Source organism: Aliivibrio finisterrensis, assembly GCF_008933155.1.
Taxonomy (GTDB): domain Bacteria; phylum Pseudomonadota; class Gammaproteobacteria; order Enterobacterales; family Vibrionaceae; genus Aliivibrio; species Aliivibrio finisterrensis.
Window position 1 is genome coordinate 1 of sequence record NZ_WBVP01000005.1, and the last position, 115343, is coordinate 115343.

At 39.4% G+C, this 115343-nt stretch carries 109 protein-coding genes (1 of these 109 running past the window's edge); 60 read left to right on the top strand and 49 right to left on the bottom strand.

Annotated features, from left to right (window positions below; genetic code table 11):
- Window positions 1–437 precede the first annotated feature (437 nt).
- Window positions 438–911, bottom strand: a complete 474-nt coding sequence (locus F8B77_RS05900) for a type IV pilin protein (RefSeq protein ID WP_063667657.1) — start codon at window positions 909–911, stop codon at window positions 438–440.
- A gap of 103 nt (window positions 912–1014) precedes the next feature.
- Here F8B77_RS05900 and F8B77_RS05905 point away from each other — a divergent pair, with 103 nt between their 5' ends.
- The 4 genes from F8B77_RS05905 to F8B77_RS05920 are packed head-to-tail and all read left to right on the top strand — an operon-like array spanning window position 1015 to window position 3724.
- Window positions 1015–1515 (top strand): prepilin-type N-terminal cleavage/methylation domain-containing protein, encoded by a 501-nt coding sequence (locus F8B77_RS05905; protein WP_151654534.1) that lies wholly within the window; start codon window positions 1015–1017, stop codon window positions 1513–1515.
- Complete coding sequence (locus F8B77_RS05910; protein ID WP_151654536.1) at window positions 1496–2095, top strand: PilW family protein; 600 nt, start codon at window positions 1496–1498, stop codon at window positions 2093–2095. The genes F8B77_RS05905 and F8B77_RS05910 overlap by 20 nt, the downstream gene beginning before the upstream one ends.
- Complete coding sequence (locus F8B77_RS05915; protein ID WP_151654538.1) at window positions 2092–3306, top strand: hypothetical protein; 1215 nt, start codon at window positions 2092–2094, stop codon at window positions 3304–3306. The genes F8B77_RS05910 and F8B77_RS05915 overlap by 4 nt, the downstream gene beginning before the upstream one ends.
- A complete protein-coding gene (locus F8B77_RS05920; RefSeq protein WP_065596733.1) occupies window positions 3296–3724 on the top strand; it encodes a type IV pilus modification PilV family protein in 429 nt (142 codons plus the stop codon). The genes F8B77_RS05915 and F8B77_RS05920 overlap by 11 nt, the downstream gene beginning before the upstream one ends.
- Before the next feature lie 36 nt (window positions 3725–3760).
- Here F8B77_RS05920 and chrA read toward each other — a convergent pair whose 3' ends face one another.
- Window positions 3761–4912, bottom strand: coding sequence for a chromate efflux transporter (chrA, locus tag F8B77_RS05925; RefSeq protein WP_151654540.1), 1152 nt, complete (start codon window positions 4910–4912; stop codon window positions 3761–3763).
- A 109-nt stretch (window positions 4913–5021) separates the two neighbouring features.
- On the opposite strand from chrA, the gene F8B77_RS05930 reads away from it, so the two are divergent.
- Entirely contained in the window at window positions 5022–5954 is a 933-nt protein-coding gene (locus F8B77_RS05930) for a LysR family transcriptional regulator (RefSeq protein ID WP_151654542.1), read from the top strand.
- A gap of 25 nt (window positions 5955–5979) precedes the next feature.
- On the opposite strand, the gene F8B77_RS05935 is transcribed toward F8B77_RS05930, so the two are convergent.
- The 4 genes from F8B77_RS05935 to F8B77_RS05950 all read right to left on the bottom strand — a co-directional run bounded on the left by F8B77_RS05935 (window position 5980) and on the right by F8B77_RS05950 (window position 8785).
- Window positions 5980–6168, bottom strand: coding sequence for a YqaE/Pmp3 family membrane protein (locus F8B77_RS05935; RefSeq protein WP_005417846.1), 189 nt, complete (start codon window positions 6166–6168; stop codon window positions 5980–5982).
- 111 nt (window positions 6169–6279) lie between these two features.
- Entirely contained in the window at window positions 6280–7311 is a 1032-nt protein-coding gene (gene dapD / locus F8B77_RS05940) for a 2,3,4,5-tetrahydropyridine-2,6-dicarboxylate N-succinyltransferase (RefSeq protein ID WP_151654544.1), read from the bottom strand.
- 219 nt (window positions 7312–7530) lie between these two features.
- Window positions 7531–7821 carry a YebG family protein gene (locus tag F8B77_RS05945; protein ID WP_130088082.1) on the bottom strand — a complete coding sequence of 97 codons (291 nt, stop codon included), beginning with the start codon at window positions 7819–7821 and terminating at the stop codon, window positions 7531–7533.
- 85 nt (window positions 7822–7906) lie between these two features.
- Complete coding sequence (locus F8B77_RS05950; RefSeq protein ID WP_130088081.1) at window positions 7907–8785, bottom strand: LysR substrate-binding domain-containing protein; 879 nt, start codon at window positions 8783–8785, stop codon at window positions 7907–7909.
- A gap of 133 nt (window positions 8786–8918) precedes the next feature.
- Here F8B77_RS05950 and F8B77_RS05955 point away from each other — a divergent pair, with 133 nt between their 5' ends.
- From F8B77_RS05955 to F8B77_RS05980, 6 genes are all read left to right on the top strand, one after another.
- The gene (locus F8B77_RS05955) at window positions 8919–9908 is read left to right on the top strand and encodes a TDT family transporter (protein ID WP_130047287.1); all 990 of its coding nucleotides are present in this window, start codon (window positions 8919–8921) and stop codon (window positions 9906–9908) included.
- An 81-nt stretch (window positions 9909–9989) separates the two neighbouring features.
- Entirely contained in the window at window positions 9990–13409 is a 3420-nt protein-coding gene (gene recC, locus F8B77_RS05960; RefSeq protein WP_151654546.1) for an exodeoxyribonuclease V subunit gamma, read from the top strand.
- Window positions 13410–13708: 299 nt separating this feature from the next.
- Window positions 13709–17335 carry an exodeoxyribonuclease V subunit beta gene (gene recB, locus F8B77_RS05965; protein ID WP_151654548.1) on the top strand — a complete coding sequence of 1209 codons (3627 nt, stop codon included), beginning with the start codon at window positions 13709–13711 and terminating at the stop codon, window positions 17333–17335.
- Window positions 17328–19346, top strand: coding sequence for an exodeoxyribonuclease V subunit alpha (gene recD / locus F8B77_RS05970; protein WP_151654551.1), 2019 nt, complete (start codon window positions 17328–17330; stop codon window positions 19344–19346). The genes recB and recD overlap by 8 nt, the downstream gene beginning before the upstream one ends.
- Window positions 19347–19571: 225 nt before the next feature.
- Complete coding sequence (locus tag F8B77_RS05975) at window positions 19572–19904, top strand: DMT family transporter (protein ID WP_208846098.1); 333 nt, start codon at window positions 19572–19574, stop codon at window positions 19902–19904.
- Between the two features lie 833 nt (window positions 19905–20737).
- The gene (locus tag F8B77_RS05980; RefSeq protein ID WP_151654555.1) at window positions 20738–21148 is read left to right on the top strand and encodes a hypothetical protein; all 411 of its coding nucleotides are present in this window, start codon (window positions 20738–20740) and stop codon (window positions 21146–21148) included.
- A gap of 353 nt (window positions 21149–21501) precedes the next feature.
- Here the strand turns inward: F8B77_RS05980 and F8B77_RS05985 are convergent, their stop codons facing one another.
- Together F8B77_RS05985 and argA are read right to left on the bottom strand one after the other, a co-directional pair.
- Entirely contained in the window at window positions 21502–22209 is a 708-nt protein-coding gene (locus F8B77_RS05985) for a hypothetical protein (RefSeq protein WP_151654557.1), read from the bottom strand.
- A 656-nt stretch (window positions 22210–22865) separates the two neighbouring features.
- Window positions 22866–24206, bottom strand: a complete 1341-nt coding sequence (gene argA / locus F8B77_RS05990) for an amino-acid N-acetyltransferase (RefSeq protein ID WP_151654559.1) — start codon at window positions 24204–24206, stop codon at window positions 22866–22868.
- A gap of 154 nt (window positions 24207–24360) precedes the next feature.
- Here argA and F8B77_RS05995 point away from each other — a divergent pair, with 154 nt between their 5' ends.
- The 3 genes from F8B77_RS05995 (at window position 24361) to tcdA (ending at window position 26930) form a co-directional block, all read left to right on the top strand.
- Window positions 24361–24744 carry a DUF2850 domain-containing protein gene (locus F8B77_RS05995; protein ID WP_151654561.1) on the top strand — a complete coding sequence of 128 codons (384 nt, stop codon included), beginning with the start codon at window positions 24361–24363 and terminating at the stop codon, window positions 24742–24744.
- Window positions 24745–24926: 182 nt separating this feature from the next.
- On the top strand, window positions 24927–26027 hold the full coding sequence (gene mltA / locus F8B77_RS06000; protein ID WP_151654563.1) for a murein transglycosylase A: 1101 nt from the start codon (window positions 24927–24929) through the stop codon (window positions 26025–26027).
- A gap of 93 nt (window positions 26028–26120) precedes the next feature.
- Window positions 26121–26930 (top strand): tRNA cyclic N6-threonylcarbamoyladenosine(37) synthase TcdA, encoded by an 810-nt coding sequence (gene tcdA / locus F8B77_RS06005; RefSeq protein ID WP_151654565.1) that lies wholly within the window; start codon window positions 26121–26123, stop codon window positions 26928–26930.
- A 96-nt stretch (window positions 26931–27026) separates the two neighbouring features.
- On the opposite strand, the gene csdE is transcribed toward tcdA, so the two are convergent.
- Both csdE and csdA read right to left on the bottom strand, forming a co-directional pair.
- Window positions 27027–27461, bottom strand: a complete 435-nt coding sequence (gene csdE, locus F8B77_RS06010) for a cysteine desulfurase sulfur acceptor subunit CsdE (RefSeq protein WP_151654567.1) — start codon at window positions 27459–27461, stop codon at window positions 27027–27029.
- A 187-nt stretch (window positions 27462–27648) separates the two neighbouring features.
- Window positions 27649–28866 (bottom strand): cysteine desulfurase CsdA, encoded by a 1218-nt coding sequence (csdA, locus tag F8B77_RS06015; RefSeq protein WP_167512774.1) that lies wholly within the window; start codon window positions 28864–28866, stop codon window positions 27649–27651.
- A 369-nt stretch (window positions 28867–29235) separates the two neighbouring features.
- Between csdA and F8B77_RS06020 the strand changes: the two genes are divergently transcribed.
- From F8B77_RS06020 to rlmM, 3 genes are read left to right on the top strand one after another with little or no spacing between them, the layout of a single operon-like run.
- A complete protein-coding gene (locus tag F8B77_RS06020) occupies window positions 29236–30144 on the top strand; it encodes a transcriptional regulator GcvA (RefSeq protein ID WP_151654571.1) in 909 nt (302 codons plus the stop codon).
- Window positions 30137–30523 (top strand): DUF423 domain-containing protein, encoded by a 387-nt coding sequence (locus tag F8B77_RS06025; RefSeq protein ID WP_130046316.1) that lies wholly within the window; start codon window positions 30137–30139, stop codon window positions 30521–30523. Before F8B77_RS06020 ends, F8B77_RS06025 begins: the two co-directional genes overlap by 8 nt.
- Complete coding sequence (gene rlmM / locus F8B77_RS06030) at window positions 30520–31611, top strand: 23S rRNA (cytidine(2498)-2'-O)-methyltransferase RlmM (RefSeq protein ID WP_130046294.1); 1092 nt, start codon at window positions 30520–30522, stop codon at window positions 31609–31611. The genes F8B77_RS06025 and rlmM overlap by 4 nt, the downstream gene beginning before the upstream one ends.
- 237 nt (window positions 31612–31848) lie before the next feature.
- On the opposite strand, the gene xni is transcribed toward rlmM, so the two are convergent.
- From xni to queF, 5 genes are all read right to left on the bottom strand, one after another.
- Window positions 31849–32628, bottom strand: coding sequence for a flap endonuclease Xni (gene xni / locus F8B77_RS06035; RefSeq protein ID WP_151654573.1), 780 nt, complete (start codon window positions 32626–32628; stop codon window positions 31849–31851).
- 92 nt (window positions 32629–32720) lie between these two features.
- Complete coding sequence (gene ppnN, locus F8B77_RS06040; protein WP_151654575.1) at window positions 32721–34079, bottom strand: nucleotide 5'-monophosphate nucleosidase PpnN; 1359 nt, start codon at window positions 34077–34079, stop codon at window positions 32721–32723.
- 136 nt (window positions 34080–34215) lie between these two features.
- A complete protein-coding gene (locus F8B77_RS06045) occupies window positions 34216–35778 on the bottom strand; it encodes a GGDEF domain-containing protein (protein WP_151654577.1) in 1563 nt (520 codons plus the stop codon).
- A 176-nt stretch (window positions 35779–35954) separates the two neighbouring features.
- Complete coding sequence (locus tag F8B77_RS06050) at window positions 35955–38174, bottom strand: tetratricopeptide repeat protein (protein ID WP_151654579.1); 2220 nt, start codon at window positions 38172–38174, stop codon at window positions 35955–35957.
- A 96-nt stretch (window positions 38175–38270) separates the two neighbouring features.
- Entirely contained in the window at window positions 38271–39116 is an 846-nt protein-coding gene (queF, locus tag F8B77_RS06055; RefSeq protein WP_151654581.1) for an NADPH-dependent 7-cyano-7-deazaguanine reductase QueF, read from the bottom strand.
- A 107-nt stretch (window positions 39117–39223) separates the two neighbouring features.
- Between queF and syd the strand changes: the two genes are divergently transcribed.
- Window positions 39224–39772, top strand: coding sequence for a SecY-interacting protein (syd, locus tag F8B77_RS06060; RefSeq protein WP_151654583.1), 549 nt, complete (start codon window positions 39224–39226; stop codon window positions 39770–39772).
- A gap of 52 nt (window positions 39773–39824) precedes the next feature.
- Window positions 39825–40598 (top strand): Zn-ribbon-containing protein, encoded by a 774-nt coding sequence (locus F8B77_RS06065; protein ID WP_151654585.1) that lies wholly within the window; start codon window positions 39825–39827, stop codon window positions 40596–40598.
- Between the two features lie 266 nt (window positions 40599–40864).
- Here the strand turns inward: F8B77_RS06065 and F8B77_RS06070 are convergent, their stop codons facing one another.
- On the bottom strand, window positions 40865–41314 hold the full coding sequence (locus F8B77_RS06070; RefSeq protein ID WP_151654587.1) for a YaiI/YqxD family protein: 450 nt from the start codon (window positions 41312–41314) through the stop codon (window positions 40865–40867).
- Window positions 41314–41583 carry a hypothetical protein gene (locus tag F8B77_RS06075; protein WP_151654589.1) on the bottom strand — a complete coding sequence of 90 codons (270 nt, stop codon included), beginning with the start codon at window positions 41581–41583 and terminating at the stop codon, window positions 41314–41316. The genes F8B77_RS06070 and F8B77_RS06075 overlap by 1 nt, the downstream gene beginning before the upstream one ends.
- Before the next feature lie 1099 nt (window positions 41584–42682).
- On the opposite strand from F8B77_RS06075, the gene F8B77_RS06080 reads away from it, so the two are divergent.
- The 7 genes from F8B77_RS06080 (at window position 42683) to F8B77_RS06110 (ending at window position 49798) form a co-directional block, all read left to right on the top strand.
- Entirely contained in the window at window positions 42683–44053 is a 1371-nt protein-coding gene (locus F8B77_RS06080; RefSeq protein ID WP_130088064.1) for a PTS sugar transporter subunit IIC, read from the top strand.
- Between the two features lie 32 nt (window positions 44054–44085).
- Window positions 44086–44391 carry a PTS sugar transporter subunit IIB gene (locus F8B77_RS06085; RefSeq protein WP_151654591.1) on the top strand — a complete coding sequence of 102 codons (306 nt, stop codon included), beginning with the start codon at window positions 44086–44088 and terminating at the stop codon, window positions 44389–44391.
- Window positions 44392–44477: 86 nt separating this feature from the next.
- A complete protein-coding gene (locus F8B77_RS06090; RefSeq protein ID WP_151654593.1) occupies window positions 44478–45887 on the top strand; it encodes a glycoside hydrolase family 1 protein in 1410 nt (469 codons plus the stop codon).
- Window positions 45888–45913: 26 nt separating this feature from the next.
- On the top strand, window positions 45914–46849 hold the full coding sequence (locus F8B77_RS06095) for an ROK family protein (protein ID WP_151654596.1): 936 nt from the start codon (window positions 45914–45916) through the stop codon (window positions 46847–46849).
- 11 nt (window positions 46850–46860) lie between these two features.
- Complete coding sequence (locus tag F8B77_RS06100) at window positions 46861–47184, top strand: PTS lactose/cellobiose transporter subunit IIA (RefSeq protein ID WP_151654598.1); 324 nt, start codon at window positions 46861–46863, stop codon at window positions 47182–47184.
- Window positions 47185–47253: 69 nt separating this feature from the next.
- Complete coding sequence (locus F8B77_RS06105; RefSeq protein WP_151654600.1) at window positions 47254–48261, top strand: LacI family DNA-binding transcriptional regulator; 1008 nt, start codon at window positions 47254–47256, stop codon at window positions 48259–48261.
- 256 nt (window positions 48262–48517) lie between these two features.
- On the top strand, window positions 48518–49798 hold the full coding sequence (locus tag F8B77_RS06110; RefSeq protein WP_151654603.1) for a carbohydrate porin: 1281 nt from the start codon (window positions 48518–48520) through the stop codon (window positions 49796–49798).
- A gap of 69 nt (window positions 49799–49867) precedes the next feature.
- Here F8B77_RS06110 and F8B77_RS06115 read toward each other — a convergent pair whose 3' ends face one another.
- Window positions 49868–50176, bottom strand: a complete 309-nt coding sequence (locus F8B77_RS06115; protein WP_151654605.1) for a DUF3301 domain-containing protein — start codon at window positions 50174–50176, stop codon at window positions 49868–49870.
- Window positions 50177–50179: 3 nt separating this feature from the next.
- Window positions 50180–51217 (bottom strand): DUF3549 family protein, encoded by a 1038-nt coding sequence (locus F8B77_RS06120; RefSeq protein ID WP_151654607.1) that lies wholly within the window; start codon window positions 51215–51217, stop codon window positions 50180–50182.
- Window positions 51218–51319: 102 nt separating this feature from the next.
- On the opposite strand from F8B77_RS06120, the gene F8B77_RS06125 reads away from it, so the two are divergent.
- Together F8B77_RS06125 and truC are read left to right on the top strand one after the other, a co-directional pair.
- On the top strand, window positions 51320–51634 hold the full coding sequence (locus F8B77_RS06125) for a YqcC family protein (protein ID WP_151654609.1): 315 nt from the start codon (window positions 51320–51322) through the stop codon (window positions 51632–51634).
- 1 nt (window position 51635) lies between these two features.
- Entirely contained in the window at window positions 51636–52421 is a 786-nt protein-coding gene (truC, locus tag F8B77_RS06130; protein ID WP_151654611.1) for a tRNA pseudouridine(65) synthase TruC, read from the top strand.
- Between the two features lie 100 nt (window positions 52422–52521).
- Here the strand turns inward: truC and suhB are convergent, their stop codons facing one another.
- Entirely contained in the window at window positions 52522–53325 is an 804-nt protein-coding gene (gene suhB / locus F8B77_RS06135) for an inositol-1-monophosphatase (protein WP_151654613.1), read from the bottom strand.
- A gap of 208 nt (window positions 53326–53533) precedes the next feature.
- On the opposite strand from suhB, the gene trmJ reads away from it, so the two are divergent.
- From trmJ to F8B77_RS06240, 21 genes are all read left to right on the top strand, one after another.
- Window positions 53534–54274, top strand: coding sequence for a tRNA (cytosine(32)/uridine(32)-2'-O)-methyltransferase TrmJ (gene trmJ / locus F8B77_RS06140; RefSeq protein ID WP_151654615.1), 741 nt, complete (start codon window positions 53534–53536; stop codon window positions 54272–54274).
- 92 nt (window positions 54275–54366) lie between these two features.
- The gene (gene iscR, locus F8B77_RS06145; protein WP_151654617.1) at window positions 54367–54873 is read left to right on the top strand and encodes a Fe-S cluster assembly transcriptional regulator IscR; all 507 of its coding nucleotides are present in this window, start codon (window positions 54367–54369) and stop codon (window positions 54871–54873) included.
- A gap of 31 nt (window positions 54874–54904) precedes the next feature.
- A complete protein-coding gene (locus F8B77_RS06150; protein ID WP_151654619.1) occupies window positions 54905–56119 on the top strand; it encodes an IscS subfamily cysteine desulfurase in 1215 nt (404 codons plus the stop codon).
- A gap of 32 nt (window positions 56120–56151) precedes the next feature.
- On the top strand, window positions 56152–56529 hold the full coding sequence (iscU, locus tag F8B77_RS06155) for a Fe-S cluster assembly scaffold IscU (RefSeq protein WP_045101377.1): 378 nt from the start codon (window positions 56152–56154) through the stop codon (window positions 56527–56529).
- Between the two features lie 128 nt (window positions 56530–56657).
- Window positions 56658–56981 (top strand): iron-sulfur cluster assembly protein IscA, encoded by a 324-nt coding sequence (gene iscA, locus F8B77_RS06160; protein WP_130046420.1) that lies wholly within the window; start codon window positions 56658–56660, stop codon window positions 56979–56981.
- 15 nt (window positions 56982–56996) lie between these two features.
- Window positions 56997–57512, top strand: coding sequence for a co-chaperone HscB (gene hscB, locus F8B77_RS06165; RefSeq protein WP_130046421.1), 516 nt, complete (start codon window positions 56997–56999; stop codon window positions 57510–57512).
- A 39-nt stretch (window positions 57513–57551) separates the two neighbouring features.
- On the top strand, window positions 57552–59402 hold the full coding sequence (gene hscA / locus F8B77_RS06170) for a Fe-S protein assembly chaperone HscA (protein ID WP_130046422.1): 1851 nt from the start codon (window positions 57552–57554) through the stop codon (window positions 59400–59402).
- A gap of 2 nt (window positions 59403–59404) precedes the next feature.
- A complete protein-coding gene (gene fdx, locus F8B77_RS06175) occupies window positions 59405–59743 on the top strand; it encodes an ISC system 2Fe-2S type ferredoxin (RefSeq protein ID WP_130046423.1) in 339 nt (112 codons plus the stop codon).
- A 108-nt stretch (window positions 59744–59851) separates the two neighbouring features.
- On the top strand, window positions 59852–60052 hold the full coding sequence (gene iscX, locus F8B77_RS06180; protein WP_130088090.1) for a Fe-S cluster assembly protein IscX: 201 nt from the start codon (window positions 59852–59854) through the stop codon (window positions 60050–60052).
- Window positions 60053–60285: 233 nt separating this feature from the next.
- Complete coding sequence (pepB, locus tag F8B77_RS06185) at window positions 60286–61572, top strand: aminopeptidase PepB (RefSeq protein WP_151654621.1); 1287 nt, start codon at window positions 60286–60288, stop codon at window positions 61570–61572.
- A 126-nt stretch (window positions 61573–61698) separates the two neighbouring features.
- Window positions 61699–62133, top strand: coding sequence for a nucleoside-diphosphate kinase (ndk, locus tag F8B77_RS06190; RefSeq protein WP_130044648.1), 435 nt, complete (start codon window positions 61699–61701; stop codon window positions 62131–62133).
- A 224-nt stretch (window positions 62134–62357) separates the two neighbouring features.
- Entirely contained in the window at window positions 62358–63476 is a 1119-nt protein-coding gene (gene rlmN, locus F8B77_RS06195) for a dual-specificity RNA methyltransferase RlmN (RefSeq protein WP_060993652.1), read from the top strand.
- Window positions 63477–63506: 30 nt separating this feature from the next.
- On the top strand, window positions 63507–64268 hold the full coding sequence (gene pilW / locus F8B77_RS06200; protein WP_130047256.1) for a type IV pilus biogenesis/stability protein PilW: 762 nt from the start codon (window positions 63507–63509) through the stop codon (window positions 64266–64268).
- Entirely contained in the window at window positions 64258–65193 is a 936-nt protein-coding gene (rodZ, locus tag F8B77_RS06205) for a cytoskeleton protein RodZ (protein WP_151654623.1), read from the top strand. The genes pilW and rodZ overlap by 11 nt, the downstream gene beginning before the upstream one ends.
- A gap of 12 nt (window positions 65194–65205) precedes the next feature.
- Window positions 65206–66324, top strand: a complete 1119-nt coding sequence (gene ispG / locus F8B77_RS06210; protein WP_130044651.1) for a flavodoxin-dependent (E)-4-hydroxy-3-methylbut-2-enyl-diphosphate synthase — start codon at window positions 65206–65208, stop codon at window positions 66322–66324.
- 38 nt (window positions 66325–66362) lie between these two features.
- Entirely contained in the window at window positions 66363–67631 is a 1269-nt protein-coding gene (hisS, locus tag F8B77_RS06215) for a histidine--tRNA ligase (RefSeq protein ID WP_130044652.1), read from the top strand.
- A gap of 11 nt (window positions 67632–67642) precedes the next feature.
- Entirely contained in the window at window positions 67643–68254 is a 612-nt protein-coding gene (locus F8B77_RS06220; RefSeq protein ID WP_130047253.1) for a YfgM family protein, read from the top strand.
- A 10-nt stretch (window positions 68255–68264) separates the two neighbouring features.
- A complete protein-coding gene (gene bamB, locus F8B77_RS06225; RefSeq protein ID WP_130047252.1) occupies window positions 68265–69422 on the top strand; it encodes an outer membrane protein assembly factor BamB in 1158 nt (385 codons plus the stop codon).
- 181 nt (window positions 69423–69603) lie between these two features.
- A complete protein-coding gene (gene der / locus F8B77_RS06230; RefSeq protein ID WP_130047251.1) occupies window positions 69604–71106 on the top strand; it encodes a ribosome biogenesis GTPase Der in 1503 nt (500 codons plus the stop codon).
- 77 nt (window positions 71107–71183) lie between these two features.
- Window positions 71184–72062 (top strand): alanyl-tRNA editing protein, encoded by an 879-nt coding sequence (locus tag F8B77_RS06235; RefSeq protein ID WP_151654625.1) that lies wholly within the window; start codon window positions 71184–71186, stop codon window positions 72060–72062.
- A gap of 306 nt (window positions 72063–72368) precedes the next feature.
- A complete protein-coding gene (locus tag F8B77_RS06240) occupies window positions 72369–72602 on the top strand; it encodes a zinc ribbon domain-containing protein (protein WP_130047249.1) in 234 nt (77 codons plus the stop codon).
- 12 nt (window positions 72603–72614) lie between these two features.
- On the opposite strand, the gene xseA is transcribed toward F8B77_RS06240, so the two are convergent.
- A complete protein-coding gene (gene xseA / locus F8B77_RS06245; protein ID WP_130047248.1) occupies window positions 72615–73949 on the bottom strand; it encodes an exodeoxyribonuclease VII large subunit in 1335 nt (444 codons plus the stop codon).
- Between the two features lie 209 nt (window positions 73950–74158).
- Here xseA and guaB point away from each other — a divergent pair, with 209 nt between their 5' ends.
- The 3 genes from guaB to F8B77_RS06260 all read left to right on the top strand — a co-directional run bounded on the left by guaB (window position 74159) and on the right by F8B77_RS06260 (window position 79230).
- Window positions 74159–75622 carry an IMP dehydrogenase gene (gene guaB / locus F8B77_RS06250; RefSeq protein ID WP_130047247.1) on the top strand — a complete coding sequence of 488 codons (1464 nt, stop codon included), beginning with the start codon at window positions 74159–74161 and terminating at the stop codon, window positions 75620–75622.
- A gap of 218 nt (window positions 75623–75840) precedes the next feature.
- Complete coding sequence (guaA, locus tag F8B77_RS06255; protein ID WP_130047246.1) at window positions 75841–77394, top strand: glutamine-hydrolyzing GMP synthase; 1554 nt, start codon at window positions 75841–75843, stop codon at window positions 77392–77394.
- Window positions 77395–77670: 276 nt separating this feature from the next.
- Window positions 77671–79230, top strand: coding sequence for an AbgT family transporter (locus F8B77_RS06260; protein WP_151654627.1), 1560 nt, complete (start codon window positions 77671–77673; stop codon window positions 79228–79230).
- 62 nt (window positions 79231–79292) lie between these two features.
- On the opposite strand, the gene fghA is transcribed toward F8B77_RS06260, so the two are convergent.
- From fghA to F8B77_RS06280, 4 genes are all read right to left on the bottom strand, one after another.
- Entirely contained in the window at window positions 79293–80135 is an 843-nt protein-coding gene (gene fghA, locus F8B77_RS06265) for an S-formylglutathione hydrolase (RefSeq protein ID WP_130088047.1), read from the bottom strand.
- A gap of 217 nt (window positions 80136–80352) precedes the next feature.
- A complete protein-coding gene (locus F8B77_RS06270) occupies window positions 80353–81501 on the bottom strand; it encodes an S-(hydroxymethyl)glutathione dehydrogenase/class III alcohol dehydrogenase (RefSeq protein ID WP_151654629.1) in 1149 nt (382 codons plus the stop codon).
- A 294-nt stretch (window positions 81502–81795) separates the two neighbouring features.
- Complete coding sequence (locus tag F8B77_RS06275) at window positions 81796–83085, bottom strand: dicarboxylate/amino acid:cation symporter (RefSeq protein ID WP_151654631.1); 1290 nt, start codon at window positions 83083–83085, stop codon at window positions 81796–81798.
- A gap of 161 nt (window positions 83086–83246) precedes the next feature.
- Window positions 83247–84395 (bottom strand): S-(hydroxymethyl)glutathione dehydrogenase/class III alcohol dehydrogenase, encoded by a 1149-nt coding sequence (locus tag F8B77_RS06280; protein WP_151654633.1) that lies wholly within the window; start codon window positions 84393–84395, stop codon window positions 83247–83249.
- Between the two features lie 189 nt (window positions 84396–84584).
- On the opposite strand from F8B77_RS06280, the gene F8B77_RS06285 reads away from it, so the two are divergent.
- Both F8B77_RS06285 and tadA read left to right on the top strand, forming a co-directional pair.
- Window positions 84585–85457, top strand: coding sequence for a LysR substrate-binding domain-containing protein (locus F8B77_RS06285; RefSeq protein WP_130044670.1), 873 nt, complete (start codon window positions 84585–84587; stop codon window positions 85455–85457).
- Window positions 85458–85988: a tRNA adenosine(34) deaminase TadA gene (gene tadA / locus F8B77_RS06290; RefSeq protein WP_130044671.1), complete on the top strand. Its 531-nt coding sequence runs from the start codon at window positions 85458–85460 to the stop codon at window positions 85986–85988.
- 92 nt (window positions 85989–86080) lie between these two features.
- Here the strand turns inward: tadA and F8B77_RS17510 are convergent, their stop codons facing one another.
- Window positions 86081–86239, bottom strand: a complete 159-nt coding sequence (locus F8B77_RS17510) for a hypothetical protein (protein WP_165366855.1) — start codon at window positions 86237–86239, stop codon at window positions 86081–86083.
- A 325-nt stretch (window positions 86240–86564) separates the two neighbouring features.
- Window positions 86565–88049: a membrane-bound lytic murein transglycosylase MltF gene (gene mltF, locus F8B77_RS06295; protein WP_151654635.1), complete on the bottom strand. Its 1485-nt coding sequence runs from the start codon at window positions 88047–88049 to the stop codon at window positions 86565–86567.
- A gap of 363 nt (window positions 88050–88412) precedes the next feature.
- On the opposite strand from mltF, the gene purL reads away from it, so the two are divergent.
- From purL to F8B77_RS06315, 4 genes are all read left to right on the top strand, one after another.
- The gene (gene purL / locus F8B77_RS06300; protein ID WP_151654637.1) at window positions 88413–92324 is read left to right on the top strand and encodes a phosphoribosylformylglycinamidine synthase; all 3912 of its coding nucleotides are present in this window, start codon (window positions 88413–88415) and stop codon (window positions 92322–92324) included.
- A gap of 217 nt (window positions 92325–92541) precedes the next feature.
- Window positions 92542–93051: an RNA methyltransferase gene (locus F8B77_RS06305; protein ID WP_151654639.1), complete on the top strand. Its 510-nt coding sequence runs from the start codon at window positions 92542–92544 to the stop codon at window positions 93049–93051.
- Window positions 93052–93220: 169 nt separating this feature from the next.
- Window positions 93221–93541 carry a DUF3622 domain-containing protein gene (locus F8B77_RS06310; protein ID WP_130044675.1) on the top strand — a complete coding sequence of 107 codons (321 nt, stop codon included), beginning with the start codon at window positions 93221–93223 and terminating at the stop codon, window positions 93539–93541.
- 97 nt (window positions 93542–93638) lie between these two features.
- Window positions 93639–94124 (top strand): GreA/GreB family elongation factor, encoded by a 486-nt coding sequence (locus F8B77_RS06315; protein WP_151654641.1) that lies wholly within the window; start codon window positions 93639–93641, stop codon window positions 94122–94124.
- 64 nt (window positions 94125–94188) lie between these two features.
- On the opposite strand, the gene F8B77_RS06320 is transcribed toward F8B77_RS06315, so the two are convergent.
- From F8B77_RS06320 to F8B77_RS06330, 3 genes are read right to left on the bottom strand one after another with little or no spacing between them, the layout of a single operon-like run.
- Complete coding sequence (locus F8B77_RS06320; protein ID WP_167512775.1) at window positions 94189–95256, bottom strand: succinylglutamate desuccinylase/aspartoacylase family protein; 1068 nt, start codon at window positions 95254–95256, stop codon at window positions 94189–94191.
- On the bottom strand, window positions 95243–96148 hold the full coding sequence (gene rimK, locus F8B77_RS06325) for a 30S ribosomal protein S6--L-glutamate ligase (protein WP_012533521.1): 906 nt from the start codon (window positions 96146–96148) through the stop codon (window positions 95243–95245). Before rimK ends, F8B77_RS06320 begins: the two co-directional genes overlap by 14 nt.
- On the bottom strand, window positions 96148–96588 hold the full coding sequence (locus tag F8B77_RS06330; RefSeq protein WP_151654643.1) for an ATP-dependent zinc protease family protein: 441 nt from the start codon (window positions 96586–96588) through the stop codon (window positions 96148–96150). The genes rimK and F8B77_RS06330 overlap by 1 nt, the downstream gene beginning before the upstream one ends.
- 488 nt (window positions 96589–97076) lie before the next feature.
- Between F8B77_RS06330 and F8B77_RS06335 the strand changes: the two genes are divergently transcribed.
- Window positions 97077–98423, top strand: a complete 1347-nt coding sequence (locus F8B77_RS06335; protein ID WP_167512776.1) for a sodium-dependent transporter — start codon at window positions 97077–97079, stop codon at window positions 98421–98423.
- Window positions 98424–98515: 92 nt separating this feature from the next.
- Here the strand turns inward: F8B77_RS06335 and F8B77_RS06340 are convergent, their stop codons facing one another.
- From F8B77_RS06340 to metN, 19 genes are all read right to left on the bottom strand, one after another.
- Window positions 98516–98704: a DUF4250 domain-containing protein gene (locus tag F8B77_RS06340; RefSeq protein WP_151654645.1), complete on the bottom strand. Its 189-nt coding sequence runs from the start codon at window positions 98702–98704 to the stop codon at window positions 98516–98518.
- Entirely contained in the window at window positions 98704–98910 is a 207-nt protein-coding gene (locus tag F8B77_RS06345) for a YaeP family protein (RefSeq protein WP_130044681.1), read from the bottom strand. Before F8B77_RS06345 ends, F8B77_RS06340 begins: the two co-directional genes overlap by 1 nt.
- A 210-nt stretch (window positions 98911–99120) precedes the next feature.
- Entirely contained in the window at window positions 99121–99741 is a 621-nt protein-coding gene (gene ureG, locus F8B77_RS06350; RefSeq protein ID WP_130047233.1) for an urease accessory protein UreG, read from the bottom strand.
- Between the two features lie 9 nt (window positions 99742–99750).
- The gene (locus F8B77_RS06355; RefSeq protein ID WP_151654647.1) at window positions 99751–100416 is read right to left on the bottom strand and encodes an urease accessory protein UreF; all 666 of its coding nucleotides are present in this window, start codon (window positions 100414–100416) and stop codon (window positions 99751–99753) included.
- A gap of 11 nt (window positions 100417–100427) precedes the next feature.
- Window positions 100428–100919, bottom strand: coding sequence for an urease accessory protein UreE (gene ureE / locus F8B77_RS06360; RefSeq protein WP_151654649.1), 492 nt, complete (start codon window positions 100917–100919; stop codon window positions 100428–100430).
- Window positions 100920–100980: 61 nt separating this feature from the next.
- A complete protein-coding gene (gene ureC, locus F8B77_RS06365; RefSeq protein WP_012533253.1) occupies window positions 100981–102684 on the bottom strand; it encodes an urease subunit alpha in 1704 nt (567 codons plus the stop codon).
- Complete coding sequence (locus F8B77_RS06370; RefSeq protein ID WP_151654778.1) at window positions 102684–103040, bottom strand: urease subunit beta; 357 nt, start codon at window positions 103038–103040, stop codon at window positions 102684–102686. Before F8B77_RS06370 ends, ureC begins: the two co-directional genes overlap by 1 nt.
- 10 nt (window positions 103041–103050) lie before the next feature.
- A complete protein-coding gene (locus F8B77_RS06375) occupies window positions 103051–103353 on the bottom strand; it encodes an urease subunit gamma (protein ID WP_130047231.1) in 303 nt (100 codons plus the stop codon).
- 15 nt (window positions 103354–103368) lie between these two features.
- The gene (locus tag F8B77_RS06380) at window positions 103369–104232 is read right to left on the bottom strand and encodes an urease accessory protein UreD (protein ID WP_130088099.1); all 864 of its coding nucleotides are present in this window, start codon (window positions 104230–104232) and stop codon (window positions 103369–103371) included.
- Window positions 104233–104599: 367 nt separating this feature from the next.
- Complete coding sequence (locus F8B77_RS06385; protein ID WP_151654652.1) at window positions 104600–105187, bottom strand: ATP-binding cassette domain-containing protein; 588 nt, start codon at window positions 105185–105187, stop codon at window positions 104600–104602.
- Between the two features lies 1 nt (window position 105188).
- Window positions 105189–105929 carry an ATP-binding cassette domain-containing protein gene (locus F8B77_RS06390; protein ID WP_151654654.1) on the bottom strand — a complete coding sequence of 247 codons (741 nt, stop codon included), beginning with the start codon at window positions 105927–105929 and terminating at the stop codon, window positions 105189–105191.
- Window positions 105930–105939: 10 nt separating this feature from the next.
- Entirely contained in the window at window positions 105940–106704 is a 765-nt protein-coding gene (locus F8B77_RS06395) for an ABC transporter permease (RefSeq protein ID WP_130088102.1), read from the bottom strand.
- An 18-nt stretch (window positions 106705–106722) separates the two neighbouring features.
- Window positions 106723–107706 carry an ABC transporter permease gene (locus tag F8B77_RS06400; protein WP_151654656.1) on the bottom strand — a complete coding sequence of 328 codons (984 nt, stop codon included), beginning with the start codon at window positions 107704–107706 and terminating at the stop codon, window positions 106723–106725.
- Window positions 107697–109310 (bottom strand): ABC transporter substrate-binding protein, encoded by a 1614-nt coding sequence (locus tag F8B77_RS06405; RefSeq protein ID WP_244298221.1) that lies wholly within the window; start codon window positions 109308–109310, stop codon window positions 107697–107699. Before F8B77_RS06405 ends, F8B77_RS06400 begins: the two co-directional genes overlap by 10 nt.
- Before the next feature lie 440 nt (window positions 109311–109750).
- Window positions 109751–111466 (bottom strand): proline--tRNA ligase, encoded by a 1716-nt coding sequence (locus F8B77_RS06410; RefSeq protein WP_151654658.1) that lies wholly within the window; start codon window positions 111464–111466, stop codon window positions 109751–109753.
- A gap of 148 nt (window positions 111467–111614) precedes the next feature.
- A complete protein-coding gene (gene tsaA / locus F8B77_RS06415) occupies window positions 111615–112313 on the bottom strand; it encodes a tRNA (N6-threonylcarbamoyladenosine(37)-N6)-methyltransferase TrmO (protein ID WP_167512777.1) in 699 nt (232 codons plus the stop codon).
- Window positions 112314–112408: 95 nt separating this feature from the next.
- A complete protein-coding gene (locus F8B77_RS06420) occupies window positions 112409–113218 on the bottom strand; it encodes a MetQ/NlpA family lipoprotein (RefSeq protein WP_151654662.1) in 810 nt (269 codons plus the stop codon).
- Window positions 113219–113256: 38 nt separating this feature from the next.
- The gene (locus tag F8B77_RS06425; RefSeq protein ID WP_151654664.1) at window positions 113257–113934 is read right to left on the bottom strand and encodes a methionine ABC transporter permease; all 678 of its coding nucleotides are present in this window, start codon (window positions 113932–113934) and stop codon (window positions 113257–113259) included.
- Entirely contained in the window at window positions 113924–114958 is a 1035-nt protein-coding gene (gene metN / locus F8B77_RS06430; protein ID WP_105063353.1) for a methionine ABC transporter ATP-binding protein MetN, read from the bottom strand. Before metN ends, F8B77_RS06425 begins: the two co-directional genes overlap by 11 nt.
- A gap of 255 nt (window positions 114959–115213) precedes the next feature.
- On the opposite strand from metN, the gene gmhB reads away from it, so the two are divergent.
- A protein-coding gene (gene gmhB, locus F8B77_RS06435; RefSeq protein ID WP_130047219.1) for a D-glycero-beta-D-manno-heptose 1,7-bisphosphate 7-phosphatase crosses the window boundary here: on the top strand, window positions 115214–115343 show its start. 422 nt of this gene lie beyond the right edge of the window; 130 of the gene's 552 nt are visible here — the first part of the coding sequence; its start codon is at window positions 115214–115216; its stop codon lies beyond the right edge, outside the window.

The window sequence follows — 115343 nt, forward strand, 5'->3', positions numbered from 1 at the left end:
CTTAAGAAGGCTCATATCGAAAGATATGAGCCTTTTTGCTACCTGTAGCTTGGTAAAGATCAGCGGATTCCCCCACCATAAGAACACGCGTGTTGGGAGTTCGGATCTCTCCACCCCTGCATACTTAAGAAGGCTCATATCGAAAGATATGAGCCTTTTTATTATCTGTAGGTTGGAAAAGAGCCGCGGATTCCCCCACCATAAGAACGCGCGTGTTGGGAATTCGAATCTCTCCACCCCTGTCATATTAAAGAAGGCTCATATCGAAAGATATGAGCCTTTTTGCTATCTGTAGTTTGGAAAAGAGCAGCGGATTCCCCCACCATAAGAGCGCGCGTGTTGGGAGTTCGGATCTCTCCACCCCTGCATACTTAAGAAGGCTCATATCGAAAGGTATGAGCCTTTTTGCTATTTGCGATTTAGAAAAGAGTTATGGATTACCAACAGGTTGGAAGTGCCCCTGTACCGACACCTCCTGCATTTAAAGTTAAAGTACCGCAACTATCGTTATCTTGGCCTAAATCGCGTTGTGGAATTGCTGAAAGCTTATAAATATTCATTCCTGAGTTAGTTAAGCTGTAAGATATTGAATATCGTTTATCATTAATTTTGCACACACTATCATCTAAACAAGCTCCAGTATTTTTATCAATTGTAAGCTCCAAGAGTGCTTGGTATTTTTCTTTTGCCGTGCTTTCCGTTCTTCCTGGATACTCACTCTCTATATGAAGTTGTATTTTTGTTAGTACTTCTAAGGCTTCAGCTCTGTGACTTTTTAAAACATATGATGTATAGCTTGGATAACTTATTGCACTTAGAATTGCAATGATTGCAATAACGATTAGCAATTCGACTAATGTCACGCCTTTTTGAAATACACATGTATTCTTACTATTAATTATTCGAATCATTTCGATAACTCATTGAAATTGAATATACCTACTTTTAATCGGTGTTACTCTCTCAAGCAAGATGAAATATCCATAATGGAAATGTTGCAAAGGAAATTGCGAAATGCCTCGCGGGTTTACTCTGTTTGAACTAGTTATCAGTATTGCTGTACTGTCTATTTTATTAATGGCGGCAGGGCCTAGTTTTATTCGTTTATTGGAAGAGCAAAGTGTGAAACGATTTGCGGGAGAGATTGAAGGTTTTTTTATTCAAGCTAAATCTGAATCTGTTTTACAAAATAAAAAGTTAAATTTATTTTATATAGATGACTCAGTAAATTGGATTATCTCTTTAAACCCTGAAGGTTCTTCTGCTGCAACTATTGCTGAAGCAAAAAATACATCATTAGCATTTATTGAATCACTTAATTATCCAAATATAACAATGTCATCTAGTATCTCGGTTCTAACTTTTGACCCTATTAGAGCAACGCCTAATTTATCGAGAAGTTTTTATTTTTATAAAGATAACAATAAAAAGTTAAAATTATCTGTTCATAATATTACAGGTCGAATTAAGTTATGTGGACTTGAGGGGGCTTTTTATGGTTATAAAAAATGTTAATCGTAAACAATATGGAGCATCTTTGATAGAGCTTCTAATTGCCTCTTCTATTGGTTTGGTAGCTTTAATGTTAGTTGGGAATATTTACATTAAAGGACAGAAGATCTATGCAGAAAGAAGTCAAAATCTATTATTAGTTCAAGAGTTAAACGATGCTTTAAGGTTTATAAAAGAAGAAAGTCAACGAGCAGGGTATCAAGGTGGTAGTTCTGACCTCGCAATATTATCAGGCGCAAATGATATGATTCATGTTTCAGGAGCTCAATTAAGTTTTATTTATCAGTTGGGGCCTGCAGCATCATCTGCGTGGCGTTTTGCTTCTTTTAAGTATGATTCAAATACAATAAAAATTTGCTCTAGAAAAAATATGAATAATATTCCTGATATTAACTACTTACCACAATGCTTATCATTAATTGATAATAACCTCATAAATGTATCGAGTTTCTCTCTTAATTATGCACACCTAGGTAATTCTGTGAGCTCGGGCTCTTTAACTATTTCAACAACAGCCGAACTAAAAAATACAAATCATCAGTACTCTTCTGAAATCAAAATACAACAAAGGAACTGGAAATGAATAAAAAGCAAAGGGGAGCAATAACCTTACTCGTTTCTAGTTGTATTTTAATGGCTTCTTTAATTTTATCTTTAGGAAGTTATAAGCATATTTTTTATCAAGTAAAACGAGCTCAAAATGAGGTCGAGGCAAGAAAAGGATACTGGGCTGCTGAAGGTGGTGTTGAATGCGTATTTTCAAAAGTATCTACATCAGGAACTGTTCCTAGTGGAGTGGTCACTGAGTGTGCTCCTTTAAATCTAGATTCTTTATCAATAACATCGACTGAGTATTATCTTATTAATGCTCAAAAATCCTCTCAGCTTGTAAAAAAAGAATTTACAATGGGCGGTAATGGTGGTTCTGGGGCAATGAAATCTGCTGCCGATATTTATTTTCATGCAAGCACAACATTTTCAACGCCAGATCCAGGTAAGCTTACGGATGATGGTTGGGAGTGTGTAGCATTACGTTACAGAAATAGATTCGAATCAGACTCACCTCCAGCTAACCAAGGTGTTATTCATGGTGATAAGCCATCTTTAGATTTTGATAATAAAGATAAAGATTGTGCTCCGAGTCATAAGACTAATGGTACAGGTAATGATTTTTTAAAAGATGATACTGTAAACCCTTTTGAAGATTTATTTGGAGTAAAGAAAGAAGATCATAATACAGTTCGTGATAATGGTATTTTTCAAGTGATTAACATGAAAAATCAAAATAAAAGTCAGTGTGGAAGTAAGATAACCGATGTTATAAATTCTGGTGTACACCATATTTGGGTAGAAGGTAGTTGTGAAATCATTTCATCTGATTATGCAGACCTTGCTAGTGCATCGAATAAGACTGATGGCGTTTTTATATTAGTTCATGATGGAGTCCTTTCATTAATGGGGGCCTCTTCAAGTAGCTCTCCGATTAAGGGGCTATTGTTTCATTTTAATACTGATTTCGTATTAGGTGATGATTTATCAAGTTGGGAAGGGACTGAAGCTTATGCGTTCCTTTCTCATGTGCCAAGCGTATTTTCAAGCAGTTATCTAATTTCATCGTCGTACTACCAGCATGGTGCATTCACTTTAAGTGGAGGGCAAATTTTTGATACTTTAGGTCAATCGGCATTATTTTTTAATGCCGTAAATTTTAAATATAATAAAGATGTTATGGATTCTGTTTTCGAAGGATTAATACAACCTCGATGGGTAAAAGGATCTTGGCATGATTTCTAAACAAAAAGGGTTTAGTTTACTTGAGGTTTTGATTTCATTTGTTTTATTAATTGTTGGTGTTTTAGGCTTAATAAAACTACAAGTCTTTGTAGATAAAAAATCAGAATATGCAGCGAATAGTATACAAGCGTTATATGCGGCAGAGTCTAAACTTGAATACTTTAGAACTCGCTCTATGGACGGTAGTGCTAATGGGACCATTGCATTTGATACCATCGTAACTCAGGCGACACCAGAGTTAATTAATGGATATAAAGTAAGTTGGGAAGTTAAAGATAGCATGCCCACAGTGATTTCTGGTGCAAATGTAGCGACGTTAAAAGAAGTGAATATTAAAGCTGAGTGGCTTGACCGTTGGAATGAGACCAAAAATGTTACACTGCAAACCATGATATCCAGATATAGTGAATTTAATTAGGTTCAAACATTATGCTTGAACCTAATTTTTCATCAATTACCCAACAAAAGGCAACACACCACCTGCAAAAATAAAGAAGCTAACTAACCCAACGATTGGAAGTTTAGCCACTTTTAATAGCGCAAAGCCGATAAGCACTAACGCCATATCTAAGCCAGAATTAACAGCGCTTGTGAATACTGGATCATACAACGCAGAAATTAGTAATCCCACAACCGCTGCATTAATACCAATAATTGCCCCAGAAAGAGCTGGCTTTTTAGCAAGTACTTGCCAGTGGTTAAATACACCAAGAACCAATAAGAAGCCAGGTAAGAAAATAGCAACAGTGGCAATGATAGCGCCAAGTACTGGCTGCTCACTCCATAGTTCGTAGCCTAAGAAAGTAGCAAAGGTAAACATTGGACCAGGAACAGCCTGTGCAGCTGCGTAGCCAGTTAAAAAGCTGTCAGTACTGACTTGGTCGCCAACAATATTTTGTAGTAACGGTAGGACAACGTGACCGCCACCAAACACTAAACTACCAGCTTGGAAAAAGTCTGAAAATAAACCAAGTAGTGGTGAGTAACTTACAACTGTAGGTAATACAAAAAAGCATAAAGCAAAGATAATTAAAGGAAGCCAATTGATGCCTTTTGAGTCTTGTTCAATTTGCTCTTTATCATCTGATTTTAGGTAAAAGCGTCCAATCAGTGCTGCAATCAATAACGCGATTAATTGAGTGGTGATGGATGGCGCAACAAGTAATAATGTTGCTGTCATTATACAAAGTAGGATCGTGAGTTTATCTTTACAGAAGCTTTTATACATCCCCATGATTGCATCAGCAACGACGACGACAGCGAGTAATTTTAAGCCGTGAATAACACCTTCAAAAACGTCATTACCAAAAAATGAGTGACTGATATTCGCAAGTAATACCATGATAAGAATAGACGGTAATGTAAAGCTAATTGAAGCTAATAAAGCCCCCAGAAGGCCTTTGCGGTGGTAACCTAATGCAAAACCTACTTGGCTTGAGCCTGGTCCTGGTAAAAATTGGCTTAATGCGATTAATTGAGCGTATTCTCCTTCACTAATCCATCCACGTTTTTGAACAAATTCATTTCGAAAATAACCAATGTGAGCAGCTGGCCCCCCAAAGCTTACCCAACCTAATAAAAAAAATCGTTTAAATATTTCAAACATAATCTACTCAGCTTTTGATGTGTGATCCAATTTTGGATATTCAATTTTGATGGGATAAAGATTACGAGTTACTATCTAATTATTCAAATCGATTAAATTACTACTAACTATGAATGAAATTAATTGGAAGGCGGTAGATCTTAATTTGTTGGTCGTGTTTAGTGCATTAATGGACACAAGAAGTGTTTCATTAGCGGCAAATAAATTATTTGTTGGGCAATCAGCGATGAGTCATAGCCTTGCTCGTTTACGTGAATTATTAAATGATCCTTTGTTTGAACGGCAAGGGCATAAAATGATCCCGACAGCTAAGGCTAATCAGCTCTATCCAATGATCACTCAGGTATTACAGACAATCTCAGGAGATATTTTAAAAGTAGATACGTTTGAAGCGAGTGAGTTTACTGGTACGTTTAAAATCGGAATGACGGATTACGCAGAGCTTCTTTTTGCCGCTGATATATTTGATGCCATTCATCAATTAGCACCAAATACACAGCTATGTTTTACCACAGTGGATAAAGCCAATTATCAAGATAGATTTGATTCTGAGCCACTTGATTTAGTGATTGGCAGCATGAAGCCTGAGCAAAAAGAATTTCAATATCAAACATTATATACAGAAAAACATGTATGCATGTGGGATGGTCAACGACATCAGTTTAAAACACCGATAACACTTGCCGATTATATATCTTTACCTCACGCGTTAGTAAGCCCTGATGGCGCATTAAAAACAGGGGTAGATAAAGAGTTAAAAGCGTTAGGTGTGAATCGTGCTGTTAGCGTTGCATCTAAACATTTTTTAACCATCAGACATTTAATGAAAAAAAGAGATTTGATCTGTGTGGTTCCTCAACTTATGGCTCAGCTCGATCTTTTTTCTGAAAAACTGGTGCAGTCAGAGCCACCAATTAATGTCGGTGAGTTTGATATTCAATTGATTTGGCAGACAAGAAATAAAGAAAATAAACGCTATCAATGGCTCAAAGAATTACTTATTCAAACCATTGAAAAAAGCGTGATTACTTATAGGACTTAAATTCTATGCTTTTGGGATTTAATTGTTATCGCCCAAAAGCGTCTTTAATTTTTTCGTCGGTTTTATATTGGCTTAGCGCATAAACCGACCAAATAGCGGCAGGGATCCAGCCGATTAAGGTTATTTGTAAGATAAGACAAATGATGCCGCTAAATGGCCGGCCTATCGTGAAAAATTGTAACCAAGGCAGTAATAAAGCAAGTAGTAGTCTCATTTTTTTTCCTATATTAATAAAAATGGTCAGTAACAAGTAAGTTACTGACCATAAGGTTACTTTAGTCTTTATGAATAGAGCATGAATATACTCAGACCATTAGACTAAAAATTAGTTATTGCTGTGTAATTCGCTATTTAGTTCAACCGCAGATTTGTTAGTCAAGCATTCGATTTGGCCAGTGATAGAGTTGCGACGGAATAGAAGGTCTGTTTTACCTGCAAGATCACGAGCTTTTGCAATTTCAACTTCTTTGCCTTGATTATCTAGCATGCTTACTTTTGTGCCAGCAGTAACATATAGGCCTGATTCAATCGTACAACGATCGCCCATTGGGAAACCAAGACCGGCATTAGCACCAAGTAGACAGTTCTCACCAATAGAGATAACCATTTTACCGCCACCAGAAAGTGTACCCATGATAGAAGCACCACCGCCGATATCTGAACCATTGCCAACAACAACACCCGCAGAAATACGGCCTTCAACCATGCTCACGCCAGTAGTACCTGCGTTAAAGTTGATGAAACCTTCGTGCATAACTGTTGTGCCTTCACCTACATGAGCACCGAGGCGAACACGTGAAGTGTCAGCAATACGAACACCAGTAGGAACTACGTAATCCACCATCTTAGGGAATTTATCAACGCAATCTACAGTTAGTGTTTCGCCAGCTAGACGAGCTTCGATTTGACGATCAGCAAGTTCAGGTAAATCGATTGGACCTTGGTTAGTCCATGCGATGTTATGTAGAAGGCCAAAGATACCATCAAGTACAGTACCGTGTGGTTTAACTAAACGGTTAGAGATAAGTTGAAGTTTTAAGAAACCTTCAGCAACTGATTGAGGTTGATCATCAGTCGCGAGAACAATAAGAACAAGAGGTTGTTTAGATTGAACTGCTTTTTCTGCAAATGCTGCGTTTGCAATATCGCCGTTTGCTGCGAATGCATTAGCAAGTTCAGTACAAACTTCAGAAGAAACTTCGATAGCTTGGTTGCCTTCAGCATAACCACTTGCTTGAGCAATAGAATTAACTAGCGCTTCTGAAGGGCTTAATACTGGGTGTGGAAAAAATGCTTCAATGATTTTATTGTCGCGGTTTTTTGTTGCGGTACCAAAGGCAAGAGCAAAATGAGCCATGTAATGATTCTCCATTTCCATATAAATATTAGTATTTAAAAATAAATCTTACTTCACATCATAAAGAGAGTTGCTGTGATATAGAAGGGCGAAAGTAAGAAATATTTACGATGCAGGGAGAAAAAGTGTAAGAAAAGGGGATTAATCGTTAGGACGTTGAAAATAAAATAGCAGCTCACTAAGCTGCTATTCATATTTTTTAATGTGGTTTTTGTAGAATTAAGCCGCGTCAGATTCTTCGTCTTTTACTGCTTCAATCTTTGCTTTTTTAGGTGCTGGTTTACGTTTAGCACCAAGAGCAACTAACAGATCTTCTTTATGTTTTGCTAGGTATAAAGACATCTCTTCTTGCTTCGCTTCATCTTCAATCAATTCACTTTCACCAAGAAAAGTAAAAAGTTCATCTGCGATATCAAGCATCTTGTCATAAGCATCGGCTTCCGATTTAGAGGTAAAAGTCATCTTCTCTTCTCCGTTGCGCTCAACTACATATTTGACGATAACAGCCATGGTCGTCTCTCCTATTTAATTAACTGGTGTTTTATACAGTAAGCAGGCTTATGTGTCCACTTAGAGAAACGAAAGTTAGATAGAGTTAACTTTCCTCACAATAAGCGAGGAATTGTTGTAATAAGGGTGTTTGATATTTTTCTTTATGAAGTAGTAACCAGTATTGGCGAGTTAATCGTTTTTCATAAGAAATTTTAACTAGGCGTCCATCATTAATGGCATTTTGTGCTGCGAGTTGAGAAATACATGCTAATCCCATGTTTTCAGAACAACAATTAATGATAGCCTCAGTTGTATGAAGTTGTAATGATTCATGCCAATCATTTAAATTAGCGGCGATATGATTAATAAAATATTCACGGCTACCTGAACCTTCTTCTCGTAGTAACCAAGTTGAATGCTCTAAATCGTTCAAAGTCACTTTATTCTTAGTTGCCAAAGGATGAGAAGGGGCGCACACTATATACATATCGTCAGATTGCCACTCAATCATATTTAGTTTGGGATGATGCGCTTTACCCTCTACCAAACCGATATCAAGCTGAAACTCTAGCAGTCGATTAATAATTTGTGCAGTATTTGAAATAAACAGTTGCTGAATATCGCAAGGGTGTTGCTGCTGAAATTGACTGAGTAATACTGGCGCAATGTGATTACCAATGGTGTCGCTAGCGCCAATGTTTAATGAACCCGTCAACTGACTATCTGCCGTAAATTGGTGCTCGATAGCCTCTGCTCGTTCTAGTAATTCGTCTGCTAAAGGAAGAAGTTGGCGGCCTTCACTATTTAACACTAATCGATTATTTACACGGTCAAAAACTTTGTAACCAAGGTTTTTCTCAAGCTCAGAAAGCGAAAGGCTCACTGCAGGCTTAGTGATGAAAAGTCGCTCTGCTGCTTTAGTCATTGTTTTTTCTTGGGCAATAGCAGTAAATACATTGAGCTGTTTTAGTGAAATTCTCATGACAGGAAGTCCTAATAAATAAACCTTAAGTCGTTTAGTTAATATTAACGTAACCTTAAGTTTATTCAAATTTTATTAATGCTTAGCAAGAAGTAAAATAGCTTCATCGTTAAATAGTAAAGAGAACAATGTCATGCTTAATTACACAAAACAAAAAGTAGCAGGTGCTCCAACGCCAATGGCAGGGTTAGCTCTTGGGATTGCAAGTCTAGGTTGGTGTTGGGAAAATGCATTGCCGCTCAATGGCTATGCACAATGGATCTCAGCAGCAATCGCTTCAGTATTATTACTGGTATTAGCGATTAAATTTTTATTACACCCAACGGTATTATGGAGCGAACTTGCTCATCCTGTTGTAGGTAGTGTTGCTCCAACTTTTGCTATGGGCACAATGGTGGTATCTAGTAGCATTGGTCATTTTTATCCAGCGGCTGGGGATGCGTTATGGCTTGCTGCAATCGCACTTCATATTATTTTCTTAGTCTCTTTTATTTACCACAGAGCAAAAGATTTTGAATTGCATCATATGGTGCCTAGTTGGTTTGTTCCACCAGTAGGTTTAGTGGTTGCTGATGTTTCTTTTTCAGGTAATCCAGCATTAGCACCTGTCGCACATTGGGTTCTTATGTTTGGTTTGGTTATCTACGCAATCATGCTACCAATTATGATTTATCGTTTGATTTTTAGTCATGAAGTACCGGATGCAGCAAAACCAACCATCGCAATCATGGCGGCACCAGCAAGTTTATCGTTAGCAGGTTATTTAACGGTGACAGCTTCACCATCACCTGTGATTATTGCACTTCTATTTGGTATTGCTGTGTTAATGACAAGCGTAATTTACATGGCTTTCTTTAAATTAATGAGATTACCATTTAGCCCAGGTTATGCTGCATTTACCTTCCCTATGGTCATTGGTGCAACGGCATTATTTAAAACCGCGAACTGGATGCTATCTCAAGGTGTTGCTACTAATTATGTATACCAAGTAAGAACATTGGCGGTAGTTGAGTTAGTGGTTGCTACTTGTGTCGTGAGTTATGTCGCTGCACATTATTTAGCGCATTATCGTCCAATTACTCGTATGGCAAATCGTTTAGTAAGTCCTAAACATGCACACTAATTAATACGCTTTTTTTCTCTTAAAACACATCCAGTTACGTTAAGCTATAGAGACTTTCATTTCTTTATAAGCGAGCTGGGTGTGTTTACTGTTTATCATTCAAATCAACTTGATGTTCTCAAATCACTTGTCGTTGAATTAATTCGTCTAAACCCTTTAGATAACCCATTTGAGCATGAGCAAATCCTCGTTCAAAGTCCGGGCATGTCACAATGGCTTAAAATCGAACTCGCAAAAGAGTTAGGTATTGCCGCTAACCTTACTTTTCCTCTTCCTGCTACTTTTATTTGGGATCTGTTTACTCAGGTGCTTGATGATGTGCCAAAGCGCAGTGCTTTCCATAAAGAAGCGATGACTTGGAAGATAGTGACACTATTACCTGAGTTATTAAAACAAGATGAATTTGCACCTCTACAGCGCTATTTAGAAAATGATGAAAACCAACTTAAGTGCTACCAATTAGCTGCAAAAATTGCCGATATCTTTGACCAATATTTAGTATTTCGCCCAGAGTGGATCCAAAAGTGGGAAGCGGGTGAAGAGGTCGTAGATCTCGAAGGTGAACACCCTTGGCAGCCTATTTTATGGCGAGCGTTATATGATCAAACCTTAGCGCTTGGTCATTCGCCTTATCATCGTGCCAATATGTTTGAACACTTTATTGAAACGTTAGATAACTATTTGCAAACGGGCACCTTGCCAAAAGGGATGCCTAAGCGTTTGTTTGTGGTGGGCATTACTTCACTTCCTTCTCGTTATTTAGATGCGCTTGCGGCGTTAGGTCAGCATATTGATGTGCACTTAATGTTTACTAATCCGTGTCGCTATTACTGGGGCGAAATTCGAGACAGAAAGTATCTTTCCCGCCTAGAAGCGCGTAATCGTCTGCAAGTTAAGTGGCTAGATGATCATAGTGAGCAAATTGGTGATACCGAACAATTAAAAGGTTCGGTTGATGCGAATTTTGAAGATGAACTACACACTTCAGAGGTAGGTAATTCACTGCTTGCATCATGGGGTAAATTAGGTCGAGATAATCTATGTCTATTATCTGAAATGGAAGCGCAAGAGATTGATGCGTTTGTTGATGTTGGTAGCGATAATCTGCTGCACTCCATTCAGTCGGATATTTTAAATCTGGAAGAGCGAAGTCGTGATGATGTGCTTGATAACAGTCAGCATAAACAATTAATCGATCCTAATGATCGCTCGGTTCTTTTGCATTCGTGCCATAGCCCAATGCGAGAAGTTGAAGTATTACATGACCAACTCTTGGATATGTTTGCTAATGACCCAGACTTAAAACCACGCGATATTATCGTGATGGTGGCAGACATAAATGTCTACAGTGCAGCGATTCAAGCGGTATTTGGTAATGCAGCTTTTGATCGTTATATTCCTTTTGCGATTTCAGACCAAAGTGCTGAGCAAGAAAACCCCGTGTTATTGGCTTTCATGAGCTTGATGGCGCTGCCTGAGAATCGTTGCGGTCTTTCTGAATTGCTCACTTTACTTGAAGTTCCTGCGGTAATGTCTCGTTTTAAATTCAATGCCGAGCAATTTGAAATTGTGAAACGCTGGGCTGAAGAAACCGGTATTCGTTGGGGATTAGATAACAGCACATCTGCACAGTTTGATCTTCCAGAACACAATCAAAACTCGTGGTTATTTGGTATTCAACGAATGTTGCTTGGTTATGCGATGGAGCAAGGTGCTGGGCTATTCGAAGGCATGGCGAGTTACGAACAAGTGCAGGGCATGAATGCGGAAATTGCCGGTAATTTAGCGCAGTTTATTGATCAGCTTTTGACTTATCAGAACATCCTAGGCCAACCACATACCATTACGACATGGCGAACCACCATCAACCAATTAATGGATGATTTTTTAGATGTTGAATTAGAAGGTGAATTGGTCGTTAAAAGCATTCGAGATCAACTGCAAAAGCTAGAAGAGAACCTAGAAGACGCGGGTTTTGATGCACCAATCTCTGCGTCAATTATTAATAATTACCTAAAAAATAATTTATCTGGCGGTAAAGCAAGTCAACGATTCTTAGCGGGACAAGTTAATTTCTGTACCTTAATGCCAATGCGCTCTATTCCATTTGATGTGGTATGTTTGCTTGGAATGACGGATGGATCTTACCCACGAACCATGCCTGTTGAAGGTTTCGATTTAATGCAAAAACGCATGAAACCGGGTGACCGTTCACGTCGAGATGATGATAGATACCTGTTTTTAGAAGCGCTTCAATCGGCAAATAAAGCGTTTTATTTAAGTTATATTGGGCGTTCAATTCGCGATAACACAGAAAAAGCACCGTCAGTATTAGTCAGTGAGTTACTTGAATATTGCCAGCAAGGTTATTGCCTAGAGGGTGATAGTGAGTTAAACCCTGAAGAGTCAGCAAAACGGTTAGTTACACAATTAATCATAGAGCATCCTTTGGTTCCTTACAGCCAACAGAGTTTCATTGGTAATAACACCAGTTATGCCAGTGAATGGTTACCTACCGCAAAATTAGAAGGCCAAGCAGCGCCAAAATTTCAGACAGAACCATTGATATACGCCCCTGAAACAAAAGAGCTAGAGTTGACTGAACTGCAACGTTTTTGGCGTTTACCTGTTGCTTATTTCTTTAACCGTGGCTTAAAAGTCTTTTTTGAAACAGTAGAGAGTCAAGTCGAAGATGATGAGCCATTTACCATCGATGGTCGTACTGGCTATGGTATGAAATCGGATCTACTGGAGGACTTATTGGCCTATGATGATCCTAACCATATATCTCAAATCTCTCGTGATTTTTATCAGCAGCAAAAAGCGCAAGGTAAATTACCGATTGGTAGCTTTGGCGAAATAGCCGCCGACAAAGAAGTAAACACGGTAAAAGATTTGGTTACTCATATTCAACCATTAACGACGTTACTATTAGACGATCAAGAAGTGCGTTTACGCTTTACTTTCCCTCATGGTGAAATGGAATTGCAAGGTTGGTTAAAACAGCGCTATCAGGCAGGGATGCTGCGTTATCGTGGCGGTAAAATTCGCTCTCATGAAATTTTAGCAACCTGGATTGATCATCTGTGTTTATGTGCCATGGGCCAGCAGCAATTTACTCACCTATTTGGTACGGATGCGATTTATCACTTTGAAGCTATTGAGAAAGAAAAAGCGTATCAAGAATTAGAGACTATATTAAGCCTTTATATTTCGGGTAACTGTGCACCATTGCCTTATTTACCAAAAGCGGCATTAGCTGGACTTGAAGCGCACGTTGATAAAAAAGGGATATGGAATGATGACGAAGAAACGCATCAAAAAGCACTGAAAAAAATGGCTGATGAATACAATGGTACTCGTTATGCGGGCGAAAATAGCAATGATTATGTAATGCGTATGTGGCCAGAATGGAATGATGAGTTTGGTCAGGCTATTTTTGATAATGCTCAAAAGGTGTTACGCAATGCATTGCTGCATAGCGAGAAAGTAAAGTTATAAAGGGTAACGGTGGGTCATCAGTAGAAAGTAGGGGGGCCGCCAGTAAATCATTTTTAGTGTAGGGCGTTCGCTGTACGGCCACAGGTCAGAGGTTGACCTAATCCTGATTACAAATGCACATTTAATGAGCTCTTTGTAAGTGGCGCTGAGTGTAACAAAGCATAAAAAGTGAACCGTGAGAAAGATCTCACATTGATAGCTTTATTAATTTTATTATCGTTGTTCCTAATGAATTACGATATGGATCACACAGATATCTTGTAAAAACAGGATGTTGATGTTTAAAACGGTGATGTTTGATGACGACAATCGCAGCTCCAAATCAATTGAATGCAATGACGTTTCCTTTACATGGAACACGTTTAATTGAAGCTTCAGCCGGTACTGGTAAAACCTTTACTATTGCCAGTTTATATTTACGTTTATTACTTGGCCATGGCGAAGAAAATAGCCGTCATAGTGAAGAGTTAACTGTAGATAGAATACTGGTAGTAACTTTTACAGAAGCTTCAACGGCTGAGTTGAGAGAGCGTATTCGAGCAAAAATTCATGATGCTCGTTTAGCCTTTGCTCGTGCTGTTCATAATAATGATTATAAGAGCGGTGATCCGGTTATTGATCCGCTGTTGGCTTCTATTGGTGACCATAAATCAGCTGCACAGATCCTTTTGAATGCCGAACGCAGCATGGATGAAGCCTCAATCTTCACCATTCATGGTTTTTGTCAACGAATGCTAACTCAAAATGCCTTTGAGTCTGGTGCGCAATTTGAGAGTGAATTTGTTACTGACCAAGCCAAATTAATGCATCAAGTGGCTGCAGATTTTTGGCGTCGCAGTTTTTATCATCTGCCAAAAATGGTGGCTGAAAGTGTTTATGATTGTTGGTCAAGCCCATCGGCATTATTAGGTGATATGGGCAATAGTCTTACCGGTGTCCCAAAACATTTAACCGTTGAGCCGTTAGAGAGTTCATTAGAAGAATTTTGCCAGCAAGGCATTGCTCGTATTGATGAATTAAAAAAACAGTGGTCAGAACATAGTGTAGATTTTGAAGCGCTAATTTCAGGTTCAGGTGTAGATAAACGCAGCTACACCAAAAAGAATTTACCTAATTGGTTAGAGCAAGTGTCATCGTGGGCCAATAACCCAACCACCTCATTGCAAGTACACGATAAGCTAGAAAAGTTTTCTCAAGAATTATTAATTGAAAAAACCAAAAAGGGCGAAGCTCCAGAACACGCCGTATTTAAACTCATTGATGATTTTCTGGCTCAGCCATTAGAGATAAAACAGCCGCTGTTATCACTGGCTATGCATCAATGCCGTAAAACTTTGCAGCAAACTAAAGAGCAAAAAAATTGGTTATCGTTTGATGATCTGTTAAGTCAGTTATCTGAAGCTGCAGAAAATAAAGAAAACGCCTTATTGCTAGCAAAAATCCGCGAGCAATATCCAGTGGCATTGATCGATGAATTCCAAGATACAGATCCGCTGCAATATTCGATTTTTAGTACGCTTTATCAAGATCAGCCACAGTGTGGTTTGTTTATGATTGGTGATCCAAAACAAGCGATTTATGCCTTCCGTGGCGCAGATATTTTTACTTATATTCAAGCGCGCCGCCAAGTTGCGGATCATTACACCTTAGATACTAACTGGCGCTCAACCGCAGATATGGTGTCGTCAGTGAACCGTATTTTTGAACATGGCAAACAGCCTTTTTTGTACGATGACGATATTCCATTTTATCCGGTTAAATATAACCCTGTTAATGCCGAGCAAAAATCATGGGCGTTAGAGAATCAAACTCAACCCGCGATGACCTTTTGGCTGCAAGAGAGTAAAGATGGTAATCCGGTAAATAAAACGACTTATCAGCGTGTGATGGCAGAATCAACCGCAGCACAAATTCAAACCATTTTGACTGGAGCGCAACAAGGCTCGGCATATTTACAAAACGCAGAGAAAAAGCAAGCCATCAAAGCGGGTGATATTGCGGTTCTGGTTCGTACAGGTAAAGAAGGTAAATTAGTTCGTGAAGCCTTATCAAAACAAGGTATCGCCAGTGTCTATTTATCTAACCGTGATAGTGTATTTTCTTCTCCATTAGCGAAAGATGTATTGCGTTTATTGCAAGCGGCCATGACGCCGACAGATGCAAGGGCGGTTCGTTCAGCATTAGCATCGTCATTATTTGCTTATACTGCCGATCAATTGCATCAGTTTAATGTCGATGAAATGCAGTGGGAGCAAGCGGTTAATGAGTTTCGCGCCTATCGTAAGCATTGGCTACAGCGCGGTATCATGCCGATGTTACATCAAATTATTACTCAGCAAGGTATTTCAGAGCGTTTATTGGCTGAAAATGGCGGTGAACGTCAACTGACTGATTTATTGCATATTGGCGAATTACTGCAACAAACCAGTCAAACTTTAGATAGTGATTATGGTTTATTACGTTGGTTGTCTGAGTCTATTTCAGAACCTAATGGTGATTCAGAAGAGCAGACGGTACGTTTAGAATCAGAGCGTAACCTGGTGCAAATTGTCACGATCCATAAATCTAAAGGATTGGAATATGACTTAGTCTTTTTGCCTTTTGTTTGCTCATATCGTGCGATAGACAAAAAAGGCGAAGTCAGTTTTTATGATGAAGCCAACCGTTACTCGGTATTGGATTTATTAAAAGAAGATGATTCTGTCGAAAAAGCAGAGAAAGAGCGTTTAGCTGAAGATTTACGTTTGATTTATGTAGCACTAACTCGTGCGGTTTATGCTTGTTATATCGGCATCGCGCCTATCACCAAAGGCATCTCGAAAAAGCCACCAACGGGTGTGCATCTATCGGGTTTAGGTTATCTAATCCAGCAAGCCGATGAATGTAATGTTGAAGAACTACAAGCGTGTCTTGAAAAGCTGATTGCAGGCAATTCGCCTATGGTGATCCAATCACCTCAAATCATCGCCGATGAGCTGTATCAAGAGGTTCAAGATGAGCATATTAAACTGCACGCTAATAAGTTAATTGAACCTGTGAAAAGTAATTGGTGGATGACCAGTTATTCTGGATTGGTAAAGCAAGGTAATCACCATAATGATGCTTCATTAGAGCTCATTAATTTAGATATCGATTCAGCAGAAGATAAAGACGATAAAGAGTTGGATTTAGAGCCTGAACGTACCATATTTACCTTCCCTCGTGGAGCGAGAGCGGGTACGTTTTTACACTCATTGTTTGAAGAGGTTGAATTTACTCAACCAATTAACAGTGAAGAAAATACGCAAATCATCATTAAGCTACTAGAGAAAGAAAATTACGATCCAGAATGGTTAGAAGTCGTTCAAAACATGATGCAACGAGTGTTAGATAGTCCACTCGATGGTGAGAACTTACGTTTGGCAAGTAAAGGCCCAGCTCAACGCTTGGTTGAAATGGAGTTTTTACTTCCTATTAAATTACTGAACTCAAGTTTAGTAAATAAAACCATAGCGAAGCATGATGAAGTATCAGCACGAGCAGGAGAACTTGGTTTCTCGACCGTTAGCGGCATGCTGAAAGGTTTTATCGATTTAGTGTTTGAGCATGAAGGTAAATATTACGTTCTCGATTGGAAATCTAATCATTTGGGAGATACCCCTGAGTGTTACGGTGGCGATGCCTTAGTTGAGGCAATGCGAGATCACCGTTATGACTTCCAATACCAGTTATATGCTTTAGCGCTTCATCGATTCTTAAAAAGCCGCATTGCCGATTATGATTACGATACGCATTTTGGTGGTGCGTATTATATTTTCTTGCGTGGTGTTGAAGAGACACATGAAGGACATGATGCAAATTCTAACGGTGTATTTTATTCAAAACCGAGCAAAGCTTTGTTAGAGGAGTTAGAGAAATTGGTAGATGGAGAAACAGTTGATGCTTAAGCAATTACAACACTTAATGGCTCATGGTGTACTTCGCCCATTGGATCTTCAATTCGCTAAATTTATCGCTCAACAAGAAAAAAATAGCGATAGAAATCTCATCATGCTGTTGTCTGCGATTACAAGTCATGAGTTAGGAAAAGGTCACGTCTGTATTGATATTGAGCAGATAGAACAGGGCGATCTTTTTACTCTCCCTGCAAAGTATCGTGATGCGTTATTAGAGTTAGTTCCAGAAAAAAGCCTCTGGATTTCGGAGTTAACCACTGCTTCTACAGTCTCAAATGGTACAGAAGCCAAGCCTTTAGCTTTTGATGGCACTCGCTTGTATTTACAACGCTACTGGGCATTTGAGCAACGTGTGTCTAACCGTATTACTAAAGCGGCGCAAAGTGTGGCGGTAAATCCTCAGCTATCGAATACATTGGATGAGTTGTTTGCTCGTCAGTATCATTTTCTATTTTCAGCATTAAAAAAATTAGAGAATAACAATCAAGTTTCTCGCCAACAATTAGTGTGCGATATGCTTGATGTTGTTCAATCAGATGGTCTTGATTGGCAGGCGATTGATGCGGTGTTATTAGCCGCGACCAAATCTTCAGAACTCGAAACGTTAGATCAATTCATTCCAAATAGCCACTGTGTTAATTGGCAAAAAGTAGCAGCAGCTGTGGCGTTAACTCGTCGATTTTCTGTTATTTCTGGTGGTCCAGGTACGGGTAAAACAACCACAGTAACTAAGCTTTTGGCCTCCTTAGTTACGCAAGCTCAGCAGGATAATAAAAACATAGCGATTAAACTGGTTGCGCCAACGGGTAAAGCCGCGGCGCGTTTGACTGAGTCCATTGGTCAGGCGGTACAATCCATTGGTTTAGCACCAGAAGTGAAAGAAGCGATCCCGACTGATGCGAGTACACTGCATCGACTGCTTGGCTATATTCCCAATCAAGTGGATTTTCGTCATAACAAATCCAACCCGTTACATCTTGATGTATTGGTGGTGGATGAAGCGTCTATGGTCGATTTGCCTATGATGGCTCGATTGCTCGATGCGGTACCTGAACACGCACGTGTTATTTTATTGGGCGATAAAGATCAACTAGCTTCGGTTGAAGCGGGAGCGGTGTTAGGTGATATTTGTCAGTTTACCAAAATGGGTTACAGCCAGAATCAAGCGCAGCAATTATCTCAACTAACTGGCTTTAATCTACCGGCACAATCACATAATAACACCGTTGCAGATAGCTTATGTATGCTGCAAAAGAGTTACCGTTTTGATGCGCGTTCAGGTATTGGACAACTTGCCAAAGCCATTAATGAAGGCAGTAAATTTAAAGTAGAAGCTGTATGGACCAAAGGGTTCTCAGACATTCGTTTTCATGATTTAAGTAATGATAGCTATAACGCAATGATCACCATGATGGTGAATGGTTACCGTAGTTACTTAGGGCATATCCATGCAGGAGATAAACCTGAAATCGTATTGAAAGCATTTAGCCAAATTCAATTATTATGTGCGATGCGAGAAGGGGATTTCGGCGTTGTTGGTTTAAATCAACGTATTGAAAAAGCATTGAAAAAATCCGATTTAATTCCTCATGGTGACGAGATTTGGTATTCAGGTCGTCCTGTCATGGTGACGCAAAATGATTATGGTGTTGGTTTGTATAATGGCGATATTGGTATTGCTATGCCAGATCCTGTTGATCAGCGTTTACGTGTTTATTTTGATATGCCAGATGGTTCGATTCGTGGTGTGTTACCAAGCCAGTTACCTGAGCATGAAACCGTTTATGCCATGACGATCCATAAATCTCAGGGCTCTGAATTTGAACATACAGTATTGGTGCTACCCGCAGAGTTTAGCCCAATCTTAACCCGTGAGTTAATTTATACAGGTGTGACTCGTGCGAAGAAAAAGCTCGATCTGTTCGCAACAGAAAAAGTGGTGGCACGAGGGGTTATGGTTAAAACTCAGCGAAATAGTGGCTTAACGTCATTGATGAGTTAAGCAAATGGCAGTGGTTGATAACGTAAATATCAACCGCTGTATTATTTCATATACGTAATAATGATTTTCTTCTTTAGCTCTAGTAAAGAATAAATAAATGCTTATAATTACGCCAATAAAATTCGGAAGGAATGTCGGATATTCTATTTTTACCAACCATATTAATTAGATGATTAGTGGTTGGATCTAGAGTTTTACTGCTATATGTTTAAATTGCTTGTTTCAATGCCGCCTGCTATGGCGCTTATTATTGCTATTATTTCAGAAGTGATAGCTACCTCTTATATTCCTAAAACAGAACAATTTACTAAATTAACGCCAAGCTTAATTGTTGGTGTTGGTTATGCTATTGCATTCTTTTTGCTTTCAATTACTGTCAAAAGTATGCCTGTTGGAATTGTTTACGCAATATGGAGTGGAGCTGGGATTGTCTTAGTTGCGGGTATCGGATATTTCGCTTATGGGCAGAAGTTAGATCTTGCAGGGATTATTGGGATTGGCTTAATTTTGTCTGGTGTTCTTGTGGTTAATTTATTATCGAAAACTGCCGGTCATTAAACCATTATAAATGGTAGTTTTATATGGAATAGATTTAAAATCTAGTTCTTAAAATTATACATTTTAGTCAAAAAACCAGGCAAGTAATGCCATTTATAGAAAAACATAATGAAACAAATAGCCCTTACTTTTACGGTTATACAAGAATCAGGCATTGTACTTTAATGTTATACTAACCATAAATTAATGATGGAAATCAAAATATACCGAGTTTATTCTCTGTATTATTTTTATTTCACTGCTCTTCTACAACGTTCTCAGCCGATTCCAGAAATACTGACTCAAGTGGATGCCACAGTGATAATATTAACGGCGGCTACCATTGCCATTATGGGGAGAGGGCGTCTGAGTCATCTTTTTATTTCGATTTTGACTCAATTAACGACGTAAACATTGGTTATCAACATTATGATTCCTCGACTAAAACAGGCACAGATTACGGATTAAGATTTGAATAAGGGCTATATATTGGGTACAAAACTGCAGCTGAGAGTTATCGGATTGGATATAAAAAATACATATTTCATTTAATAATGAGTGCATTGGGTTAGGTTTTAAACTACCACTAACTGATGATGTAATAGAACAATAGCTTTGTATTTTAGCGATAGTTATTTAGTAAAATAACCTTACTAGGTCAATCTAAACCTAATTCAACGCTAAGTATAAGAGATAAAAGGATTTTCAGATAACAGTATTGAGCTAGAATATTTTCGTAATATTGTATCATATGATGTAAATATTGGATGGGTGAAAGTTAGTATTACCTAACATTAAAAGCTCTTAGATAGTGTTCTAGGTTTTTTAGTGATTGTTATAACTGGAGAAAATAATTGAAAGAATTCCTACAACAACTAATCAATGAACAGAAAGAAACCAATCGTCTATTAAAAATTACGATAGAGCAAAATAAGGTTAATGGTTTGATTTCTGTTATGAACGACAAAGAAAACAAAGAGCAAGAACAAATCCGATCTGAGCTTGAGTTAATTGTTAAAGCCCATAATCCATTTGATGAAAAAGCAGGTATTGATTCTGATAGGGTTTATGATGAATGGGCTATGGAGTTAATGAGCGAACGTATTTCTGAAAATGACGAAAAAGTTCGTGTAGAGGCGAGAGAGATATTCGGTCTATTTTACCCTAAATATATGTTCCATAGGAAAAGTGATGAAACTGATATTTTCAAAGAAGAAGACGAAGAAGAAATGGAAATGGAACATCTAAAACTAATCGAAGAATAATTATCAATCCAATGATTCTTATTTACATAGTTATTTACGAACTCCTGTAACCAAAGCACGTAAACCGATTATTAAAAGACATCACACGAATAGAAGCTGAGGGTGTTAAATGGAGTGGCATTCTAATTAATTCCCTGTTGTTTTTATCCATAATTGAAAATTAAAAAAAACACTCATTATTCACATTAAGCTGCTTAATTACAAGTCACTTTATTTTCATATTGACTGTGAATGCTGAACATATCCGCTGACTCTTCATTATATTTAAAAACTATCTTTCTCTATTTTTTATTGCTAATAACCGTTAAAACGAGGAACTGTAATAAGAGTAAGAGCTTTGCTTTTACTCGACTTTAAGAAAGCCATTCATCTAATAAACAAAGAAAATCTGTCAATGTATTAACTGCTTCGAATACTTGTTTACCATCAGAATTCTTGATGATAGATTCATCTTTATCAATGTTAAGGTATACATAAAATGTCACAGTATTTTTGATCAACTTAAACGAATATATTTGATTATGATCTTCTATATAGTTCTTACCGTCTAAAGCAACATACACACCTTTTTCATACCCCTTTTGAAGTAGTTTTTTAATCCCTTGAATCTGTAATTCGCTTTCTTTAATATCTATTTTGTTCTGTGTATATTCTGCAAATTTCTTTAGTTCCTTTCTTTTATCTGAGGGTAAGAACAAGTACTTAAACCATAGACAATCATTAAATTTATGAATAAGAGAGAACACTTGTGATAAATTTTCTAACTCACCCATAACCAAGTAAGGTTTATTATTATGATCGTATTGTAATGGATACTTTTCGTTAACTTCATTTGAAGTTTCATCAGTAGACTTAAAGAAGGCATAAATAATGTTAATAAAGTCACTTAAGTCCTCATATGGTTTAAGCTGTAAATCATGTTCTCCTGCTGTAGCTGTAGATATAGTAAAATTACCATGCTCACCGAATACACGAAACATCACAATATCATTAATAATTACTGCATATTGTTCAGGTGAACTCACATCTAATTTAGTGGTAGGGATTAAGCTAATCTTCATATATATTCTTTGAGGGTTATTTAATTTAAGGGATGTATACTATCAATAAAGCCTTTAATCAACATCTCGAATAAGATAATGTAAATCTTCCCATAAATGACTTCTTAATAATGTCACTTTATTATCATCCTGAATATAAAAACTGGCTAAATCGACATACGCTTCACCATGTTTACATTTAGGTTGTGACCGAACTGGTTTTAACCGTATTTGTTCATAATTCGTAGTCCTTTTGATAGTCAATGTTTTAAATAAACGATCATCAATAATAGATATCAGTTATTGATGTACAGTCAGTAAATGTTGGCGATGTAGTCACAACAATACACCAGTCCATTCTTCGTTAATAATTAGGCGTTAGATTCACAAAAAATGCACATAGATATTTCATTTTTAAATATTGATTCTGATTGAGTCTGCATATAGATCCCATAAAGTTCAGTACTGAATTGTTCGAATTTTCTTTGATTTTAAAAATCAGTAAAACTCGGAGGCGAGGATGAAGCTAAAATACTAATAATTGTCAGCTATATCACTAAATCCAAAAGTGTGAAATCCATACTTAACTTTGGGGTTAATAAGGGTTAATAACCATCACTTAAATTAACCTAAATCGATTGTTTTTCAACTACCAACCTATCAATAAGGATTTGATTTTATAATCCCTTTAAAACAAGAATTTTTGATTTTCGTTGAAAGTTGTACAGTTTCTGCTTTGTCATTGGTAAGTGTGAAACCTCTACCTCAATAAAACCTTGCTCTCTAAACCAGTGAAGGCTGCGAGTAGTTAGAACAAAGAGCTGCGACAATTTGAACTGTTTTGCTTTAGTGCGTAAACGGTTAAGTAAGGTTACACCACGGTCACCATCTCGATAATCAGGATGAACAGCAACACAGCCCATTTCTGCCATTCCTTCTTCTGGGAAAGGATATAAAGCGGCACATGCTATGACCAACCCATCTTTTTCAATAATCGTAAATTGTGCAATTTCTTGCTCTAACTGTTCACGAGATCGGCGAACTAAAATACCTTCTTCTTCTAATGGACGAATTAAATCTAATATGCCACCAATGTCATCAATTTCAGCATCCCGAACTTGCTCAGAACTCGCCATTACCACTTGAGTACCAATACCATCAAAAGAAAATAACTCTTGAATTAACGCCCCATCTTCTTTGTAGCTAATTAAATGACTACGAGGAACCCCAGCTTTACATGCAGAAATCGCCCCTTTTAAAAAGCGCATTGTGCCCGTGAGTTTTCCATTTTCAGGTGTTAATTCTTTTTCAAGACGTTGAAGGATCTCTTCAGCTTCACTTGGAAATAACTCCGCTAAAATCTGTCCTTTTTCATTGAGAACCCCTTGTTCTGAACAGAAACCAATGAGCTTGTCGGCATTTAAACGGATAGCTAACTGAGTGGCGACATCTTCTGATAAAAGATTAAAACATTCACCGGTGACAGAACTCGCAACCGGGCCAAGTAGAACAATAGATTGTTGGTCTAACATTCGATTGATCCCTTGGGTATCGATTCGACGAACACGTCCACTGTGGCAATAATCAATACCATCATCAACACCTAGAGGCTGAGCAATAACAAAATTGCCGCTGATAACGTTAATTTGTGCTCCTGCCATTGGCGTATTATTTAAGCTCATTGAGAGGCGAGCGGTAATGTCGAGCTGTAATTGTCCTGCTATCTGCTTTACAAGCTCTAGCGTTTGCTCATCGGTAATGCGTATTCCTTTATGGAAAGGGGCGTGATGTTCTGTTTGCTTTAGTAATGAACGCATTTGTGGGCGAGTGCCATAGACGATGACAATTCGTAACCCTAATGAGTTAAGGAGGGCGATATCATTAACTATATTCGCAAAATTAGGATCGGCAATGGCTTCCCCTCCAAGCATGATGACAATGGTTTTTCCTCTATGAGCATTGACATAGGGAGCTGACTGGCGGAAGCCTTTTACTAAAGCAGTACTACGAAATTTCACTATACATCATCCATGAGTGATTTTTTATGTTGATATAATGACTAATTATTTTGTTATCTACAAGCGTTTAGTACAAGGTCACATAAGTTTCGCTTAATATTTTTAAGATTTGCCGATATGCTTATTACATACGTTGTTTTTATTAGGCCACATCATGAGTCAAGCTCAAGAAAAAGAGTTAAAGAAAAGAAAAATTCGGCTATTAGTGTTAATTAGTTTTGTTGCTATTGGATTAGTTGCTTCAGTTATTGCTGCTATGTACAAATCGGGTGCTTTTGCTCAAATGCCAGCATCTCAATTATATGGTAAGTGGGTTGAGCAGGGGGTTCCAAGCTACGCTCAAGACAGTTTTACTATTAGTGCTGGTGGTGTTTATACCCATGGTCGTTTAATCAATACTAAATTTGACTTTGATGGAAGTGAGTTAAGCTATACCCATGGTGAAATGACTTATGTGTATCAAGTTGAAGATGATAATGGCGCTCAATTGCTTCGTATTAAGCCTACGCATTATAAATCGACTTTTCGTAAATTATGATTCTATAGGTTCAAGGTGATGTTATTCGTCACCTTGAACTTCTTCTTATCTGCACTTTCCTTCTATATCGTGTCAAGTTTTGTCAAAATTATCCTTTTCTTACATTTATTGTAGTGTAAGCAATTGCTCTCCTCTTATTTGTTTGTCATTCTTCTCGCATTATTTATCAATAAGGTTTTATTGTGTTTCGTAAATTTTCCCTTGTGTGTGTTCTTCTGGCTTTAGCGGGTTGTGCTGATCGTCCTACTGAACGAGCTCAGCAATATTTAGATGGTGGGTTCAGTAGTAACTTAAATGAAGTAAGTGAAATTCATTCTGATAAGCCTTCTGATTTTAGTGCCTTTAAAAAACAAAGTGCAGAAGTAATTAAGCGCTCAGAGTCAATGTCATTACGTTATGAAGAGTTGTACGTACAATTGCAAAAGTGGATTGATGAAAGCTCAAATCCTGCTGAACTTTCAGCTTATGGTATTCAATTTGCTCAAATGGGTGGTGGTGACAAAAAAGGTAATGTGATGTTCACTGGCTATTTTTCACCTGTAATTGAAATGCGTCATACGCCAAACGAAACGTTTAAATATCCTGTTTATGATAAACCTGATTGTGGTTCTGATTGTCCAACCCGCGCCGAAATTAATGCAGGTGCATTATCTGGTTTAGGTTTAGAGCTTGGTTATTCTGACAATATGATTGACCCGTTTATCATGGAAGTTCAAGGCAGTGGTTTTATTCATTTTGGTGATGATGATAAACTAGAGTATTTTGCCTACGGTGGTAAAAATAACCATCCGTACGTAAGTATTGGTAAAGTATTGATTGAACGTGGCGAAGTTGAACGCAAGGATATGTCGCTAAAAGCAATTAAAGAGTGGGTTGCTAAGAATGATGAAGCTACCGTTCGTGAATTGTTAGAAACCAATCCATCTTATGTGTTCTTTTCACCACGAGATGCGCACCATGTTTTAGGAACCGCAGGTATTCCTTTACTTGCTGGCGCTGCTGTTGCTGCTGATCGTACTTTATTGCCTATGGGAACCCCAATACTTGCTGAGGTACCTCAATTAGATAAAGACGGCAAGTGGACGGGTAAACATGTGCTTAAAGTATTATTGTCGTTAGATACTGGTGGTGCAGTTAAAGAAAACCATTTGGACCAATATTACGGCATGGGAACAGAAGCTGGCATCGCTGCTGGTCACTTTAAGCATTTTGGCCGCGTGTGGAAGTTAGGTTTAAAAGATTCTGAAACTGAAAATCCATGGGAAATGCCTAAAGCAAAATAATGTGTTAGTCACTTGTATTGCTTAACACTTGATCTTCTAAAAAAGAGTGCGTATAAATCGTGCTCTTTTTTTGTTTTTGAGTAAGGTAACCCCATGCGCGAATTAACCACTCCTGCTTCTGAAAGTTATGACCAACGTTTTGGTGGCACTCGCCGTTTGTATGGTAATAGTGAAGTAGAAATCATGCGTGCAGCTCATGTATGTGTCGTTGGTATTGGTGGTGTGGGTTCTTGGGCTGTAGAGGCGCTAGTACGTACTGGTTTAGGTGAAATTACGTTAATCGATATGGATGACGTATGTGTTACTAATATTAACCGTCAAATTCATGCGATGACAGGTACTATTGGTCAAAGCAAAATTGAAGTCATGGCTGAGCGCATTAAATTAATTAACCCTGAGTGTAAGATTAATTTAATCGATGATTTCATTACCCCTGAAAATCTATCTGAATACATCTCTAAAGAGTTTGATTACGTACTTGATGCCATTGATAGCATGAAACCCAAAGCGGCATTACTGGCGTATTGTAAGAGCAATAAGATTAAAGTGATTACGACTGGTGGTGCGGGTGGTCAAACCGATCCGACTCAAATTCAAATCACAGACTTAACTAAGACGATTCAAGATCCATTAGCTAAGAAGCTACGTGATACGCTGCGTCGTCACCATAATTTTACTAAGAACCCTAAACGTAAATTTGGTATTGATTGTGTGTACTCAACTGAGCATTTGAAATACCCACAAGCTGATGGTTCAGTATGTGCAACTAAAGCAACTGCTGAAGGTCCTAAGCGTATGGATTGTGCGAGTGGTTTTGGTGCAGCTACGGTGGTAACGGCGACGTTTGGGTTTGTGGCAGTGTCGAGAATTGTAGAGAAGTTGATTGAGAAACACGGTAAATAGGAACTAGGTTTCAGGACGGTCGCAAGCTCCCTCAAGGTTTCAGGTATAAGCGCTATTATTCCAATGCTCTCCCTGAATCCTTCAAGCGAAGCGGCCTTAAGCCTGCTCTATTAGTTCATTTATCGTTTCAATGATCGCCTTAAGCCCATTACCACGTGATGGGCTTAAATGTTCAATTAACCCTAATTGAGAAAAATACCCATCCATATCAAAAGCCTTAATCTCTTCTGCGGTTTTATTATTAACCGCCGCCATTACTAATGCGATAAGCCCACGAACAATTCTGGCATCAGAATCAGCACAGAAGAAATAAACGCCATCAACGACTTTATGTTGTAACCATACTTTACTTTCACAACCAGAGATCGTTACGTTCTCAAGTTGTAGCTCTTTAGGCATGTTAGGCAGCTTTTTACCTAATTGAATGACGTTACGGTAACGGTCTTCCCAACCTTTAGCGTTACTCATTAAATCAAGTACTGTTGAGTGAGTAATGTCAAAACCAAAAGGCGATGATGGGAAAGTGGACATAAATAAAATACCTTAAATTTGAGCTTATACCAATCCGGATAAGTAGTTGAACAGATAATTGCGTAGGAAAAATTGATTAAAGCAAGGCATAAATTGCAGTAACTAGTAGCTCTAATTACAAAATTTATAACGCAGCTATAATCGATTTTAACAAGCAAGAATGATCAAATATTTATGTGGATGGGTATTATAGCATATCTGCGGCTTTATTTAGCGCGTCGATAAAACGTTGAACATCTTGTTTTGTATTATACAAGGCAAATGAAACGCGTACAGTACCCGTTAGCCCTAATGCATCTAACATAGGATGAGCGCAATGATTACCAGAGCGAACGGCAATGCCTTGTTGATCAAGTAGAGTTGCTATGTCTTGGTGGTGGACGCCATCAATAACAAAAGAAAATAGACTCGCGTTATCTTGTAAACCGACAAAACGTAAGTCTTCAATATCTTTAATTCCTTCGATTGCCATGTGGCGTAATTCGCTAATATGAGCATTAAGATCATCATGGGTGAATTGCTTAACCCAGTTAATTGCTGTGGCAAAAGCAATCGCTCCGGCAACATTAGGTGTACCAGCTTCAAATTTCCCTGGAAGCTCTGCAAACGTAGTTTTTTCAAACGACACTTTCTCAACCATTTTACCGCCCCCGTGCCACACAGGCATAGATTCCAGTAAATGCTGTTTGCCATAGAGAGCGCCAATGCCAGCAGGAGCAAATAATTTATGACCAGAGAAGACATAAAAATCGACATTCATTGCTTGCACATCAATATCATGATGAACAATTCCTTGAGCGCCATCAACAACAACAATCGCACCCACTAAATGTGCTGCTTTAATAATGTCATCAACGGGATTTAATGTACCCGTTACGTTAGTTACTTGAGCCACAGCAACAATTTTGGTGCGCTTGGTTACCAATGACTCAAATGCATCCATATCTAATGTGCAATCTGGTTTCATGGGGATTTTTATGACTTTGGCACCGGTTTGCTCAGCAACGATTTGCCAAGGAACAATATTGGCGTGATGTTCTAATTCGCTAACTAAAATTTCATCATCAATTTGCAGCGTGCTGCGAGCGTAAGTTTGAGCAATTAAATTAATTGCTTCTGTTGCCCCTCGAGTCCAAATTATTTCTTTACTGCTTTTTGCATTAATGAAGTGTTGAATGGTTTCTCTTGCTTGCTCAAATTGAAGCGTCGCTGAGGCGGTTAAACTATGACTGCCACGATGCACATTAGCATTACTTTTTTGATAATAATCTTGGATTGCACTTAATACAGCTAATGGTTTTTGTGTGGTTGCCGCACTATCAAAATACGCAATAGGTTGCTCATTTATTTCTTGTAATAGAGCTGGGAATTGAGAGCGAACAAGTTCAACATTAAATGCAGTCATAAGGATTTTCTTCATTGGAGTTAGCAAACAGAAGAATGATGCGGATTTCTGCCTCGTAAGTCAAAATTACAGACAAAAAAAAGCACCGTATTGAACGGTGCTAATATTTTCTTAACCAAAAGGTCAAAAATACAGGAAATAATTGGGTATTGTTTACAAATACTTTGGAACCAATACTCGGGCTCTAATCGTCGAGCCAATATGCAAACACAACATGCAGTTTAGAGGCATGAAAAAAATACTCAGGGAGGAATATATGTCTTTGCTCTAAACTACGGGGCTAATAGTAGGTTTTATCTGGTAGTTCGGCAATGGACAATTTATAATACGAGGCATTAAAAAAACTAATGGTTAAGAATGTGAGTTTTTATGTCTCGAAGATTACCACCTTTAAATTCTTTACGTGTGTTTGAAGCGGCAGCTAGACACTTAAGCTTTACTCGTGCAGCGGAAGAATTGTTTGTTACTCAAGCGGCAGTTAGCCACCAAATCAAAGCGTTAGAAGAATTTCTTGGCTTAAAGTTATTCCGCCGTCGTAATCGTTCTTTGCTTCTTACTGAAGAAGGTCAAAGTTACTTTCTAGATATTAAAGAAATATTTTCTTCGTTATCAGAAGCAACAGATAAAGTATTGGAAAGAAGTGCCAAAGGCGCATTAACCATTAGTTTGCCACCAAGTTTTGCTATTCAATGGTTAGTACCAAGATTATCGGATTTTAATAATCAAGAACCAGATATTGATGTGCGCATTAAAGCGGTTGATATGGATGAGGGTTCATTAACAGAAGATGTTGATGTTGCTATCTATTATGGACGTGGAAATTGGCCGGGTCTTCGTGTGGAACTCTTGTATCAAGAGCAGCTTTTACCACTGTGTTCACCTCAAGTGCTACTGAACGAAAAGCCATTAGCGACCATTGATGATTTACGATTCCATACATTATTACACGATACTTCTCGTAAAGACTGGAAGCTGTTTGTAAAGCAATTCGAATTAGCGGGCATGAATGTAAATCATGGGCCTATTTTTAGTCATTCAACGATGGTGTTACAAGCTGCTGCACATGGTCAAGGTATTGCGTTAGGTAATAACGTACTGGCTCAACCTGAACTGGATGCAGGTCGCTTAGTCGCTCCATTTGAAGAAGTGCTAATCAGCAAAAATGCATTTTATTTAGTATGCAGTGAAAAGCAGGCAGATACAGGCCGAATTGCTACTTTTAGAGAGTGGATTTTAAGTAAAGCTCGTAGTGAGCAGGAAATTGTCGATGATGAATAGTCGTCAATGTTTACTTATTTCTAGTCTTAGTGGAGCGCTAGCCGTTGGCTTAGGCGCTTTTGGTGCTCATGGTTTAAAGTCAGTTTTATCACCTTATCTTCTTGATGTGTATGAAACTGCAGTGCAATATCAGATGTGGCATACCCTTGCGTTATTTGGATGTGGAATTTTGTTGAGAAATTCATTTTCAAAAGGGGTATCATACGCCGCCTTGCTATTTACCATTGGAATGCTATTTTTCAGTGGAAGTTTATATGCGTTAGTATTCACTGGAATAAAATGGTTTGGTCCAATTACTCCATTAGGTGGATTCTGTTTTATTATCGGTTGGTTAACGCTGGCTGTTTCAACTTATCGTTTGACTGAGGTTTCAAAGTGAAACAAGTAATGTTCTATTGTCGCTCTGGTTTTGAAAAAGAGTGTGCAGGTGAGATCCAAGACAAAGCCACTCAACTAGAAGTGTTTGGTTTTCCTCGCCTCAAAAATAATACAGGCTATGTGCTATTTGAATGCTACCAGGAAGGCGATGCAGACCGTTTAATTCGTGAGATTAAATTTAATGAGCTAATCTTTGCTCGTCAAATGTTTGCAGTTGCTACAGAAGTAAGCGATCTACCAAAAGATGATCGTATTTCTCCAATTCTTGAAGCTTTAGTTGATGTTGAAGGGATGCCTTGTTGTGGTGACATTCGTATTGAAACACCTGATACGAATGAAGCAAAAGAGCTATTGAAGTTCTGCCGTAAATTTACGGTTCCAATGCGCCAAGCTTTACGTGGTAAAGAGATGCTTACGGCACGAGATTCAAATCGAATCCCTGTATTGCATGTTTGCTTTATTGCACCTGGTCACTGTTACATTGGTTACTCTTACACAAACAATAACTCTCAGTTCTTTATGGGTATTCCGCGCCTTAAGTTCCCTGCTGATGCGCCAAGCCGTTCTACACTGAAACTGGAAGAAGCGTTCCACGTATTTATTCCACGTGATGAGTGGGATACTCGTTTGGCTTCTGGTATGTGGGGCGTAGATTTAGGTGCGTGTCCAGGTGGTTGGACTTACCAACTGGTTAAGCGTTCTATGTTTGTTCATGCGATTGATAACGGCATGATGGCTCAAAGCTTAATGGATACAGGCCAAGTGAAACACCATATGGTTGATGGTTTTAAATTTGAGCCACAAAGAAAGAACGTAACATGGCTAATTTGTGACATGGTTGAGAAACCAGCTCGTGTTGCGCACCTTATGGGTGAATGGCTAATTAAAGGTTGGGCGAAAGAAGCGCTATTTAACCTTAAATTACCAATGAAAGGTCGTTACGATGAGGTTCTTCAAGATATTGAAAACCTAAAAGATTTCTTGAAGAAAAACGGTTTCCAATACAAGCTTCAAGCTAAGCATTTGTATCATGACCGTGAAGAAATCACTGTTCATATCCAAGCGATTTCAAATATTTCTCCACATTAATATTTCGTTATACAAATATTGATGTAATCCAAATTATTGAAAAATAAAAAACGCCTGCTGATGTTGATAATCAGCGGGCGTTTTTATTTAAGATTAACTGAGTATATAGAAGTTAATATGCTTTTCCTCAAAAGAAGGATGGCTATATTTGGTGTTGATAGCTCAGCGATGACAAACAGCTTTTTTGTTCCAAAGCACATTAGCTTCTATAGATTGTGAGATCTATAATTCTAGTCTCTAGTCTCTAGTCCCTTTCTCATATCGTATATCTTGCAAATTAAACCCAAGCTCAATATCCGTTCTTAACCCCGCAACCTGACGACATAAAATAGCGGTTTCATAATGCTCATCAAATTTCTTACGGTATTTTTTAGGAAGATCTTCAGACTCGTTTGCGACCTCAATCGTTGGGAATTGAGTTAGAATTTCTAAGGCTGCTTTTGGACCGACTCCCGGAATACCTGTGATTTTACTGGAACTGATCCCAGCTAATCCCCAGTAATCAGCCAATTGTTCAGGCTTTAAACCAAACTCTTTTTCTACAAAAGGAGCATCCAACCAGCGATGTTGAAAATAATCTCGGATACGTAGCGTCGGGGAGAGTAACTGGCAGTAACCTTTATCGGTAGAAATGATCGTAACCTGTTCATTATGCGCAGCAACTTTATTGGCTAAAGTTGCAACCAAATCATCCGCTTCATCACCATCAGATAACAGCGAATCAATCCCTAATTTCCACCAGGCTTCTTGAATTTCATCCATGCCTTTTTGCAATGCTTCAGGCATGGGTTTTCTATCTTCTTTATATTTAGGGAAGATCTCTGCACGCCAGCCTCGATCTTGGAGATGATGATCAAACACAGCAATGATATGAGTAGGCTCTGTTTCTTTTAAGATTCGGTTGATAGTACGGGTAGTGGTGGTAATAACCGCTTGAATATCATCTTGATTCGGTTGAGCGGAATGAACGCGACGAATGAGGTTTAATGCGTCAATAATAACCAGATGAATTGCCATAACGTATTCATTCCTATCTATAAAAAAGAAAAAGCCTACGCAATGTGCATAGGCTTATTATTGTACGTTAGGGAAGGTGAAATATTCCAGCCCTAATCAACAACGATTTCATAGCAAGGTTCATATTTAGAGCCGGGTAGCTTCATTCGGCCCTGTTTTACAAAATCTTGCAGTAGACGATCCATCTTTTTCATTAAGTCAGGATCACCGTGAAGTTTAAACACACCGTGCTTTTCTATTTCAGCAATACCTTCTGCTTTTACATTTCCAGAGACAATACCTGAGAACGCTTGGCGGAGATTTGCAGTAAGACTTTCAGTCGGTTGGTTTAGATGCAAATCAAGACCAGCCATTGCTTCATGAGTTGGTTCAAAAGGTAATTGGAATTCAGGCTCAATTTTTAGTGCCCAGTTGAAGCTGTAGGAATCATCCGTTGCTTTACGGTATTCTTTTACTTTCTTGATACCATGATTAATGAAGACGGCAACTTTGGCAGGGTCACCAATAACAATATCATAAAAGTGGGTCGCTTCTTCACCTAAGGTATCGCGGATAAAGGTGTCAATAGAGCGGAAATAATCTTCACTCTCTTTTGGACCTGTAAGAACGATAGGCATCGGTTGCTGACGGTTTGCTGGGTTCATCATGATCCCTAAGATATAAAGCAACTCTTCAGCCGTTCCAGGGCCACCAGGAAAAATAACAATACCATGAGCCATACGCACAAACGCTTCTAAACGTTTTTCGATATCAGGCATGATAATAAGTTCATTGACTATTGGGTTTGGCGGCTCAGCAGCAATAATTGAGGGTTCAGTCAAACCAACAAATCGGCTATCGTTATAGCGTTGCTTAGCATGACCAATCGCGGCGCCTTTCATTGGGCCTTCCATTGCTCCTGGGCCACAGCCAGTACAAATATTTAATTCTCGCAAACCAAGTTCATGGCCCACTTCGCGAGTATATTGGTATTCGACAGGATTAATTGAATGCCCGCCCCAACATACCACTAAGTTAGGCTCAATACCTGTATGTAACGCTTTTGCATTACGTAAGATACTGAATACTAGGTTGGTTAGGTGAGTGGCTTTAGTGAGATTTAATCGATTGTGATCCGCAATTTGCATGTTCACATACACCATGTCGCGTAACACAGAAAACAGATGCTCTTGAATGCCTTTGATTATAGTCCCATCAACGAATGCGTGCTCTGGGGGGTTCTTTAACTCAAGTTTAATTCCGCGATCTCGACGTGTGACAGAGACATCAAATGACTTATATTTGTCTAATAATTCTTTTGAGCTGTCAGTATGACTGCCTGAGTTTAATACCGCTAACGTACAGTTCCGATACATACGATAAAGTTCACTAGAAGCGGTTTTCTTTAACTGATCAACTTCTAATTGTGATAGCAAATCCATGCTACCTGCAGGACTAATATGAGTGATCATATTGTGCCTCCCTAGCTATTTTTATTATTGTTTAGTGATTAAACTTACACAGCAATGGAAGGATTAGCGAGGAAAATAAAATAAAAATGAGAGGTTTTTGAAAGAATCACACCAAAAACAACAAGAATTTGGCTAATTACAAATAAATGAATTGCTCTTTTCCTTTTGATTTTTGCTTATAAAGAGCATCAATGGTTCGTTTAATCACTTTTTCAGGAATATCGCTGTTGGTAAATTCAGAGGAGCATACTGACACCGTGACTTTAAGGTGGTCATTTTTAAATTTAAATGGCAATTTAGAAATGGCTAATTGAATTGTTTTAAGCTTCTTTTCTCGTTCTTCTTTAGTGGTTTCGGTAAATAAAATTAAGAATTCTTCACCGCTAAACCGAGCAACAAAATCGGTATCAGATACTTGATTTTCGATGGTTTTTGCAATAATAGTAAGTGCTTTATCGCCAGCTAAATGGCCAAAACGTTCATTGATACGTTTAAATTGATCAATATCGATCATCGCTAAAACAAGAGAGTGCTGATGACGAACCCAACGTTTATATTCTAGATCTAAACGTTCATGCATTGCAGCACGGTTATATACCTTAGTTAGAGGGTCTCTAAATACACGTTGCTGCTGTTCACTTAACTGGCGACGGTACTCAAGAGTTTCTTCATACAAATTATTGAGTTTTTTTGTTGAATATTCATGACGTTCAAGCAGTGCTGCTTCGCGCTCTTGCATTGCGCTATTTCGTTCTGCTAAGTCATTCATTTCATGAAGTAACATTGCCATCTTAGCTTTGTGTTCTTGTTCACTTTCTTTCTTATCTAATAGGTTTTCAGCTTGTTTAATTAGAAGTGAATACTCTTCATTAAGTAAAGTACGCTGCTCTAAGTAAGATTGGCCTTGGCTTTGATTTTGTTCGCTCGTTTTGATGATCTGTGCGACTTGAGTATTAATTTCACCAACGAATACTTGTGATGCTTTACGCTCGTTGTTTGTACCCTCAAGAACCAATTGCAGTGTTTGTAGTGCAAAATTAATCAGTGAGACGGCATCGGTACCGGTAAGAAGTTTACTGCGGATTTCTAATAATTTAGTACCAGACGTATTATTAAAATCCAGTTCAGAAATAAGATGTTGTAACTCATTACTTAATTGTTCTTGGGTATCACTATCAATCACTTCATTACTATTAATTTCAGAAGAGAGTTTCCCAACAGAAATAAATTTAATCGCTCGTTCATAAAGTTCAACTAATCGGACAATACGTTGAATATGCTTACTACCATCGTGAGAAGGGTACTGCAAAAGAGAGCGAAGATCGCGTTTAAGCCCAGCAGGTAGTCCAACAACTCGCTGTAATGTTTCCCCACAGTAAGTTATATGGTCTTCCATTACTGAGTGCTCTTTTTGAACATTCATCTTGTAGCGATTAATGAGTCTTTCAAATGTAGCTATTTGAATAGTTAAATCTGATGTATTTTCAACTTGTTCTATACGAGTTGCTAGATCAACGATTTCTTTATCTAGCTCACTGTCATGATGTTTGCAGGCAGCACAGAAACGTAAAATAATACGTTTTAGAAGCAGTATTTCGCGGCGTGATTTTAGCGTAGTATCACGGTGTGATAGACGTGTTTGATTCAGCTGCTGTTTTAACTGATTTAATTCTGAGGCAACAATGGAAACTTCAATCATAATAACCTAGGGGATAACTCAATATTTATGTAATGTGTTAAAGTATTGATATTGTCAATAAAGTGATAATAACAAAAATATAATTAGCAAGCTAAAAAAAGTATAACATTTTCTTATATTTTAAACATTTACGTCTATTTATTGTTAAATCTGTGAGGTGTTATCCAGATTCATCTTTAATGTATTGAAGTCGTTACTTTTATTAGACCTTGACTAATGGCTTGTTCACAAGCTAATTGTATGTTGTTACTAGCAAAGCTAGCAGCTGGCGCATTATCTATTGCTCGGTAATGTACCCAATGGCAGTTGTTTTCTTTCGTACTCATTTTACAAGCTGTATTGGTTGCCATTAGTAGGATATCAATAAGTTCACGGTCATTGATGGCTGTGTACGCTCTTGGTAAGAAAGGATATTCAACCATACCTATATTAACTGTTCTATCTGTCATTACTTTAGAATCAAAACGATTAATCCACTCTTGAATGGTTTCAGCCATTTCTTGAGAGTTTGATGCTGAATCAGATTTATGTTCAATATAAAGAAAACTAGCGTCGGAAAAATGATAGATACGGCTGGGTAAGCTTACGACAGTCGACAAGTAATCTCCGAATTCTTTTTCAATCGATAAGCCTTCTTGATAGCCATGAGTAAAATATAAATTTTGTAGCATAGGTATATGAAATAAGGTAAATCGAAGTCTATCGCTTAGTGGTTCATTAATCAGTTCACCTAAATGCCATTGCTCTATGTTTGAGCTGCTTTGTTGTAATGATGATGGCAGTCTTTCCGTTAATAAGCGGAAGTTTCGTAAACCACTTCTTGGGTGGGTATAGTATTTATTTAATAGAAGATGCAAACGCTTCTTCAAGAAACGATTAACTTGCTGTTTTCTAAAAGCGTAGATCGAAATAACGGTTAATAAAACGAGTAAAAAACCTGCAATCTTTTGAATTTTAAGGGTTTGTAAATTGTTTTCTTTTAATTTTAGTTCTAACCCTTGGTAATGCAGTGATTGCTCAATGATGCTTTTTTGTTGTCTAAATACCTCTTCATTAATCTCATTTTGTGCCGCTTGAATAGATGAATTTAAGGTTTCGTATTCTCGCTGAGCCTTCAATGCTAGTTGATATTTCCCCATTTTTTCATAGGTTTTGGAAAGTAATTTTTGAGATTGCAGCTTTAATAAAATATTATTGTCTTTTTGGCTGTATTTGATGGCGCTATGAATTTGATCAATTGCCATCTCTGTTTTATTTTGGACAAGATATAACTTCGCTTGTAATAGTGCAGCGTTTGCTTTTTCTTTGGGCAAATTTACATATTCATTAAGATTATTTGCTTGTTTTAAGTAATGCTCACTGAGTGCGTAGTTGTATAATAGAAAGTAAGTATTGGCGATATCTAAACGTAATGAGATTAATTTATTTACGTTATTTTTCTCTTTCTCTTGGTCAAGTGCATTGAAGTATTGAACTAAGGCTAAGTTAAATCGTCCTTGCTTTAAATGTATTTTCGCTATCAATATCAAAACATTGGAAAGTTGTTTACTGTTGTTATAACGACCATAAAATTCAGCCGATTGTGAAGCGTGCTCTAATGCTTTATCCAGTACTTTTCTTTGAAAAAATAATTGGCCAAGTAAATAGTTAGTGGTGGCTAACTGACCACTTCTATCGGCCTCAATGGATTGCCAATAAGCACTTAATAGTTCAGTTAGAGCTTGATCAAATTGTTTGTTTTTTAAAAAATATTTTCCATAAGAAATATGATAAAAAATCATACTGCTTGGGTCTTCAAGCGCAATACCGTGAGACATAGCTTGCTTGTAATATTGCTGTGCCTTGCTGTTATGTCCTTGTTTTGATTCTATCTCTGCATGGATTAATGCCAGTGCGAAATAAAGCTTTTGGTGAATTGCTATTTGCTTATCGTATTGAGTTAACTCTTGTGCGATATCTTCTAAAATCGCATTTGTTTCATCAACATCTTGCGTTAAGTTCCACCATAAACCTGCATAAATAAGTTTTGACTCAAGATAACCTGATTTTAAATTGAATTCTTTCGCTAACGAAATAGCTTGTTTGATCGCTTTAATTGACTTTCTATTGCGGTCAAGGCGTTTATTAGCAAGTGCTTTAATTTGAAATGCTTCTACGGTACTAATGGGAGTTCTAATGGTTCGTTCAGAATCATTATTAATGTGAATTCTATTTGGATCTTGTCTTGGGGATATTTGACGTTGCTCTAGGTACTGCTCAGCAATTGTTCGTGATTGCTCTGGGTTCGTATCTAGCAATTGATACGCGTCATTCAATATAGGCGCAGAGAAAAATTTAGCCCAAGAGGAAAGCGGGAAAAAAAGAAAAATAACAAGAAGGCATTGGCGCAGAGACATGTAAATATTCCATTAAAAAGCAACCGTTACATACTAGCGATGTAGCGGAATTTGTCTACTAAGAATAGACTTAGTAGACAAAATTGAATGCTTTTTTTATTGACGAGCTAAACGGAGGTTGTGCTCTGGTTTTTCTAAATGAGAACTACGGAATGGGTTAATATCCAAACCGCCACGACGAGTATAACGGGCAAATACCGTTAACGAATTTGGCTTACAGAATTTCATTATATCAGTATAGATACGCTCAACACATTGTTCATGGAACTCGTTATGCTGACGGAACGAAATCAAATAACGAAGCAGTTTTTCACGGTCTATTTTATTTCCGGTATAACTGATCTCAACACTGCCCCAATCCGGTTGATTAGTGATTAAACAGTTAGACTTCAATAAATGACTATGCAGTGTTTCTTCTACAACGTCATCAGATGTACTTGATTCTAAATATTCAGCATCAAATTCATAGTTATCAATAACGATATCTTGGTTATCTATACATTCACCAGTCATATCAACAATAGGCTGTTGAGAGTAAGCTTGAACGGGATAGATCTTAACCTTTACCTCTCCGCCTGCACAGGCACTTAAGTCTTTAATTAAGGTGCTTGTAACGTCATCCCATGATGCAAATTTAGTTTGGTTAAAGCTATTTAAATACAGCTTAAAGGACTTTGATTCAACAAGGTTAGGGCTGGTTGCGGGCAGAGTGACATCACCAACCGCTACTTGAGGTAAACCGTTTTGGTTTAGCCAAGATAGTTCATAAAGCGTCCATACGTCACAACCCTGAAATGGTAGCTCATCACCTAAATCAAGATCATCTCGGTTTAAACTACGAGGAACGGCTTGCAATAATTCAGGTTCATAGTTGTGTTTGTATTCGGTTTTTTGGCCAAGAGTCAGAGATTTTAGCTCATCAGCGTTGGTGTATTTAGTCATATTGAAAATGCCAAAAGTAGATTAGAATAAGAATAACGGAGTAAATCATCATTATTCATTTAATATCGCTTAGTTTACTTTAATTTTTACATTATTAGGAGAATCGAATGCCACTTTCGGTAGAGCAAGCGCTTGCTAACTTTAGTCAACGTTATGTCGAAGCATGGAAATCAAAACATAATAGCCTTCCGATGAACGAAGAATTAGTGGGATTAGCTTCTCCTTGTATTGATGAAACTCGTGATTTAGAAGTGTCATGGCAGCCTGTTAATCGTGATGAAAGTATTCGCTTAGTTAATATCGAACAAGGTATTGAGCTTGATCTGCATGATGATTTTCATGCCTTTTATGGTGCCCAATTCAGTGCTGATATGATGGCTAAATTTGGTGATATAAATATTGAATTACTTCAAGTATGGAGTGATGAAGATTTAGAGCGCTTACAAGGCAATATGCTAGGTCACCTTGTGATGCAACGCCGATTAAAATTAGTCCCAACATTATTTATTGCCGTCACTGATGATGAAATGGAAGTGATCTCTATTTGTAATCAAACGGGTGAGATTATTCTAGATACGGTAGGAACAAAAAAGAGATCCGTATTGGCAGCAACGATGGTTGAGTTTTTAGAAAAACTAGAACCTGTTGTTGAGTAAACTGATTTAAGTAAATCGATAAAATCCCCAAGATGTTAGGAAAGAAGCGTTAATGTTTGTAACTGAATTAGATTTTGAAATCTATTGCGATACCTCTATGGCGGCAGTAGAAAAGGCCATCAATTATTGTTTAGATTGTCTGCGTTATAATGGACAAGTGATTGGTCGTGAGTTGCCCGTTGTTATGAAAGGAACAAACTTTGTTGCTCGAGTGGTTTGCCCTGAAGAAGATTCACTTCATCCTGATAATCATAGTCCACAAGTAAAACTGGCATTTAAACAATTAAGTGAATTTGGGTTGCTGCAACCTAAAGTTAAGATTGTTGGTCAAGATATGAATTCTGATCCGAGTGATGAGAGTGAAAAAGTAAGTTGGCAAATTCTTTATACCAGCCACTTACATACCTGTTCTCCGATCCGTCATGGTGAGACATTTCAGCCAATCCCTCTTTATCGTTTGCCTGCTGTTGCTAATGGCGATCAAAAACAGTTTATTAAATGGCAAGAAGATTGGAGTGCTTGTGATCAATTGCAAATGAATGGTTCTGTTGTTGAGCATCCGTCTTTACATGAAATTAGTTCAAGTAAAAGTCATTTATTTAAGCGTGGTTGGGATCTATGTCGTCGTATGGCTGTGGTTAGTGGCATCCCAACTTACTTATATATTTATCGTGTTGCTGGTGAAAGCAAAGAAAAAGAGCAAGCGCGTAAATGTCCAGTGTGTGATGGTGATTGGGCGTTAGCAGAGCCTATCCATGAAGTCTTTGATTTTAAATGCGATGAATGTCGATTGGTTAGTAATCTGTCTTGGGATTTTAAAGACTGATTATGAATTAATACCAATCTACATAAGTATTTGATCATTCTTGCTTGTTAAAATTGATTATATCTGAGTTATACCTTTCTATTGCAAAAATTAGGTGTAATTAGATCCACTAGTTACTGTAATTTATGTCTTGCTCTAATCGATTTTTCCTTCGCAATTATCTGAACAACTACTTATCCAGAATGGTATAACTTGGATATAGATAAACTAATGGGAGCTCACAATGAGCTCCCATTTTTTATTTTAACTTTCTATTTTTTAGCGATTTATTTTTTAAATTTAGCAAGAATACGATCTAGTTGATTGGCAAATTCACGTCGGTCGGTTTGCGATAGAGCAGCAGGACCACCAGTTTGAATGCCACTGGCACGCATGGTCTCCATAAAGTCACGAATGTTCAATCGTGCTTTAATAGTTGCTTCTGTATAAAGCTCACCACGAGGGTTTAATACTTGCACTTTCTTAGCGATTAACTCTGCTGCCAAGGGAATATCACCACTGATCACCAAGTCACCCGCTTCCGAGCGTCTTACAATTTCATCATCAGCTACATCAAAACCCGATTCAACTTGGATTGATTTAATATTTAAAGCAGATGGTACCGGGATGTAATGGTTAGCAACAAAAGTCAGTTGAATGCCAGTACGTGTAGCGGCGCGACAAAGTACTTCTTTGACGACTTTTGGACATGCATCAGCATCTACCCAAATTTGCATTATTTATTCTCCAGAGCGGCTAAACGTTGCGATAACTCTTTTACTTGAAACTCAAGTTGGGCAATACGTTCATCTGCTGTTAATGGGGTGTCTTTGACTTCAATCTTAGGAATGCTTGAAGTGGATTTAAAAGATTTAACTGCAGTAATAATGGCTGGCATTGGTACTTGAGTAGTCAATCGTGAGCGAACAAGAGCCGTTGTCGGCTTTTTTCCTTCATCAGTTAAATCTTGCAATATCTTTTGCAGTTCATCCGTTACGTTTTTCATTGTGACGTCCTATATTTCATCTGAGTCCATAATAACTAAAGATGTACACTTCTACTATAAGAATAAATACGTGATCTAGATCTCCCTATTGAAATGGTGGATTTTAAAGATGAATAGAAAAATGGAAATGAGAGTGTGCGAGATCTCTCACTTAAAGGATAAGAAATATCGTTTTCTTTATCGTAAATATGTCCTTTTATTTATTTAAGCTTCTGTTTTTATTGATTATTGATATTTTCTTTGCATATTGTAATGAGAAACAGATAGAAAAGTGCTGCTAGACCATTGTTCAAAAAAGTCAAAAGCGTAATCTTATTGGTGTCGGAAGGATGCTGACACGGAACAGGAACTCGCCAAGGATTTGGTATGCTTTAGGATAAGGCACTCGGTTACTTAGGATGAGTAATCGGCATGGAAAGCAAAATTGGACATTGAATGGATTCAATAGTAGCTAGGATGGTTACTACTAAGGAAAGACAATGGATACCTCTAGGATAGAGGAAGGATAAACATCAGGATGATGTAAAGGACACCGCTAGGATAGCGATGAAAGGATAAGCTGACGGATTTCAGCATACTATCAAGGATTTGATATACGGAGCACCATAAGTAGCCGGACTGCTGCGAGTAGAGTTATGACCCCATTAGACGAGAGTTTAATGGGGTTTTTCTTTTTTACCTCAACTATCTAATACCATTCTGGATAAGTAGTTGTTCAGATAATTGCGTAGGAAAAATCGATTATAGCAAGGCATAAATTACAGTAACTAGTGGGTCTAATTACAAAATTTATAACGCTGATATAATCGATTTTAACAAGCAAGAATGATCAAATACTTATGTAGATTGGTATAAGCTTCCATCCTAAATACGAAGAATTATCGGATTCTCTATTCGTTAGATTTGTATTATTTCAAGCAAGCCCTTTCGTATAAAAAAACATCAAATCATCGAGATCACATTTTTAACCTGTAAATTATTAATATTCGTGAGTTGAATCATATTTGCTCAAATATGCAATGTAACCGGTTACTGAAACCGGTTACATTACTTTCAGTTTATGATTTCGCATGTTTAAAATTCAATTCAGGGGTGAAAAATGAGTACGCAAGCGGCAACGATGCAAAGCACAATAATGGAGAAGGTAAATAAAATCCTTCCTAAGCTTTTAAAGGTAGTTAACTCAAAACCAATTGTAGCTATTAAAGAAGGCTTCATGTTAACCATGCCATTGACCATCATTGGTTCAGTATTTTTATTACTGGCTTTTGTTCCTATTGATGGGTATGACCAATTTATGGCAGGTATTTTTGGTGCAGAATGGTCAACACCATTATTTCAAGTAGTAGGTGCAACGTTTGATATTTTGGCATTAATTGGTGCTTTTGGTATTGCGTATACTTACGTAAAGTACGAAGGACACAATGGCGTAAATGCGGGGGTGTTAGCCATTGTTTCTCTTCTTATAGTAATGAACGCTTTTGTTGTAGCACCTGATGGTGTTACGCATATAGGCGGTGTGATACCAAAAGCCTTCCTTGGCGGTAAGGGGATGATTGCAGCTATCGTAATTGGTCTAGTTGTTGGCATGATTTATTCAATGGCCTTTAATCGTAATTGGGTCATCAAGTTGCCTGACAGTGTGCCTGAAGGGGTTTCTAATGCCTTTAAATCGCTTATTCCGGGTTTCATCATTATTACACTTGCTTTCTTAACCTATATTTTCTTTGAAGTTGTATTTGAAAGAACCTTTATTGAAACTATCTACCATATTATTCAAACGCCGCTACAAAGCATGTCTGATTCTTTCTTTGGGGCTGTCGGCATTGCTCTACTTATTTCTCTGCTTTGGTGGTGTGGTGTCCATGGTCCAGTCATTGTTATGGGTATTATGGGACCAATCGTTACTGCCAATGCACTTCATAACCAATCGATAGTAAATGCTGGTGAAGTGCTGATTGCTGGTGAGAATGGAAAGATAGTAACAAACCAATTTGTTGACCAATTCATTACCGTTGGTGGTTCAGGTTTAACGTTTGGCTTAGTGTGCTGTATGGTGCTATTTGCCCGTTCTATTCAGTTTAAACAACTTGGCCGCCTTTCTTTTATCCCAGGTATTTTCAATATCAATGAACCTGTAATTTTTGCTACACCAATTATCTTTAACCCAATCATGTTTATCCCATTTGTAACCGCTCCAGTTCTATCTGCAATTATGGTTTATACCTCAATTAATATGGGATTTGTTGGACCATTCACAGCCGTTCAAGTGCCATGGACAACACCAATAGTATTGAGTGGATTTATTGTAGGAGGGTGGAGTGCCGCAGTACTACAGATTGCAGTTTTCTGTATGACACTATGCGTTTACTTCCCATTCTTTAAGTATTTAGACAAATTAACGGCGCAAGAAGAAGCAAAATCAGCAGCGCCAGAAACAGAATCTGTAACAACGACAGCAACAGCTTAATTGAAATTTATTAGATTATTATCGAGGTTATTATGAAAAAGATTTTACTACTATGCGCAGCGGGCATGTCTACATCAATGGTTGTAAAAAAAATGCGTGAATCAGCAGCTCAACAAGAGCTAGATATTCATATCGAAGCACACGGCGTTGAAACGATTCAAGACTATTTAGCAGAATACGATTTGTTTTTATTAGGGCCGCAAATTCGTTTCAAAAAAGATGAACTTCAAAAACTGGCTGATGAAGTTAATAAGAAAGTTGAAGTCATCGATATGATGGATTACGGCATGATGAAGGGAGATAAAATCCTTAAAGATGCATTGGTACTTTTAGGTTAATCACATTCTAGGCCTAGGTTAACTTAGGCCAAAACAAACATCAGTTGGCTACTGATTTATTAGCAGCAGTAAAGTAGGGATTCGAGATGAAATTTGCAAATGATTTTTTATTAGGCGCAGCAACCGCTTCTTACCAAATAGAAGGCGCATGGGATCAAGATGGAAAAGGCCCAACAAACTGGGATGAGTTTACTAAAATTCCAGGAAAAACGTTCGAAGGTACTAATGGTGATGTCGCTATTGACCACTATAATCGCTATAAAGAAGATATCGCATTAATGGCTGAAATGGGATTGGAATCTTATCGTTTTTCAATCTCTTGGGCTCGTATTTTCCCAAATGGCACGGGTGAGATTAATCAAAAAGGCATCGATTTTTACAATAATGTCATTGATGAATGTTTGAAATATGGCATTGTTCCTTTTGTTACTTTATATCACTGGGATTTACCTCTTACGTTAGAAAAAGAAGGTTCATGGTTAAATAAAGCCACCTGCGATGCGTATGTTGAATTTGCAAAGTTATGTTTTAATGAATTCGGTGACCGTGTTAAGCATTTCATTACCTTTAATGAAACCGTAGTGTTCTGTGCACTAGGCTATATGGCTGGCGCGCATCCACCGGGGATCCAAAATGATCCTAAGAAGTACTTCCAGGCGACACACAATGTATTTTATGCGCATGCTAAAGCGGTTATTGAATATAAAAAATTAAATCAATTTGGTGAAATTGGTTTGAGTCATGTATTTAGCCCAGCGTTTGGAGTGGATGATTCAGAGGCGAGTCATTTTGCTGCAATGCATGCCAATCAATTTAGTATGAACTGGTTCTATGATCCTATTCTGCTTGGTAAATACCCTGAATACGTAGTTAAGCAACTACAAGAAGAAGGCAACTTACCTGATTGGACAGATGAAGAGCTACAAACTATTTTTGAAGCAGCGCCGTTGAATGACTTTATGGGGCTGAATTACTACCAACCACAACGTGTTGAAAAAATTGAAGGTAGTGTGGCGTCTCGAACGATTACTCGTGAAAACTCAACGGGTTCACCGGGTAATCCAAGCTACGATAATGTGTACCGCACTGTAAAAATGGACGATAAAAAATACACAAAATGGGATTGGGAAATTTCACCAGAAGGTTTTGTTTCTGGGCTTGAAATGATCAAAGAGCACTATGGTCAGATCAAACTGTACATTACGGAAAATGGTTTGGGAGATGAAGACCCGATTATTGATGGTGAAGTGTGTGATATCCCACGTATCAACTTCATAAAAGATCATTTAGGCGCAGTAAAAGAAGCCGTTCGTCGAGGTGTTCATATAAAAGGGTATTACGCTTGGTCTGCGATTGATTTATTGAGCTGGTTAAATGGCTATAAAAAACAATATGGTTTTATTTATGTCGATCATCAAAATGGATTAGAGCGAAAGAAAAAAGCGTCATTCCATTGGTTTAAAGACGTTATCGCTACCCGTGGTGAAAACATTTAACGAAAATAAAGGGAGAGGCTCGTATTATGGCAACGTATATTTCATTTGATATTGGTGGTACAGACATAAAGTTTGGCGTGTTAAATGAGCAAGGACAAGTTCTTGAGCAAGGTAAGGTAACCACTGAAACTTGCGGAGAAAAAATCATTGCCACTCTTGTCGATATAAAAGATCAGTGGTCAAAAAAGTATACGTTTGATGGTGCGGCTTTCTCTCTTCCTGGATTTGTTGATGTCAATACAGGGTATTTAAAAACGGGTGGAGCAATTGATGATTTCTACGGTTTTCAGTTTAAAAATGAATTAACTAAGAGATTATCATTACCAGTTGAGCTAGAGAATGATGTTAACTGCGTGGCATTGGCTGAAAAATGGCGTGGTAAAGCGAAGAATGTTGAGAATTTTATTTGTATTACGATAGGCACAGGAATTGGTGGCGCTATTTATATCAATAATCAAATGGTTCGAGGTCATGGCTTTATGGCCGGAGAATTTGGTTATATGTTTACGAAAAATGTATTTGATATTGAAGATAAAGCAACAGCAAGTATGAGTTTTACTGCCTCAGTCAGAGAAGGGCTAAGACGTCGTTATTCTAATTTAAAAAACATTAATAGTATTGATAATATATCAGGAAAGGATGTTTTTGATCTCGCATCAACAGGTGATAAAGTTGCAATAAAAGTAATTGATGACTTTTATAATAATATTGCTATCGGTTTATATAATCTTACGTTTATTTTAAATCCAGAGAAAATAATTATTGGCGGAGCAATTAGTAGTCGAGAAGATTTAATTTTTAATATTGAAGATAAATTTAATCAAATAATTAAAAGCCAAGGTTCAATTAATGATTTTAATGTTAAAGAGTTAGTTTCGATTGAAAAAAGCACTTTCAATAATGACAGTGGTTTAATCGGTGCAGTATATCACTTTTTAATAATGAAAAATAAATTTAAATAGGAATAGATACTATGTTAGTTGGTGAAGAGTTAGAAATCACAGTAATGGAACTTATTATTAATGCGGGTGAATCTAAGTCATGCGCAATGGAAGCATTACGAGCGGCTAAAACCGGTGAGTGGGATAAAGTTGATGATCTTTTAAAGCAGTCGGCAGAGGCTTCAAAAAGAGCACATGATGTACAAACACAACTTATCGGTATGGATGAGGGAGAAGGAAAAGTACCGGTTAATTTAATTATGGTGCATGCCCAAGACCACATTATGACCTCAATGCTTGCAAAAGAGATGATTCAAGAGTTAATTGAGATCCATCGCGCATTGCAGAATAAATAATAACGTGTATTTAGCGTAATAACTTAGCTATTATTACGCTAATTTCAAATACCTATTTTTGAGGGAACAATGGCAACAATCAATGACGTATGTAAGCTTGCTGGTGTTTCTAAAGCAACCGTTTCTCGAGTAATGAATGGGAAAGGGCCAGTAAAAGAAGAAACAAAAAAACTGATTTTTGATGCAATGGAAACATTGAACTATAAACCGAGTCTAGTGGCTCAAGCATTGGCAACAAATAGTTCGAATAGTATTGGTCTTATTGTGTCGTTCTTTGATGGTTATTATTTTGGTATTTTACTCAAAGAAGCGACAAGAATTGCAGAAGAATCGGGAAAGCAATTAATCGTCACTGATGGTCATAACCAACTTGAAACTGAAATTGAAGCCATTAATTCATTAGTCGCAAGAAAATGCGATGCTATTTTAATTTATAGTCGTACTATGACGGCTGATGATTATTGCGAAATTCAGAAAAAATTGCCTATCCCACTTGTTGTTATTAATCGAACGCTACCTGATGGCTTAGGGCATGCAGTGGCTTTTGACCAATATGATGCAAGCCAAATGGCTATTGAGCATCTTGTTGAATCAGGGCATAAAAATATTGCAATTATCACTCTTAATATGGGTTCAAGTACCGGTCAAATTCGTTTGAAAGGTGCGAAAGAAACGCTCGAAAAGCATGGCATTGCTTACGATGATAATTTAACTGTTATCAAAGATGGTAAGTTAGAAGATGGGTATCAAGCGTGTAAAGAGTTACTTAAGCGCTCGCAAGATATTACTGCTATTTTTTGTTTTAATGATCATTTAGCTTTAGGGGCAATTAAAGCATTAAAAGAGTTAAATATTCGTGTTCCTGAGGATATTTCAATTGTTGGAATAGATAATGATGAGATCTCTGCATTTTTATCTCCCGCATTAACAACGATTAATATTCCGATTAAAAAAGTAACTCAGTTGGCAATGGATAAAGCATTGAGATTGATTTCTGATAAAGAAGTAAAAGCAACTACTGAAATATTAAAAGGGAATTTAATCATTCGTGAGTCTACAAAAAATATAATTAAATAATGTATCATTTTAAAAAGCATCAATAATTTGATGCTTTTAATTTTACCCATTGAAAATGAAATTATTTAAAACCTAAAAATAAAATATATATAAATATAAAACGTGCGTGATCAGCTTAATATTTAATACTTATAAGTATTGAATGAGTGCAATATAAAGGTGAATAATTTAATTAGTTCATGAGTAAGTCGTAAATATAATTCGATAATATTCGTGAGTAATTTAATTTGCTGTTTTACTATTTTAAGGAATTATAATGAAATTATTACCTGTTGCTCTGGCTGTAATGGCGACCCTATCTTCATTTTCTATTTTTGCGGAAACAGATCCACTGGATAATATCCAAGTAGATGATCAACAACCACTCGTTATTTCTCCTCAAACTGATATTCCTGATGGAATTGTTTTTTCTGGATATGCTCGTTATGGTTTTCATTTTTCAGATGATGTTGAAAAGTATGTATCTGCCGATGGCCAATTGATTGGTAATGCTGCTGGTCGTTTAGGTAATGAAGGCAATGGCGGTGAGTTTCAGTTTGCTAAAGGATTCGTCTCTGATAATGGCACTATTTGGGATGTTGTTGTCATGTTAGAGCATTGGGGTGATGAGGTTGGTTTAAAGAAATTCTATGCGGGGGCGACGAATGTCTTTGAATCTCAACCTAATGCCTATATTTGGGCTGGTCGAGATTTCCATAACCGACCACAAACGGGCTTGAACGATTATTTCTGGATGATGAATGATTCTCAAGGTGCAGGTATTAAAAACCTTGAATTTGGTAATGTGAAATTTGATATGGCTGCGGTAGCACAAGTCGTTGATGGTGGTGGCACTGGTGACAGTGGTAATTATGCAATTACATCTAAATTACATGGGATTAATTTAACGGACGCATTAGATCTTTCTTTGTATGCTAACTATGGTTTTTCCTCTAAAAATACTGAAAAAAATCGAGAAGATGATACAACCTGTAAAGGTGTAGATAGAAATGGCACCTGTTATGTAGATGATATTGACTCGTACCAACTGGCGCTTGAGTTAAACCATAGTGTTGGAATGATGAGTAATAAGTTTGTGACCCGCTATGGTAATAACGTTGATAACAATATTTTTAATAAAACAGAAGATTTATCGACGTTGTTAATGCAGTTAGAAGGTAAGTTAGTAATGAGCCATCAAACTAATATTGAATATCTAGTTGGTTATCAATCATTAGAAGATAAAAATGCGAGTCAAGATGACAGAGCTAACTACAGTGCCATTGTGCGTCCTACTTATGCATGGAACAATATTCATTCTACATGGTTAGAGGCTGGTTATTCATTGGTTGATTTTGATAACCAAAGCGGACAAAACGATGCTTGGAAAGTGACGTTATCTCAAAATATTAGTTTCGATATGGACTCTGGTGCACGCCCAATGCTGAGATTTTATGCAACGGTTGGAGATTCGAACACCGAAGTGGATTTAACTCGTGGAGAAACGGGTAAACAAGATACCTTTGCTGTTGGTGCTATGTGGGAAGCGTGGTGGTAAGAATACCGATATTTTAAAATAAGGGGGGAATTGAGCAGGGTCCAATACTGAGGGCCTGCTCAGTTTTCGTTAATATTCTTCAGCCATTCGATAAGGAGGTAAATTAAACTTTGCAGCCTTAAAGCCTACCATGATCAATTTGCCTGTGTAGTGATCATCACCAATAGAAGAAAATTCAAATTCATACATGGTATATAACTGTTTCTTACCACTTGGTAAGCGAAATCCATACGATCCTCTTGCGACACTTAGTAGCTGCAATTCCATTTTTTTACAGTAATGCTGAATGGCTTGATGCGCGTATTCTGATTGTCTTCTTTGTTGCCAAAAAAGAAAACAGAAAAGCGTTAATGCCAATATCGCAAGTAGACTATCCATATCTTAGCTCTTCGTGGTTTGCTGTAATTGTAATAAAGCGTCTGCAAGTTTAGGGTCCGCTTCTCCATGAAGGATCTGAAGTATGCACATACGAAGCTTCGGTTGCATTACTAAGTCAGCAAACAATTGATTAAACAGTTGTTGATCACCTGTTTGAGCTAATCGCAATAAGAAAAGATTAGCAACAGACAGCTCCTCTAATCCACTCCAGCAACGACCAGCAATGGCGACGAGCACTTCAGGGTGGCTCAAGCGTTCACTAGATAAAATCAAAATCAGTGCTTCAGTTAAGGTATTTTTATCTGCACCAGAAAGCGCACGAATATGTGCAGATAGTAGAAACAGATCAGATTCTTTGTTATTACATAGATCTTGGATTATCTCTAATTGCTTTTGTGCTAATTTTTCAGGTAAATTAATGTGCTCTAAGCAGCCTAATGTAGCGTATAAAACCGTTGTCGGTAAATGAGACAGTGCTTTGCGCAGTGCGGTACTGTTATTGTCTTTATCTACATTGGCACATACATCAGCTAACCCTTGCATTCCCACAAATTGCCAGTTATCCCAACCATTATTACCGGAAAGGTAGGTTTTAGCATGTTCATAATACTGACTCATTGGCTGTGATAATTCAGTACGTAATACACTATGAAACATCGCCATTTTGTCGTCTTTTGGCTTGAATGTATAAGGGTTATTTGACAGTTTTTGTTGTTGCTCTTCGTTTAAATCGCCACTTAGTGAAACTCCAATCGCTTCGATGACGTATTTAATGAAATTACCGATATCTGCTTGCTGCAGTAAGCTTCGCTCATCTAAAGGAAGTTTTAAAAACCAAATCCAAGGTTGTTTAGCCTCATTCCAATAAGCAATAGCTAAATGAGCATGACGCTGTAGCGGAAAAGGATAAGGTTGCTGCCCAGCTTCTATAGATTCAAATTGTTTATTTGATATAGGTTGAACACGGCGACCTAAGTCATAAATCGTGTATTCACAATTTGATTGTTGTATAAGTTGGCTAAGCGTATAAATCTGATCCATGATATGTCTTATTCTATGGGTAATGTCGTGATTATACCCAAGCCTTGATAAGATGGTATCCTTTGTCATTAAAAGTATCAGAGAGTGCGAGTTTTATCGGATATGACGACATCGTTAGAATTATCAACATTATTAGAGCGGTTAGCTCAGCAATTAGAGCATTATGGGCATTGGCAACTTACGCCACCATCCATAGCCGATTTATCAAGTACTGAGCCATTTGCTATTGATACTTTGTCTGCATCAGAGTGGTTACAGTGGATTTTTATCCCTAAAATGAATTATCTAATTGAGAATGGACAACCAACACCAAAAGGATTCTCAATTACGCCTTATATTGAAGAAGCATTAAAAGAGATAGAAGGGTATAACGAGATTGTACGCTTATGTCATGCCATTGATGCATTAGGTAAATGAAGTGAATACAGAAGAAAATATCGCAGTGAATGGCGAATTATTAGAAGAACATGTCGAGCCAATAGAGCTTGAAATTGTGTATCGTGATGAACATTTAATTGCGATTAATAAACCTGCAGGAATGTTAGTACACCGTTCGTGGCTGGATAAACATGAAACGGTATTTGCGATGCAGACATTACGCGATCAGATTGGTCAGCATGTCTTTCCGTTGCATCGTTTAGATAGACCAACATCAGGAATATTATTCTTTGCTTTATCAAGTGAGATTGCGGCACAAGTATCTCCGCTTTTTGCAAGCAGAGAAATAAAGAAAACCTATCATGCGATTGTTCGTGGCTGGATAGAAGAAGCAGATACGCTTGATTATCCTCTTAAAAAAGAGTTGGATAAAATTGCCGATAAAAAAGCCTCAAAAGAAGTTGAAGCGAAGGAAGCTATAACGGAATACAAACCATTAGCTAAAGTAGATCTGCCTTATTCAACGGGTAAATTTCCAACCAGCCGTTATTGTTTAATGGAGCTTAAGCCTCATACGGGGAGAAAGCATCAGCTTCGTCGTCATATGGCTCATTTACGTCACCCTATCGTAGGTGACACGAGTCATGGTGATGGTAAGCATAATCGATTGTTCAAAGAGAATTTGGATAGCCACCGTTTGTTATTACATGCATCAGAGCTGAGCTTTACTCATCCAATTACCGATGAAAATATCGTAATAAAAGCAAACGTAGATGATACGTGGTTAAGATTAATATCAGAGTTTGGTTGGGATATTGAGTTATAGATAATCAGGTAAGAAGATAATAAAAAAGGGAAATGAGATAAACTCACTTCCCTTTTTTTTAATTAAGATTTTTAATTCAAATCTTGATAATCAATTAAGATTATTTAGCCATTGCTTCGCTGCCGTTTTCACGGATTTTCTTAAGCATAGACTTAACAACACGTGGGCTACCAGCAACTAGGCCGCCAGTCTTCATGTATTCAGTGTTGCCAGAGAAGTCAGTACAGATAACGCCAGATTCACGAGCGATTAGATCTGCTGCAGCCATCTCCCAAGGCTTAAGGCCAAGAGCGAAGAAACCGTCAATGCGAGCTGCTGCTAGGTAACATAAGTCTAGAGAAGGACAGCCAGAGCTACGGATATCAGAACATTCAACAAACATCGCGCCTAGTACTTTTGAGTAGCTTTCAACGTGTTGTTTTTGACGGTAAGGAAGACCCGTTGCAAGAATTGTCTCGTTCATGTCTTTTAATTCTTTAACACGAATACGTTGGTTGTTGCGTTGAGCACCAGCACCACGTTGAGCAGTGAACAATTCATTACGGATTGGATCGTATACACAAGCCACTTCTGTACGGCCTTTAATGCGAACCGCAATAGAGATAGAGAAGTGTGGAATACCTTTTACGAAGTTAGTCGTGCCATCTAATGGGTCAATAATCCATTGAACGTCAGCGTCTTTGCCTTCGATTAGGCCAGACTCTTCAGAAATGATGCTGTGATCAGGGTAAGATTTCTTGATCATATCAACAAGCATATATTGAGCATCGTTTTCGATGTTCGTAATAAACTCGTTATTGCCTTTTTTTGTTGTTTCAATTTTGTCAGTTTGCTCAAAAGATTTAGCAACAAAGTCACCGGCTTTACGCGCAGTACGTATAGCAATATTTAGCATTGGATGCATAGTTATATCCCAAAAGATGTTAAAGAACAGAAATCGGCGGCGAGTATACATAAACTAATGATTAAAAGGAAGCGTTTATTTTTTGTTCAGTTGTTCTCTTTATTATAAAAAAAGCGAGTTAAGCTTAAAAATCTCGGACATATAAAGAAGCAAGGTAGATTGCTTTATGGTAGTATCCGGCGGCTCTTTTCATCAGATGGAAAATAACATGTTAGATAAAATTCGTATTGTCCTTGTTGGCACTAGTCACTCAGGAAACATTGGTTCAGCAGCTCGTGCAATGAAAGTGATGGGCTTAACTAATATGGTATTAGTGGCTCCTGAGTGTGAAGTTGACGGCCAAGCCATTGCATTGGCAGCAGGCGCAAGTGATATTGCGAATAACGCACGCATAGTTAATACGTTAGATGAAGCGATTTCTGATTGTGGTTTAGTGATTGGTTCAAGTGCTCGTTCAAGAACACTTGAGTGGCCAATGCTTGAACCAAGAGAAGCCGGTGTAAAGGCCATTGAGGAAGCGCCATCGCACCCAATTGCCTTTATCTTTGGCAGAGAAAGAGTAGGGCTGACTAACGAAGAGCTACAGAAATGTCATTTCCATGTGTGCATTCCAGCGAATCCTGAATACAGTTCATTAAATTTAGCAATGGCTGTTCAAACTATCAGTTATGAAGCTCGCGTGGCTTGGCTCGATAGCCAGGCTTACAAAGGTGAATCACAAGAATCGGAATACCCTTTAAACTTCGAACTAGAATTATTTTATGAGCATCTTGAAAAAGTGATGACGGATACCGACTTTATTAACAAGGCGCATCCAGGTCAGGTGATGAATAAAATGCGTCGAATGTTTAACCGTTGTCGACCTGAAACACATGAATTGCGTACCTTACGTGGGATCTTAACTGCAGTAGAAAGAAGCATAAAAGGCGAAAATATAAGCAAAAAATAATACCTGACTAAAATAGTAGGATAAATACTTGACCAAAACAGTCGGGTATGGGAGACTCAGTCCATACCAATAGTGTGGATATGAGGTGACGTATGAAATTAACTTCGAAAGGAAGATATGCAGTAACAGCAATGCTAGACGTTGCACTGCATGCGCAAGAAGGGCCTGTACCACTTGCAGATATCTCGGAGCGACAAGGGATTTCATTATCTTACCTGGAGCAGTTATTCTCTCGATTACGTAAAGCCGGTTTAGTTGCCAGCGTAAGAGGCCCTGGCGGTGGCTATCGCTTAGGGTTAAAACCTGAAGAAATTGCGGTTGGAATGGTTATTTCAGCGGTTGATGAATCGGTTGATGCTACTAAATGCCATGGTAAAGAAGGCTGTCAAGGTGGAACGCGTTGTTTAACGCATACATTATGGCGTGATTTAAGCTCACGCATCAGTAGCTTTTTAGATGGAATAACACTTGGTGAGCTCATGGTAGATAATGAAGTTCAACAAGTATCAGATAGACAAAACATCGATGCAGCCTTAAATCATGGGCTAGTAACGAGTTCAAAATTAACAAATTCTGTGGGTGTTAATGTCCGCTTTTGACGGTCAAACGTCTGTATTCTCGGAGATGAAAATGAAACTGCCAATTTACTTTGATTATTCGGCGACTTGTCCTGTTGATGAGCGTGTAGCGAATAAAATGGTTCAACATATGACAATGGATGGATGCTTCGGTAACCCTGCATCGCGTTCACACCGTTACGGCTGGCAGGCTGAAGAAGCGGTAGATACAGCTCGTGATAACATTGCGGCTTTATTGAATGCCGATCCACGTGAGATCGTATTTACATCAGGCGCTACAGAATCTGATAATCTTGCAATTAAAGGCGCTGCGCACTTCTATAACAAGAAAGGCAAACATGTCATTACTTGTAAGACAGAACATAAAGCGGTTCTTGATCCATGTCGTCAGCTTGAGCGTGAAGGTTATGAGGTGACTTACCTTGAGCCAGAATCAAACGGTATTGTTGATTTAGCAAAATTAGAAGCTGCGATGCGTGAAGATACCGTGCTTGTTTCTATCATGCATGTAAACAATGAAATTGGTGTGATTCAAGACATCACTGCGATTGGTGAACTGTGTCGTTCACGTAAGATTATTTTCCATGTTGATGCGGCGCAATCAGCGGGTAAAATCCCTCTTGATGTACAAGAAATGAAAGTGGATTTAATCTCACTATCAGCACATAAAGCATATGGCCCTAAAGGTATTGGTGCATTATACGTTCGTCGTAAACCACGCATTCGTTTAGAAGCGCAAATGCATGGCGGTGGTCATGAGCGTGGTTTCCGTTCTGGTACATTAGCAACGCACCAAATTGTGGGTATGGGTGAAGCATTCCGTATCGCAAAAGAAGATATGCAAAAGGATTATGACCATTGTTTAGCGATGCGCGATCGTCTGCTTGATGGCGTTAAAGATATGGAAGCGGTACACATTAATGGTGATTTAGACCAGCGTGTACCACATAACTTAAATATTAGTTTTGAGTTTGTTGAAGGTGAATCACTGTTAATGGCACTGAAAGACTTAGCGGTTTCTTCAGGTTCAGCGTGTACATCAGCAAGCCTTGAGCCATCGTATGTATTACGTGCGTTAGGTTTAAATGATGAATTAGCACACAGTTCAATTCGTTTCTCATTTGGTCGTTACACGACAGAAGAAGAAATTGATCACGCTATTGCACAAATCAGCCAAGCAGTAAACAAACTGCGTGATATGTCTCCATTATGGGATATGTACAAAGAAGGCATCGACTTAAACACGGTTGAGTGGGCACACCACTAACACGGACGTTCCAGAATTTAGAGGTATTTATCATGGCTTATAGCGAAAAAGTAATCGATCACTACGAAAATCCACGTAACGTAGGTTCATTTGAAAAAGATGATCCGTCAGTAGGTAGCGGTATGGTTGGTGCTCCTGCTTGTGGTGACGTAATGAAGTTGCAAATCAAAGTGTCTCCTGAAGGCATCATTGAAGATGCAAAATTCAAGACATATGGTTGTGGTTCAGCAATCGCGTCAAGCTCACTGGTTACCGAGTGGGTTAAGGGTAAAACTCTTGACGAAGCTGCAGCACTTAAAAATGCTGAAATTGCAGAAGAACTTGAACTTCCACCTGTAAAAGTTCACTGTTCAATCTTAGCGGAAGATGCGATTAAAGCGGCGGTATCTGATTATCGTAACAAGCACTAAGATTACAGTTGTTTTATAAAGCGTCAATTTGTACTTATAGGTACAAATACGGCGCTTTATTATTAAATTAAGTCATTATTTACTAATGACCTCCATGACCACAAAACAAATATAGTAAAGGTTGTAGTATGGCCATCTCAGTAACCGAATCTGCGGCAAACCGTGTACAAACATTTCTTGAAAGCCGAGGAAAAGGCATTGGTTTACGTTTAGGCGTAAGAACCTCTGGTTGCTCTGGTATGGCATATATTCTTGAATTTGTTGATGAACTAAATGAAGAAGACCAAGTGTTTGAAGAGTTTGGTGTAAAGATCATCATTGATCCTAAAAGCTTAGCTTATATGGATGGCACAGAATTAGACTTTGCAAAAGAAGGTCTAAATGAAGGATTCAAGTTCAACAATCCAAACGTAAAAAGTGAATGTGGATGTGGTGAAAGTTTCAACGTATAGAGCATCACGTTAACTATGAACTATTTTGAATTATTTGGGCTACCAAACCAGTTTCAACTGGATGGTAGCCTTCTTTCTCTTCAATTCCGAGAATTACAAAAGCGTTTTCATCCTGATAACTTCGCGACCGCTTCTGAGCGTGACCGTTTGCTTTCTATTCAAAAAGCAGCGCAAATCAACGATGCTTATCAAACGCTTAAAAACCCCGTCACTCGTGCAGAGTACATGCTATCAGAGCAAGGTCATGATATTCGTGGTGAGCAAACCACAATGCAAGATCCTGTGTTTTTGATGCAACAGATGGAGCTTCGTGAGGAGTTAGAATCGTTACCATCAAGCTCTGATCCTGAAAGTGCATTGTTTGATTTTGCTGAGAACGTATCAGTTATGCGTAAAGAGCAATTAGGGCTATTGCAGCAGCAATTAGAGAGTGAAATTTGGCAAGAAGCCGCTCAAAGTGTACGAAAGCTGAAGTTTATTGATAAACTGAATCACGAAGTCGAACAGTTAGAAGACAAATTATTAGGTTAACCCAATAAAGGTTAATTGAAATAGACGAAGGATATTTTCATGTTACTACAAATTGCTGAACCAGGACAAAGTGCTGCACCACACCAACATAAATTGGCGGTGGGTATTGATTTAGGTACGACTAATTCTCTGGTTGCTTCAGTTCGAAGTGGTGAAGCGAAGACATTACCAGATTTGAAAGGTAATGTTATCCTGCCATCGGTTGTACAGTATCAAGACAATAAGATTTGTGTTGGTGCTAATGCGTATTCATCAGCTGCTTCTGATCCTCAAAATACCATTATTTCAGTAAAACGACTGATGGGCCGTTCATTAAAAGATATTCAAGCTCGCTACCCTGATTTACCTTATCAATTTACTGAAAGTGAAAATGGTTTACCCGTTATTCAAACTGCTCAAGGTGAGGTTAACCCTGTTCAAGTTTCTGCAGAGATCTTAAAGTCTCTTTCTCGTCGAGCAAAAGAGACATTAGGTGATGAGTTGGAAGGTGTGGTTATTACCGTTCCTGCTTACTTTGATGATGCGCAACGTGCGGGTACTAAAGATGCAGCGACATTAGCTGGTTTAAATGTTCTTCGTCTATTAAATGAACCAACAGCTGCAGCAATTGCATATGGTTTAGATTCAGGCCAAGAAGGTGTTATTGCTGTTTATGATCTGGGTGGCGGTACGTTCGATATTTCAATCTTGCGCTTGTCTAAAGGCGTATTTGAAGTATTAGCAACCGGTGGTGATTCTGCACTTGGTGGTGATGATTTTGATCATGCTATTGCGAATTGGATTAAAGACCAAGCAGGGATCAACACACCTCTTTCTAAGCAGGAACAGCGTGAGTTGCTAACGTTAGCAACGGAAACTAAAGTCGCTCTCTCTGATAGTGAATCTGTGAGTATTTCTTTTAAAGAATGGTCAGGTACAATTGCTGTTTCTGAATTTAACCAATTGATTCAACCTTTAGTTAAGAAAACACTAATGGCGTGTCGTCGTGCATTAAAAGACGCTGATATTAGCACTGAAGAAGTAATGGAAGTAGTAATGGTTGGTGGTTCAACTCGCACTCCATTTGTACGTACATCTATTGGTGAGTACTTCAATAAAACCCCATTAACCAGTATCGACCCTGATCAAGTGGTTGCTATTGGTGCAGCTATTCAAGCGGATATTTTAGTGGGTAATAAACCAGATGCTGAGATGTTATTGCTTGATGTTATTCCGCTGTCTTTAGGGATTGAAACCATGGGTGGCTTGGTTGAAAAAATCATTCCACGTAATACCACCATCCCTGTCGCGAAAGCGCAAGAGTTCACCACTTTTAAAGATGGTCAAACAGGCATGATGGTTCACGTTGTTCAAGGTGAACGTGAAATGGTAGAAGATGGTCGCTCACTTGCTCGCTTCTCATTAAAAGGTATTCCGCCGATGACTGCGGGTGCTGCACATATTCGAGTGACTTATCAAGTTGATGCTGATGGGCTTTTATCTGTTACCGCAATGGAAAAAAGCACTGGCGTTCAATCTCATATCCAAGTTAAACCTTCTTATGGCTTAAGCGATGATGAAGTCGCAAATATGTTGAAAGACTCGATGACATTCGCTAAAGAAGATATGCAAGCGAGAGCATTAGCAGAGCAACAGGTAGAAGCCGATCGTGTTATTGAAGGGTTGGTTGTTGCTTTGAATAGTGATGGTGATGCATTGTTATCAAAAGAAGAACAAACAGAAATTTTAAAAGCAATTGAGGCGTTAATCGTCGTACGTCAAGGTACAGATACGCAAGCAATTGAAGATGGAATAAAACAAGCTGATGCAGCAAGCCAAGAGTTTGCCGCGCGCCGAATGGATGCCTCTATTCGCGCTGCATTGGCCGGTCAATCTATTGATGAGGTATAGAAATGCCAAAGATTATTGTTCTACCACACGATGAGTTATGTCCAGAAGGGGCGGTACTTGAAGCAAATGAAGGGGAAACGGTTTTAGACGTTGCTCTTAAAAATGGCATCGCTATTGAGCACGCATGTGAAAAGTCATGTGCATGTACAACGTGCCATGTTGTGATTCGTGAAGGGTTTGATTCACTTGAAGAGAGTGATGAGCTTGAAGATGACATGCTGGATAAAGCGTGGGGTCTAGAGCCAGAGTCTCGTCTTGGTTGCCAAGCAAGAATGGCTAAGCAAGACTTAGTGGTAGAAATTCCAAAATACACACTAAACTTAGCATCAGAAGATCATTAATCTTTCGATTCTAAAATAGATTAAGAGGGCAAGTGTTGAGACGTAAGTAATTACCTCCTCAAACTTGCCCTTTTTATTGCTTATAGCCGCATAAAAAAGGAGTTTATGATGAGTTTAAAATGGATAGATTCAAGAGACATCGCAATTGAGTTATCAGAGAAGTTCCCTGATACTGATCCCAAAACCGTGCGATTTACTGATTTGTGCCAGTGGGTATTGGATTTGGAAGACTTCGATGACGACCCTAAGCATTCAGGTGAAAAGGTATTGGAAGCGATTATCCTGTGCTGGATGGATGAGTGGGATTAAAGTTACTTGAAGTTACATCGGTATTTCATTAATAAGGTTTAAATTCCCATCGAGTGGTTGGATCGATCTCTTAGATTTTAGTGAAATGCCTTGTATCGCCTGTATAAAGTAGGCAAATTAGATAAAAAGAACATTTTGTTCGAGTATACCCATAGTATTAGCGCAATATAAGTAATCAGTAGAATTCACCTACTGATTGTTTGGAGTTATTGCGTGCTTAAAGGAGATTCATCATGTCACAAAAGATGACGGTACAACTTTCATCAATCGCTGCTCTTGCTCATTGGGGTGAAAATGCACCGCTTTCGTTTACTGCAGAGGGCGCAGTGATCCACTGTACTGATAGTGATGTTTATAGCGCAATTCAGCGTGCTGCTCGAAAGCTAGCAACTCAAGGTCTTGTTGCTGTTGAGCTGCAAGGTCCAGAGTGGGATTTAGAGTCTATTTGGTCTTTTGTTCAGGGTTTTCGTGATTCAAAAAGCAATAATGACGTTACTTGGGCCGCACTTGTTGAGGCGGATGAAAAAGAGCTGAATGATCGCATATTAACAACTAACTGGACTCGTGAACTTATTAATAAGACGGCGGAAGAAGTCGCTCCTCGTCAACTTACCACAATGGCTGCTGAGTTTATTAAATCAGTTGCACCAGCCGGAACAGTAACGGCTAAAATAATTAAAGATAAAGACTTACTAACGGAAGGTTGGACAGGTATTTACGCGGTAGGTCGTGGTTCTGAGCGTACTTCAGCGATGCTGCAGCTAGATTACAACCCAACTGGCGATGCTGATGCTCCTGTTTTTGCGTGTCTTGTAGGTAAAGGTATTACCTTTGACTCTGGTGGTTACAGCATTAAACCTTCTGGCGGCATGGCGTCAATGAAAGCCGACATGGGAGGCTCTGCGCTAGCAACAGCTGGTCTTGCAATGTCGATTCTTCGTGGTTTAGATAAGCGCGTTAAATTGATTTTATGCTGTGCTGAAAATATGATTTCAGGCCGAGCATTAAAGCTAGGCGATATCATTACCTATAAAAATGGTAAAACAGTAGAGATCTTAAATACTGATGCAGAAGGTCGCTTAGTATTAGCTGATGGTCTTCAGTTTGCCTCAGCACAAAACCCAGAACTTATTATTGACTGTGCAACATTAACAGGTGCAGCAAAAATGGCGGTGGGTAATGACTTCCATTCTTTATTAAGCTTTGATGATGAGTTGAGCCAAAAAGCATTAACGTCAGCTCAAGAAGAAAATGAAGGACTATGGCGTTTACCGTTAATGGAATTTCACCGTACTATGTTACCGTCAAACTTTGCTGATTTAGCTAATATTGGCTCAGGAGCATATTCTCCAGGAGCAAGTACAGCAGCCAGCTTCTTATCTTACTTTGTTGAAGATTATCAGAAGGGATGGATGCATATGGACTGTTCGGCAACGTATCGTACCGCGGCATCAGATAAATGGTCAGCAGGGGCAACAGGCGTTGGTGTTAGAACACTTGCTAATATATTAACTAAGTAATTAAAATGAAGATCGAGCTCGCTCGGTCTTCTTTTTTAATGGGTAATTTCTATCAGCATTTTATATGATAAATGAGAGCTGATAGAAATTAATATAAGAAGTAAAAGAAACCTAAAGGAAAGTAGAATGACAATAGAACGTACTTTTTCAATTGTAAAACCGGATGCAGTTAAGCGTAACTTAATTGGTGCTATTTACCGTCGTATTGAAAAAACAGGTATGCAAATCGTTGCTGCTAAAATGCTTCGTTTAACTAAAGAACAAGCAGAAGGCTTTTATGCAGAGCATGAAGGTAAAGAGTTTTTTAATGATCTAGTCGCTTACATGATGTCTGGCCCAGTAATGGTACAGGTATTAGAAGGGGAAAATGCGGTGGCTCGCTACCGTGAGCTAATGGGTAAGACTAACCCAGAAGACGCTGCCTGTGGCTCATTGCGTGCCGATTATGCAATCAGCATGCGTCATAACTCAGTTCATGGTGCAGACAGTCCTGAATCTGCAGCACGCGAGATTGCTTACTTCTTTGCTGAAGATGAAATCTGTCCACGTCCAGCAGAATAAAGGATTAAGGATTTAGATCGGTCGCAAGCTCCCTTGAAGGTTTCAGAGGAGCTTGCTGTTAGTCTGGTATTTAAAATAATATAGTCAATACAGTAAATTTTTCTTTTCTATAACAGATTAATCATACACCCGCTTTAAACCTCGACCCTCTAGTAATATTCTCTCAAAACTTGTACAATTCTGCGCCCGATATTCGCGGTGATGTTATTTATCAGAGAGGCAACATGACTACAGCTAAAATCAATCTACTGGACTTTGATCGTAAAGGACTTCGAGCATTTTTTTCTGAGGAATTAGGAGAGAAAGCATTCAGAGCCGATCAAATCATGAAGTGGATGTATCACTTTGGTTGTGATGATTTCGATCAAATGAACAACATCAACAAAAAACTTCGTGAAAAACTAAAGCACAAGTGTGAGATCCGCGCCCCTTATGTATCAGAAGCTCAGCATTCGGTTGATGGCACTATCAAATGGGCGATGAAAGTAGGCGATCAAGATGTTGAAACGGTTTATATCCCTGATGGTGACCGTGCTACATTATGCGTATCTTCTCAAGTAGGTTGTGCATTGGAATGTAAATTCTGTTCAACTGCTCAACAAGGCTTTAACCGTAACCTTAAAGTGTCTGAAATTGTAGGCCAAATTTGGCGTGCAGCTCGTGAAATTGGTTTAGAAAAAGAAACGGGGCGTCGTCCAATTACAAATATTGTAATGATGGGCATGGGCGAACCGCTGCTTAATATGAAAAACTTAATTCCATCATTAGAAATTATGCTTGATGATCTAGGTTTTGGTTTATCTAAGCGTCGTGTAACGGTATCGACGTCAGGTGTTGTATCTGGCTTAGAGCAAATGATTGGGAAAATCGATGTAGCATTAGCGATCTCTCTTCATGCGCCAACGGATGAACTACGTAGCGAAATCATGCCAATCAATGACCGTTGGAATATTGATGCATTTTTATCGTGCGTTCGCGAATACATTGCATCATCAAATGCTAACCGTGGTCGTGTAACGGTAGAGTATGTCCTTTTAGATCATGTTAATGATGATATGAATCATGCAAGACAACTCGCAGAATTACTAAAAGATACCCCTGCAAAGATTAATTTGATTCCATTTAACCCATATCCTGGGTCACCATACAAAAAGCCAAGTAATTCACGTATCGATCGATTCATGAAGACACTAATGGAATACGATTTTACGGTAACCGTTCGTAAAACTCGTGGCGATGATATTGATGCTGCTTGTGGTCAATTAGTGGGTGATGTAATCGATAGAACTAAACGTACTCAAGTTAAACAGCAAGGTGAGGCTATCCCTGTTAAAACTGTTTAACCTTGATGTATAACAGCAAGGGAAGGCAGTATGAGAAAATGGAGTGCGGCACTATTAACAATTGGAGTGTTAATCAGTGCTGGTTGTGTCACGGTAAATGAAGCCGATGACATGACCCAAGAAGAGATAATTCGAGCTGCTGAAGCTCGAATTACCCTTGGATTAAGCTATTTAAATGCGGGCAACATGATCAAAGCCCGTGAAAATTTGGAACTGGCTGTACAATACGCTCCCGACTATTACCGCTCTCAAACTTCCCTCGCTTATTATTACCAACAAGTAGATGAAGATGCATTAGCTGAAAAGGCTTACAAACGAGCATTACGTTCTTCATCAAAAAATGGTAATGTATTAAATAACTACGGCGTTTTTCTTTGTAAAAATGGCCGTTATGAGGAAGCTCAACAGAAGTTTGCTCAAGCAATAGATCAACCTTACTATTACCTTGTTTCGGCAAGTTATGAAAATGCAGCCATGTGCGCATTAAGTAGTGGGGATAAAGTGACAGCAAAAACGTATTTTGAGCGCTCACTGGCTCATGATCCGAATCGAGTTCGTTCCACCCTTCAATTGGCTAAATTGAATATTGATGAAGGTAACTATTCAGAACCGAGAATTGCGCTGTTTAAATTTACTAAGAAGTATGGATACAAACCCGTTAGCCTAAGCTTACTCATAGAATTAGAAAAAAAAGCAGGCAATACGCATTTGGTTAAAAAATACGTAAATATTCTCGGGAAAGAGTATCCAGACTCAACAGAATATCAGAATTATATAAATTATGACGATTGAACATATTGAAGAAAAAGTAGAAACATTGGTAGCTCCAGGCTTGTTACTTAAAGAAGCGCGTGAGGAGCAAGGGTTATCACTTGAAGATATCTCATCACGTTTACGTTTACGCGTTGAAGTTTTACAGCAAATTGAAGCTGATAAATTTGATATGGGTAAATTAGCGACGTTTACTCGTGGCTACTATCGTTCTTATGCCAAAATTGTCAATGTGCCTGAAATCAAAGTATTAAATGCTTTAGACCAATTAGGTAAAGCATTGATAGAAGAGCATGATATGCAGAGTTTTTCTCGTAAAACGAAAAGAGAAAAACACGATAACCGCATAATGAAACTGACATGGGTTATTTTTGCGTTAATTCTTAGTATGTCTGTTTTGTGGTGGTGGCAAGAGCAAGCTCAATTAGAGAGCAAACAAGACGCAGAATTAATTACAGAAGTGACACCTGAAGCGCCAACTCAAGTGACAGAAAGCACGACTGGTGAAGATGGCGCTACAGATGAACATCCAGTGCTTAATGAGACGAATGCTCTTGAGGTTGATACTAAACTTTCAGAATTAGAAACAACACCTGAAGAACTTGAGGCACCTATTGCAGAAGACGTAAGTATCAATGAAGCAGTAGATGCAACTTCAGAAGCAAAAGCTGAAGAAAAAGTCGCAGTAGTAGAGCCAGTAGCAATTGCTGAAGATGTACTAATGACCTTTAATAATGATTGTTGGCTACAAGTTCAGGACGCAGCAAATAACCGTCTATACTCAGGCGTGAAAAAAGCAAATCAAACACTAAAACTGACAGGTAAAGCGCCTTATAAACTAGTTATAGGTGCTCCAAGTGCCGTAACATTAACTTATAAAGGTAAACCTGTTGATTTATCTGCATATCCTGCCGGTAAAGTTGCACGATTAACCCTACCTCAATAATGAGTTGATTCCATGCATACAGAATCCCCAATTAAACGCCGTCAATCTACTCGCATTTATGTGGGTAATGTTCCTATTGGAGATGGCGCTCCGATCGCAGTTCAGTCAATGACAAACACGTTAACGACTGATGTTGCTGCGACAGTTGCTCAAATTAAAGCACTTGAGAAAGTCGGTGCCGACATTGTTCGTGTTTCAGTACCCACAATGGATGCTGCTGAGGCGTTTAAGCTAATTAAACAACAAGTCTCAGTCCCTTTAGTTGCTGATATTCATTTTGATTATCGTATTGCACTAAAAGTTGCCGAGTATGGCGTAGATTGCTTACGTATTAATCCGGGTAATATCGGTAATGAGCAACGTATTCGCTCTGTTGTTGATTGTGCTCGTGATAAAAATATTCCAATTCGTATTGGTGTTAACGGCGGCTCATTAGAAAAAGACATTCAAGCTAAATATAAAGAGCCAACAGCAGAAGCGTTACTTGAGTCAGCAATGCGACATGTTGATATATTGGACAAAATGAACTTTGACCAGTTTAAAGTCAGCGTTAAAGCATCAGATGTATTTCTCGCAGTTGATTCATACCGCTTGTTAGCAAAACAAATCGCTCAACCACTGCATTTAGGTATTACTGAGGCTGGTGGTGCGCGCGCAGGCTCTGTAAAGTCAGCTGTTGGTTTAGGGTTACTATTATCTGAAGGTATTGGTGACACACTACGTATTTCTTTGGCAGCAGATCCTGTTGAAGAGATCAAAGTTGGTTTTGATATCTTAAAATCATTGCGTATTCGCTCTCGCGGTATTAACTTTATTGCTTGCCCTACATGTTCTCGTCAAGAGTTTGATGTGATCGCAACGGTTAATGAGCTTGAACAGCGTTTAGAAGACTTAATCACACCAATGGATGTATCTCTTATTGGTTGTGTTGTAAATGGCCCTGGTGAAGCTGAAGTTTCGCATATGGGAATTGCGGGAAGTAACCGCAAAAGTGCGTTCTATGAAGATGGCATACGTCAGAAAGAGCGTTTTGATAATGATAATATTGTGGATAAATTAGAAGCAAAAATTCGTGCTAAAGCAGCAACGTTATCAAAAGAAAACCAAATTGATATTAATCAGATAGACTGATTAATTGTAGATATAAATAAACCCATTGGGAAGTGAACGTGGCTAAAGCAATCCAAGCAATTCGAGGCATGAATGACTGCCTTCCAACACAATCGCCATTGTGGCACAAAGTTGAAAATAGCGTAAAACGCGTTATCAGTGCATACGGTTATAACGAAGTTCGTATGCCTATCGTTGAGCAAACGAATCTTTTTAAACGAGCTATCGGTGAAGTTACTGATGTTGTTGAAAAAGAGATGTATACGTTTGAAGACCGTAATGGTGATAGCTTAACGCTTCGTCCTGAAGGGACTGCGGGTTGTGTTCGTGCAGGAATTGAAAATGGTTTACTGTACAACCAAGAGCAACGTTTATGGTACATGGGCCCAATGTTCCGTCACGAGCGCCCTCAAAAAGGTCGTTACCGTCAATTCCACCAAGTTGGTGTTGAAGTATTTGGTTTGAACGGCCCTGATGTTGATGCTGAATTGATTATGATGACTGCGCGTTTATGGCGTGAATTAGGCATCGATCAACACGTTCGCTTAGAGTTAAACTCGATTGGTTCATTAGAAGCGCGTGCTAACTATCGTGTTGCACTTATTGCTTTTCTAGAACAACACCTAGATGTATTAGACGAAGATTGTAAGCGTCGTATGCACACTAATCCAATGCGTGTTTTAGATACAAAGAACCCAGATGTTCAAGCAATTTTAGGTGATGCACCTAAGTTATCTGAGTACTTAGATGATGATTCGAAAGCACATTTTTCTGGATTATGTGAACTACTTGACGCTGCTGGTATCCAATATCAAGTTAATGAACGTTTAGTTCGTGGATTAGATTATTATAACCGCACTGTTTTTGAGTGGATTACTGAAAGTTTAGGCGCTCAAGGCACGGTATGTGGCGGTGGTCGTTATGATGGTCTAGTTGAACAACTAGGCGGTAAAGCAACGCCAGCGGTTGGTTTTGCTATGGGCCTAGAGCGTTTAGTATTACTAATGGAAACATTAGAATTAACTGACGTTCGTCGTTCAGTTGATGTGTACATGGTGACGTCTGGCGAAGGTACATTAATGGCTGGTATGAAACTGGCTGAGTCCCTACGTGAACAAGTACCAGGCTTACGCGTAATGTGCCACTTTGGTGGCGGTAACTTTAAAAAACAATTTAAACGTGCTGATAATGCCGGTGCCGCAGTTGCTCTTATTTTAGGTGAGAGTGAAGTCGCTGAGCAGACAGTTAACGTAAAAGATTTACGAACTGGCGAGCAAGAAACTTTAGCTCAAACAGACGTATTCGCAAAATTAGCTGATTTGATTTAAGAGGATAGGACGTGGAAGCCTACGAAACTGAAGAACAACAAGTTGAAGCCATTAAAAGTTGGTGGAAAGAAAATGGCAAGGCAGTCGTTGTTGGTGGCGTTGTTGGCATTGGTGCAATTTTAGGTTGGAAATATTACCAATCGGCGCAAATTGAAGCAAAAGATACAGCGTCAATGTCTTATGAGAAAACATTAACGACATTGCAAGCATCTGGTGCAGAAGCCGCTGAGTCAACTCAAGCGTTTATTAATGCAAATGCAAAAAGCGAATACGCAACTTTAGCGGCTCTTCAGCTAGCAAAGGTACAAGTAGAAGCTGGCCAACTTGATAATGCAATAACGCAGTTAAATTGGATTGCAAGTAACAGCAAAGATGAGTCTTTGATTGCTACGGCACAAATTCGAATTGCTCGTATTCAAGCACAACAAGAAGAATTTGATGCAGCACTAACAACACTAGAAACAGTGAAACCTGCAAGTTGGGCTGCGCGTGTTGCTGAAGTTAAAGGTGATATTGCACTTCGTCAAGGTGATATAGCAACAGCTCGCTCTGCTTATACAGAGGCACTGCAAGCTGGTATGAACCAAGCGGTTCAAATGAAACTGGATGATTTAGCAGAGTAAGGACAACTGAATGCGTAAGGTGTTAAAAAAAGCGGCATTATGTACCTTTGGTTTCTCGATGCTTTTTGGTTGTGCGAGTGAAGAAGATACAATCGTAATGGCACCGGTTCCTGTTGTTCAAAATCAATTTGAACCAACTACGGAATGGACAAGTTCAATTGGAGATGGCGTTGGGCATTATTTTTCTCGTTTAACGCCTGTTTACGCTTATCAAAAAGTTTATGTTGCAAGTCGAGATGGTTTAGTTAAAGCGCTTGATCCTGAAAATGGTAAAACAATTTGGGAGCAAGACTTAGAGCAAGATGATACCGCTCGATTATCTGGCGGCTTAACACTGACATACGGCAAAGTCTTTATTGGTTCTGAGAATGGTGAGCTTATCACTCTTGATGCAGAAACGGGTGAAGAATTATGGCGTGAGAAAGTGGATGGTGAAGTACTTGCAAAACCATTAGCTGATGAAGGTTATGTTATTATTCATACAAGTCGTGGAGCATTGGTTGCTTTTGATGCTGAAACGGGTGTAGAACAATGGCAAATTAACAGTGAAGTGCCTAACTTAACCCTTCGTGGTGACAGTGCACCAGTGAGTATCTCAGGTGGTGTTTTTTGGGGAATGTCTAATGGTCGTTTAGCAGCCGCTTTGATCTCTAAAGGTCAGCTATTATGGCAACAACCAGTAGGTACACCCAAAGGGGCAACAGAAATTGATCGCCTCGTTGATGTTGATGCATCTCCACTTATTTTAGGTGGGCGCTTATATACCATTGGCTACAATGGTCAGTTAATCGCATTAGATCTTCGTACAGGGCAACCTGTTTGGAAGCGTAATTACTCATCAGCGATGAATATGTCATCAGATGGAAAGCGACTTTTCTTAGTGACAGAAAAAGATCATGTTGTCGCTGTTGATGCACGAAGTGGTACCGAGCTTTGGAATAATGAAGAGCTTGAATACCGCCAGTTAACATCGCCAACGATTATTGATAATTACATCGTAGTTGCTGATAGTGAAGGCTACCTACATTGGTTGGATAGAGATACCGGGTTGTTTATGTCTCAGCAAGAGATTGACAGTGACGGTATCGCAGTATCCCCAATTTTGGTGGAAGATAGCTTTGTTATTGTGACTCGCGAAGGCGATATCAAAAAAATGCGAATTAAATAAGTTTTATTTGCTATAATTGTGAATTGGCTCCAAGTCCTTTGGCTTTGGAGCCTTTTATTGTTTTTAGATAGTGAAAGATAATCCAATTTGGTGATGGCTTTACTACTTGATAAATCCGTTAAAACCATCATCAAATTGGTATTAGCTCGCGCTATGCCTATGATTAAATAAAGAGGTATGTATGATTCCTGTTGTTGCTCTGGTAGGGCGTCCAAATGTTGGTAAATCGACGCTGTTTAACCGTGTTACACGCACAAGGGATGCATTAGTTGCTGATTTTCCTGGTTTAACTCGTGATCGTAAATACGGCCGTGCTAAGTTAGAAGAGCAAGAATTCATTCTTATCGATACCGGTGGTATTGATGGAACAGAAGAAGGTGTAGAGACTAAAATGGCAGAACAGTCATTAGCTGCGATTGAAGAAGCTGATGTTGTGTTATTTATGGTTGATGGCCGTGCTGGTTTAACATCATCTGATGAAGCTATCGCAAAACACTTACGTTCACGTGAAAAACCAACCTTCTTAGTAGTAAATAAGATTGATGGTATTGATGCAGATGCAGCAAGTGCTGAATTCTGGCAGCTAGGCATGAACAAGGTTTATCAAATTGCAGCTTCACATGGCCGTGGTGTTACATCACTTTTAGAACTTGCTCTAGCTCCTTTTATGGAAGAGCTTGTTGAAGAGTCTTTGAAAGATGAAAACGGTGAGATGACTGATCTTACTGAGTTTGAAGATTTCGAAGAAGAAGAAAAAGATCTAACGGAAGAAGATGCAGAAAGAGATTTTTCTCGTCTTCAAGATCAACCAATAAAACTAGCCATTATTGGTCGTCCTAACGTAGGCAAATCAACACTAATTAACCGTATTCTTGGTGAAGAGCGTGTGGTTGTTTATGACATGCCTGGCACCACTCGTGACTCTATTTACATTCCTATGGAACGTGAAGGTCAAGAGTATGTATTAATCGATACAGCAGGCGTTCGTCGTCGTGGTCGTATTAATGAAACTGTTGAGAAATTCTCTGTAATCAAAACTCTAAAAGCAGTAGAAGACGCTAACGTTGTGCTTTTAGTTATCGATGCGCGTGAAAATATTTCAGATCAAGATCTAAGCTTACTTGGCTTTGCATTAAATGCAGGTCGTTCATTAGTTATTGCTGTGAACAAGTGGGATGGGCTTGATAATGAAGTTAAAGAGAAAGTGAAATCTGAGCTAGATCGTCGTCTTGGCTTTGTTGATTTTGCTCGTCTTCACTTTATTTCAGCTCTACATGGTACTGGTGTTGGTCATTTATATGAATCAGTACAAGAAGCATATGTGTCTGCAACTAAGCGTGTAGGTACGTCTGTTCTTACCCGTATTATGAAAATGGCTCAAGAAGATCACCAACCGCCAATGGTTCGTGGTCGTCGTGTGAAATTGAAATACGCTCACGCAGGTGGTTATAACCCACCGCTTATCGTTATTCACGGTAACCAAGTAAAAGAACTCCCTTCTTCTTACAAGCGTTTCTTAATGAACTATTTCCGTAAGTCATTAGAAATTATGGGAACTCCTATTCGTATTCAATTCCAGAATAGTGAAAACCCATTTGAAGATCGCGGTGGTAAATTGACTCTATCTCAAGAGCGTCAACGTAAGCGTCTAGTTGGCGCAGTGAAAAACCGCAATAAGAAGTAACCTAGAGCTACTTTATTAATATTATTCAATAATAAAACGCCCACCTATTTGTTGGGCGTTTTTTTTAGGTAAAAATCATGACTCAGCTATCAGCAACAGAGATTTTATTTTGTCATAACACGTGGCAATCTAATTCCATTGTGAAACTTATTAAAGAAACAGAGCAAGGAAAGTGGGTTGTTACTAAAGAAACTCCGTTTCATCCTGTTAGCCATATTTGGCCAGATCACCCAGAAGACAAAGGTGTACTTCAAATCAACAATGTTGAATACCCTGTACTTACTTGCCAAACAGGTGCAATCGAACTATCTACAGGTGAGCTTTATATTGGTAAAGATATTCCAATTAAACGTGGAGAAGCGGGCTGGATTTTTGTTGTTTCGCATTTAATATCTAAAGATGCCGATATAGCAGTAGAAAACACTGTTGAGCTAAAGGTTGATAAAGAATACCAAGACTCATTGAGTCGCGGACACAGTGCTGGTCATATCGCTTATTTAGCATTAAACAAAGTGCTTCATGCTAATTATTGGCGTAAAGATGCAGATAGAAAAGATGAACTGGGTCATTACAATTTCAATAGCTACGCTCAAGAAACCAGCTTTGTTACAGAAGATCATTGCGAAGATGTATACCGTTTAGGTAAAACATTACGTAAGCGAGGGTTGAATAGTGCAGAGATGATGTCGGATCTTGAGAGTATTGCAGCGCAAGTGAATCAGCAGATTAGTGTGTGGCTTGCCTTAGAAAATGAAGTTTCTATTGAGTGTGAAGGTAAAGCGTTAACTGATTCACGTTACTGGATAGCAGACTTTGGTATAGATGGTGTTGCTAAGCTTCCTTGTGGTGGAACGCATGTCTCTTCTTTTAAAGAATATCAAGAGATTAACGTTCAGCTTAACGCACAAGGTGAGCAAGAATTATTAATGTTAACTCGCTCTACTAAGCGAGTATAAAGTCGAAATTACATGAGATGTAACTCTTCTTCTGTATTTGGTATTATTTCCATGTTTTCGACTAAAATAGAAAGGTTAATACTGATTGATGTGCTGGATCTTCTGTTTTGAGTGAATTGTTTTGATATTTTGTATCGTTTAAAATTGAAAAACAGGATATGTAACTAATGCTTTCGGGGTGTGGTTATATAAATGTTCTTAAAGGGCATGATCGCTGATCAGATCCCTATAAGCATAAAGATCCACACTTTTAAATGCGTACAGAGACACTGTGTTTATTTGAAATTGATTAAGAAGGAAACAGCGATGCAAACAAACGAATGTCCTAAATGCCAGTCTGAATTGCGTTGGCAGCGAGAAGGATATCATTGTGATTTTTGTCAGGTTGATTTTACAAAAGTAGCTTATTGTCCAGATTGCAATAAGGAGATGGAAAAGCTTAATGCGTGTGGTGCAGCAAGCTATTTTTGTCATGATTGCAATGAGTTGAAATCTAAGTCTCGTGCAAAAACCAACTTTGTAGAGATGAGATCTAACTAGCCTAAGTTCAGGCTAGTTAATTATTGTTGAGGTAATTTCGCCATCAGCAAAACGAGTGGTTATGCTTTCACCAGTCACAACTTGTTTTGTTGAAGTGACAACCGCTCCTTTGTTATTACGAGTAATGGAATAGCCGCGTTGTAATGTCGCTAATGGACTAACGGTATCGAGCTTCTCTGCTGCTAATGCTAAATGATGACGTTGCATTAATAGATTTCTGTCCATTGAATCGAGTAAACGGCGCTTTAGTTCCTCTATTCGTAATTTATCTTGAGATACTTTTTTGGCAGGAGATAGATTACTTAAGCGTAAAGTTAGGTTCTCAACCTTATATTGGTGACGTTGCAAACGTTGCTGCATATACGCCATCAAACGTTGATTCAAATCATCAAGCTTTTGGCTTTGATTGTTTAACTGCATTTGTGGGTGCTGTTTTTCAAGACGATGCTGAAGAGTCGATAGTTGACGCTGCTGTTTTGATAAATAGCGATCCATTGCACTGTTTAATCGTCGTTTCTGATGACTAACTGTTTGCAGTTGAGAAGACAAATCACGACTTACTAATTCAGCCGCAGCAGAAGGCGTTGGTGCTCGCACATCTGCGACAAAATCGGCAATGGTTACGTCGATCTCATGGCCAACCGCACTCACTATTGGGATCTCACTTGCCGCAATGGTTCTTGCCACGATCTCTTCATTGAAGCACCAAAGATCTTCCAATGAGCCTCCGCCTCGACCCACGATCAAAATATCACACTCATTACGAGTATTAGCACGTCCAATCGCTTGTGCAATTTGAATTGCTGCACCAGCACCTTGAACCATGGTTGGGTAAATGACTACGGGTAGGTTAGGATCACGTCGTTTCAATACATTTAAAATATCAAATAAAGCAGCGCCTGTTTGTGAGGTAATGATACCGACACGTTTTGGCTGTTCTGGTAAAGGCTGTTTAGCCGTTTGTGCAAAGAGGCCCTCTGCTGCAAGTGACATTTTAAGCTGGTCAAACTCTTGTTGAAGGCGGCCATCACCTTCGGGCTGCATACTTTCAATAATTAATTGATAGTCGCCGCGGGGTTCGTATAAAGAAAGGCGAGCTTTAACAAGAACTTGTTTACCGTTTTGAGGCTTAAAAGTAACCCGACGATTATTGCCTTTGAACATCGCACATTTGACTTGTGCTTGGCTGTCTTTAAGCGTGAGATACCAATGCCCAGAGACGGGAACAGTAAGGTTTGATATTTCCCCAACAAGCCAAACAATGCCCATTTCATTTTCTAATAATAGGCGAACTTCAGAGTTAAGACGTGAGACTGTAAAGATGCGAGGATTAGAATCGAGAGACATGATAATGCCTTAGACATGGCTATAGGAATTAGCGGCAATATAATACATAGCAAGGGGGATAATGCAAATTAAAAATAAATAAATGTGTAGCCAAGCGATTGCGCCGTGCGTATAATCCGTCTGCAATATCAAATCCAAAACACTTTATTATGCGAAACGATAAAGTGGGATTTATTCCTTTAAACACTTATTGTTGTGAGATATTGCAAATGCTACGAATCGCAAAAGAAGCTTTAACCTTCGATGACGTTTTACTCGTCCCAGCACACTCCACAGTTCTTCCTAACACCGCTGATCTTCGCACTCAGTTAACGAAGACTATCTCTCTAAATATCCCTATGATTTCAGCATCAATGGATACAGTGACAGAAGCGCGCCTTGCTATTGCATTAGCGCAAGAGGGTGGCATCGGTTTTATCCACAAGAACATGTCTATTGAACAGCAAGCTGAACAAGTTCGCTTAGTAAAAATCTTTGAGGCAGGCGTTGTATCTGCTCCAGTAACCGTTCGTCCTGACGCAACTATCCAAGATGTGAAAGATCTGACTGAAAAGCACGGTTTTGCTGGCTTCCCTGTAGTAACTGAAACTAACGAACTTGTTGGTATCATTACTGGTCGTGATGTTCGTTTTGTAACAGACCTATCTAAGAAAGTTGACGTTGTTATGACGCCAAAGGCACGCTTAGCTTCTGTTAAAGAAGGTGCAACTCGTGAAGAAGTTCAAGAGAAAATGCATGAAGCGCGTGTTGAGAAAGTATTGGTAGTGAACGATGAGTTCCAACTAACCGGTATGATTACAGCAAAAGATTTCCACAAAGCAGAACGTAAACCAAATGCATGTAAAGACGAACGTGGTCGTCTACGTGTAGGTGCTGCTGTTGGCGCCGGCGCTGGTAATGAAGAGCGTGTTGCTGCTCTTGTTGAAGCGGGCGTTGATGTTCTACTTATCGATTCATCTCACGGTCATTCAGAAGGCGTCTTACAACGTATTCGTGAAACTCGTGCATCTTTCCCAGACCTACAAATTATTGGTGGTAACGTTGCTACTGGTGCGGGCGCTAAAGCATTAATCGATGCTGGTGTAAGTGCTGTAAAAGTAGGCATCGGCCCAGGTTCAATCTGTACTACTCGTATCGTTACGGGTGTGGGTGTTCCTCAAATTACGGCTATTTCAGATGCAGCAGAAGTTGCAACGGCTCACGATATTCCAGTTATTGCAGATGGCGGCATCCGTTACTCTGGTGATATCTGTAAAGCAATTGCAGCTGGTGCATCATGTGTAATGGTTGGTTCAATGTTTGCGGGTACAGAAGAAGCACCGGGTGAAGTGATTCTTTATCAAGGTCGTTCATACAAATCTTACCGTGGCATGGGCTCTCTTGGTGCGATGTCTCAAGGTTCTTCAGACCGTTACTTCCAATCTGATAATGCAGCGGACAAGCTTGTGCCTGAAGGTATCGAAGGTCGTATCGCATACAAAGGTCGTCTAAAAGAGATCGTTCACCAACAAATGGGTGGTTTACGTTCAAGCATGGGCCTAACAGGTTCAGCAACAATTGAAGACATGCGTACTAAAGCTGAATTTGTTCGTATTTCAGGTGCAGGGATGAAAGAGTCTCACGTACATGATGTTCAGATCACGAAAGAAGCACCTAATTATCGTTTGGGTTAAAAGAAGCGCCTAGGCTAATTTTTCTTAATTTTCTTTGCAGAATCTTCCGATTTCGTTGTCAAAGGTACTCATTTACACTTGTAAACTCCGTGCCTTTTCCTAGAACTCGAATGATTCTGCTGTGAAATATAAAGAAAAAACTTTGTACCAAATTCAATTTTAAGCGTGTGGTTTTATAGTGAAGCCACACTAAATAAATGACTTTTTGAGAAAGACTAATGACGACTAATATCCACGATCAACGCATTCTTATTTTAGATTTTGGTTCTCAATACACGCAGCTTGTTGCGCGTCGTATCCGTGAGATTGGTGTTTACTGTGAGCTTTGGAGCTGGGATGTAGAAGAATCTGACATCCGTGATTTTAACCCAGATGGCATCATCTTATCTGGTGGCCCTGAAAGTGTTACTGAAGCAAATTCTCCTCGTGCTCCTCAATATGTATTTGATTCTGGTGTTCCTGTATTTGGTGTGTGTTACGGCATGCAAACAATGGCAGAGCAACTTGGCGGTAAAGTAGCAACGTCTACTGAGCGTGAATTTGGTTATGCTGCGGTACAAGTAACAGGTGAATCAGCGCTGTTTAAAGATCTTGAAGCAACTCAAGATGTTTGGATGAGCCACGGTGATAAAGTTGTTGAAATCCCATCTGATTTCGTGAAAATTGCAGAGACAGAAACTTGTCCTTACGCTGCAATGGCGAACGAAGAGAAAAAATACTACGGTGTTCAATTCCACCCAGAAGTAACTCATACTAAAAACGGTTTAAAAATGCTTGAGAACTTTGTTCTTAATGTATGTGGCTGTGAAGGTCTGTGGACTTCAGCATCAATCATTGAAGATGCCGTTGCTCGAATTAAAGAGCAAGTAGGCGATGATGAAGTGATTCTTGGTTTATCTGGTGGTGTAGATTCATCAGTAGTCGCTATGCTTGCTCACCGTGCAATCGGTGACAAACTAACGTGTGTGTTTGTTGATAACGGTCTACTTCGTTTAAATGAAGCAGAGCAGGTAATGGAAATGTTCGGTAACAAGTTTGGTCTTAAGATCATTCATGTTGAAGCTGAAAAGCGTTTCCTAGATGCACTTGAAGGTGAATCAGATCCTGAAGCGAAACGTAAGATCATTGGTCACGTATTTGTAGATATCTTCGATGAAGAGTCGAAGAAACTATCAAATGCAAAATGGTTAGCTCAAGGTACTATCTACCCAGATGTTATCGAATCAGCAGCATCGAAAACAGGTAAAGCGCACGTTATCAAATCTCACCACAATGTTGGTGGTCTTCCTGATGACATGGAGATGGGTCTTGTTGAGCCATTACGTGAGCTGTTTAAAGATGAAGTGCGTAAGATTGGCTTAGAATTAGGTCTTCCATACAATATGCTTTATCGCCACCCGTTCCCTGGGCCTGGTTTAGGTGTTCGTGTTCTTGGTGAGATTAAGAAAGAGTACTGTGACTTATTGCGTCGTGCTGATGCTATCTTCATTGAAGAGCTGCACAATGCGGATCTTTACCACAAAGTATCTCAAGCGTTCACGGTATTCTTACCAGTACGTTCTGTAGGTGTAATGGGTGATGGTCGTAAATACGATTGGGTTGTTTCTTTACGTGCAGTAGAAACTATCGACTTTATGACAGCGCATTGGGCACATTTACCATACGATTTCTTAGGTAAAGTATCTAACCGCATTATCAATGAAGTAAGTGGCATTTCTCGTGTTGTTTACGATATTTCTGGTAAGCCACCAGCAACAATCGAATGGGAATAATCTCTGATTCAATGAATCTGATTTAATTTAAGAAAGCGCCGAAAGGCGCTTTTTTTGTTTCAGTTGTAAAGCATAATAATTTATATTGTTAGTTATATGTTTCAGTGAAAACTTATCTTACAAAATATATGTTTGCACTTCTAAATTATTCAACTAAATGCTCTATTTCTTTCTTAAGTGGTTTACACTGTTTCAGCAAAAGAAAAGTTAAGAGAAGTCACATAATTTCCAAATTCTTTTCTGAAAATACAACATTAATAATAGATGGAGTTACGGATGAGTAACCAAGCAGCAGAGAAAGCATCTAAGCCAAGTGGTATGGATCGTTTTCTAAATACAATCGAACGAGTAGGTAACAAGATCCCAGATCCTGCACTACTGTTTTTCTGGGGCCTTTTAATTGTTTGGGGTCTTTCAGCGCTATTATCACAAGTACAATTTGACTTGATTCATCCTGTTACTCAAGATGCAGTTCAAGTGAAAAACCTTTTAACTGGTGATTCTTTAGCAAACTTTTTAGCAACAATGGTGAAAAACTTCACCGGTTTTGCTCCACTAGGTATCGTATTAGTAGCGATGCTAGGTGTTGGTGTTGCTGACTCTTCAGGCTTTATTCAAACTGGCCTAAAGAAAATGCTTAACTTCACTCCAGCGAAACTATTAACGCCAATGCTTATTCTTGTTGCTATCGTGTCACACACAGCAGCAGATGCGGGTTACGTTTTAGTTATCCCACTAGGTGGTATCATTTTCCACGCGGCAGGTCGTCACCCATTAGCGGGTATCGCAGCTGCATTTGCGGGTGTATCTGGTGGTTTCTCTGCAAACTTTATCCCATCGGGAATCGATCCATTACTGGCTGGCTTTACACAAACAGCAGCACAAGTACTCGATACGACTTACATTGTTAACCCATTAGCAAACATTTACTTTACAGGCCTTTCTTCAATTCTAATTGTTGCGATTGGTTGGTATGTAACTGATAAAATTATCGAACCACGTTTAGCAAATACTCCTGTTGATGAAGATGCAGAAACAGCACCGGATTTAGGCTCTTTTACAGAGATTGAATCGAAAGCATTTAAGTTCGCTGGTTGGGCAATGGTTGCTGGTATCGCACTGTTAATTGCACTTATTTACCCTGATGATTCAGCACTGCGTTCTCCTGATGGCCAAATTACGTCATTCTCAGCGCCTTTAATGCAGTCAATTGTACCGCTTATTTTCATTCTGTTTATTATTCCAGGTATCGTTTATGGACGTGTATCAGGTACATTTAAAAGCAGTAATGATGTAATTAAAGCAATGTCAGAAACGATGGGCACGATGGGGGCATACATGGTTATGTCATTCTTCTGTGCACAATTCTTAGTTGCTTTCAGTCAATCAAACATCGGTACAATTTTAGCAATGTACGGTGCTGATTTCTTAAAAGCATTAGATCTTCCTGGTCAATTAACGATTATTGGTATGATCTTACTAACGGCATTCGTTAACTTGCTTATCGGTTCGGCATCAGCGAAATGGGCTCTAATTGGTCCTGTATTAGTTCCTATGTTAATGGGTGTTGGTATCTCTCCTGAGCTTTCTCAAGCGGCATACCGTGTAGGTGATTCTGTTTCAAACATCATCTCCCCATTAATGGTATTCTTCCCGTTAGTTGTGGTTTACTGCCAACGCTATGTTAAATCAACGGGTATCGGTACATTGGCTTCTCTAATGATGCCTTTCTCTATCGCAATGCTAATTGGTTGGACAATCTTCTTACTAGCATACTGGGCTCTAGGTATTCCACTAGGTATCCAAGCGCCATACACATATAACCTTCCTGGTTAATTTGTATTAGTAAAAATAAAAGCCCTGAGAATATTGAGTTCTCAGGGCTTTTTTGTGTTTCTTTATTTATTTAAATAAGCAGCATGAAACTCTAAATGCTCATCAATAAAAGTAGAAATGAAGAAGTAGCTGTGGTCGTAACCTGGTTGCATTCTTACTTCTACATCGGCACCAGATTGCTCTGCTGAAGAAAGTAGGTATTCCGGTTTTAACTGTTCTTCCAAAAAGCCGTCCGCTTCACCTTGGTCAACTAAGATCGGAAGTTTTGAGCCTTTTTTAAGAAGTTCAGCACTGTCGTATTCTAACCAAGCTTCTTTATTATCACCTAGGTATAAACCTAACGCTTTTTGTCCCCAAGGGCAGTTAATTGGACTAGTAATAGGACTAAATGCAGAAATTGATTGGTACATATCTTGGTTTTTTAAACCGATAGTAATAGCACCATGACCACCCATACTATGACCAGAAATCGATTTTTTATCTGATACAGGAAAGTGTTCTTCGATTAATGATGGTAGCTCTTTTGTCACATAGTCATACATATGGTAATGACGATTCCAAGGGGCTTGAGTTGCATTTAAGTAGAACCCAGCACCTAGGCCAAAATCGTATGCGCCTTCTGCATCATCAGCAACGTCTTCACCACGAGGGCTTGTATCCATAGCAACAATCGCAATGCCTAATTCAGCCGCTTTTTTGAATGCGCCCGCTTTTTGCATGAAGTTTTCATCGGTGCAGGTCAAGCCTGATAACCAGTATAAAACAGGAACTGGGTTTGTCTCAGAAGCGTTTGCAGGAAGAAAAATAGCAAAGCGCATATCGCAATTTAATGCTGATGATGTATGTGTGTATTGTTTGTGCCAACCACCCGCAACTTTTGCTTGGCTGATATTTTCGATTGTCATGATGAGCCCTTTTATATTTGATTCGTATCAGCGAGATCACTGTATTGAATAGGTATCTACTGGTTGATTTTGAAGTGCTTTAAAATAAAGAATGGAACACTCAGTAAGCTTATCTATAAATTGCGCCACCCACGCAGATAAGCATACTTTCTTTATATAAAGCACTTAGAGATCAAAAGTAGAATAGGGGCTAGAGTATCTACCCCCTCACTTTTACTTATTTATCCATATGTAGAACAGTACGGATAGATTTACCTTCGTGCATTAGATCGAACGCCGCGTTTACATCCGCAAGACCCATAGTGTGAGTGATGAAATCATCAAGAGCGAACTCACCTTGCATGTAACGGTCAACGATACCTGGAAGTTCAGTACGGCCTTTAACGCCACCGAATGCAGAGCCACGCCATACACGACCAGTCACAAGTTGGAATGGACGAGTTGAGATCTCTTGGCCAGCACCAGCAACACCGATGATGATTGATTCACCCCAACCTTTGTGACAGCACTCAAGTGCTGCACGCATAACGTTTACGTTACCGATACACTCAAAAGAGTAATCCACGCCGCCGTCCGTCATTTCAACAATCACTTCTTGAATTGGCTTGTCGAAGTTTGTTGGGTTGATGCAATCAGTCGCGCCTAATTTTTTAGCCAGTTCGTATTTGCTTTCGTTCAAGTCAACACCGATGATACGGCTTGCACCCGCCATTTTAGCGCCGATGATAGCTGAAAGACCGATACCACCTAGACCGAATACAGCAACCGTGTCGCCTTTTTCAACTTTAGCCGTGTTAAGAACCGCACCCATACCAGTCGTTACGCCACAACCTAGAAGACAAACCTCTTCAAGTGGTGCTTCTTTAGAAACTTTCGCTAATGAAATCTCAGGAAGAACTGTGAATTCAGAGAATGTAGAGCAACCCATGTAATGGAAGATAGTTTCACCATTGATAGAGAAACGGCTAGTACCATCAGGCATAAGGCCTTGACCTTGAGTTTCACGAACCGCCTGACAAAGGTTCGTTTTGCCAGATTTACAGAATTTACACTCACCACATTCCGCAGTGTAAAGAGGAATAACATGGTCACCAACTTCAACGCTTGTCACGCCTTCGCCGATCATCTCAACAATACCGCCGCCTTCATGACCTAAGATTGATGGGAAGATACCTTCTGGATCATCACCAGATAGAGTGAATAAATCAGTGTGACATACGCCAGTAGCAACGATGCGAACTAAAACTTCGCCTGCTTTAGGAAGTTGAACATCCACTTCTTCCATTTTAAGAGGTTCGCCAGCAGCCCAAGCTACCATTGCTTTAGATTTGATGTGAGTTTGACCAGGTTTAATATCAAGAGCCATTGGATTTTCCTTATTAATATATTCGGATGAGCATTCAACTAAAGCGTAGTTTAGTTTTGTATTTCTGCTCTCTCGTTTTGATGTGGCTAGTATAGGAGTTTATTAATAATTGATAATCCCCCTAAAATGAAAATGATTTTTACGCAAATGTAATAATACTTGGACTTTTAGTTGTTCATGAGGCCTTTATGATTAGAAAGGTAAATAATAAAGGGAGGTATGCGCTAATATCGAATAAAAAGTGTGAAGCATAAAAAAGCCCGCTAGAGGTTATCCAACGGGCTTTCATAGAGATTATGCGGAGTAAGATGTTTGAGATAATGATTGCTTTTCTGTGAGTGTTTTTTGTTTATTCTGCCATTTATCAATAACTAAAGCGGCAATCATATCTCCCTCAACGTTGACCGCGGTACGGAAAGTATCAAGTGGACGTTCAATGATTAACAGGATCGCGATAGCTTCTAATGGGATCCCAGCAGCTAAAAGCACCAGTTGCATGCCTGACATAGATCCTGAAGGCATTCCGGGTGCACCAACAGAGGAAACCATTGCCATAATAAAAATCATGATTAATCCTGAGGTTGTTAAATCAACCCCAAAAAGTTGAGCTAAGAATATAGCAGCTACTCCTTCGAATAATGCGGTTCCGTCCATATTCATTACCGCACCAAGGGGTAACACCATACTGCTGGTACTTTGCGACACCCCCAGTTTTTCTTGGGCACTTTGCATTGCTAATGGCAAGGTGGCTGAGCTAGAAGAGGTAGCAAAAGCCATCGCCATAGGAGCAGAGATCGCTTTAAATAAGGTTGTATATTTAATACCAGTCGCTAGTTTTGCAATCGTTGGTAAAACAATAGCGCCATGAATTAAAGTCAAAACAAAAACCAATAGAGCAAACAGAGCTAATTGTTGAAATAAAGATTCTCCACCGCGAACTGTGAAGTCAAAAACAATAGCAAATACTGCCAATGGAGATAATTTAATTATCCAACCCACTATCGTATTAATGCTTTTATTTAAACCACTGAGTACCTCAAAAATAGGGTGTTTTTCTGGTAATGATGAGAGTAAAGCTAGCCCTAACATAAATGAAAACACAACGATAGCGAGCAAATTACCATTCGTTAATGCTGCAACAGGATTAACAAAAGCCATATTAAGTAGTTTTCCAGCAATGGCAGCGCCGCCAGCAGACTCTTCACTAATAAGCTGAACATTATCACCAACAGGTGCAAACTCAGTCAGAGGTTGCCATGCGGGTAATAATAATGATGCACCTAAACCGAGAGAAATAGCCAATAGAGTAGTAAAGCTATAGAACAGTAGGGTATTTCGACCGACTTGCTTTAGACGAGTGATAGAACCAATACTTGTTATGCCCTGAAGTAAAGAAAACATAACGACAAGGCCAACGACCATTTTAAGTAAACCGATATAAGTGACTTTTCCTAACATCACTAATTGATACCAAGAAGTTTGTGTTACGTCAGTTGTCGGAGAAATTAATAGGGTAAAAAGCCATGCAAGTAATGCAGCTAGTAGCAGTTGCAAAGGCAAAGATTGACGAAGTTTAGTCAACATAATAATGGTTTCCAGTAATTTTGTATAAAGTGTTTTATACGTTTATTGAAGGACTTCTCCTTTAATAAACATATACACCTTTAAAAAAATAAAGCCCGCTCGAAATGAATCTAACGGGCTTTACGTTTAGTTAATAATCGTTAAGTTTTAAATATTAAAACTTATTTATCCATATGTAAAACAGTACGGATAGATTTACCTTCGTGCATTAGATCGAACGCTGCGTTTACATCCGCAAGACCCATAGTGTGAGTGATGAAATCATCAAGAGCGAATTCACCTTGCATGTAACGGTCAACGATACCTGGAAGCTCAGTACGACCTTTAACTCCACCGAATGCAGAGCCACGCCATACGCGACCTGTCACAAGTTGGAACGGACGAGTTGAGATCTCTTGGCCAGCACCAGCAACACCGATGATGATTGATTCACCCCAACCTTTGTGACAACACTCAAGTGCTGCACGCATAACGTTTACGTTACCGATACACTCAAAAGAGTAATCCACGCCGCCGTCCGTCATTTCAACAATCACTTCTTGAATTGGCTTATCGAAGTTTGTTGGGTTGATGCAATCAGTCGCGCCTAATTTTTTAGCCAGTTCGTATTTGCTTTCGTTTAAGTCAACACCGATGATGCGACTTGCACCCGCCATTTTCGCGCCGATGATAGCTGAAAGACCGATACCACCAAGACCAAATACAGCAACCGTGTCGCCTTTTTCAACTTTAGCCGTGTTAAGAACCGCACCCATACCAGTCGTTACGCCACAACCTAGAAGACAAACCTCTTCAAGTGGTGCTTCTTTAGATACTTTCGCTAATGAAATCTCAGGAAGAACTGTGAATTCAGAGAATGTAGAGCAACCCATGTAATGGAAGATAGTTTCACCGTTAATAGAGAAACGGCTAGTACCATCAGGCATCAGGCCTTGACCTTGAGTTTCACGAACGGCTTGGCAAAGGTTAGTTTTACCAGATTTACAGAATTTACACTCACCACATTCCGCAGTGTAAAGAGGGATAACGTGATCACCCACTTCAACGCTTGTTACGCCTTCGCCAACCATTTCAACAATACCGCCACCTTCGTGACCTAAGATTGAAGGGAAGATACCTTCTGGATCATCACCAGATAGAGTAAATAAATCAGTGTGACACACACCAGTAGCAACGATGCGAACTAAAACTTCGCCTGCTTTAGGAAGTTGAACATCCACTTCTTCCATTTTAAGAGGTTCGCCAGCAGCCCAAGCGACCATTGCTTTAGATTTGATGTGAGTTTGACCAGGTTTAATATCAAGAGCCATTGGATTTTCCTTATTGGGATAATGTAATCGACGACATATATGCAAGTTTCATTTTAAGCATAGTGCTATTTTTTGTTTGTGCTCGTCGTCTTGTTGGGTGCCATTATAAGTATTTCGCATCAATTGATAATACGGTAGAATAGTAAATAATTTTTACGAATATGTAATAATACTAGTGGGGAATTGCCTGTGATTGATTGGGAAGGGGTAACTGAGTTTGTTGCCGTTGCTGAAGCGCAAAGCTTTACCGGAGCGGCCAGAGCTCTTGATACATCAGTGGCTCAAATTAGCCGTAAAGTTGCTGCGTTAGAAGATCGTTTATCAATTAAGTTATTGATCAGAACAACGCGCAAGGTGTCGGTAACTGAAGCAGGACAAACTTATTATCAGCATTGTCGTCATTTAGTTGAAGGATTAAAACAAGCAGATAGAGCGATCACTGAGCTTAATGCAACACCTCAAGGACGCTTAAAAATCACATCGTCGGTGACGTATGGTGAGCAGTTAATTGCGCCATTGCTTAGTGATTTTATGCTGATGTACCCACAGCTTGAGCTTGAACTTGTTTTATCAAATCAGACATTAGATTTGGTTGAGCAAGATTTTGACCTGGCGATTCGATTAGGCCGTTTAACCGATTCAACTATGATGGCAAAGCGCTTATCAAGTCGACAGGTTAGAGTGTGCGCTTCTCCTAGTTATATTGAAAAACATGGTGAGCCTCATACCTTATCTGAATTATCTCAGCATAACTGTTTGATTGGTAGTTTGCCTATTTGGCGTTTTATTGAAAAGAAAAAAGAAAAAAGCGTAAGAGTGAAAGGGTCTGTTCATTGTAATAGCGGTGCAGCCTTAACTAATGCAGCGTTAAAAGGCTTAGGTATCGTTCAATTGCCTGATTTTTATGTTCAGGAATCAATGGATAAAGGTGAGTTGGTTGAAATACTCGTACCTTATCGTGAGCCAAAAGAGGGGATTTGGGCGGTGTATCCAAATAACCGACATCTTTCCACTAAGGTTCGTTTATTGGTTGAATTTTTAGCCCAAGAGTTAGCTGAATAGATGAGTGTTGAAAAAGAAAATAAAGATGCGAATTTCTATATGCAGCGAGCAATAGAACTGGCCGCAATTGCTGAAGAGGAAGGTGAAGTTCCTGTCGGTGCTGTGATTGTCTTAGATGGTGAAATCATAGGTGAGGGGTGGAACCGTTCAATTGGTTCTCATGATGCAACGGCACATGCCGAGATGATGGCGATTAAACAAGCGGGAAGTAAAATTGAAAACTATCGCTTAGTTGATGCGACGTTATACGTTACGTTAGAACCATGTCCTATGTGTGCTGGTGCGATTGTGCATAGTCGTATTAAGCGTGTTATTTTTGGTGCATCAGATATGAAAACAGGTGCATCTGGCAGTGTGATTAATTTATTTACGTCAGCAACCGCATTTCATTTTGTAGAGTGTGCTTCTGGAGTGATGGAAGAAGAGTGTAGAGCACAGCTACAAGCTTTTTTTAAACGCAGACGTAAAGAGAAAAAAGAAGAGCGAAAGTTACAGCGGGAAGCTGAATTGAAAAATCAGATGATGGAATAATCTAGAAGATAAAGTAAATGTAAGAGAGGGCAAATTGAATTATCGCAATTTGCCTTTTTACTGTGTGCGCATAAAAAACGCTTGCCTAAAGATTATCGACAAGAGAACGGTTCACCTTCATCAAACAGTGACATAGCATAAGTTCGTTGACGATGAAGCACTTTCTTGTGGTTATTTAACAGCTTACGTCGACGTTGAGTACTGCCTTTTAGTGAGGTACTTGGTTTAAGTTTTCTTCTATTAGAGAGCATGGGCTCCCCCTTAATTTAACGAATAAAAATTAAAGTACGTTTAATACCAATTCCAGTAATTATCTGATCATTATTACTGGTTAAATCACTTAGTAATTTCGTTAAAAATTTTTATTGTAGAATAACTACTTATAAGAATTTTTGCCTTATTCTTAAGCGATTTTCCTGCGTAATAAATAGATCATTTAATTAATTACATTGGTATAACTTTAATTGGCATGATCTTGAGAACAAGTAACTCAGAGTATGTGTTAATTGTTACCGTAACATGAACATGCCATTTAGTAAGTTTTTTTAACAATTTTCATTACCAGCAAATAGAAAGTTATTTGCTAGATGTGGCATTACTAATCGTCGCAGCTGCAGAAGAAAGTGGCACATCAATTACGGTCAAATCTTCAACCGTAATTTCTTCTTGGATCAACTTGTTTGCTTGCTCTTGCTCGTAGCCGATAATGCTTTGGTAATAGCGACGAATGTTCTCTACATAATTCTGAGCTTCATCACCACGAGCAAAGCCATAGCGAAGGTACTTGTAATAACGCTTTTGACGTAATAGTGGCAGGTTATCTTTAACATCTGTCCAAGAGTCAGGATCACCACCTAAACGTTGAGTTAGGCGTCTTGCATCCATCATATGTCCAAAGCCTATGTTGTATGAAGCAAGTGCAAACCAAATCTTCTCATGTTCAGTAATTGAGTCAGGAACCCGCTTAACTATTCGACGTAAATATTCAGCGCCACCACGAATACTCTGTTCTGGATTTAAACGGTTTTTAACACCAACAGATTGGGCCGTTGGTAGTGTTAACATCATCATGCCACGAACGCCTGTTGGGGATTTTGCCAGAGGATTCCAATGAGACTCTTGGTAAGAAAGAGCAGCAAGGAAACGCCAATCAAAGTCACCTGCGTATTTTTTAAATAGTGGTTCCCATTTTGGCAACTTACTTTCTAGTGCTCGAATAAAAGCACGAGTGTCGACATAATCAAACGATTCAACATGACCAAAGTATTTCTCTTCAAGAAGCGCTAGTTTGCCACTCTCTTTTAACTCACCAAAGAATTCAATGAGTAGGGCTTGTAAGCTGTCATCTTCTGTTTGTTGTATAAACCATGCAACGGGTTGATCTTCCGTTAATTCAAAAGCGACAGCCAACTCAGGATGAATCCGTTGTGTCAGTGATAATTCAACAGAATCAGCGATCGTGTAGTGTATTTCGCCAGTCGCTACTTTTTTTAGTAACTCGCTAACATCAGTATCCGCTTCAGTATGCCACTCTAATTTCGGGTGCTTTTCTTTAAGCTTTGTTACCGTACCCTCAAAACTTGAATCTTTAACAATGGTGATATTTTCATCAAGTTGAGTTAGGTTTTTGATATTACGAGGGCGCCAGCTGCCTTTTTTATATACCACTTGTTGGCTGACATAGTAGTAGACAGGTCCCGGACGAAACTTTTGTAAGCGTTCAGGGGTAATTGTCATATTGGCTGCGATAATGTCGACTTCATTACGCTCTAACGCAGGAAACAAGCCTGAATAAGTATATGCAGGGGTGATCTCGAGTTTGACTTCTAGTTTTTCAGCAAAGGCTTTTGCCAGATCGTAATCTAGTCCGGTTGGGCCATTAGAACCAATGTAATAAGAGAGTTGGTTATTTAACGTACTGACTCGTAAAACACCACGTTCCCTGATTTGCTCTAGCTTTGTTTTTGGTTCTGATTCTACTTGGCATCCTGTAAGGGTGAAAACCAGCGTAGAAATGACAAGGCAAGATTTTAGAAGACGATGATATGGGATGCGGCTCAAGTCAGAATGCTCTTTTAAATAAGTAAGGCGTAGTTATATCAAATGGCATATCAAGAGGCAAAAGCACGGTAACAAATTACAACAATTATTAGAGATTGAGACAGTTTATTTTTCGTTACGCCTGTTTTTTGCGCAATAATTTTAAATTTAAAGGTCATTTACACTTTTTTCAAAAAAAATACGCAAACGGTTGCTTTTGGTGTTACTTCACAAAACAAAATCCTTTATAATGCGCTCGCAATACCAGAGGTAACATCGGCATAGTCACTATGAGTTATGAATAATTAATCGAGTTAACTATTTTTAACTACATGAAACTATTCCAATATTACCTTTAATTCATTGCCAAAGAGACCTAAGTACATGAGAATTTTGCGTGGTTCACCTGCTCTATCTGAATTTCGTGTTAACAAGCTACTTGAGCTTTGTCGCGAGCTAAATTTACCTGTTACTGGTATTTATGCTGAGTTTGCACACTTTGCTGATCTAACGGCGGACTTAGATGCGTCTGAAGTTGAGAAGCTAGAAAAATTACTGACTTACGGTCCAACGATTGAGGAGCATGAACCTGAAGGTTTATTGCTACTTACTACCCCTCGCCCAGGTACTATCTCGCCTTGGTCTTCAAAATCTACTGATATTGCTCATAACTGTGGCCTAGCTACAATCGCACGTTTAGAGCGCGGTACTGCTTTTTATATAGAAACGTCTGAAACGCTTTCTGAAATTCAATTAGTTGAACTTAAAGCCATTCTCCATGATCGCATGATGGAAGTGGTATTTACCGATTTTGAATCAGCGTCAGCATTGTTTGCTGTGGCAGAACCTGCGCCATATGCAGAAGTTGATCTATTAGCCGGTGGCCGTAAAGCGCTTGAAGACGCAAACGTTACCCTAGGTCTTGCTTTGGCAGAAGATGAGATTGATTACTTACTTGAAAGCTTTACTGAAAAGCTAGGTCGTAACCCAACAGATATCGAATTAATGATGTTTGCACAAGCGAACTCAGAGCATTGTCGCCACAAGATCTTTAACGCGGATTGGACTATCGATGGCGTTAAGCAAGAAAAATCATTGTTTAAAATGATTAAGAACACCTTTGAAGTGACCCCTGATCACGTATTGTCGGCTTATAAAGATAACGCAGCGGTAATGACAGGTTCTGAAGTCGGTCGTTTCTTCCCAGATCCAGAAACTCGCCAATACAGCTACCATCAAGAGAAAACACACATCTTGATGAAAGTTGAAACGCACAACCACCCAACCGCAATTTCTCCTTGGCCGGGCGCATCTACAGGTTCAGGCGGTGAAATTCGTGATGAAGGCGCAACGGGTATTGGTGGTAAGCCAAAAGCCGGTCTTGTTGCTTTCTCTGTATCTAACCTTAAGATCCCGAACTTCGTTCAACCTTGGGAAACTGATTTTGGTAAGCCAAGCCGTATCGTTACTGCTTTGGATATCATGCTTGAAGGTCCTCTAGGTGGCGCAGCATTCAACAACGAATTTGGTCGTCCAAACCTACTTGGCTACTTCCGTACTTACGAAGAGAAAGTAAACTCTCACGCAGGTGAAGAAGTGCGTGGTTACCACAAACCAATAATGCTCGCTGGTGGTCTTGGTAACATTCGTGACGAGCACGTTCAGAAAAAAGAGATCCCAGTCGGTGCAAGCCTAATTGTTCTTGGTGGTCCTGCGATGAACATCGGCCTTGGTGGCGGTGCCGCTTCTTCCATGGCATCAGGCCAATCAGCAGAGGATCTTGATTTCGCTTCAGTACAACGTGAAAACCCAGAGATGGAGCGTCGTTGTCAGGAAGTTATTGACCGTTGTTGGCAGCTAGGTGATGCGAACCCAATCGCATTCATCCACGATGTGGGCGCGGGCGGTATCTCGAACGCACTTCCTGAGCTAGTAGACGATGGTGAGCGTGGCGGTATCTTCAACCTACGTGACGTACCAAACGATGAGCCGGGCATGAGCCCACTTGAGATCTGGTGTAACGAATCTCAAGAGCGTTACGTAATGGCCGTTGCTGATAAAGACATGGCAACATTCGACGCAATTTGTAAGCGTGAGCGTGCACCATACGCCGTGGTTGGTAAAGCAACGGAAGAGCGTGAACTTAAACTTGAAGATTCACACTTCGACAACACGCCAATCGACATGCCAATGGACATCCTATTAGGTAAAACACCTAAGATGCACCGTGACGCGACAACGCTAAAAGTGAATAACCCTGCGATTGACCGCTCTGGTATTGAAATGAACGAAGCGGTTGACCGTGTTCTTCGCCTACCAACAGTCGCTGAGAAAACCTTCCTTATCACTATTGGTGACCGCTCGGTAACAGGCCTTGTGGCTCGTGACCAAATGGTTGGTCCATGGCAGGTTCCAGTTGCAAACTGCGCAGTAACAGCGGCAAGTTACGACTCTTACCACGGTGAAGCAATGTCTCTTGGTGAGCGTACGCCAGTGGCACTATTAGACTTCGGCGCATCGGCTCGTCTAGCGGTTGGTGAAGCTATCACAAACATCGCTGCGACCAACATCGGCGATATCAAACACATTAAATTGTCGGCGAACTGGATGTCTCCAGCTGGTCACCCAGGTGAAGATGCAGGTCTTTACGAAGCGGTAAAAGCGGTAGGTGAAGAGCTATGTCCAGCGCTGGGTCTAACTATCCCAGTGGGTAAAGACTCAATGTCGATGAAGACTAAGTGGGAAGAGAACGGCGAGCACAAAGAAGTAACGTCTCCACTGTCTCTTGTTATCACTGCATTTGCTCGTGTTGAAGATATTCGTAAGACGATTACACCTCAGCTTCGCACTGACAAAGGAGCTTCAAGCTTAGTACTTATCGACCTAGGTAACGGCAAAAACCGTCTAGGAGCAACAGCTCTAGCGCAAGTTTACAAGCAGCTTGGTGACAAGCCAGCAGACGTAGACAATGCAGCACAGCTAAAAGGTTTCTACGAAGGCGTTCAGGCACTTGTTGCTAACGATCAAGTTGTGGCTTACCACGATAAAGGCGACGGTGGTTTATTCGTAACGCTAGCAGAAATGGCATTCGCAGGTCACTGTGGTGTTAATGCAAACATTGAAGCGCTGGGTGAAGACACACTAGCAGCACTATTTAATGAAGAGTTGGGTGCGGTAATCCAAGTTCGAAACGATGACCTAGATGCTGTTCTTTCTACACTTGCTGCAAACGGTCTAGAAGCGTGTTCACACGTCATTGGTTCTGTTGAAGACTCTAACGAACTAGTGATTAAGTCTGGCGAGTCTGTAGTCATTGAACGTAACCGTACTGAACTACGTACTATCTGGGCTGAGACAACGCACAAGATGCAAGGTCTACGTGATAACCCAGTATGTGCAGACCAAGAACACGAAGCGAAGAAAGACAACTCAGATCCGGGTCTAAACGTAAAACTAAGCTTTGACGTGAACGAAGACATTGCAGCGCCATTCATCAACGCTCCTATGATAAATAAGGGCGCTAAGCCTAAGATGGCAATTCTACGTGAGCAGGGTGTTAACTCTCACGTTGAAATGGCAGCAGCATTTGACCGCGCAGGCTTTGAAGCAACTGATATTCACATGAGCGACATACTAACGGGTCAAGCGGTTCTTGAAGAGTACAACGGTCTTGTGGCTTGTGGTGGCTTCTCTTACGGTGACGTACTGGGCGCTGGTGAAGGTTGGGCTAAATCGGTTCTGTTTAACGACTCTACGCGTGATCAATTTGAAAACTTTTTCAAGCGTGAAGATACCTTCTCTCTAGGTGTGTGTAACGGTTGTCAGATGTTGTCTAACCTGCGTGAACTTATCCCTGGAGCTGAGTACTGGCCACGTTTCGTTCGCAACGAATCTGAGCGTTTTGAAGCTCGTTTCAGCCTCGTTGAAGTTCAGAAGTCTGATTCTGTATTCTTCAATGGTATGGAAGGTTCTCGTATGCCAATCGCAGTTTCTCACGGTGAAGGCCGCGTAGAAGTGCGTGACAACGACCACCTAAACGCGATTGAAAACTCAGGTACGGTTGCTCTACGTTACGTTGATAACAACGGTAACCAAACGCAGCAATACCCGAACAACCCGAACGGTTCGCCAAACGCTATCACTGGTTTAACAACGACTGACGGCCGCGTGACTATCATGATGCCTCACCCAGAGCGTGTATTCCGTACGGTTGCTAACTCTTGGTCTCCAGAAGGTTGGGGCGAGAATGGTGCCTGGATGCGCATGTTCCAAAATGCACGTAAGAATGTGGGTTAATTGAGAAATAAAGAATAGAGTCTTAATCCTTATAATCAGTTAGTTATCACGATTTTTTTTAAAATGTGATTAAAATCTGAAAAATAAATAAGCACTCTGTTCTATAATAAATAAAAGAGTTGGGTAAAGACGGCTTTTTTAAATAAAACCGCTGAAGTTTAGGCTTCAGCGGTTTTTTTGTTAGAATAGCTTTTTACTTTATCTGTTGGAACAAACAATGAAAAATTCGCACGTAACGATTGGCTTGAGTAATCCTAAAAGCCCGACAAATGTTGGTGCAGTAATGCGTGCTGCGGGCTGCTATCAAGTTGATGATGTTCGCTATACTGGTGAGCGATATGATCGTGCCGCTAAGTTTCAAACGGATACTAAAAAAGTGGCTAATAAAATTCCATTAACGAGCGTAAATTGCTTATTGGATGACTTACCAAAAGACATGAAGGTCGTTTGTGTTGAGTTAGCTGAAGGTGCAACGTCGCTTCCTGAGTTTGTACATCCAGAAAAAGCAATTTATGTGTTTGGCCCTGAAGATGGCTCGATTACACAACAAGTTGCTGATCGCGCCGATCATGTGGTTTATGTTCCAACCGTTGGATGTATGAATCTAGCTGCTACAGTCAATGTGCTGTTATACGACCGATTAGCAAAATCAGTGGACATTGTTAAAGGGGATGAGTTAATCCGCAGTAGTCGCGATAATCGCAATAATTTAGTCGTAAAAAAATAAGACTTACTTCTCTTTTAAAGTACTTATAGATTGACATCTTTTTGATGCATTTTTGGCTAGATGTGTTCTAATAGCGGGCATTAAAGGGAATGCAGATATTAATCTGCAGTTATAGATGGATTTTCTAATAATGATCTATCCCTTAACTATCGAATTCTAGGAAATAAAAATGGCAAAATTTGATTACCGTATTGTAGAAAAACGTAACGCTTGGGCTGCTGAAATTACGCGCCAAGTAACTTCTCGCAGAACGGTTGTATCTAAGCGTCAGCTTGGTTTTGAAACTGAAGCAGAAGCAGTTGAATGGGCAGAGAAAGAGCTTGTTGAATTTGCTAAAACGCAAGCGGTTCGTAACGACCGTAAAGCGGAACAACGTAGCGAAAAAGAAGAAATGATCGCACGTAAGAGAGAAAAAGCAGCGGCACAAAAAGCTGAATATGAAGCTGCTCGTGATGCAGAAGAAGACGAATACGACTTCGACGAAGAGTAATTTGTCATCACAGAAATGTGATTGAAAAACAGATACCATAAAATGGCAGTTATTCGTAACTGCCATTTTTTATATCCTTAATAAAGTAAAATTACTCATGATAGAAAAAGAAGCATTATTAGAATCAATCATCCAAGCATTGCGTGATGTGCATCAAATGGCGGTAGAGGCAACTCAACGAGCGATTGAACAAGCAACTGATAAAGAAGCGATAGCGCGAAGTAAGTATGAAACGTTTGGCTTAGAAGCATCATATTTAGCACATGGCCAAGCGTTACGAGTCGCTGAATGTGAAGCGGATATTTTGGCGTATCGTAAATTACCACGTTTAGACTATTCAGAATCAACGGCGATTAATCAATGCGCTTTAGTGACTCTAATCAATCAAGATGATATTGAAAGTCGCTTCTTTATTGGTCCTTCTGCGGGTGGAGTTAAGGTTTCTTACCAAGGCGTGGACTTTTCATTGATCACACCGACGGCCCCACTGGGAAAAGCGATAATAGGTTTGCAACTCGGTGATGAGTTTGAGTTAAATTTAGCGGGGAAAAAGCAACAATACGAAATTATTGATGTTAAATGATTTTATTTGTAATCAAAAAAAGAGAGGCAAGCCTCTCTTTTATAATGTAATTTTGACTATGTCATTAAACGCTAGGAACTGCGATTTGACCATTAGTCAGCTGATCTGTATCCGCTTCAATGATTTCATCAATGTAGGTTTCTACTGTTTGACCAACCATTTCGTCATCTTCAGTAAAGTAAGCAAGATGGAAAACAGCATCACCTTCATTAACTAAAGGTAAGGTTTGTTGACCGATAACGATGCCGCCTTTATGAGCGCGAAGTTCAATTTCACTATGACCTAATGGTGCGCTGATGTAAGCCAAAACTTGGCCTTTTTCAACTTGTTCACCCAGAGTGACAACCGTACGTAAAATACCATCGCTTTCTGCACGTAACCAACTTGTAGATTTAGCTATGACGGCTTCTGGTAAGCGTTTTCTGCTCGCCTTTAGCATTCCAATGGCTTGCATTACACGTTGTACACCCACATAACCCGCATTGATCGCAATTGGTTCAAAGCGTAATGCTTCACCTGCTTCATACGTTAATACTGGGATGTTACATTTTTCAGCTTCACTACGAAGTGAGCCATCTCGAAGAGGTGAATCAACAATCACTGGTGTACCGAATGCGTGTGCAATACGTAACGTCTCAGGATTACTTAAATCAGCTCTTAGTTGAGGCAAATTCGTTCTGTGAATAGCACCAGTATGTAAGTCAACAATATAATCACAACGTTGTGCTATCTGAGTGAAGAAAGTGTTTGCCATACGAGATGCCAAAGACCCTTTTTCAGAACCAGGGAAACAACGGTTTAAATCACGACGGTCTGGAAGATAGCGAGATTTATGAATGAAACCAAAGACGTTAACAATAGGCACAGCAATTAATGTGCCTTTTAGTTTCTTCGGATCAATGTTATTGATTAATTGACGTACAATTTCAACACCATTAAGTTCATCACCATGAATGGCAGCATTTACCATCAGGGTTGGGCCAGCATGCTGGCCATTAATGATCTCAACAGGGATCGATAGAGGTGAGTGCGTATAAAGCTTAGCGGCTTCAATCTCAATTACCTTTCTTTCACCAGGTGCAACCGAGTGCGTTAGTATTTCAAACGCTTGATTTTTTTTAGCCTTTGCCACGAGTTTTAGTCCTTTTAGTCGCTGCAGTTTTTTCAATAAAATCAATAATTAGGCCAGCAACGTCTTTACCAGTTGCTTTTTCAATGCCTTCTAAGCCCGGAGATGAGTTCACTTCCATAACCAGTGGACCACGCTCAGAGCGAAGTAAATCTACACCTGCAACATTTAATCCCATAATATTTGCAGCAGCTACTGCTGTCTTACGCTCTTCAGGGGTCAATTTAACAAGTGATGCTGAACCACCACGGTGTAGGTTAGAGCGGAATTCGCCTTCTGCACCTTGACGTTTCATAGCAGCAATTACTTTGCCACCAATAACGAAACAACGGATATCTGCACCGCCAGCTTCTTTGATGAACTCTTGAACCATAATGTTCGCTTTTAAGCCCATGAATGCTTCAACAACACTTTCTGCTGCTTTACGCGTTTCTGCAAGAACAACACCAATACCTTGAGTGCCTTCTAAGAGCTTGATCACAACTGGCGCACCGCCAACCATGTCTAATAGGTCTTTAACGTCATCAGGCTTGCTTGCGAAGCCTGTAATCGGCATACCAATACCTTTACGAGAAAGCAATTGCATTGAACGTAATTTATCGCGAGAACGAGTGATCGCCACTGATTCATTTACAGGGTATACACCCATCATTTCAAATTGACGTAACACTGCTGTTCCGTAGAACGTTACTGATGCACCAATACGAGGGATAATTGCATCGTAATCAACAAGCTCTTCACCTTTAAAGTGAATTTGAGGTTTTTCTGAATTGATATTCATGTAGCAACGTAGTGCATCAATCACTTTAACTTCGTGTCCACGACTCTCTGCGGCTTCAATTAAGCGGCTAGTAGAGTAAAGAGATTGGTTGCGCGATAAAATACCGATTTTCATTATACAGTTTCCTCAAAATCAACAAGGTAAGACGACGATGGATCTACAACAATACGATCTTGCATTGCTGTTCTTCCTAGTAACATGCGAAACACCATTGTTTCTCGGTTACTTAATGTAATTTCAATTGGCCACTCTTGGCCTGAGATTCGGATCGTTGTTTTAATAACGTAACGTAGCTCTTCTTGACCGCTTGAGCTTTTTACTTTTCGGCGGTCAACGATTGGTGCTTCACAAATTTGCACGAAATCGTTATTACGTTTTTCTGGATGAATCCAAAAGCGGACCCAGTCTTCACCATCCTTTGTGAAGGGCTCTACTTTAAAAGCATGCAAGCAAGAAGTTTTAGCGCCAGTATCAACCTTTGCCTTAATTAATTTAATACCAAGTTCTGGAAGGCTAAGTGATTCGCGCCATCCAACAATGATTTTATCAGTCATTAATTTGTCTCAAATAGAAAAAATCCACATTAAGTATAGTTGATACTTTGTGGATATCTAACCCATTTGGCTACCATCTAATTGTCTGAGTGTATTACTCAGTAGTCTGGAGTTTGGTGGAGTAAGTAGAGAGGTGTTATAGGATGTGTACACCGTGACTCAATGACGGCGAATTTATCAGTAGTTTTTAATTTCGTCAAATAAAATATTGATTATAATTTTGACGCTTTTGGGTTACTTTTTCTAATGCTTATCTGTTATTAGAGGAATACGTTATATATTCCTTTTGTTTAAAAAAAAAGCATATTTTATTGTGGTTTTATGAATATAAATAAATGGATATATTGTTGCTATTGAAAATAAATCAGAAGAAATCACCTCAAATTTTATTTTATAAGAAATTAATCAACAGCTTTGATAATTTTTTCTGGTTTTTAATGAAATCCGAGGTAATATAATCGCATTGTACTAGTTGAGTGATGCGTTTAATGAGCAGTAATAGAGAAAGTTTTAGTTCACGATTAGGTTTTATATTGGCAGCAGCAGGGGCTGCGGTTGGTCTTGGCAATATTTGGGGCTTCCCAACACAAGCCGCAAGTAATGGTGGTGGCGCCTTTTTACTTGTTTATTTAGTTATGATTTTAGTTGTAGCTTTTCCTATGTTGGTTGTCGAAATGGCAATTGGTCGTCATGGTCAAGCAAACCCAGTTGATAGTATGCGTTCACTTACCTCTAATCCATTAGGTAAGAAATTTGGTGCGTTTGTCGGTTGGATTGGATTAAGTGTTCCTAGTGCGGTATTAATGTTTTATAGCATTGTTGGTGGATGGTTAATCTGTTTTCTACTTGGTGCGATGGCTAATGTCATTGGTTTACATGACGTATCTGAGTGGTTTAAAGGCTTTAGTATTGAACGTAATTTGCTTGGTACAATCATTTTTTATGTATTAACTATTCTAATCGTACAAGGTGGAATTAAAGACGGTATTGAGAAGTGGTCGACACGTTTAATGCCTGCATTATTCATTTTATTTGGTCTATTATTTGTTTATATCATGATGCAGCAGGGTGCTGTAGAAGGATTAAAGCACTACCTTATCCCTGATTTTGAAAAGGTAATGGACAAAAAATTGATCTTAGCTGCGATGGGGCAGGGCTTTTTCTCTCTAACCATTGGTGGTTGTTCAATGTTGATTTACGGTTCTTATTTAAGTAAAAAAGAGAACCTACCAAAGATGGCGATGAATGTAACGTTAGTAGATACCGCCGTTGCTTTTATTGCGGGTCTTGTTGTTATGCCTGCGATGTTTGTTGCAATGCAAAAAGGCGTTCAAATTTATGCTGAAGATGGATCGTTATTAAGCTCTGATACCTTGGTGTTTACTGTATTACCAATGATGTTTGATAGCTTAGGTTTGTTTGGTGATTTATTTGCGATTGTATTTTTCCTATTGTTAACGATTGCTGCTTTAACCTCATCAATATCTATGCTTGAATGTTCGGTATCATTAGTTAGCGAGCGATTTGAAACAAAAAGAACGCCAACAAGTTGGGTATTAGGTTTATTGATTGCTGCTTTCAGTGTCGTGATTGTTTTTAATTTTGGTGAGTTATTTGGTTTGGTAGCGATGGTTGCAACTCAATATCTACAACCTGTTGCAGCGCTATTGTTCTGTGTATTTGGTGGCTGGGTATGGAGCCGTCATTCTAAAATTAAAGAACTTGAGCAAGGTTATCCTGAATTTCAACAAGGTTTCTTTGGTAAAGTTTGGCCTCTATATGTGAAATTTGTGTGCCCTATTTTGGTTATCACAGTTTTATGGGCATCATTCTAGTTACTTATAAATACTCAACTCTCAAACTGTCTCGTCCTAAAATATAAAAAAGCCAGCATGTTAATTATGCTGGCTTTTTGCTGTTGATTTTTCTATCTAAATTGTTTTGCTTCTTCTTGGTAGTCAAACCCAGCATCAGCTAGCTTTTTAATGAGAGCGTCTTTATCTAATTCATAGAATTTAACGTAGCTATTTAGGTCACCAAATTCATCACGGATCTTCATGTTAACTATGCTCATTAGCATAACAGGATCCATTGAAGCCATTTTTTCAGGTGTCATTATTCATCCTCAAAATCAGAAATTAATAAATTTGCAGCGGCAAATGCGGCTTTTTCACGAGTTGCTTTTGGTAGAGACTCATCTGCAGCGATGTCGTTTAATGACTTAACAGCACACGTAATGGCTTGAGGAATATAGCCTTGATCACCACTGCCAATTAAAGAATACAGCTCACGTACCATGTCACAACAATCATATACTTTCATTAGACTTTCCATTTTAAAATGATAATTATGATGAAGTTTACACTGAGCAATTTTTATTACCAATCATCAAATGTTTTAAATTACTAATACATTGATTTAGATAAAACAAAGCCTCAAAACAAGCCTGTTATGACATAACTTGTTATGAGGCTTTAACTTATCTAGGACGGATTCTATTGGTGTTTGTTTATCGTAATTCGCTTAGCGTTATTATTTTGCGTCTAACATGCCGCGATCAATGATGAATTCGATGATCTTATCTAAACCAACGCCTTTTTTCAGGTTAGCAAACACGTAGGGACGCGTTGGACGCATACGTGCCGTGTCTGATTCCATCACTTCAAGAGACGCACCAACGTATGGCGCTAAGTCGATTTTATTAATGATTAATAGATCAGACTTTGTGATACCAGGACCACCTTTACGAGGGATTTTCTCACCCTCAGCAACGTCAATCACATAGATGGTTAAGTCTGCTAATTCAGGACTGAAAGTTGCACTTAGGTTATCGCCACCACTTTCTACAAATACTACATCAAGGTTTTTATGGCGTTGTGCTAACTCTTCAACTGCCGCTAAGTTCATTGATGCATCTTCACGAATGGCAGTGTGAGGACAGCCACCGGTTTCTACACCAATGATACGGTCCGCATCTAGTGCTTCAGCTTGAGTTAGGATCTTAGCGTCTTCTTGCGTGTAGATGTCGTTGGTTACTACAGCGATTTGGTATGTATCGCGCAGTGTCTTACACAGTACTTCTAATAGTGCTGTTTTGCCTGAACCAACAGGGCCGCCAACACCAATACGTAAAGGTTGTTTGTAATCTTGCATTTTATTTTCTCACGATCTAAATAGTCGAGTGTATTGGCTCTCGTGTCGAGAACTTGCTAATACTTGCGCTGGAGTGAAGCTACCAATCAGGTGTTCAGGCCAGTGCTGTGATTTTTCTACTGCTTGTGGGATAACCTCTGCCATTTCTAATAACAACTGTTGTCCGGCACTTTGCCCTAATGGAACCAACTTAATACCAACGATCACGGCATTTTCTAACCATCCCCACGCATACGCTGCGGCGAGTTTAGTTGGTGTTAAGTTCCAATGGTTAGCGGCTAACGCAAAAGCGGCAACTTGAGTTTGTTTTACCATTAGCAGGGTGGTTTGATTTAATTCGATCCCTAATTTTGGCAATAACATAGAGAAGGCGAGTCCTCTTTGTCTTTCTTCAAGTCGTAACTCTTTGGTTTCTCGATTGGCAATAATAAAATCACACCAATCTTGAGCGTGTTGCCACTCTTCTTGCTGCAGTAATTGAGTTAATTTAGCTAAAACAGGCAGCTCTAACGTCGCTAAGCTGTCCATCAATTGATTATTCAACCAATGTTTTAGCTCAGTCACATTGGTCACCCAACCTTTTTCAATCGCCCATTCTAATCCTTGCGAATACGTGAATGAGCCAACGGGTAATGATGGGCTAATTAATTGGTAGAGCCGTAAATCCTCTAACACAATGGCCGCCCTTAGTGGTGATGACCATCGTGTGAGCCTGCACTTGAGCCACCGTAAGCACCTGGCTCAGGTTGGTATTTCGCTTGCTCAACTTTTACGTTTAGCCCTAAGCGTTGCACCATGTCATCAAGTACGTGATCGTGTAGGTAACGGCACCAACCTGCTTCAACCTGTAGAGGAACGTGACGGTTACCTAAGTGATAACACGCTTTTGCAAGTAGCAATAAGTCATCGCTGTAAACCGTTGATACGGTCTCTTCTGCCGCTGTGATTATCGCTTGGATACCGTCGTCATTTTCAACGATATCGTGCTCTTTTAATACGGTGCCACGAGGTAAAAATAGACCCGCTTCAGAGCCATCACTTAAGGTCACTTTTAGGCGACTTTTGGTGCGCTCTTGCATCGTTAAACAAATGGTTAGCTCAGCGGTGTTGTGTGTATGTTCTTCACCGTGATGATGCTCATCATGATGGTGATGTACAAGGTGAGTAAATTTAATCATGGTTGTTCACTCTAAAAAGTGCCCCGCTGGTAAATAGGTAGAAAACCAGCGAGGCAGGGGGTTAGAATAAGAAATAACGTTGTGCCATTGGTAGCTCTGTTGCTGGTTCGCATACAAGAGGAACACCATCGGCTTTTACTTCATAGGTTTGGCTGTCTAATTCAATATTTGGTGTATAACTGTTATGAATCATCGATTTTTTCGAGATGTTACGACACCCTTTTACTTCACCAATTTGGCTTTGTAGATTCAACTTCTCAGGCACACCCGCTTCGATACTTGCTTGAGATAGGAAGATCATTGAAGACTTGAATTTCGCTTTGCCGTAACAGGCGAACATTGGGCGATAATGTACCGGCTGTGGTGTTGGAATTGCGGCATTGATGTCACCCATGGGGGCGTAAGCGACTAAACCACTTTTCATAACAAGCGCCGGTTTTACACCAAAAAATGCTGGGTTCCATAACACTAAATCAGCCAGTTTGCCTTTTTCAACAGAGCCAACTTCATGTGAAATACCATGAGCAATCGCTGGGTTGATGGTGTATTTAGCCACGTAGCGTTTAATTCGTTCGTTGTCGTTATGCTCGTTATCACCTTCTAAAATGCCACGTTGAAGTTTCATTTTATTTGCACACTGCCAAGTACGAATAATCACTTCACCAACACGGCCCATGGCTTGTGAGTCCGATGACATCACCGAGATTGCGCCCATATCATGAAGAATATCTTCAGCAGCAATGGTTTCACGACGAATACGAGATTCCGCAAAAGCCACATCTTCTGGAATAGATGGATCTAAGTGGTGGCAGACCATCAACATATCCAAATGTTCATCAACGGTATTGATGGTGTATGGCATGGTTGGGTTGGTTGATGCCGGTAAAATATTCGGTTCGCCCACAGACTTAATCACATCTGGAGCGTGACCACCACCAGCACCCTCGGTGTGGAATACGTGAATAACACGATCACCAATGGCTTTAACGGTTTCTTCGTAAAAACCACCTTCATTTAAGGTGTCTGAGTGAATGGCAATTTGGATGTCCATTTCATCAGCTACGTTTAAACAGTTATGAATAGCCGCAGGGGTTGCGCCCCAGTCTTCATGGATTTTCAACCCCATTGCACCGGCTTCAATTTGTTCACGCAGGGCTTCAGGCTTACTTACGCAGCCTTTACCAAATAGACCAACGTTAATGGGTAAATCATCAACCGCTTCTAACATGCGGTGTATGTTCCAAATACCTGGGGTTACCGTGGTTGCATTGGTACCTGCTACTGGGCCTGTACCACCACCAATAAAGGTCGTGACACCAGAAGTTAAGCCTTCTTCCGCTTGTTGAGGGCAGATAAAGTGAATATGCGTATCAACGCCACCAGCGGTAATGATTTTGCCTTCACCAGCGACCACTTCAGTTGCTGGACCAACAACGATATCGACATTCGGTTGAACATCGGGATTGCCCGCTTTACCAATACCAAAGATCCGACCATCTTTAATACCGATATCGGCTTTAACAATACCCCAGTGATCGAGAATTAATGCATTGGTAATAACCACATCAACGCATTCACTATTAACTACTTGGCTTTGACCCATGCCATCACGGATCACTTTACCACCGCCGAATTTCACTTCTTCGCCGTAGGTTGTAAAATCTTTTTCTACTTCTAAAAACAGTTCAGTGTCTGCTAGACGAAGGCGATCGCCTGTTGTCGGCCCAAACATATTGGCATAAGCCGTACGAGAAATATGTGCCATTACTTCACCTCTTTATCGTCAGGAATTACTGCAGTGATGTGCTTATCGACATTACCCATTATTGCGGCTTGGAAACCGTAGATTTCACGTTTACCTGCAAATTCAACTAATTCAATTGTTCGACGTTGACCAGGTTCAAAGCGAATAGCCATTCCTGCAGGGATATTTAAACGGAAGCCTTTGGTTGGCTCACGATCGAAATGAAGCGCTTCATTGACTTCATAAAAGTGATAATGAGAGCCAACTTGAATAGGGCGGTCACCATAATTTGCGACAGATAATGTGTGTGTTGTGCGGCCCACGTTCAATTCTATTTGACCTAGGTCGTTATTAACTCTTAATTCGCCAGGGATCATCATTTGCTCCTTAAACAATAGGATCGTGAATTGAAACGAGTTTAGTTCCGTCAGGGAAAGTACATTCAACCTGAACATCTGGGATCATCTCAGGGACGCCTTCCATTACATCATCAGCGGTTAAAATAGTACGACCGTAGTTCATTAGATCAGCCACTGTGCGTCCGTCGCGTGCGCCTTCCATAATTTCAAAACAGATTAAGGCGATAGATTCTGGATAATTCAGTTTTAGTCCACGCGCCTTACGTCTTTCAGCGATCATGCCCGCAGAAGCAAGCAGCAGTTTGTCTTTTTCTCTTGGTGTTAATTCCATTGCTATTCCAACTAATTATGTAGCCCAGATGCGTGGGACTTCGGGTAAGGAGCCTAACCAATGTTGGCGAGTCTGTTGCCATAGAGTGCTGAAACACGCCATCATTGGCTCTGTTTGGTGGCCTAAATAACGGATAACCAATAAGCCATCAATTTCAGTAATTCCACAAATAGGATCGCTATTGCCAAATAACCCAGTTTGTTCATGGAAATGTTCATTAATCAGTGTTCTTAATTTATCTTCTAGTGTTTCAGATGCAGGGTAGATATACAGATTTCCAAGCATTGGGTAATCTCGCATTCCTGCTGCGTGCTTAATTTCATTAATGGCGTCGATATACATGGACTCTGAAAGCAGTAATTTGCCATCAACGTTAATGTTGGTTCGCCCTGTCACCATGCCTTTTTCAAAAATCTCATTGAGTACAGGGCGGCCAAAACAGTTCATTTCCCAACCAATAAAATGCGAATTTTTATGTAGAGCAACTTGAGTATTTAAGTGTGCTTGGCTATCTGGGAAAAAAATGTTTTCTTGAGGTAACCACTCTAAGAAGCCTTTTTCTTCGACATTTAAGCGTTGTGTTTGGCTTGATGTTGCGCCAGAGCTACGATAAAACTTAGTGGCCCCTGGTGTTGTTATTAATGAGTGAGCCTCTGGTGCAACATGAATATTAATATTGAGTTGATCACCACCGACTACGCCACCGGGTGGGTGAAGTAAATAGGTATGAGAAACCCCAATTTCTGGATAAAAAGGACGCTGCACCATTAATGGACCAACTTGTTCACGACGAACTAGTTTGGTATTTGAGCCTCTTTTTTCATAGAAAAGGGATATGTCTGCTAACCAACCAGAGGGGGATGTATTTATTTCAGGCATATTTAACCCTGCCGCTATGGCATATTTTCCTCAAAAGAAGTAATGAAAATAAATAGCAAACATCTCCAGTTTAAAACTAGAGAGGTAAGTATTCTAAATAAATTGTAATTGCCTAAATTACGGCAGTGTTGAGTTAAGTACTCATATTTACAGTAAAGGTAATCTAATTTGAGTGAACATGAATATGAAAAATAGATTAACTTTAGAGAAGATTTTTGAACGCTTTATGATCTGGATATTAATCCTATATTTTAGACTTGGCAACAGAAATATAATGAAAAATAGAACTTTTTTAGGGTTTTAAATTTGTTAAATATAAGTAGAAAATTTATTCTAAAAACAGGTCGATATCTTTGAATAAAACTTCTTAATTAATAGTAATTATTTTATGACAAATAGAGTTAAGTAAGGCTTTTTCATGAGAAATAATTAAAAGCCCCATGTTTTTTTTCTGACACAGTTGCAGTAGTTGTTCCCAAATTGTTTTTTGAGTAATGGGATCGAGTTGAGCTGTGATCTCATCACACAGTAAGTATTGAGTTGTGGGCAATAATGCGCGACATAAAGCTAAACGTTGTAGCTGTCCGCCAGATAACTCTGCTGGATAACGAGACAACCACTCTTTATCAATACTAAAGCGCTCTAGGTATTCATCAAAAGGATTATCACGAAAGCTCTCTTTTAAAGATCGTAATAATGTCCACTTAGGATTGAATGAGCGTTCTGGATGTTGGCCAATCCATTGAACTGGATTAGGTGTGTTTTTGTTGTATTCAGGTATCGTTACACTCCCTGAGTTAGGAGTCATAAAACCAGCCAATAGCATGGCGACGGTTGATTTACCGCTGCCACTGCTCCCTGAGAGTCCAAGAATCTCTCCCAGCTCTAGGCTGATATTGGGCAGCGAAAGTGGTTTATTTTTGTAGTGAATACAGGCGTTAAGTAATTGAATCATATTATTCCCAGTGGTTAGGTAAGGCTTTCCATAACGCTTGGCTGTATGGTTGGCTTTTTCCTTCCTTAATGTTTTTTGGGCTAGTGTACTCTATGGATGACAGTTGGTTTCCATCATCATCATCATTATTATTTAATACAAGAATTCGATCGGCAATATCAATAACGTGTTTTAAGTCATGACTGATGATGATGACACTTTTTTTCTCATTATGAGCGAGGTGTTGATAGTGCTGAAATAAAGGTTCAACATATTCATCATTGATACCACAGCTTGGTTCATCAGCAATAATAACGTCTGGGTTTTGAATGAAAGCCAGCGCAGAGAGCACACGTTTCGCCATACCTCCTGATAATTGATAAGGGTACAAACTAGCGACAGATTGAGGTAATTGAGCAAAAGTGAGAGCCTTGTGAATAGCGGTTGTATTTTTGCGTTGATACCATTTTTTTGTAGGGTCAAATTGCGCTAGTTGGGAACCAATTTTTGCTGTTGGATTTAAAGCATCAATGTACTGTGGAACTAAAGCCATTCGTACTGTTGGATCAATATTAATCTCTCCTGTGACGCTGAAATCAGAGGAGAGGGAGTTCATAATGGTGTTAATTAATACACTTTTTCCACAACCACTGGCTCCGATGATCGCTAAAACTTCACCTTTATCAATAGATAAAGAAAGGTTGCTGAGCAGCGGGGTTTGGTGATCTTTTTGTTTGATATGTAGTGCACTAATTTGAATCATTGCCAGCTCCTTATTTTCTTGTATTAGCGCCAATTTGCATCAGCAGTAATGAGCTAATGATTAACATTATCCCCGGGAATAAAGCCAGCCACCATTGGCCACTAAGTAAGTATTTACTTGCTTCAGAGAGCATTCCCCCCATGGAGGGCGTGGACGGTTCAATACCAAAGCCTAAAAACGTCAATCCGGCACCATGAACTAATGCTTGAGGGTATAAGACTAACATTCCGGTTAGCATTTGTGGCAAAAGGTGAGGCGTCAAATGTGTCACGTAGCTGTGCAACTTAGAATGCCCAAAAGCCAGCGAATGCAATACATAAGGCTTTTGGCGTAACTGTTCAATTTCAACTTTAAGCAAGCGCGTCAATTTAGGCCAATGACTAAAGGTAATAGCAACCACTAACCCTTCAAAACCACCACCAACTAAAATGGACAGTACAATCATGACTAAGATGTGTGGTAAAGCACTCCATACATCAATTAGAGTATTAATTAGGTAGCTACAAGTTGCATTGATATTTCCAATCAAAGCCAAACACATCGAAAGCAATGAGCAGAAGAGAGAGGCTAGCCCTCCCATAGCAAGGCTGAATAAAAGCGCTTTGAGAGTTCGGCTAAAGACATCTCTGCCTAACCAGTCGGTTCCAAACCAATAATGGGCGTTTGGCATAAGGTTTTTATTGAATAAATCAATGTTCTCGCCATTATTTTGCCAAGAGAGGGAAATCAGTAATAAAAGACAAAATAAGGTTAAAGGAAGATGCTTCTTTAACATAATAAATATTCTTTAAGGTTAAAATGAGGCGGACAAAGAGAGCCGCTTACTGAGTAGCGAGGCTAGGGCATTACCGATAAAAACAAAGATGGCACAACAAAAAGTGATCCCCAGCAGCAGTGGCGTATCTCCACTAAGGCCTGCTTTTACTAAGGTTTGCCCTATGCCTGGAAAATTAAAGACGGTTTCAACAATGACTGATCCACTTAATAATTCAGAGAACCCCGCTAATTGAATGACTAAAGCTGGGACCAGGGTGTTTCTTAATAAATGGTACCGAACAATAGAGAAAATAGATTGACCATGAAGGCGAGCATATTGCACGTGCTGGCTATGACTCACTTCAATGACCTTTTCTCTCGTATGTAAAATAATGGGCGCCATTAAGCTAAAGCATAAGGTCACTAATGGTAATACGAAGTAAGGTGCTTTTTCATATAAAGATAAACTCTCAGGATCAATTCCTAAAGGAGAAACACCGCCGATAGGAAACCAAACTAATTTTATAGCAAAAACACTGATTAGGATTAAACCAACCCAAAAACTAGGGATGGCATTCATCATTAATGTAATGTGAGTAAAAACGTTACTCCATTTCTTTGTTGGAAATAAACCAAGTAACAGCCCGATGGTATAGCCAAGGATGAGTGATAAAGCACTCGCGCTAGCCATTAGCATGATGGAATAACGACTGCGTTGCCAAATGATCTCACTGACAGGCTCTTGATAGTGATAAGAGTAACCAAAATCACCTGACAGTAATGAAGTTGTAAAATCTATCATGCGCTCCAAGGCGGTTTGGTTTAGGCCTAGTTGTTCGATAAGCTGTATTTTTCGCTCACCAAAGACAGCGAGCGCGTTACCATCAAAATACGCACTGATGGGATCAATCGGTGATAACGCCAAGAGTAGCGTTATCATTACAAGAGCCAAACACAGTTGAATCACAAGGCGAGTTAAACTTACGCACACACGACTTGAATGTTGGGTGTTTATTGACACGTCCAACGCCACTCTTCGATATTTGCGGTTAGCGGCCAGCCATGATCATGTGGTTCAGTAATTGGTTTTCCTAAATCTAAGCAATTTTTAGCCATATAAAGGTGCTGGATATTAACTAACCAAGTCCATGGGCGATCTTGTTGTATCTGCTGTTGTGCTTGTTGCCAAAAAGGCAATGATGCATCCCATGATGGTGCTTTAAGGGCTTTATCAATCGCTGAATCGACCTGTGGATTTCGATAACCGCCTGAGTTATAGAAATCAGTATGCGCATAACGAGAGTGATAAACATAAGTTACTTCACTTGCAGAGTGACTACCAAAGCCCATAAGGACGGGAGTTGTCGTCATTTGGAGGGCAATATCATTCCATTCGAGACCTTTAACATTAATGTTAATACCGACTTTAGCCGCCATTGAACTGATTGCTAATGCCAGCTGTTCTCTGACACTATCTCCTGCTTTATAGAGCAGAGAAAAAGAAGCTTCATGACCTTGTTTATCTAGCGTCCCATTATTATTACTGTCACTCCAACCCGCTTGTGCAAGCAAAGCGTTAGCATGGCTTAGGTTTACTTTTTTAGAAGTGATGTCTTGGGTATCCAAACCCCAAGGCATATTATCTGCGATGGAATACGCAGGTGTTGCATAACCATCTAATAATTTATCTACAATTAATTGCTTATCAATTAAGTAATCAAACACTTCCCTTATGGCAGGGTCGGCTGTGATGTAAGTCATTTCAGCATTTTTGTTGTAGTGCATTGGCCAGACAATACCACGATTATCTAGTGTCGGTACTGACCATAGCTTATAGCCTTTGAGTGTTTGATTTGCATAGCGTTGAGGTACAACACTTAAATCTAATTGGTGTGTTTTTAGTTGAATAAAACGAGACTCTTCACTTCCAAAAACAGCGATTAACTGTGAGAAATGAGGTGTTTTCCCATAATAATATGGATTCAATTTCATACTAACGTACTGGTTTTTTACCCACTTGGTTAGGACATAAGGACCAGAGCCTACCGGGGATGAGCCATAACGAAAGCTATTATCTTGCTGTTGATAAACGTGTTTTGGAACGATTCCAATAGAGGAGAATCGGTCTAGAAATGTAATGTCACATTGAGTCAAATGGAAGGCCACCGAATAAGGCGTTAAAGGCTCTGCCATTTTTAATGCACTGAGATCATGGGTGCTGCTTTGCTGCAAAATTTGATTGTAAGTGAAAGCGACATCTTCTGCTGTCAGTGGAGTACCATCACTGAATTGAACGTCGTTTCTTAAAGTGACAATCCAGGTCAGTTTATTATTGGTTAAGCGCCATTTTGTCGCTAAGTCGCCAACAAAATTTAATTCTTTATCTCTTTTTAATAGGGTAGATTGGAATAACGGATTGCCGTATTTACCCCAACCAAGGATCGGGTCAAAGCCGGAAGCGGGTTCACTACCAAGGGCAACTTTTAAAATAGTTGGCTTTTTAACTTGAGGTTCAGAAGCGAATGTTGAAAGGCTGAACGTAGTAAAAAAAGAGATAATTAATGAAAATAGAAAATAAATGAATAGATTTTTATTTTCATTGATTAATTTAAATAATGTATTCACAACTTGTTTCCAATATATAAAGAAGTAGTGCAGGTAAATGAGAGAATGCATTTACGAACGGTATTAGAAATTAAGTGGCGATCTAAACTTATCACACGAATATAACGATTGTTGATTCGATTATATTTGAGACAATACGAAGCACCTTAATAAAAAGGTAATTACACATTAGTTGCTATAGTGTTAAATACGTATAGATTGATGGTAAATAATATCAGATCGAATTTGATGGTATTAACAAATAGAGAGTTAAATCCATCGGTATATCAAAATCACAAGCCGTAGAACAACGGTAAAAAAGAGAGCGATTTTATTGGTGCGGATTCTATCAGTAGATGTAAAGTAATCAAGAAATAAATGAGCAAAAGTAACATTATTTCATGGATATAAAAAAGGCTAAGTAAATCTACTTAGCCTTTGGTATTTTTAATGCAGTGAAATTAGCTTAATTGAGCTTTAATGTGCTCAACGATGTTTGCAATTTCAACCACTTCTTTGCTGTTTGCACGGCGGTTTTTATATTCGAAATTACCTTCATCCATGCTACGGTCGCCAATAACAACAGTATGTGGAATACCGATAAGCTCGATGTCTTTAAACATAACACCTGGACGCTCTTTACGGTCATCAAATAGTACATCGATGCCCATTGCTGTTAGTTCTGCATACAGTTTTTCTGCTGCTTCTTTAACGCGCTCAGATTTGTGCATGTTCATAGGAACGATAGCAACCGTAAATGGTGCAAGCGCTTCTGGCCATACAATGCCGTATTCGTCGTTGTTTTGTTCGATAGCTGAGGCAACAACACGTGATACACCAATACCGTAACAACCCATTTCGAGGATGACATTCTTACCGTTTGAATCCAGTACGCTACAGTTCATTGCTTCTGAGTAGGCTGTACCTAATTGGAATATGTGACCAACTTCGATACCGCGTTTCAGTTGTAGAGTACCTTGACCACATGGGCTTAGATCGCCTTCTACCACGTTACGTAGGTCTTCAATTTGACCAAGTTGTACGTCACGATCCCAGTTTACACCAAAGAAGTGCTTACCGTCGACGTTTGCGCCTGTGCCAAAGTCACTCATTACTGCAACAGAACGGTCAACGATGAATGGCAGTTCTAGGCCAACAGGACCAAGAGAACCTGCACCAGCACCGATTAGAGCACGAATTTCTTCTTCTGTTGCCATCTCTAATGGAGAAGCAACTTCTTTTAGGTTTTCAGCTTTAACTTCGTTAAGTTCGTGATCACCACGGATGATAAGTGCGATGATATCCGCGTCAACGTCATCAGATGCTTTAACAAATAATGTTTTCACTGTTTTCTCAATAGCGATACCGTGTTGCTCAACCAATTCTGCAATTGTTTTTGCGTTTGGTGTATCAACGGTTGTCATCTCTTGAGTAGGCGCTGCACGTTCAGTTGTTGGTGCTAGAGCTTCTGCTTTTTCGATGTTCGCTGCGTAATCAGATTCTGTTGAGAATGCGATTAAATCTTCGCCGCTTTCTGCAAGTACGTGGAACTCTTGAGAGCCACTGCCACCAATAGCGCCTGAGTCAGCCAATACTGGACGGTACTCAAGACCCATGCGGTCGAAGGCTTTACAGTAAGCATCGTGCATTGCATCGTAAGACTTTTGTAGGCCTTCTTTATCGATGTCAAAGCTGTACGCATCCATCATGCAGAATTCACGTGCACGCATAACGCCAAAACGTGGGCGACGCTCATCACGGAATTTCGTTTGAATTTGGTACAGGTTTAGCGGAAGTTGTTTGTAAGAGCTAACTTCGTTACGAACAAGGCTAGTAATAACTTCTTCAGCTGTTGGACTCAGTACAAACGGACGAACATGACGGTCAGTAAAGCGAAGAAGTTCAGGGCCCATTTTTTCTGAGCGGCCTGTTTCTTCCCAAAGCTCAAACGGTTGAACTACGGGCATCAAAGTTTCGATTGCACCTGCATTGTCGATCTCTTGACGAACGATGTTTTCGACTTTACGCAATACACGTAGACCAGTCGGTAGCCAAGTATATAAACCTGAAGCTAGACGACGGATCATACCTGCACGTAGCATTAGCTGGTGGCTAACTACTTCTGCGTCGTTTGGAGTCTCCTTCAGTGTTGAAAGAAGGTATTTGCTAGTGCGCATGTTTTCATCCATTTGTTAGTTATGAATATTGGAATAGCTCGACTTAAACAGTTAAACCGAGAGTTCAATCTTAGTCATGGTATGTTCTTTAATGAGAACAGGATCAATCTAAAATTAAGTTTTCTATGATATCAGTCTAAAAGCGATCTCAAAAGCGATCAATTGCAGTTACCGTGATCGAATTGCTATCTACAGTGAATTTTACGTTCAAATCAAACAAATTTACCGCATATTCTTTGTTATCAGCTTTCCCTTTTTTGTAGGCTGGGCGTGGATCTTGTCCAAGTACTTCTTTTATCACTGCTTCAATATGTGCTTTTTGAGGGTGAGAGCTAAGTGATCTTTGTGCCTCTATCGATAAATATACATCAAGAACATCGGGTTCTTTCTCTGCAAAACCACCGAGTGCATCAGGAATGGAATCGGAATAGGGGATGTATGGTTTGATGTCTATGATTGGCGTGTTATCCACCAAATCAACGCTGCCCAATTCTAAATAGGTTTGATTGCCTTCTTGAACTACGCCTTTTAATTCAACCGCAGACATACCAATGCCATTGGGACGAAAGGTCGCACGCGAAGCAAACACACCAATACGTTCGTTGCCACCCAAACGTGGTGGGCGAACCGTTGGTCTCCATCCCGACTCTAAGTTTTGGTCAAATAAGAACAATAACCATAGATGAGAGAATTGCTCAATTCCACGAACCGCTTCTGGTGAATTTGCCTCTCCCACTAATTTTAAGCGAGATGTGGCGCTAGGTGCTAAGCGAGGTTGGCGAGGAACCGCAAACTTTTCTTTGTAAGGTGATTGGATAAAACCAACAGGATCGATGTGATAAGTCATTGAAGTATTCTTTATGAATAATAATCTTTAGATATTAAAAAAGGTTGACGCTCTCACGTCAACCTTTTGTAGGTTAGCTTGTTAAAAGAAGGGGATTACCAACCTTTAACTACGCCACCTTTAAATGTGTTAAGTGCTGCTTGGTAAACTTCTTCTGATTGGTATGCTTTAACAAACGTTTTTACGTTTTCAGTTTTTACGTTGTCAGTACGACCAACAATTAGGTTTACATACGGAGAGTCTTTATCTTCAACAAAGATGCCATCTTTCTCAGGTGTAAGGTTTAGGCTACTTGCGTAAGTTGTGTTGATTACAGACAGTGCTACATCATCAAGAGAGCGAGGAAGCTGTGCTGCATCCAACTCAACAATAGTGATGTTTTTAGGGTTAGCCGTAATATCACGAACCGTTGCAGCAAGACCAGAACCATCACGTAATGTGATTAGCCCTTGTTCTTGAAGAAGAAGTAAAGAACGACCAAGGTTCGTTGGATCGTTTGGTACCGCAATACGTGCACCATCTTCAATTTGGTCAACCGAAGTTACTTGCTTAGAGTAACCAGCAATTGGGTAAACAAATGAATTACCAGCGATTTCAATTTTGTAACCACGATCAGTCACTTGTTGATCTAGGTATGGCTTGTGTTGGAATGCATTTAGGTCAATTGAACCATCATCCAATGCGGCGTTTGGTGTTACGTAATCGGTAAATGTCACTAGCTCAACATCAAGACCGTATTGCTCTTTTGCCACTTTAGCCGCAACTTCAGCAACTTGCGCTTCAGCACCTGCCATTACACCCACTTTAATTGAGTTTGTTTTTGCTTCTTCTTGTCCACAACCCGTAAGGATAAGTGTTGATGCTAGGCCAGCAACTGCTGCCAGTTTTTTTAGATTCAATTTCATTATTTACTCCTTAAAAATGAATTCCATATTAAATAAAATTAACGGTGATCGACTTTTTTAACTAAAGAATCACCAACAGATTGAATGATTTGAACCAAAACAATCAGCATAACAACGGTCACAGCCATGATGGTTAAATCATAACGGTGGAAACCATATCGAATAGCAACATCACCTAAGCCACCGCCGCCAACTGTACCTGCCATTGCAGAGTAGCTAACTAGTGTTACTAGTGTGATAGTTACTGAGTTTAAAATAGTTGGTAGTGCTTCAGGAAGCAGTACTTTCGTAATAATTTGCAGTGGAGTTGCGCCCATTGACTGTGCTGCTTCAACCAGCCCACTTGGTACTTCGATTAACGCACCTTCGATTAAACGAGCCACAAATGGAATGGCACCAATGGTTAATGGGACAATCGCAGCAGTGGTACCAATAAAACTACCTACAATCAGTTTTGTTACTGGAATAATCGCAACCATTAATACCAAGAAAGGCACCGAACGACCCACGTTTACTATCGCACCAAGTACGCTGTTAAACGCGGTGTTCTCCATTAATCCGCCTTTTTTAGTGATGTGTAAAACAACACCAAGAGGGATACCAATAGCAAAACCTACAATACCAGCAACCGCAACCATATAAAGGGTTTCGCCTGTTGCGTTTAATAACAGCTTGCTGTTTAAATCAAGCCATGCAGAAATCACATTAAATGACATAACCTAATACCTCTACTTTTACGTGATGATTGCGTAAGAATGTAATTGCTTGCGCTGTTGATTCTTGGTTGCCAAAAAACTCGGCTAACATAAGGCCGAATTTAACGCCGCCAGCATAATCGATATCTGCATTTAAGATACTGATATCAATGTCAAATTCACGAGATATTTGACTAATCACAGGAGCATCAACACTGGCACCAGTAAATTCCAAACGAATAAGAGGGTAACTGCCTTCTACATAGGTTTCTTGTAGACGAGATTTGAAATCATCAGGAATTGATAAATCTAATGTTGCACGAATAAACTCTTGTGCAAGTTTGGTTTTAGGATGAGCAAAAATATCGCTCACAATGCCTTTTTCAACCAACTCACCGCCACCGATAATAGCAACTTCATGACAGATATTTTTTACGACTTCCATTTCATGGGTAATGATTAGGATAGTAATATTTAATTTTCGATTTAGATCTTTGATTAGCTCTAGAATTGACTTTGTTGTTGCAGGATCAAGCGCACTGGTTGCTTCATCACAAAGCAGTACTTTTGGATCTGTTGAAAGTGCACGAGCGATAGCAACACGTTGCTTTTGACCACCACTAAGGTTTGCAGGATAAGTGTGGTGCTTATCTTCTAAGCCAACCAAATCTAATAGCTCAGTGACTTTTTTCTTGATCTCTTGTTTTGATTTTCCCGCTAACTCTAGAGGTAGAGCTACGTTTTCAAATACAGTTCGTGAAGCAAGAAGGTTAAAGTGTTGGAAAATCATTCCGATATTGCGGCGTGCTTTGCTTAACTCGCTTGAAGAGAGTTTTGTTAAATCAACACCATCAACAATCACTTCACCATTTGTTGGCTTCTCTAACATGTTTACACAGCGTATCAGCGTACTTTTCCCTGCACCTGATGAGCCAATTACACCAAAGATGGTGCCTTGGGCAATATGTAGGTTAATATCTTTAAGGGCATTAATTTCCTTTGCACCTTGATAAAACACCTTATTAACGCGGTTTATTTCAATCATGATTCGCCTTGAACTGCATTTTTAAATAGGGAGCTAATGTAAATAGAAAGCCAGTGTAAATAGAAAGATAACCAAGGTTAAAAAATCTGAGCGATCTCTCATTTTTTATATCCTACTGATGCTATTTCGGATATTGATTTAAGTCAATAGGTATTTTTACGTCTAGACGGCTAAACGTATAAATTATGATGCTAAGAAAGCAAAAGCGTGCGATAATTTTTTATTAACCGATTTGACTATTTAGAGGGTTTCACCTTGTCCAAACCAGCGGTATTTATTGATAGAGATGGCGTCATTAACGTTGATCGTGGCTATGTTCATAAGCGTGATGACTTTGAATATATTGATGGTGTATTTGATGCCGTTAAAAAATGCAAAGACATGG

What these genes read in the sequence shown, in the direction of transcription:
- queF (WP_151654581.1), bottom strand. Translation starts at nt 39,116, where the DNA reads ATGACTAAATACACCAACGCTGATGAGCTAAAATCTCTGACTCTTGGC.
- rlmN (WP_060993652.1), top strand. Translation starts at nt 62,358, where the DNA reads ATGACTACAGCTAAAATCAATCTACTGGACTTTGATCGTAAAGGACTT.
- F8B77_RS05950 (WP_130088081.1), bottom strand. Translation starts at nt 8,785, where the DNA reads ATGAGAATTTCACTAAAACAGCTCAATGTATTTACTGCTATTGCCCAA.
- csdA (WP_167512774.1), bottom strand. Translation starts at nt 28,866, where the DNA reads ATGACTGCATTTAATGTTGAACTTGTTCGCTCTCAATTCCCAGCTCTA.
- guaA (WP_130047246.1), top strand. Translation starts at nt 75,841, where the DNA reads ATGACGACTAATATCCACGATCAACGCATTCTTATTTTAGATTTTGGT.
- F8B77_RS05945 (WP_130088082.1), bottom strand. Translation starts at nt 7,821, where the DNA reads ATGGCTGTTATCGTCAAATATGTAGTTGAGCGCAACGGAGAAGAGAAG.
- ndk (WP_130044648.1), top strand. Translation starts at nt 61,699, where the DNA reads ATGACAATAGAACGTACTTTTTCAATTGTAAAACCGGATGCAGTTAAG.
- F8B77_RS06105 (WP_151654600.1), top strand. Translation starts at nt 47,254, where the DNA reads ATGGCAACAATCAATGACGTATGTAAGCTTGCTGGTGTTTCTAAAGCA.
- xni (WP_151654573.1), bottom strand. Translation starts at nt 32,628, where the DNA reads ATGGCAATTCATCTGGTTATTATTGACGCATTAAACCTCATTCGTCGC.
- ppnN (WP_151654575.1), bottom strand. Translation starts at nt 34,079, where the DNA reads ATGATCACTCATATTAGTCCTGCAGGTAGCATGGATTTGCTATCACAA.
- F8B77_RS06085 (WP_151654591.1), top strand. Translation starts at nt 44,086, where the DNA reads ATGAAAAAGATTTTACTACTATGCGCAGCGGGCATGTCTACATCAATG.
- F8B77_RS06235 (WP_151654625.1), top strand. Translation starts at nt 71,184, where the DNA reads ATGACTCAGCTATCAGCAACAGAGATTTTATTTTGTCATAACACGTGG.
- iscX (WP_130088090.1), top strand. Translation starts at nt 59,852, where the DNA reads ATGAGTTTAAAATGGATAGATTCAAGAGACATCGCAATTGAGTTATCA.
- F8B77_RS06065 (WP_151654585.1), top strand. Translation starts at nt 39,825, where the DNA reads ATGTTTGTAACTGAATTAGATTTTGAAATCTATTGCGATACCTCTATG.
- ispG (WP_130044651.1), top strand. Translation starts at nt 65,206, where the DNA reads ATGCATACAGAATCCCCAATTAAACGCCGTCAATCTACTCGCATTTAT.
- trmJ (WP_151654615.1), top strand. Translation starts at nt 53,534, where the DNA reads ATGTTAGATAAAATTCGTATTGTCCTTGTTGGCACTAGTCACTCAGGA.
- syd (WP_151654583.1), top strand. Translation starts at nt 39,224, where the DNA reads ATGCCACTTTCGGTAGAGCAAGCGCTTGCTAACTTTAGTCAACGTTAT.
- der (WP_130047251.1), top strand. Translation starts at nt 69,604, where the DNA reads ATGATTCCTGTTGTTGCTCTGGTAGGGCGTCCAAATGTTGGTAAATCG.
- F8B77_RS06395 (WP_130088102.1), bottom strand. Translation starts at nt 106,704, where the DNA reads ATGTTAAAGAAGCATCTTCCTTTAACCTTATTTTGTCTTTTATTACTG.
- F8B77_RS06095 (WP_151654596.1), top strand. Translation starts at nt 45,914, where the DNA reads ATGGCAACGTATATTTCATTTGATATTGGTGGTACAGACATAAAGTTT.
- ureE (WP_151654649.1), bottom strand. Translation starts at nt 100,919, where the DNA reads ATGATTAAATTTACTCACCTTGTACATCACCATCATGATGAGCATCAT.
- csdE (WP_151654567.1), bottom strand. Translation starts at nt 27,461, where the DNA reads ATGTCCACTTTCCCATCATCGCCTTTTGGTTTTGACATTACTCACTCA.
- bamB (WP_130047252.1), top strand. Translation starts at nt 68,265, where the DNA reads ATGCGTAAGGTGTTAAAAAAAGCGGCATTATGTACCTTTGGTTTCTCG.
- F8B77_RS05910 (WP_151654536.1), top strand. Translation starts at nt 1,496, where the DNA reads ATGGTTATAAAAAATGTTAATCGTAAACAATATGGAGCATCTTTGATA.
- F8B77_RS06045 (WP_151654577.1), bottom strand. Translation starts at nt 35,778, where the DNA reads ATGATTGAAGTTTCCATTGTTGCCTCAGAATTAAATCAGTTAAAACAG.
- F8B77_RS06270 (WP_151654629.1), bottom strand. Translation starts at nt 81,501, where the DNA reads ATGGCTCTTGATATTAAACCTGGTCAAACTCACATCAAATCTAAAGCA.
- F8B77_RS06345 (WP_130044681.1), bottom strand. Translation starts at nt 98,910, where the DNA reads ATGAAAGTATATGATTGTTGTGACATGGTACGTGAGCTGTATTCTTTA.
- F8B77_RS05995 (WP_151654561.1), top strand. Translation starts at nt 24,361, where the DNA reads ATGAGTCAAGCTCAAGAAAAAGAGTTAAAGAAAAGAAAAATTCGGCTA.
- F8B77_RS06110 (WP_151654603.1), top strand. Translation starts at nt 48,518, where the DNA reads ATGAAATTATTACCTGTTGCTCTGGCTGTAATGGCGACCCTATCTTCA.
- tadA (WP_130044671.1), top strand. Translation starts at nt 85,458, where the DNA reads ATGAGTGTTGAAAAAGAAAATAAAGATGCGAATTTCTATATGCAGCGA.
- F8B77_RS06335 (WP_167512776.1), top strand. Translation starts at nt 97,077, where the DNA reads ATGAGCAGTAATAGAGAAAGTTTTAGTTCACGATTAGGTTTTATATTG.
- dapD (WP_151654544.1), bottom strand. Translation starts at nt 7,311, where the DNA reads ATGGCTCATTTTGCTCTTGCCTTTGGTACCGCAACAAAAAACCGCGAC.
- F8B77_RS05900 (WP_063667657.1), bottom strand. Translation starts at nt 911, where the DNA reads ATGATTCGAATAATTAATAGTAAGAATACATGTGTATTTCAAAAAGGC.
- F8B77_RS06090 (WP_151654593.1), top strand. Translation starts at nt 44,478, where the DNA reads ATGAAATTTGCAAATGATTTTTTATTAGGCGCAGCAACCGCTTCTTAC.
- F8B77_RS06020 (WP_151654571.1), top strand. Translation starts at nt 29,236, where the DNA reads ATGTCTCGAAGATTACCACCTTTAAATTCTTTACGTGTGTTTGAAGCG.
- fghA (WP_130088047.1), bottom strand. Translation starts at nt 80,135, where the DNA reads ATGACAATCGAAAATATCAGCCAAGCAAAAGTTGCGGGTGGTTGGCAC.
- F8B77_RS06100 (WP_151654598.1), top strand. Translation starts at nt 46,861, where the DNA reads ATGTTAGTTGGTGAAGAGTTAGAAATCACAGTAATGGAACTTATTATT.
- xseA (WP_130047248.1), bottom strand. Translation starts at nt 73,949, where the DNA reads ATGTCTCTCGATTCTAATCCTCGCATCTTTACAGTCTCACGTCTTAAC.
- F8B77_RS17510 (WP_165366855.1), bottom strand. Translation starts at nt 86,239, where the DNA reads ATGCTCTCTAATAGAAGAAAACTTAAACCAAGTACCTCACTAAAAGGC.
- F8B77_RS06315 (WP_151654641.1), top strand. Translation starts at nt 93,639, where the DNA reads ATGATAGAAAAAGAAGCATTATTAGAATCAATCATCCAAGCATTGCGT.
- ureG (WP_130047233.1), bottom strand. Translation starts at nt 99,741, where the DNA reads ATGCAAGATTACAAACAACCTTTACGTATTGGTGTTGGCGGCCCTGTT.
- purL (WP_151654637.1), top strand. Translation starts at nt 88,413, where the DNA reads ATGAGAATTTTGCGTGGTTCACCTGCTCTATCTGAATTTCGTGTTAAC.
- F8B77_RS05920 (WP_065596733.1), top strand. Translation starts at nt 3,296, where the DNA reads ATGATTTCTAAACAAAAAGGGTTTAGTTTACTTGAGGTTTTGATTTCA.
- tsaA (WP_167512777.1), bottom strand. Translation starts at nt 112,313, where the DNA reads ATGACTTATCACATCGATCCTGTTGGTTTTATCCAATCACCTTACAAA.
- F8B77_RS05935 (WP_005417846.1), bottom strand. Translation starts at nt 6,168, where the DNA reads ATGAGACTACTACTTGCTTTATTACTGCCTTGGTTACAATTTTTCACG.
- F8B77_RS06330 (WP_151654643.1), bottom strand. Translation starts at nt 96,588, where the DNA reads ATGACTGATAAAATCATTGTTGGATGGCGCGAATCACTTAGCCTTCCA.
- F8B77_RS06310 (WP_130044675.1), top strand. Translation starts at nt 93,221, where the DNA reads ATGGCAAAATTTGATTACCGTATTGTAGAAAAACGTAACGCTTGGGCT.
- F8B77_RS06370 (WP_151654778.1), bottom strand. Translation starts at nt 103,040, where the DNA reads ATGATCCCTGGCGAATTAAGAGTTAATAACGACCTAGGTCAAATAGAA.
- F8B77_RS06115 (WP_151654605.1), bottom strand. Translation starts at nt 50,176, where the DNA reads ATGGATAGTCTACTTGCGATATTGGCATTAACGCTTTTCTGTTTTCTT.
- F8B77_RS06380 (WP_130088099.1), bottom strand. Translation starts at nt 104,232, where the DNA reads ATGCCTGAAATAAATACATCCCCCTCTGGTTGGTTAGCAGACATATCC.
- F8B77_RS06275 (WP_151654631.1), bottom strand. Translation starts at nt 83,085, where the DNA reads ATGTTGACTAAACTTCGTCAATCTTTGCCTTTGCAACTGCTACTAGCT.
- F8B77_RS05930 (WP_151654542.1), top strand. Translation starts at nt 5,022, where the DNA reads ATGAATGAAATTAATTGGAAGGCGGTAGATCTTAATTTGTTGGTCGTG.
- F8B77_RS05905 (WP_151654534.1), top strand. Translation starts at nt 1,015, where the DNA reads ATGCCTCGCGGGTTTACTCTGTTTGAACTAGTTATCAGTATTGCTGTA.
- F8B77_RS06150 (WP_151654619.1), top strand. Translation starts at nt 54,905, where the DNA reads ATGAAACTGCCAATTTACTTTGATTATTCGGCGACTTGTCCTGTTGAT.
- F8B77_RS05985 (WP_151654557.1), bottom strand. Translation starts at nt 22,209, where the DNA reads ATGAAGATTAGCTTAATCCCTACCACTAAATTAGATGTGAGTTCACCT.
- suhB (WP_151654613.1), bottom strand. Translation starts at nt 53,325, where the DNA reads ATGCATCCAATGCTAAATATTGCTATACGTACTGCGCGTAAAGCCGGT.
- rimK (WP_012533521.1), bottom strand. Translation starts at nt 96,148, where the DNA reads ATGAAAATCGGTATTTTATCGCGCAACCAATCTCTTTACTCTACTAGC.
- hscA (WP_130046422.1), top strand. Translation starts at nt 57,552, where the DNA reads ATGTTACTACAAATTGCTGAACCAGGACAAAGTGCTGCACCACACCAA.
- F8B77_RS06025 (WP_130046316.1), top strand. Translation starts at nt 30,137, where the DNA reads ATGAATAGTCGTCAATGTTTACTTATTTCTAGTCTTAGTGGAGCGCTA.
- chrA (WP_151654540.1), bottom strand. Translation starts at nt 4,912, where the DNA reads ATGTTTGAAATATTTAAACGATTTTTTTTATTAGGTTGGGTAAGCTTT.
- metN (WP_105063353.1), bottom strand. Translation starts at nt 114,958, where the DNA reads ATGATTGAAATAAACCGCGTTAATAAGGTGTTTTATCAAGGTGCAAAG.
- guaB (WP_130047247.1), top strand. Translation starts at nt 74,159, where the DNA reads ATGCTACGAATCGCAAAAGAAGCTTTAACCTTCGATGACGTTTTACTC.
- iscU (WP_045101377.1), top strand. Translation starts at nt 56,152, where the DNA reads ATGGCTTATAGCGAAAAAGTAATCGATCACTACGAAAATCCACGTAAC.
- F8B77_RS06385 (WP_151654652.1), bottom strand. Translation starts at nt 105,187, where the DNA reads ATGATTCAATTACTTAACGCCTGTATTCACTACAAAAATAAACCACTT.
- F8B77_RS06305 (WP_151654639.1), top strand. Translation starts at nt 92,542, where the DNA reads ATGAAAAATTCGCACGTAACGATTGGCTTGAGTAATCCTAAAAGCCCG.
- pepB (WP_151654621.1), top strand. Translation starts at nt 60,286, where the DNA reads ATGTCACAAAAGATGACGGTACAACTTTCATCAATCGCTGCTCTTGCT.
- F8B77_RS06075 (WP_151654589.1), bottom strand. Translation starts at nt 41,583, where the DNA reads ATGAAAAACGTAACGGATGAACTGCAAAAGATATTGCAAGATTTAACT.
- F8B77_RS06240 (WP_130047249.1), top strand. Translation starts at nt 72,369, where the DNA reads ATGCAAACAAACGAATGTCCTAAATGCCAGTCTGAATTGCGTTGGCAG.
- F8B77_RS06425 (WP_151654664.1), bottom strand. Translation starts at nt 113,934, where the DNA reads ATGTCATTTAATGTGATTTCTGCATGGCTTGATTTAAACAGCAAGCTG.
- F8B77_RS06125 (WP_151654609.1), top strand. Translation starts at nt 51,320, where the DNA reads ATGACGACATCGTTAGAATTATCAACATTATTAGAGCGGTTAGCTCAG.
- recD (WP_151654551.1), top strand. Translation starts at nt 17,328, where the DNA reads ATGCTTAAGCAATTACAACACTTAATGGCTCATGGTGTACTTCGCCCA.
- iscA (WP_130046420.1), top strand. Translation starts at nt 56,658, where the DNA reads ATGGCCATCTCAGTAACCGAATCTGCGGCAAACCGTGTACAAACATTT.
- F8B77_RS06410 (WP_151654658.1), bottom strand. Translation starts at nt 111,466, where the DNA reads ATGCGCACTAGCAAATACCTTCTTTCAACACTGAAGGAGACTCCAAAC.
- recB (WP_151654548.1), top strand. Translation starts at nt 13,709, where the DNA reads ATGACGACAATCGCAGCTCCAAATCAATTGAATGCAATGACGTTTCCT.
- fdx (WP_130046423.1), top strand. Translation starts at nt 59,405, where the DNA reads ATGCCAAAGATTATTGTTCTACCACACGATGAGTTATGTCCAGAAGGG.
- F8B77_RS06120 (WP_151654607.1), bottom strand. Translation starts at nt 51,217, where the DNA reads ATGGATCAGATTTATACGCTTAGCCAACTTATACAACAATCAAATTGT.
- F8B77_RS05975 (WP_208846098.1), top strand. Translation starts at nt 19,572, where the DNA reads ATGCCGCCTGCTATGGCGCTTATTATTGCTATTATTTCAGAAGTGATA.
- F8B77_RS06420 (WP_151654662.1), bottom strand. Translation starts at nt 113,218, where the DNA reads ATGAAATTGAATCTAAAAAAACTGGCAGCAGTTGCTGGCCTAGCATCA.
- F8B77_RS06070 (WP_151654587.1), bottom strand. Translation starts at nt 41,314, where the DNA reads ATGCAAATTTGGGTAGATGCTGATGCATGTCCAAAAGTCGTCAAAGAA.
- F8B77_RS06080 (WP_130088064.1), top strand. Translation starts at nt 42,683, where the DNA reads ATGAGTACGCAAGCGGCAACGATGCAAAGCACAATAATGGAGAAGGTA.
- F8B77_RS06260 (WP_151654627.1), top strand. Translation starts at nt 77,671, where the DNA reads ATGAGTAACCAAGCAGCAGAGAAAGCATCTAAGCCAAGTGGTATGGAT.
- F8B77_RS05915 (WP_151654538.1), top strand. Translation starts at nt 2,092, where the DNA reads ATGAATAAAAAGCAAAGGGGAGCAATAACCTTACTCGTTTCTAGTTGT.
- F8B77_RS05955 (WP_130047287.1), top strand. Translation starts at nt 8,919, where the DNA reads ATGCTTAATTACACAAAACAAAAAGTAGCAGGTGCTCCAACGCCAATG.
- F8B77_RS06390 (WP_151654654.1), bottom strand. Translation starts at nt 105,929, where the DNA reads ATGATTCAAATTAGTGCACTACATATCAAACAAAAAGATCACCAAACC.
- F8B77_RS06375 (WP_130047231.1), bottom strand. Translation starts at nt 103,353, where the DNA reads ATGGAATTAACACCAAGAGAAAAAGACAAACTGCTGCTTGCTTCTGCG.
- rodZ (WP_151654623.1), top strand. Translation starts at nt 64,258, where the DNA reads ATGACGATTGAACATATTGAAGAAAAAGTAGAAACATTGGTAGCTCCA.
- F8B77_RS06280 (WP_151654633.1), bottom strand. Translation starts at nt 84,395, where the DNA reads ATGGCTCTTGATATTAAACCTGGTCAAACTCACATCAAATCTAAAGCA.
- F8B77_RS06340 (WP_151654645.1), bottom strand. Translation starts at nt 98,704, where the DNA reads ATGACACCTGAAAAAATGGCTTCAATGGATCCTGTTATGCTAATGAGC.
- hscB (WP_130046421.1), top strand. Translation starts at nt 56,997, where the DNA reads ATGAACTATTTTGAATTATTTGGGCTACCAAACCAGTTTCAACTGGAT.
- tcdA (WP_151654565.1), top strand. Translation starts at nt 26,121, where the DNA reads ATGCGCGAATTAACCACTCCTGCTTCTGAAAGTTATGACCAACGTTTT.
- F8B77_RS06050 (WP_151654579.1), bottom strand. Translation starts at nt 38,174, where the DNA reads ATGTCTCTGCGCCAATGCCTTCTTGTTATTTTTCTTTTTTTCCCGCTT.
- pilW (WP_130047256.1), top strand. Translation starts at nt 63,507, where the DNA reads ATGAGAAAATGGAGTGCGGCACTATTAACAATTGGAGTGTTAATCAGT.
- iscR (WP_151654617.1), top strand. Translation starts at nt 54,367, where the DNA reads ATGAAATTAACTTCGAAAGGAAGATATGCAGTAACAGCAATGCTAGAC.
- ureC (WP_012533253.1), bottom strand. Translation starts at nt 102,684, where the DNA reads ATGGCACATATTTCTCGTACGGCTTATGCCAATATGTTTGGGCCGACA.